Source organism: Vibrio sp. La 4.2.2 (assembly GCF_027586995.1).
GTDB classification, from domain to species: Bacteria; Pseudomonadota; Gammaproteobacteria; order Enterobacterales; family Vibrionaceae; genus Vibrio; species Vibrio mediterranei.
Genome location: NZ_JAPPTJ010000009.1, coordinates 1 through 115,343, shown reverse-complemented (window position 1 = coordinate 115,343; position 115,343 = coordinate 1). Strand labels below are relative to the sequence as shown.

Here is a 115,343-nt window from a genome sequence, read left to right as displayed (position 1 = left end):
GTGAGATTCGAGATAGCTCACCACCAGAGGCTACTTTTGCGATTGGTTGCATTGGTTGACCTGGGTTGGTGGAAACAACGAATACCACGTTATCCATACCTGTTGGTGAAGGATGCTCTTGCTGGAAATCAACGGTAATGGCGAACTTGGCCTTCTCCATGCTCAATTCATGCATGCTTTGTGAGATCAATTTGTTGAGCTCTTTCGCGTAGCGTCCACGAGATTTGCTTAGCTTTTCACATGAGCGGACGTAAGCGTCGAAATGTGCAGAGACTTCTTCCTCCATTGCCGCTAACTTTTCATCGGAGCAGTCCAGTGCTTCAATTTGCCCCAGAAGATCTTGATGATGTTGGTACAGCTCTTCGGGCATCACATGGTGTTTTCGAGCCAGAGACATAATCTTTGAAAAGCGTTCTTCTACATAGGCCATACGTTCAGGGTCAACATCAATCTTATCAAGGTAACTGCGCAGCTCGGTATTAGCCTCCTCTAGCTGAATCATGGCTTCTTCAATCATATTGGGTAGGGCAGTCAATTCGGTGTCTAACTCGGCAAGTTGAACCAGTTTACTGCTCACAGTTTGAAGCATACCTAATGCATTGACTTCTTCACCTTCATAGATGATATCAATGGCTTGCTGACAGGTGATTGCCAACTCTCCGCTATTGGATAGACGTTTATGTTCTTGTTCTAATTCGGGAAACTCTTGTTCGCCAATCGCTAGCTCATTAAGTTCTTTTATTTGGTACTCTAAAAGTTGAAGCTGAGCGAGGTTATTAGCACTGTTTTCTTTTAATTGGGAGAGTGCAATATCGGCACTGCGCCATGCTTGGTATTTATTGCGAACTTGTTGCAATAAATTAGTGTGACCAGCGTATTGATCTAGCAGTGACAATTGGTAATCGCTTTTCATCAACTGGTGATGAGCGTGCTGACCATGGATGTTGATTAGAAGCTGCCCTAGAGATTTTAATTGCGATAACGGAACAGGGCTGCCGTTGATGAAGGCACGCGAACGACCTTCTTTGGTAATGGTGCGTCTTAAAATACATTCAGTGCCATCAAACAAGTCATTATCTTCCAGCCAACGTGTTGCTTGTTGGTTGTTTTCGATAACAAAAGCCGCGGTGACTTCGGTTTTATCTTCACCAGCGCGAACGGCTCCTGCTTCCGCTCTGCCACCTAAGCAAAGTCCTAGTGCATCAATCGCAATCGATTTACCTGCGCCAGTTTCACCGGTGATGGTTGTCATACCTGTACTGAGTTCTAACTGCAGAGATTTTACAATGGCAAAATTATTAACACTTAGATGAGACAGCATTTTTAGTTACCTGTTTAAATGAACATTACTGTATGTAAATTCAGTATATACTGTTTCTTTATACAGTAAAGTTGTACAGGTGTTTTTTTATGTGATTGAACGCACTGTTGTTGAATTTGTCGTCAATGTTAACGCTAGATACGAAAACCCCAGCATTATGTGCTGGGGTTCATCAATATGATTTTTAAAACAATTTGCTTGACCAGCCAAGCTTGTTTCTTAGGACGTGGTAATAGCTATAGTCTTTAGGGTGAATCAGTTTCAGGCGATTCGGGCTTTGGTAAATATGAATCTCGTCACCTGGTGAGACAGGTAAGGAGATTTGCCCGTCACAACTGACTTCTTGAGTGCCTCGGTTATCGGGGGAGACAATCAGCTTAATGCGACAGTTTGCATCGACAACCAAAGGGCGACTAGAGAGAGTGTGAGGAAACATCGGCACCAGCGAAATCGCATTTAGGTTTGCGGACAGAATAGGGCCGCCTCCTGAAAGCGAATAGGCTGTTGAACCCGTTGGTGTAGAAACGATTAGCCCATCAGAGCGTTGGCTAAATGCAAAGGTATCATCTATGTATACCTCAAACTCGATCATATGTGCGACTTGTCCTGGGTGAAGGACTGCTTCGTTGAGAGCGGCATTATGACTCTTTATCTGGCCATGACGGTGAATTTCGGCTTCAAGAAGAAAGCGCTCTTCTTCACGAAATTCCCCTTGAAGTACGGCTTCAAGAGAGGTTTCAAACCCTTCTGGATTTAAATCGGTCAAAAACCCTAAGCTACCTCTATTGACGCCAATAACTGCAACATCGAAGCGCGAGAGAACTCGTGCTGCTCCGAGCATGTTACCGTCACCTCCAACCACAATGGCGAGATCAGCTTCACGTCCAATACGGACTAGGCTAAAAAAGTGTTGTCGTGGGATATCGACGAGAATGTCGATAAGCCGGTCGTCCACCAATACTTTGTAGCCTTTAGAGGTGAGCCAGTGAAACAGTTCTTTATGGGTCTGAACGGCTTTCTGTGCTCTTGGTTTGCCTATGATGGCGATCACCTCAAAGGGTTTTTTCATATCACTTCCAAACTAATAGTGCTTGAATCACAAATCTTCATCCCCATAATATACCCAAAGTATGTATATATGCAGTGTTTGGTATGATTTTGATCCAAGTTTTATGGGCAAGTCATATTCTACATTGCCTTGAATTGAGTATTCCGGAGAAACCATGAGCAACGAAGAAAATAAGGTAAACCAAGAAGAGCTGCACACGCAAGAAGCGGAAGCGAAGCAAGCTGACGCTGATGTAGTTGGTTCTGACGCTGATGTTGAGTGGAACGAAGAATCCGAGCAAGATATTCAAGAATCGAAAATTGCTCAACTAGAAGCAGCTTTGCTAGCGAGTGAATCGAAAGTAAAAGAGCAGCAAGATGCTGTGCTTCGTGCAAAAGCAGACGTTGAGAACATGCGTCGCCGCACAGAACAAGAGATCGATAAAGCACGTAAATATGCACTGAATAAGTTTGCTGAAGAGTTGCTTCCGGTAATTGATAACCTTGAGCGCGCTATCGCTGCTGCTGACACAGAGAATGAAGCGGTAAAACCGATTGTTGAAGGCGTAGAGCTAACTCACAAAACGTTCGTTGATGTGGTAGCTAAATTTGGCTTGAAAGAAATTAACCCTGAAGGTGAAGCGTTCAATCCAGAGCTGCACCAAGCGATGTCTATTCAGGAAAGTGCTGATCATGAACCTAATACCGTAATGTTTGTTATGCAAAAGGGTTACGAGCTAAATGGCCGCGTGATCAGACCAGCTATGGTAATGGTGTCTAAATAACAAGCAAACAGTTAGGGATTGACACTAGAGGTTTATCCCGCTTGTTTTTGATTTATAGAGAAATGAAGCCTTATGGGCTTCATTTTTTTTGGTTATTTATTCTAATAACCTTTGAAAAAATAGGTGATAGTATTTTAAATTTTGGATAACAAAATGTAAAATTAATGCTTTATTTTGAGCTTCAGATCTGTAAGATGCCCTGAGCTTTCTACTAATAAGAAAGTAAATAACTATAAAAACACAGGGACTAAACACAACATTCTGGAGTTTATGAATGAATAAATCACTATCCCAAAAGATCTTTATAGGTCTATTTGCTGGCCTGCTAATTGGTACAGCTATTCAATACTTATTCGCAGGTGTCAGCATTTTTGACCAATACCTACTTGGTTTTGCTGAAGGTGTGGGCGGCATGTTCGTCTCGCTTATCAAACTGCTTGTTGTTCCACTCGTATACGTTTCTATTGTCTGCGGTATCGTAGAACTTAAAGACATCAACTCTTTTGGCCGTTTAGGCGGTAAAACTTTTGCGCTTTATATTCTTAATACTGTAGTCGCTATCACTTTTGCGTTAGCAATCGGTATGATTGTTCAGCCGGGTGCTGGTGCAAACCTTGGTGGTACAGTAGCTCAAGCCGTTGAGATTACGTCAACCACAACACCAGATATCTTCTCAATGATCACTAATATCGTTCCAAGCAATCCAATTCAGGCGTTTGCAAATGGCGATATGCTGCAAATCATCTTCATGGCGATTTTGACAGGTCTTGCCATCCAAGCATTGGATAAGAAGGGCGGTCCTGCTGTGAATGCGTTCAAAGTAGCGAACGACATCATGATGAAGCTCATTGGTCTAGTCATGAGTCTTGCTCCTTATGGTGTGTTTGCTCTAATGATTCAACTAGGTGCAACTCTAGATGCTGGTACGCTAGCTTCAGTGGCAGGTTATGTGGCACTGGTTGTTGGTATCCTTGTGCTTTGGATTTTTGTTGTGTATCCATTAATGGTGGGTGCAACAACCAAGATGACTCCTTCACAGTTTATTCGTGCGACTCGTGAGCAGGTACTGTTCTCACTATCAACAGCAAGTTCGAACGCTACGATTCCAGTAACGATGCGTACTTTGACTGACAAAATTGGTGTGTCTAAATCGGTAGCTGGTTTTGGTGTTCCACTAGGTGCAACGATGAACATGGCAGGAGCGTCTATTTATATTGCTATCGCAACTATTTTTATCGCCAACGCGTTTGGTCAGCCAATTCAAATGAGTGACCTATTTACACTAGGTTTCACAGTTCTACTACTTTCTATTGGTGCTGGTGGTGTTCCTGGTGGCGGCGTTGTCATGATCGGCGTTATCCTGCACCAACTAGGTTTGCCGCCAGAAGGTCTAGCTATTGTTGCCGCGGTTGACCGTATTAATGATATGTTCTGTACAAGTTCTAACGTTGTTGGTGATACTGCAGTGAATACGATTGTAGCGGGCAGCGAAAATGAGCTTGATGTTGAGCAAGGTTCAGAAGCTCAACTTACTGAAAGCCGTGTCTAATCACCTTATTTAACGATTTGCAAAGCGGAGCCTCAAAGGTTCCGCTTTTTTTATGGATATCCATGCTTTCAAAGAGTTAGTTGTCCCTTTTATAGACAGTTTCTAATTTCTTCGGTAAAAAACTTAATTTTTTTTACCTTCCTCCCTTGAAAAGCATTTTGCAGCCCTTATTTAAGGTTCATACATAAAACAAACCTATTGCGAGCGGGTGTATTGCCGGCTCAATGCTCCATACTGGAGCTTGCAAACGAAACAATAGAATTTATTCGGAGATAGCCTGATGGGTAAAATCATTGGTATTGACTTAGGTACTACTAACTCTTGTGTTGCTGTTCTAGATGGCGACAAACCACGCGTAATCGAAAATGCTGAAGGTGAGCGCACAACCGCATCGGTTATCGCTTATACAGACGGCGAAACGCTAGTAGGTCAACCTGCAAAACGTCAAGCAGTTACAAACCCAGAGAACACGCTATTTGCTATTAAGCGTCTAATCGGTCGTCGTTTTGAAGACGAAGAAGTTCAGCGTGATATCGAAATCATGCCTTACAAAATTGTTAAGGCAGACAACGGTGATGCATGGGTAGAAGCAAAAGGCCAACAAATGGCGGCTCCTCAAGTATCTGCTGAAGTACTTAAGAAAATGAAGAAAACTGCTGAAGACTTCCTTGGTGAGGAAGTAACTGGTGCAGTTATCACAGTTCCTGCTTACTTTAACGATGCACAGCGTCAAGCAACTAAAGATGCTGGTCGTATCGCAGGTCTAGAAGTTAAACGTATCATCAACGAACCAACAGCAGCAGCACTTGCTTACGGTCTAGACAAGAAAGGCGGCGACCGCACTATCGCAGTTTACGACCTTGGTGGTGGTACATTCGATATCTCTATCATTGAGATTGACGAAGTTGAAGGCGAGAAGACATTTGAAGTTCTAGCAACTAACGGTGACACGCACCTTGGTGGTGAAGACTTCGATAACCGCATGATCAACTACCTAGTTGAAGAGTTCAAGAAAGAGCAAGGCATCGATCTTAAGAACGACCCTCTAGCAATGCAGCGTGTTAAAGAAGCAGCAGAAAAAGCGAAAATCGAGCTTTCTTCTACTTCTCAAACTGACGTAAACCTACCTTACGTTACTGCGGATGCAACTGGTCCTAAGCACATGAACGTAAAAGTGACTCGTGCGAAACTAGAATCTCTAGTTGAAGACCTAGTACAACGTTCTCTTGAGCCACTAAAAGTTGCTCTAGCTGATGCAGACCTATCAGTAAGCGACATCAACGACGTGATCCTAGTTGGTGGTCAAACTCGTATGCCTATGGTTCAAGCGAAAGTGGCTGAGTTCTTCGGTAAAGAAGCTCGCCGTGACGTGAACCCAGATGAAGCAGTAGCAATGGGTGCTGCAGTTCAAGGTGGTGTACTAGCTGGTGATGTGAAAGACGTACTTCTACTAGACGTTACTCCTCTGTCTCTAGGTATCGAGACTATGGGCGGCGTAATGACTAAGCTAGTTGAGAAGAACACAACTATCCCAACGAAAGCGAACCAAGTTTTCTCTACAGCAGAAGACAACCAGAACGCGGTAACTATCCACGTTCTTCAAGGTGAGCGTAAGCAAGCGATGTACAACAAGTCTCTAGGTCAATTCAACCTAGAAGGCATTCAAGCTGCACCTCGTGGTATGCCTCAAATCGAAGTAACTTTCGACCTAGATGCGGACGGTATCCTACACGTATCTGCGAAAGACAAGTCGACTGGTAAAGAGCAGAAGATCACTATCCAAGCGTCTGGTGGTCTGAGCGATGAAGACATCGAGAAAATGGTTCAAGAAGCAGAAGCTAACAAAGAAGCGGACAAGAAGTTCGAAGAGCTAGCAGCTGCACGTAACCAAGCAGACCAAATGATTCACGGTACTCGTAAGCAAGTAGAAGAAGCTGGTGAAGCGCTACCTGCAGAAGAGAAAGAGAAGATCGAAGCAGCAATCACTGAGCTAGAAGAAGCTCGTAAAGGCGAAGACAAAGAAGCGATTGACGCGAAAGTTCAAGCGCTAATGGCAGCGGCTCAGAAGCTAATGGAAATCGCACAACAGCAAGCTCAAGCACAAGGTGCGGGCGCTGAAGCTGGTGAACAGCCTAAGCAAGACGACGATGTTGTTGATGCTGAGTTCGAAGAAGTAAAAGACGAGAAAAAATAATTTCTCGTCGCTATAAAGCCCAATCTCGGCGTCGGAAATGCTCATTTGCACTTTCTCTATGAAGACTAAGCAAATTGCGCGTTTCCTCCTTGAGCTTGAACTTTATAGCTTAGAGAATTCAGTGAACTGGATTCTCGAAAAGTGATTTATGCGGGCGTTTGGGGTAACCTTTACGCCCGCAAATTTGTAAACAGTGAGTTTACGAGAGTCATGTCGCTCTAGATAAGGACACCAATCTTTATCTAGAACGATACAATCCCCAAACAGCGTCGGGCTGTTTGTCGAAGTAATTGGTAACAAGCAATATGTCAAAACGTGATTTTTACGAAGTATTAGGCGTTGATCGTGACGCATCAGAGCGCGACATCAAGAAGGCGTACAAGCGTCTTGCGATGAAGTATCACCCAGATAGAAACCAGGGTGATGAAGCCGCTGCTGAGAAATTCAAAGAAGTAAAAGAAGCGTACGAAATTCTTACCGAGCCGCAAAAGAAAGCGGCTTACGATCAGTATGGTCATGCAGCCTTTGAACAGGGTGGTATGGGCGGTGGCGGCTTTGGTGGCGCTGGTGCTGATTTTGGTGATATCTTCGGTGATGTATTCGGTGATATCTTTGGCGGTGGTCGCCGTGGTGGTGGGAGTCGTGCACAGCGTGGTGCTGATCTACGTTACAACATGGAACTGTCACTGGAAGAAGCGGTTCGTGGTATCTCTAAGGAGATTGAAGTTCCAACGCTCGTTGAGTGTGAGACTTGTGACGGCAGCGGCGCGAAGAAAGGCTCTTCGCCACAAACTTGTGGTACCTGTCATGGACACGGTCAAGTTCAAATGCGTCAAGGCTTCTTTGCGGTTCAGCAAACCTGTCCTACTTGTCATGGGCAAGGTAAGATCATCAAAGACCCTTGTAATAGCTGTCATGGCCAAGGTCGTATTCAGAAGACTAAGACACTTAATGTTAAGATTCCAGCTGGCGTAGATACCGGCGATCGCATTCGTCTATCTGGCGAAGGTGAAGCGGGAGAGCATGGCGCACCAGCAGGTGATTTGTACGTTCAAGTGCACGTGAAAGAGCATCACATCTTTGAACGTGAAGGCAACAACCTATACTGTGAAGTACCTGTGAGCTTTGCTCAAGCGGCATTAGGCGGCGAAGTGGAAGTACCTACCCTTGATGGTCGTGTAAGCCTTAAAGTGCCAGAAGAAACCCAAACAGGACGCATGTTCCGTATGCGCGGTAAAGGCGTGAAAGGCGTTCGAGGCGGCGGTGTGGGTGACCTTATCGTGAAGCTTGTAGTTGAAACACCAGTTAAGCTAAGTTCCCGTCAAAAAGAGCTACTACGTGAATTTGAAGAGTCATGCGGTGGTGATGCTGCTAATAAGCATAAGCCTAAATCAGAAGGTTTCTTCAATGGCGTTAAAAAGTTCTTTGATGATCTAACAAGTTAAGATTATTCAAACTATTGCTAAAGCTCGCGACCAGTCGCGAGCTTTTTTATTGCCCCCAACACGCTGCAGGGGTGGTCACACCTAAGGCGTTTAATGTCATCGACTTATCATCATCCAGACAGCTATCTTTCGTTTGTTGTTGTGATGATTGAGCCGTTGCCTTAATGATGTAGGCAACGGTGCTGCCAGTAGTTATTTCAAACCGATATCGCGTCGTTTGTGAGTCACAGATCGAACAAGTGCCGGCAGAAACGATTTGTTCGAAATGATAGCCGTTGTCATAGCGGCGTTCTAGTTCGTGTTGAATAGCGAGCATATCGCTCAGCGCTACCATACGATGACTCTTCCTAACTTGTTGCAGGTAACTTGGGTAAGCAATACCTGTGGTCACTGCAAGTATGGCTAAAGTAATAGCAACCTCGACCAAGGTTAAACCACATTGAAGCCTGTTACTTTTATTGCATTTCATTTTTCTCCCTAGCCCTAAATAACTCATTTCATTTACTTTAATAGTTTTCGTGGCTGCTAAATTTAACGCAAGTCTTAGTCGTCATTTGTAGGTGGTTTCATTCTTTTTTGGGAAAGATCTCGCGGCTTCTCACTCTTTGAGTTGGTTATTGCGATAGCGGTTCTTGGTGCTCTGCTTTCTGCTGTAGCTCCTACCTTTCAAGACGCTTCTAAGAAACTCAAAGCAACGCGAGCCGCTAATGAGCTATATGCTCTGTTAATGCAAACAAAGGCCGAGTCGATTGTACAGAATACGCCGCTATGGGTTCACTTTTCGGGGCTCTCAGAGCATCCAGAAACTGAGCACTGGAGTGTTGAAGTTACTAATCGTGTTGATATTAATGATCCCGATGCCAGGTTGTTGCGGCAAATAAAAGGCGAGGTGTTTAAAGGCATTGGGTTGTCACTCAATCATTCTAACCATCTGATTAAGTTTGATAATTTGACGGGAATGGCCCTGTCTAATGGCACTATCAAATTACAACCCTACAGTGATGAGGAGTCTTATATCAATATTCGGACTCACAGTGTTTCTGGTCGAGTGATTGTATGTGATGTTGGCGAGATCCAGTTTGGCTTTGGAGCCTGTCCTAAATGAGAAGTGCCCCTAATCTCGTACGTGGACTCATGTTGATAGAGCTTGTCATTGCAATGGCTCTGAGTACGTTAGTGCTATCGGCACTTGTTACCTTCTATATGTCTATCCAACGTCATGTTATCGAGCGCTCGCAGTTACTTATTCTTCAGCAAGCGCTGTCAACAACAGCACGGCGAGTTCAAAATGACCTTATACGCTCTGGTGCAGATGGCTTTAATAATGCGACGCTGAATCCTCAAGGTTCAACACAGACTGTATACGTATCCAACAATGGCATGTCGGTTCAATATGCTTATTGGGACGACAGAGACCCTAGTGTGGCCAAACCAATTGAAAATGTAGTGTGGCAATTTGATGCTGATAACCAAAAACTGAAGATTTGCCGTTCAGTTTCAAGTTTGGCATCGGGGGCAAGAGACATTAGTTTTTCCTTCGTCTCGGGATGTACATCCGTATTCGAACCAAACTTGGTGGCGATTTCACGCTTTGAGCTAATAAGCGATGAAGTGGGCTCTTCGAGTAGCACCAATCAGTACCTTAAATTGGAGATGGAAGGACACTTAAGAGCAAAACCTTCTGTTACCGCATCCATTTATCGAGACTTCATGGTGAGGAATGGTCAATGAGAGTCGGACATCAGTTAGGAGCGATCACTTTAATGATGACTTCAATATTGCTGAGTTTGGCTTTGATGTTGTTTATTGGTATGTATAAGACGACATTTTACGAGATCAAGCGTGCACAAAACGAAATTACCTCTCGAAAGTCTTTCTGGCTCGCTGAAGGTGGTGTGGAATGCGCGATCGCTCAGTATTTCCCTTCGCAGAAAATCCCTGCAAGCATTCAGGTTTGCGATGACACATTATCAGTGACAACAAAATTGTGGTCAGACAGCATAACTGGTGATGTGGTGGCTTCAGCGACATCAGGAAACCAGACTATCAGCCGGCGTTTTGCTTTAGCAACTTCCAAATTAAAGTCAGGGGCAATACAAACTTCTGCGAGCATTAAAATCAAATCGTCCTTGGTGATCAATACGCCGGATCCTGGTATGGAAGAGGATGAAGGCTGGGAATGTGCGGCATTTCGCTTCAAAGGTCATCTTTCAGTAAAAGGTTCATTAATTAATCGCGGATTGAGTGATGGTCCAGTGCCTAGTGAAGAGTTTATGAGTCATAAGAAGTGTTTGCAGGAGCACTTAACTACTGTCGTCGGTGATTGCAGCTCTTCTTCAGATCCCAAATGTTTTGCTAACGATTTTGTTCAAGATGGCCAGCTTAGCGTATTTGAAGATTTTTTCGGTGTTCCTCGTCATCAACATGATGCGGTGAGAACTAACGGCATGTTTAGAGAGATAAACCTAGAAACTCAAACGGCAGAAGGCCTTTGGGAACGGAAAAACTGTGGAGAAGAGATACTCCAGCAGCTCCGACAGAATAACTTACATCTTTGGATAAATGGCTCATGTGTCATATCGGATGATTACTTAGCAGATATTAAAGTGCTATCGGAAGCGAGTGACGGCATTACGTTACTAGTTCATGAAGGTATATTTGCGATGCAAGGCGCAGCAAGCATTAAAGGTGTTTTGTTTCATTTCAATCAAGACTTTGAACCTTCAATTGAGCAATGGCAACAGTTAGGAATAAGCGACAGTATTACGACACACTTTCCTGAAGATCAATCACTTGCGGCTTATTACCAAGACGGCAGTTTTATGATTACTGGAGGCGCATTTTTTGATTACTCCAATGTAGAACATCTTGCATTATTCCGAGATTCCTTAAGCTTTCAATACAATCATGATGTCATCACTCATTCTAGTTCTTCATCCTCCAGTTACCTATGGAAGAAGGGGGCGTGGCGTGATTTTTAAACAGAGTGGCATCAGCATCATTGAAGTGTTAGTCGCATTGTGCCTTTTTGGAATTAGTGCGTTAGGTCTGGCGAAAATGCAAGTCGACATGGAGCAGCGCTCAGATTTTGCTTATCGAAGTACTCAAGCGCTAGCATTAGCGGAATCAAAGCTAGAGTGGTTTCGAACTCGCGGGGCTGACTCCTCAGTTTCCAATCGAGTTGTTGCAGATTATATGACGGATATTGTTGACGGACAGGACCACTCACATCCAGTGTTTGATGTTAAGTGGACTGTCTCGAAAGTAGCTCTGAATGGAAACATCAAGACGGTTGAGGTTGAAGTATTTTGGGTTGATCGATTGGGAGTGAAACGCAATGTTGCTCTGGTTACTCAGATTTCCCGCTTTAGTGAGTTTGACTAATTCTCTTGCCTCTATCGTGTCATTTTTCCATTAAGTAAATGAACTGAGAGTCATAGCCAAGGTTTGCGTTATTGTCGCAAGCATTAGGCGCTTAGATGGTGGTGAAAATATAAGCTATGTTTATATAATCGGGTCTTTTGCGTGCTAGTTAGATAATTGTTTTGCATTTGTGCATTAACATGTTGGTTAAATGTTATGTTAGTCGGTGTTTTTTGCAAAATAAGTCTACAAATATGGAAAAAGTTCCAAATTATCTACTCTTTTCATCTTTTTTAAATAAAATGGTCACGCAAATATAATCTTCTCGCCTCGCGCGATGAGACCAACAAATAACAACATCACACACGGAGTTACCATGAGTAACCAATCGATTAATCAAGCGCCAGCTCCAAAGCCGAGTGGAATGGATCGCTTTTTAAACTTTATTGAGAAAGCAGGTAACAAGATCCCAGATCCTGCTATCCTTTTCTTCTGGGCACTGGTTATTGTTTGGGTTGCGTCAGCACTTTTATCTAACGTCAGTTTTGATCTGATTAACCCACGTACAGGTACTGCACTAGAAGTTAATAACCTACTTACTGGTGAAGCACTGGCTAGCTTTTTAGCTAATATGGTGACAACCTTCACTGGCTTTGCGCCGTTAGGTATCGTTCTTGTTGCGATGCTAGGTGTTGGTGTTGCTGACTCTTCAGGCTTTATTACTACAGGCCTTAAGAAGATGCTTAACTTCACACCAGCTAAGCTACTAACACCAATGCTAATTCTTGTTGCGATTGTATCGCACACAGCAGCAGATGCAGGTTATGTACTGGTTATCCCTCTAGGTGGTATCATCTTCCACGCAGCCGGCCGTCACCCATTAGCGGGTATTGCAGCAGCATTTGCTGGTGTATCTGGTGGTTTCTCTGCGAACTTTATCCCTTCAGGTATCGACCCACTACTTGCTGGTTTCACGCAGACTTCTGCTCAAGTTCTTGATCCTGAGTACATCGTTAACCCTCTAGCAAACATTTTCTTCACTGGTCTATCTTCAGTGATTATTGTTGCTATCGGTTGGTACGTTACAGAGAAAATCATCGAACCGCGTCTTGCGAATACACCTGTAGATGAAGATGCAGAAGAAGCACCTGACCTAGGTACATTTACTGAGACAGAATCTAAAGCGTTCCGCGCTGCTGGTTGGTCAATGGTTGCTGGTATCGCGCTATTAATCGCAGCGATCATTCCTGAGACATCGGCACTGCGTTCACCTGAAGGTGAGATCACTGCGTTCTCTGCGCCATTAATGAAGTCGATTGTTCCTCTAATCTTCATTCTATTTATCATCCCTGGTTACGTATATGGACGTGTTTCTGGCACATTCAAAAACAGCAATGATGTAATCAAAGCAATGTCTGACACAATGGCGACAATGGGTGCGTACATTGTAATGTCATTCTTCTGTGCACAGTTCCTAGCTGCGTTTGGTCAATCAAACATTGGTACTATGCTAGCGCTTTATGGTGCAGAAGGTCTGAAAGCGATGAACCTTCCTGGTGAAGCGACGATTGTTGGTATGATTCTGCTAACAGCGTGTGTAAACCTGCTTGTTGGTTCTGCATCTGCGAAGTGGGCACTGATTGGTCCTATCCTTGTTCCAATGCTAATGGCAGTAGGTATCTCTCCTGAGCTATCTCAAGCGGCATACCGTGTAGGTGATTCTGTTTCTAACATCATTTCACCACTAATGGTATTCTTCCCTCTAGTTGTGGTTTACTGCCAACGCTACGTTAAGTCGACGGGTATCGGTACGCTTGCGTCACTAATGATGCCGTTCTCTATTGCAATGCTAATTGGTTGGACAATCTTCTTGCTAGCTTACTGGGCACTAGGTATCCCTCTAGGTATCCAAGCGCCATACACTTATACAATGTAAGTTGGTAGAAAGTTAGAACAAAGCCCGCCCTTTCTATTAAGGGCGGGCTTTTTAGTTTAAGTAATAGCTAAAACTTAGTCTTTCAAGAATCCAGCATGAAAGCGTAAGTGATCTTCAATAAAACTCTGAATGAAGAAATAGCTGTGGTCATAACCAGGCTGCATACGAAGCTTTATATCACTACCAGAAATTTCTGCCGCAGCTAACAACAGCTCTGGCTTTAGCTGCTCTTGTAGGAATCCGTCGTCTTCCCCTTGGTCTACTAAAATTGGCAGCGTTGCCATCTTAGCTTTAAGCAACTCAGCACTGTCATACTGTTTCCAGTCATCCGTATTGTTACCAAGGTACTGACTCAGTGCTTTTTGGCCCCAAGGGCAGTTCATTGGATTACTGATTGGGCTAAATGCCGAAATAGAGCGATATCTATCACTGTTCTTTAATCCAATCGTTAGCGCGCCATGTCCGCCCATGCTGTGTCCAGAAATGGATCGAACCTGCGTGACAGGGAAGTGCTGTTCGATAAGTGATGGCAACTCATCGACGACATAGTTGTACATTTGGTAGTGTTGATTCCAGGGTGCTTGTGTGGCATTCACATAGAACCCAGCGCCTAAGCCGAAGTCGTATGCACCTTCGGCATCATCAGGTACATCTTCACCGCGAGGGCTAGTATCAGGTGCGACAATGGCAATACCGAGTTTTGCCGCCATGCGGAAAGCGCCTGCTTTTTGCATGAAGTTTTCGTCGGTGCAGGTTAAACCTGAAAGCCAGTAGAGGACGGGGACTGGATTATCAGCGCTCGCTTCTGGTGGTAAATAGATGGCAAATCTCATCTGGCAGCTTAATGCCGAAGATTGGTGATGGTATTGTTTGTGCCACCCACCAAATACTTTGGCTTGGCTTACATTTTCTATGGTCATTCTATCAACCCAATTTAAAAGCAAGGGCTCTAGTACACTAGAGCCCTGAATCATTAATAGTGAATAACGGTACGAATACTTTCGCCTTTGTGCATTAATTCGAATGCTTCGTTAATATCTTCCAGTGGCATGGTATGAGTGATGAACTCTTGTAAGCCGAACTCACCTGCCATGTAACGGTTAACGATTTCTGGTAGTTCACTACGGCCTTTAACACCACCGAAAGCACTACCACGCCATACGCGACCAGTCACGAGTTGGAACGGACGAGTTGAGATCTCTTGACCTGCACCCGCTACGCCGATGATAACGGATTCACCCCAACCTTTGTGGCAGCACTCAAGTGCTTGACGCATCACGTTTACGTTGCCGATACATTCGAAAGAGTAATCAACACCACCATCTGTCATCTCAATAATTACTTCTTGAATTGGCTTATCGAATTTTTGTGGATTGATCACGTCAGTCGCGCCAAGTTGCTGAGCAAGCTCGAATTTGCTTTCATTGATGTCAACACCAATGATTTTGCTAGCGCCAGCCATACGAGCACCAATGATAGCTGATAGCCCGATGCCACCAAGACCGAAGATAGCAACAGTGTCGCCTTTCTCCACTTTCGCTGTGTTCAGTACCGCACCCATACCGGTAGTAACACCACAACCAAGTAAACATACTTCCTCTAGAGGTGCTTCTTTGTTTACTTTAGCCAGAGAAATTTCTGGTAGTACAGTGTATTCAGAGAAAGTTGAACAACCCATGTAGTGGTAAATTGGTTGACCGTCTTTGTAGAAACGAGTCGTACCATCTGGCATCAGACCTTTACCTTGAGTCTCACGAACTGCTTGGCAAAGGTTAGTTTTACCTGATTTACAGAACTTACATTCGCCACATTCTGCAGTGTAAAGTGGAATAACATGGTCGCCAACTTCGACACTTGTTACACCTTCACCAACCATTTCTACAATGCCGCCACCTTCGTGGCCAAGAATGCTTGGGAAAATACCTTCTGGATCATCGCCAGATAGAGTGAATGCATCTGTGTGACATACACCAGTAGCAACGATTTTTACGAGTACTTCACCAGCTTTTGGAAGCATAACATCCACTTCTTCCATTTTAAGTGGTTGGTTAGGGCCCCAAGCAACAGCAGCACGTGATTTGATAAATTGTTCAGTCATGGTTATTCCTTATTATTACAAGGTCACAAAATTAACTAACGGCTAACTTGAGTAAGACTAGTTCACTTCACGCCGTTTGCATCAGATGGGGCTAGTATATTTATTTCTTAAATAATGATAATTAGCATAAATTGAAATACACTATTACATGAAAGTAATAGTGAGGGTTAAAATGGCAAATTGGGAAGGGATCAATGAGTTTGTAGCAGTAGTAGAAACGCAGAGTTTTACTGGTGCAGCAGACAGGTTGGCAACATCAGTAGCCAATATTAGTCGTAGAGTAAATGCGTTGGAGGAAAAGCTCGGCGTAAAGCTATTTGTTAGAACTACTCGCAAAGTTTCGGTAACGGAAGTGGGAGCGACTTACTATCAACACTGTAAACCTCTTGTTGATGGACTAGCGTTGGCAGAATTAGCGATTACTCAGTTGCAATCGACGCCTAAGGGTAAAATAAAGATGACGGCGCCAGTCACCTTTGGTGAACAAGTTCTTGCGCCGTTGATGCACGAGTTTTTGTTGATACACCCACAAATTGAACTGGACTTGATTCTGTCTAACCAGAAAATGAACTTGGTGGAAGAAGGATTTGACCTAGCCGTTCGTCTTGGTCGACTCGAAGACTCTTCTATGATGGCCAGAAAACTACTCGACCGTCATATGTTTGTGTGTGCAAGTCCAACCTACCTTGAAAACCATGGTGAGCCTCACACTCTGTCGGAATTGAAAAGGCATAGCTGTTTACGAGGTTCAACAAAGTACTGGCGTTTCGATGAAAAAGGGTCTGAGCGTCTTATTCACGTTGAAGGTCGAGTTCAATGCAACAGTGGTTATGCGCTCGTTGACGCGGCTTTAAAGGGATTAGGCATAGTGCAACTTCCTGATTACTATGTGCAGCCGTATTTGGAAGCTGGGGAACTGGTGGAAGTGCTGACTCCATATCGAGGTGATCGTGAAGGTATTTGGGCATTGTACCCACAGAACCGAATGCTCACTTCGAAAGTTCGCACGTTAATTGATTACTTATCAGAAGCATTAAGCCGAGAAAAACATGACTGATGAACAAATGACCTTTGAATTTAATGATGAAGACCGTCGTTTTATGCAACGCGCGATGGAGTTGGCGAATCATGCTGAATCTGAAGGTGAAGTGCCTGTTGGAGCGGTATTAGTCAGAGGTGGGAAGATTATCGCTGAAGGATGGAATCAATCTATCGGTAATCACGACGCGACGGCGCATGCTGAGATGCAAGTGATTCGTAAAGCCGGGCAGAACCTAGAAAACTATCGACTGCTGGATACGACATTGTATGTAACGCTAGAGCCTTGTCCAATGTGTGCTGGAGCTCTGCTACACAGTCGTGTGAAGCGGGTTGTATTCGGTGCACCAGATTTAAAAGCTGGCGCAGCAGGGACTGTATTGAACTTGTTTGAAAGCCAAGCATCGTATCATTATGCCGATGTTGAATCTGGGTTATTAGAAGAGGAATGTCGTCATCAATTGCAGGCATTCTTTAAACGCAGACGTAAAGAAATAAAGCAGAAGAAGCGTGATGAACAGATGAAGGGTGAGGAATGATTTATTAGCAAACATCTGCTGGGCAGATGTTTGCTGTCTGTGCTTTATGGAGTGAGTAACTGCATAAAAGCTCGGTGACGCCAAATAACTTTCTTCTTATTATTGGCCATTTTTCTTTTGCGGCGGTTTGCTGCCACCGTCTTATTAAGGTGTTTAGATTGCATTCTTTTCCTTGCAAGCATAAAACTACCTCCTATCACGAAAGATAAACCTCTCCGATCTGTATCTAGACACAATCATTGCGTAATAGATTTCCTTATCAATGGATCGATGCCGGAGTACGAAACACAATCCACCGCCCAATCTTGTTGTCGGGTGATTTCGATTATGCTGAGTATTTGCAGAGGGCACGACAGTACCTTGCGACAGAAGAGATTATCTCGCCAACCGAAGCGTTGGCGAATGATCAATCTCAAAGTTTAATGTAAGGGCTTGAGAATAAGATTTCAAGTATGCGATATACGATCACATTCGCATACTTGAAGATTGCTGATAGTTAACGTCCTGAGTGTCCAGTTTGCTGGGTTGACGCAGAGTCTGAGCCTGAGCTAACCTCCTCTTGGTCTGGCGCGACCGGTCCATTTTCTGGAGGCAGTGGTGGGATGACGATTAAGTCTTCTGTACTTATTTCTTTTTCCGCTTCAACGGCTATCTGCTTGTCGATGTGACCAATAATGCTTTGATAGTAGCGACGAATATTCTCGACATAATTTCTTGCCTCATCACCGCGAGCATAGCCGTAACGTGTCTGGCTGTAATATTTCTTTTGGCGTAATAACGGTAAACGATCTTTCACATCCGCCCAAGCATCAGGATCACCACCTTGTCGTTTTGTCAGGCGTCTTGCGTCCATCATATGACCGAAACCGACGTTATAAGAGGCGAGGGCAAACCAGATTTTCTCATGTTCTGCGATAGAATCTGGAACACGATCAACAATTCGTCTTAAGTATTCCACACCGCCACGGACAGACTGTTCTGGATCCAAGCGGTTGGTAACACCAACACTTTTAGCCGTCGGTAATGTAAGCATCATCATACCGCGAACACCTGTTGGCGATTTAGCCACAGGATTCCAGTGAGACTCTTGATAGGCAAGAGCAGCGATTAAGCGCCAATCAAATTCGTTCGAATATTTCTTAAAGAGAGGCGACCACTTAGGCAATTTGCCATCTAAAGCACGGATAAACGCGCGAGTATCGACGTAGTCGAAAACACCGATGTGTCCGATATACTTCTCTTCTAAATTCGCCAGTTCACCTGTCTGTTTCAAGCGGCCGAAGAACTCGATCAATAACGCGTACAGGCTTTCATCTTCTGACTTACGCATATACCAAGAGATCGGTTGATCTTCAGTCATTTCAAACGCCAATGCGAGATCAGGATAAATTCGTTGAGAAAGTGACAGTTCCACAGAGTCTGCCATGGTGAATTTAAGTTGGCCTTCAGAAACCTGCTTTAGTAGGTCATTGACGTCAGCATTAGCATCAATGTAGTAGCGGAACTCAGGGTTCTGGTTAGCGACATTCGCTAGTGTTTGCTCAAAGTGAGAGTCTTTTACTATCGCAAAGACCTCTTCACCATCGGCTTTATCGATTAACTCTTGCTGATTGTTTAATAATTGTTCTAAGTTTCTTGGTCGCCATTGACCCTTCTTATAGACCACCTGTTGGCTTACGTAGTAATAGGCAGGGCCTGCGCGAAAGTGCTTGATACGTTCTGGAGATTGGCTTAGTCCGGCTGCAATAATATCGATTTCACCTTTTTGCAATGCTGGAAACAGACTTGCTTGGCGGTAAGCGGGCTTCATTTCCAACCGTACACCCAGTTCATCGGCAAACTGCCTTGCAAGCTCATAGTCCAAACCAGTCGGACCATCAGGACCAATATAATAAGAGAGTTGATTATTGAGAGTACCGACACGAAGCACACCACGCTCTTTAATATTCTCTAGTTCGCTTTTGGGATCAGAGTCGATTTGGCAGCCTGCCATTCCAAGCGTTAACAGACAAACGGATAGTAATTTGAGCCAGCGTAAATTTAACCAATAAACAGCAGATGGATTTTGCATTAATTCATTTATCTCACAACGATAGTGCTGTCTTTATACCAAAGCTGACGGGCTTGGCAAAGCAAGAAGGCATAAACACCCGAGAGTGGTCACTTTATCACCATGACGATATCGTTTGCTGCAAATCGAAAAAAAATGACGAAAACGTTTGCGTTAGCGGTTACGTCACAAAAAAAAATCCTCTATAATAGCGCCGCATTAGAGCAGGATAAATTGTTATAAGTTCAAAAATACAATCTAACTATTTGAATTTATACTAATTTCACCTCAATCAACTGCATAAGAGACCTAAGCACATGAGAATTTTGCGTGGTTCCCCAGCTCTTTCTGAGTTTCGTGTTAACAAGCTACTAGAGCTTTGTCGTGAACTAAACCTACCAGTAACAGGTATTTACGCTGAGTTTGCCCACTTTGCCGACCTAACGGCAGACCTGGATGAGTCTGAAGTTGAAAAATTAAAGAAGTTGCTGACTTACGGTCCAACGATTGAAGAGCACGAGCCAACAGGCACGCTGCTATTAGTGACACCTCGCCCTGGCACTATCTCGCCATGGTCTTCTAAATCTACGGATATTGCGAATAACTGTGGCCTAGAGAAAGTGACTCGTCTAGAGCGCGGTACGGCATACTATGTAGAGACATCAAGCGAACTGACGGAGCTTCAACTTGTTGAGCTTAAAGCGGTGATCCACGACCGTATGATGGAAGTGGTTTTCTCTGACTTCGAATCAGCGGCAGCGCTGTTCCAAGTAGCAGAGCCAGCACCGGTAGCTGATGTTGATCTACTAACAGGTGGCCGCAAAGCACTAGAAGAAGCGAACGTGACGCTAGGTCTTGCACTTGCAGAAGATGAAATTGATTACCTACTTGAAAGCTTTGTGACTAAGCTAGAGCGCAACCCAACAGACATCGAATTGATGATGTTTGCACAAGCGAACTCTGAGCACTGCCGTCATAAGATCTTCAACGCAGATTGGACTATCGACGGCGTTAAGCAAGACAAGTCGCTGTTCAAAATGATCAAAAACACATTTGAAACGACACCAGACCACGTTCTGTCTGCATACAAAGATAATGCAGCGGTTATGGAAGGCTCTGAAGTTGGTCGTTTCTTCCCAGATCCAAAAACTCGTCAATACGGCTACAACCACGAGAAAGCGCACATCCTAATGAAGGTGGAAACGCACAACCACCCGACAGCGATTTCTCCATGGCCAGGCGCATCGACTGGTAGCGGCGGTGAAATCCGCGACGAAGGCGCAACAGGTATTGGCGGTAAGCCAAAAGCTGGTCTTGTTGGTTTCACAACGTCTAACCTTCGCATTCCTGGCTTCGAACAGCCTTGGGAAACCGACTTTGGCAAGCCAGGCCGTATCGTTAACGCCCTAGATATCATGCTAGAAGGTCCACTAGGTGGCGCGGCATTTAACAACGAATTTGGTCGTCCAAACCTACTAGGTTACTTCCGTACTTACGAAGAGAAGGTTACGTCTCACGCAGGTGAAGAAGTGCGTGGTTACCACAAGCCAATCATGATTGCTGGTGGTATGGGTAACATCCGTGACGAGCACGTTCAGAAGAAAGAGATCCCAGTAGGTGCAAGCCTAATCGTACTTGGTGGTCCTGCAATGAACATCGGTCTTGGTGGCGGTGCAGCGTCTTCTATGGCGTCTGGTCAGTCTGCTGAAGACCTAGACTTTGCCTCTGTTCAACGTGAAAACCCAGAGATGGAACGTCGCTGTCAAGAAGTGATCGACCGCTGCTGGCAGCTTGGTGAAGACAACCCAATCGCATTTATCCACGATGTGGGCGCGGGCGGTATCTCAAACGCACTTCCTGAGCTTGTTGATGACGGTGAGCGCGGCGGTATCTTCCAGCTACGCGACGTACCAAACGATGAACCAGGCATGAGCCCACTTGAGATCTGGTGTAACGAGTCTCAAGAACGCTATGTAATGGCGGTAGCGCCAGAGAACATGGAAGCATTCGATGCTATCTGTAAGCGTGAGCGCGCACCTTACGCAGTAGTGGGTGTGGCAACAGAAGAGCGTGAACTGAAACTTGAAGATTCACACTTCGACAACACGCCAATCGACATGCCGATGGACATCCTTCTTGGCAAAACGCCGAAGATGCACCGTGATGCGAAAACACTGAAAGTAGACAGCCCTGCGATCTCTCGCGAAGGCATTGAAATGAACGATGCGGTTGACCGCGTTCTTCGTCTACCAACAGTTGCAGAGAAAACTTTCCTAATCACCATCGGTGACCGCACGGTGACAGGCCTTGTTGCTCGTGACCAGATGGTTGGTCCTTGGCAGGTGCCGGTAGCAAACTGCGCAGTAACAGCAGCGAGCTACGATACTTACCACGGTGAAGCGATGTCTATGGGTGAGCGCACGCCAGTTGCTCTACTAGACTTTGGCGCTTCTGCTCGTCTTGCGGTAGGTGAGTCTCTGACTAACATCGCAGCGACAGACATCGGCGATATCAAGCGTATCAAGCTATCAGCTAACTGGATGTCTCCAGCGGGTCACCCAGGTGAAGACGCCGGTCTTTACGAAGCGGTAAAAGCGGTAGGTGAAGAGCTATGTCCAGCTTTGGGTCTAACGATTCCAGTAGGTAAAGACTCAATGTCGATGAAGACCAAGTGGAACGAGAACGGTGAAGACAAAGAAGTCACGTCGCCACTTTCACTGGTTATCACTGCCTTTGGTCGTGTGGAAGACGTTCGTAAGACGGTCACGCCGCAGCTTCGCACTGACAAAGGTGAGTCGTCTCTTGTTCTTGTTGATCTAGGTAACGGTAAAAACCGTCTAGGTGCAACCGCATTGGCACAGGTTTACAAGCAGCTTGGTGATAAGCCAGCAGACGTAGACAACGCAGAGCAGCTAAAAGGCTTCTTCGATGCGATGCAAACCCTTGTTCGTGATGACAAGCTAGTGGCTTACCACGACAAAGGTGATGGCGGTCTATTCGTAACGCTTGCTGAGATGGCATTCGCAGGTCACAGTGGCGTGAAAGCAGACATCGCTGGCCTTGGCGAAGATGCACTAGCGGCACTATTTAACGAAGAGCTAGGTGCAGTTGTTCAGGTTCAGAATGACGACCTTGAAGCGGTGAAAGCCGTACTAGCGGCGAACGGCCTAGAAGCATGCTCTCACGTAATCGGCAGCGTTGAAGCGTCTGATGACTTCGTTATCACTTCTGGTGATGCGATTGTTATCGAGCGCTCTCGTACTGAGCTACGTACTATCTGGGCGGAAACTACGCACAAGATGCAGTCTCTACGTGACAACTCTGCGTGTGCAGACCAAGAGCACGAAGCGAAGAAAGACAACTCTGACCCAGGTCTAAACGTGAAACTGAGCTTCGACGTTAAAGAAGACGTTGCAGCGCCATACATCGCAACAGGCGCTAAGCCTAAGATGGCAATTCTTCGTGAGCAGGGTGTGAACTCTCACGTTGAAATGGCAGCAGCGTTTGACCGTGCTGGTTTTGAAGCGACAGATATCCACATGAGCGATATCCTGACGGGTCAAGCAGTTCTAGAAGAGTACCAAGGTCTTGTGGCTTGTGGTGGCTTCTCTTACGGTGACGTACTAGGTGCAGGTGAAGGTTGGGCGAAGTCTATCTTGTTCAACGACCAAGCGCGTGACCAGTTCCAGAGCTTCTTCCACCGCGAAGACACTTTCTCACTAGGTGTGTGTAACGGCTGTCAGATGCTATCGAACCTAAAAGAGCTGATCCCAGGTGCAGACCTATGGCCACGCTTCGTTCGTAACGAATCTGAGCGCTTTGAAGCTCGCTTCAGCTTAGTAGAAGTACAGAAGTCTGACTCTATCTTCTTCGATGGTATGGAAGGTTCACGTATGCCAATCGCAGTGTCTCACGGTGAAGGCCGCGTAGAAGTTCGCGATACTGACCACCTAAACGCGATTGAAGCATCAGGTACGGTCGCGGTGCGTTACGTTGATAACAACGGTAACCCAACACAGCAATATCCAAACAACCCGAACGGTTCACCAAACGCAATCACAGGTCTAACGACTCGTGACGGTCGTGTGACTATTATGATGCCGCACCCAGAGCGTGTATTCCGTACGGTTGCTAACTCTTGGGCACCAGAGTCGTGGGGTGAAGACAGTGCTTGGATGCGCATGTTCCGCAACGCTCGCGTGAACGTTGGTAAGTAATCAAGTTAAGGCAACTGCCCCAAAGGTTACAACCCAATAGTTAATGAGGTCCTCAGTGGAAACACTGGGGACTTTTTCTTATAAAAACTCTGAGCGTAAGCGTTCGATTTGTGTTCTAATACCGCGCTGGCTTAGGGATGGTCAGCATTACATTGCTGGAATATCCCTTAACAAAGTCTTTAGGAAATACATAAATGTCTGAAAATAAAAAATTTACTATCCGTCTAACGGAAAAACGTAACGGCTGGTCTGCAGAGATCATTCGTCAAGTGACTTCTCGTCGCACGGTTGTGTCTAAGCGTGAGATGGGCTTTGAGAGCCAAGAATTGGCTCAAGCGTGGGCAGATAAAGAGCTTGCTGGTTTTATCGAAAACCAAGCAAAGCGTAATGAGCGTAAAGCCGAAGCTCGCGCAGCGAAAGCAGAAGCGGCAGCGAAAGCCGACGCAGATAGCGAAGAGTAATCCTTTTCGCTCTGATGGTGGTTCCTAGGGACACCCCTAGGAACGCATTGTTACTCTCAACTCAGTTTTACTGACTTACCTGAGCGTTCAATTGCTCAACCAAACCATTCTCTAACCCAAGTTGGGTTGCCAACTCTTTCAAATACGCTTTTTCCATAAAGTTTTGCTCATCAGCCACTAACAGGCTTGCTAAATAGATCTCTGTCGCGTGTTCTGGTGACACGGCCAATCGAGCAATCTCAGTAGGGTCAAGAGGTTTTGCTATCTCGGCTTGAATTAATTGTTGCACTGATGCGTCAGCATCGATTTGGGTGAGTGCTTGTTCGATCTTTGCCATCTCTTGCTCGTCAATATGTCCATCAGCCTTGGCCGCGGCGATCATCGCTTTGAGCACTGATTCATCATGTTGCGAGGTTTGGGTAAAGTTAGCTGGGGTTTGCGGTGAGTTAGAAGTGGTGGACCCTTCCTTGTTGTAGTCGTTATACATTTTGTAAGCGAGTGCGCCTAGTGCCGCAGCACCACCCACACCTAGTGCAGTTTTGCCCATTTTTTTTGTTTTCTTAGAGCCTATGAGCATACCGAGTAAACCACCGCCTACCGCTCCAGCACCTAGTGCACCAAGGGTTTTCTTATCACCGAGAGCTTGACCGATGCTTGACGAGGACTGGCTCGCTTTCTGGGTGGCTTGATTGACGATATCTGAATTAAGGGCTTGGTTAAGCAGTGATTTTAGGTTCATCTGTTACTCCTAGTCAGGTGGCATTCCACCATCATAAGAAAGCGAACATGAACAGAGTATGAAGGAAATAAAAAAGGCCGCATAGCGGCCTTTAGGATAATCTGGGTAACGATTAAGCTAGCTGAGCTTTCACGTGAGCCACGATGTCATCGATAGCGATTGGCGTTTTGTCACCAGTACGGCGGTTCTTGTATTCGAAGTTACCTTCGTCCATGCTGCGGTCACCAATAACTACAGTATGAGGAACACCAACAAGCTCCATATCAGAGAACATGACACCTGGACGCTCTTTACGATCGTCAAATAGCACTTCGATACCCGCTGCAGTCAGTTCTGCGTATAGCTTCTCAGCTGCTTCTTTAACGCGCTCAGATTTGTGCATGTTCATCGGTACGATCGCAACCTGGAATGGTGCGATAGCGTCAGGCCAGATGATGCCGTACTTATCATTGTTCTGTTCGATAGCTGCCGCTACCACACGAGAAACACCGATACCGTAACAGCCCATCTCTAGGATAACGTTCTTACCGTCAGGACCAAGCACGCCACAGTTCATCTTCTCAGAGTAGTTTTTACCTAGTTGGAAGATATGACCCACTTCGATACCACGCTTAAGCAGAATAGTACCTTGACCACATGGGCTTGGATCGCCTTCAACAACGTTACGTAGATCTTCTACTTTACCAAGCTCAACGTCACGACCCCAGTTGATGCCAAAGTAGTGCTTGTCATCAATGTTTGCGCCAGCGCCAAAGTCGCTCATTACTGCAACCGAACGGTCAACAATAAATGGTAACTCAAGACCAACCGGACCTAGTGAACCAGGGCCTGCGCCAATCGCTGCGCGAATTTCTTCTTCTGTTGCCATTTCTAGAGGAGAGGCAACTTCAGCAATTTTCTCTGCTTTGATTTCGTTAAGCTCGTGGTCGCCGCGGATGATAAGGCCGACAAGTGGCGCTTCGATTTCATCAGAAGCTTTAACAAACAGCGTTTTCACTGTTTTCTCGATTGGTAGGTCGAACTGCTCAACAAGCTCAGCAATGGTTTTCGCATTTGGCGTATCAACCATTGTCATCTCTTGAGTCGGAGCGGCAAGCTCTGCAGCAGGCGCTAGTGCTTCTGCTTTTTCGATGTTTGCTGCGTAGTCAGACTCAGAAGAGAAGGCGATAAGGTCTTCACCGCTCTCTGCCAATACGTGGAACTCGTGTGAGCCGTTACCACCGATAGCACCGGTATCAGCCAGTACTGGACGGTAGTCTAGACCCATGCGGTCAAACGCTTTGCAGTAAGCATCGTGCATCGCTTCGTAAGACTTCTCCAAGCCTTCTTTGTCGATGTCGAAGCTGTACGCATCCATCATTGAGAATTCACGTGCACGCATCACACCAAAACGTGGGCGGCGCTCATCACGGAATTTAGTTTGGATTTGGTACAGGTTCAGTGGTAGCTGCTTGTACGAGTTTACTTCGTTACGCACAAGGCTAGTGATCACTTCTTCTGCTGTTGGGCTAAGTACAAACGGACGCTCATGACGGTCAGTGAAGCGAAGAAGCTCATCACCCATCTTTTCAGATCGGCCTGTCTCTTCCCATAGTTCAAACGGCTGCACTACGGGCATCAAAGTCTCAACTGCACCTGCATTATCGATCTCTTGGCGAACGATGTTTTCGACTTTACGCAGAACACGTAGACCCGTAGGTAGCCAAGTGTATAAACCTGAAGCTAGTTTACGAATCATACCTGCACGCAGCATTAGCTGGTGACTTACAACTTCTGCGTCGTTTGGTGTCTCCTTCAGAGTAGAAAGAAGATAGTTACTGGTACGCATTTATGGGTATCCGTTCATTATGTTAATAGAGAATTTGGGCAGAAGACCCAAATTGAGTTAAGCCGCTTATGATATCAGCCAATTCGCTTTCTACAAAGAGTCAATGGAAGTTACCAAGGCTAGTTGCGCGATTATTTTGAACTTTACGTTCCAATCGAAGAGTCTGACTCCGTATTCCTTATTATCAACCTTACTTTTTTTGTAAGCAGGTCGGGGATCTTGAGCGAGTACCTCTTTGATGACTTGCGTCTTATAAGCAACCTCCTTGTCCTTAGCTAGTTCCTCTAATGCAATGTCTGAAAACGCGACTTCTATCGATTCAGGTTCAGATTCCGCATAGCCACCGATGGCATCAGGGATTGAGTCTGAATAAGGGATATAAGGTTTGATATCGACGATTGGGGTGCCATCGACAAGATCAACACTGCCCACATCAATAAAGACTTGGGAACCTTGCTGACGAATACCTTTCAGTTCAACTGAAGACATCCCGATACCATTGGGACGAAATGTCGCGCGGCTGGCTAATACTCCGACTCGTTCATTGCCTCCTAATCGAGGCGGTCTCACTGTAGGTTTCCAGCCTGCGGCAAGGTTTTGGTCAAAGAGAAATAGCAACCAAAGGTGAGAAAACTGTTCAAGGCCGCGAACGGCTTCTAGACAATTGATGTCACCCTGCAACGCAATCGTTGCGGTGGCGCTCGAGACTAACCGAGGTTGTCTCGGTACAGCAAACTTCTCTTTGTAAGGAGAATGAATGATGCCAATTGGCTCCAATGAGTAAGTCACGAATTGAGTCCTAGTTCACATAAATCACAATCCATCATTTCAGAAGCGGAGTGTGTTTTCAATGATGATTTAGTTGAGCTTTTTTTAGCCTTAATCGGTTGTCGATATTACAAAAAGGTAAATATGTCACGAGATTGTTATTTTTTGTTTTATATTTTTGTCATTATAAGTTGTTGTGTTTCTGCTAAATAACTGGATGTAAATTGCGCATTATTTACAATTAGCAACATTTTCGGCTTTTAATGTTGAGCTCCCTCACGTACCCTGCGGCTGCTTTTTTACAAAGTTGTCAGGAATCGACCATGGCTTTGTAAAGAATGCTAGGACAAATAAAAAAGGAGGGGACAGATGAGTTCATCTGCCACAATGAAACACAACAAGCCAAAAAAGCCTCTATTTACCCGTTTTCTTGACGCGGTAGAGTACTTGGGGAATCTATTACCCCACCCAATCACACTGTTTGCTATTTTCTGTGTTGCTATCTTAGTTATGTCAGGCATTGCCGGCTACTTTGACGTAGCGGTTGCCGATCCGCGCCCTGAAGGCGCTGCTGGTCGTGCAGCAGACGGCATGATTAAAGTAGTGAGCTTATTGAACGCAGAAGGCTTACAGCTAATCGTGACAAACTTAGTGAAAAACTTCACAGGTTTTGCGCCATTAGGAACCGTTCTTGTCGCTATGCTGGGTGTGGCAATTGCTGAACACTCTGGCATGCTATCTGCCGCAATGCGTGGTCTTGTTATGGGTGCGTCTCAGCGCATGGTAACAGTAACCGTTGTATTTGCAGGTATTATTTCTAACACTGCTTCAGAGCTTGGTTACGTCGTACTTATTCCATTGGCAGCGATGCTGTTCCACTCTCTAGGACGTCACCCTCTAGCAGGTCTTGCAGCAGCGTTTGCTGGTGTATCTGGTGGTTATTCAGCAAACCTATTAATTGGTACTGTGGATCCACTACTATCAGGTATTACTGAAACTGCCGCTCAAATGATCGATCCAAACTACACCGTTGGCCCTGAGGTGAACTGGTACTTTATGTTTGTATCGACCTTCTTCATTGCGATTACAGGTGCCTTTGTTACCGAGAAAATCGTTGAGCCTAAACTGGGTAAATACAATGAAGAAGAAGCTGCAGAAGATCTTTCTAATGACAGCATGGGTTCACTGACTGCAGTAGAAAAGAAAGGCCTGAAAATGGCAGGTATTGCAGTACTGGTTGTAAGTGCAATCATTGCATCAACTGTTGTTCCTGAAAATGGCGTGCTTCGTACTGCTGATGGTCAGGTTGCAGGTTCTCCGTTCTTGAAGAGTATCGTAGCATTCATCTTTGTCTTCTTCGCGATTCCGGGCTTTGTCTACGGTAAAGTGACTGGCTCTATGAAGAATGACCGTGACGTGATCGATGCGATGTCGAAGTCTATGTCTTCGATGGGTATGTACATTGTATTGGTGTTCTTTGCTGCACAATTTGTTGCTTTCTTTAAGTGGACGAACTTTGGTCAGGTATTTGCTGTAGCGGGTGCTGACTTCCTACAGACTATCGGTCTAACAGGTCCTGCTCTGTTTTTTGCATTTATCCTAATGTGTGGCTTTATCAACCTAATGATTGGTTCAGCGTCTGCACAGTGGGCAGTAACAGCACCTATCTTTGTTCCAATGCTTATGTTGGTTGGTTATGCTCCTGAAACCATTCAGGCGGCATACCGTATTGGTGATTCAACCACCAACATCATCACACCTATGATGAGCTACTTTGGGCTGATTCTGGCAGTGGCAACACGCTATATGAAGAATCTAGGTATTGGTACACTAATCGCAACTATGTTGCCGTACTCTATCTGTTTCTTGGTAGGTTGGAGTTTACTGTTCTACATTTGGGTATTCTTACTAGGTCTACCAGTAGGTCCAGGCGCAGCAACGTTCTATACGCCTTAATAGATACGCCTATAAAAAATGCTCCCTTAGGGGAGCATTTTTTTTGATTACTTTAACTTTTCTAAATCCGCTTCAATCTCGGCAATTTTGCTAGAAACGACTTTTTCTAAGTGGCGAAGATCGGTGAGGATTTTCTGCTTAACATCGACTTCGGCGACTTCTACAGGTTTGGTTAGTTTATTTAATTCATCAATAACCAGCGTGAGATTGCGGTTAATTTCGGTGACTTCTTTGTAATTGCCACTGCTGCTATTAACACGAACATTCTTTACTTGTCTTGGATACTTAAACTTAACGCTTTTGGCGAAGAGCTCGCCCTTTTGCTTATGAAAGTATATCTTCAACACATCCTTGTGCGCTTCTTGTCGTAGTGAGTAACGCTCAATTTGTTTAGGATCGTGAATGCCTAAACCTGTGAGGTTTGGATACATAAGTTACCTCTTATTGCAGTGTGTTTTCTCTACAACTGTAGCAGGCAATTAATGTGGTAGATAGCTGATAATTAGACAAATAAGAGAGAAATGTGGACGAGATCGCTTAAATGATGCGCAATTTTAATTTAGGTGACTGGCCACGACGGTGTGGCCAGTCATTACTACTGACAACTATTTATTAACTAGCAATTTGTTCTGAAATTGTGTCGTGCAGTTTTTGTTTTAGCTGGCTCTGTTCCTCTTCAGACAGTCTGCCACCCGTTGCGCTTGTTAAGATAAATAAGTCTTCTGCACGTTCGCCAATTGTAGTGATTTTCGCCGCATGTAGATTAACGCCAAGCTGGGCAAACGTCGCTCCCACTTTTGCTAGTAAGCCTGGGGCATCTAAAGCGACCAGTTCCATCAGCGTGCGCTTTTTCCCCTTAGTGGGTAAAAAGTCGACCTGAGTTTTTACATTGAAATGCTTTAGGTTTCTTGGTGCGCGACGCGTTTTCACGCGGGTAGGGCGCCCATCCTCCAAGACATGAACCAAATGTTTGATCACCGCAGAGTGTCGCTCTACATCAATGGCATCACCATGTTGATCAAGCACCATAAAGGTATCAAGGACGAAACCGTCCTTACTGGTCATGATCTGCGCGTCATGCACGTTAAAATTACGGCGATCGAGTTCAGCAACCACTGTGGCAAACAATGCAGGCTGATCTTGGCAATATACAAAGACTTCAGTGCCACCACGTGTCGCATTCTTACTCATTAGTACTAGCGGCTTAGAAGGATCATCGGCGTTAAGGATATGTTCACTGTGCCAGGCTATCTGCTTATGAGTGTGTCTTAGGAAATAGTCAGCCTTGAATCGCTGCCAAAGCACTTCGATCTCTCGAGCGTTAAAGCCTTGCTTACGTAGAAGCGCTGAAGAGAGTTGTTGATTGTGTCGAATACGGTCACGTACATCGACAGGATTCTCTAGGCCTCTTCTGAGTGCTCGCTGTGTGGAGTAAAAGAGCTCAGCAAGCAAGGTTCGCTTCCAACTGTTCCATAGTTCTGGGTTCGTGGCACAGATATCGGCAACAGTGAGGCAGACTAGATACTCAAGGTATTCTTCATCGCGAACTTTTTTAGCAAATTCGATAATCACATCTGGGTCGTAAATATCACGACGTTGAGCGGTAACCGACATTAAAAGGTGATTTTGAACTAACCAAGAGACCAGTTTGGCTTCCGGTTTAGACAAGCCGTGTTCCATACAAAAATCATACGCTTCGACAGCGCCGATCTCAGAGTGATCGCCCCCTCGACCTTTACCGATATCATGAAAAATGGCAGCGAGGATAAGCAGCTCTTTTTTCTGCATACGAGGATAGACCTCGCAGCAAATGGGGTGCTTGGAGTAGTTTTCCTCGATACTAAAGGTGTGAATATGATTCAGCAGGCGGACACTGTGTTCGTCAACGGTGTAGACATGAAACAGGTCAAATTGCATTTGTCCAACGATCTGACTCCACTGAGGCAGGTAGGCCGATAAAACCCCTAGCTTGTGCATCAAGCGAAACGCTCGGTGCAGCGCGTTCGGGTGGCGAACCAGATCCATAAACTTCTCTCTTGCTGCCGGAATGGTGTGCAAAAACTTGTTTAATCGACGTCGAGCAGTACGTAATTGACGCAATGTTGCTGGGCTGACGCCTTCAATACTCGAGTCATTAGCGATATGAATAAACATATCTAAGATGGTTTCTGGTCTAGCTTGAAATAGCGCTGGCTTTCTTGCTTCTATGAGTTTGCCTCTACGTTGGAAATCATCGTTAATGATGATGGCGTCTTGAATCTTGCCTTTATTGACGATGGCTTGATCAAACAGTTTCAGCAACATCTTATTCAGTTCAGCGACACGTCGTAGTGTTCGATAGAATTCTTTCATCATCATTTCGACCGCTACGTTGCCTTCACCGACAAAACCTAAGTTCTCGGCCACTTGAGCTTGATGAGCGAAGGTTAGCCGATTGTCGTAGCGTCGTAGTTCGATGTGTAGTGCAAAGCGTACGCGCCAGAGAAAGTTCTGGCACTCGACGAGTTCTCGGTACTCTGCATCGGTGAGGAAACCAAATCGGCTCATCTCGTACAAGGAAGTAGCGCCAAAGTGGCTGCGCGCTACCCAACTTAGAGTATGGATATCACGCAATCCGCCCGGTGTTGATTTAATATCGGGCTCTAGATTGTAGGTGGTGTCGTGGTACTTGGCGTGACGAGTGCGTTGTTCTTCGATTTTTGCGTGATAAAAGGTTTCTGAGGGCCAAAATTCTTCGGAATCAATCTGGCTCTTAAGTAAGGAAAAGGTGTCTTCGCTGCCACATAGCAAGCGTGCCTCTTGAAGATTGGTGGCGACGGTTAAGTCCGACTGGCCGATTTCTAGGCATTCTTGAACGGTTCTTACTGCGTGGCCGACTTCTAATCTCAGATCCCAAAGTAGGGTAATGAATTCACTAATGGTGCTTTCAAGGTTCGCTGGAAGCTTTTTGCGCGAGACCACCAGAATATCGATATCCGATAGCGGGTGCAGCTCACCGCGACCATATCCACCTACAGCCACTAACGCGAGGTTAGTTTGGTTAGCGAGACCAGTGAACTGCCATAACCGGTTAAGTAACTGGTCAATGTAATCTGAGCGACCTAGGACCAAATCGGTAATAGGGTGGTGATTTAAGAACTCCTGTTTCTGATGTTCAGAAAAGGTTTCTAATTGTGACTTTAACTCGCTGATCGTGAGTTGTTCGTCGCTTAGTGTGGTTGGGCTCTGAAAAGTCATGAGTGCGATCCGTGCAAGCAAAAAAGATTCTAACTACGGTTATACCAAAATGATTCAGATAAAAAAATATCCCCAGTGTTTGGGGATATTTTTGAATCGAAGCGGAATGGCTAGATATTGTTCATGTGACGAGGAATAGATTCGTCGCTACGTAAGGTCAATACTTCGCAACCTGTTTTGGTCACCACAATCGTATGTTCCCATTGCGCGGAGTTTTTGCCGTCGCCAGTGTAGACTGTCCAATCGTCTTCTGCGTCAATGCTGCAGCCAAATTTACCAGCATTGATCATTGGTTCAATAGTGAACACCATACCTTCTTTTAGTACACGGCGGTCGTTGTTTTTGTAGTGAACCACTTGTGGCTCCTCATGGAACTCAGAACCGATACCGTGGCCACAAAAATCCTTCACGATAGAGAACTTATTACGTGGGTTGTTCTTGTTATTCGTTTTAATGAATTTTTCAATCTCAGTACCGATAGCACCAACTGTGGAACCTGGTTTGACGGTCTTCATGCCCAGATACAGTGCTTCTTGAGCAACCATACATAGGCGCTTATCAGCAGGTGAAACATCACCGACTAAAAACATTTTTGATGTATCGCCGTGATAACCTTCTGGACGAGTGTCTAGTGAGGCATTTTCATCGTTAGGAATAATAACTGTCACGTCCACGTTGACGATATCGCCATTTTTTAGAACAGCCGGTTTTAGTTTACCTGTAGTACCCATTGCGTCTTGTTCTGCTGGGATACCGTGACAAACAATGTGGTTGATCGATGTGCAGATTGATTTTGGATAACCGTGATAATCAAGTGGGGCCGAGTAAGCGCCACGCTCACGAGTGTAATCCGCACAAATTCTATCGAGCTCTTCCGTCGTTACCCCTTCTTTCACGTGAGGTTCGATCATTTCTAAAAGCTCTGCTGCAAGCTTACCTGCGATACGCATTCTTTCGATTTCAGCTTCAGTTTTGATTTTGATAGACATCTGTGTTCTCTGCTTTCTAAATTGACGGGTTATTCTATCAGTGGCGAGATTAAGCGCAACAAGAATAAAACTCGTTTGTAGTTATGTACGTGATTCATTTTAGTTGGGTTTAGTTAAAAACTCACTGCTGTGATGATTGTACTTTGTACATTTATTGCGATTTTTGTAGAAATCAGTGGCCAAATTATGGTATAAAGCGCGCCGGAAACAGGACTTAGTTTCTTCGAATCGGCGAGCTCGGTTTTGTTCCCATTAACTTTAATTTAAATCACACACATTTCGTCACATGTTCCGGGGTGCTTGAGTAATCATTCATACCAAGTCGGATTCATGGGAAATGTGGAGGCCTAACCCCATAGAGGAATTTAAAATGGCAACTGTATCAATGCGCGATATGCTAAAAGCTGGTGTTCACTTCGGTCACCAGACTCGTTACTGGAACCCAAAAATGAAGCCATTCATTTTTGGTGCTCGTAACCGCGTACATATCATCAACCTAGAAAAAACTGTACCAATGTTCAACGATGCACTAGCTGAACTAGCTAAAATCGGTGAGAAGAAAGGTAAAGTTCTTTTCGTTGGTACTAAGCGCGCTGCATCTGAAGCTGTTAAAGAAGCTGCAATCAACGCTGACCAGTTCTACGTGAACAACCGTTGGTTGGGCGGTATGCTAACGAATTACAAAACTGTTCGTCAGTCTATCAAGCGTCTAAAAGATTTCGAAGCACAAGCTCAAGACGGTACTTTCGAGAAACTAACTAAGAAAGAAGCTCTAATGCGCACTCGCGAAATGGAGAAGCTAGAGAAGTCTCTTGGTGGTATCAAGAACATGGGCGGTCTACCAGACGCTCTATTCGTAATCGACGCTGATCACGAGCACATCGCTGTTAAAGAAGCAAACAACCTAGGTATCCCAGTATTTGCTGTTGTTGATACTAACTCTAACCCAGACGGCGTTGACTACGTTATCCCAGGTAACGACGACGCAATCCGTGCAGTACAGCTTTATCTAAACGCTGCTGCAGACGCGGTTAAAGAAGGTCGTAACAAAGACGTTGCAGCTGTAGCTGACAAAGACGGTTTCGTAGAAGAAGCTGAATAATAGCGGCTCGAAGTCACACTTAGTTTCGTAGACATCTAGTCTTCATATAAACTGAGTTATAGTTAGCATCAGGGGCCGAATGAGAGCCCCTGATTTTTACCCTAATCAGAATCAACTGAGGAATAGAGAATGGCTGTTACTGCTGCTCTAGTTAAAGAACTGCGCGACCGCACTGGCGCAGGCATGATGGAATGTAAGAAAGCGCTTGTTGAAACTAACGGCGACATCGAACTAGCAATTGAAAACATGCGTAAGTCTGGCGCTGCTAAAGCTGCTAAAAAAGCAGGTAACATCGCTGCTGAAGGCGCGATCATCATTAAAGAAGAGAACGGCGTTGCTGCTCTTCTTGAAGTTAACTGCCAAACTGACTTCGTTGCTAAAGATGCAAACTTCACAGCATTTGCTGAGAAAGTAGCTGACGAAGCTCTAGCAACTAAAGCAACTGCTGAAGAGCTAGTAGCTAAGTTCGAAGACGAGCGTGTTACTCTTGTTGCTAAGATCGGTGAAAACATCAACATCCGTCGCGTACAGTACGTTGAAGGCGCTGCTATCGCTACTTACCGTCACGGTGAGAAGATCGGTGTTGTTGTTGCTGGTGAAGGCGACGCAGAAACTCTTAAGCACGTTGCTATGCACGTTGCTGCTTCTCGTCCAGAGTTCGTTAACCCAGAAGACGTACCTGCAGACGTAGTAGAAAAAGAGAAAGCTGTTCAAGTTGAAATCGCTATGAACGAAGGCAAGCCTGCTGAGATCGCTGAGAAGATGGTTGTTGGCCGCATGAAGAAATTCACTGGCGAAATCTCTCTAACTGGTCAAGCGTTCGTAATGGAGCCAAAGAAAACTGTTGGCGAAATCCTTAAAGAGCGTGGCGCATCAGTAGCTACTTTTGTACGTCTAGAAGTTGGTGAAGGCATCGACAAGGGCGAGCAAATGAGCTTCGCTGACGAAGTAGCAGCAGCTCAGAAAGGTTAATCCTTGATGATTTGTTGATGAAAAGACCGTGGCCTTGGCTACGGTCTTTTTACGACTAGGCTATCTGTCATTTTTTAGCCGTCATGAGTTGAGTCTATACTAGTCTCAAGCCATGACCGTTAATCGATAACTCTTTGGAAGGTATACTTCATGACAACGAACCCTAAACCAGCTTATCAACGTATTCTGTTAAAACTTAGTGGTGAAGCGCTACAAGGCGAGGAAGGCTTTGGTATCGATCCAAAAATCCTTGACCGTATGGCACAAGAGGTTAAAGAACTGGTTGAACTGGGTGTTCAAGTTGGTGTGGTCATTGGTGGTGGTAACTTGTTCCGTGGTGCAGGCCTTGCTGAAGCAGGTATGAACCGTGTAGTTGGTGATCACATGGGTATGTTAGCAACGGTTATGAATGGCCTAGCTATGCGTGATGCTCTTCACCGTGCGTATGTGAACGCTCGTGTTATGTCTGCTATCCCTCTTAAAGGTGTTTGTGACGATTACAACTGGGCTGATGCTATTCGCGAATTACGTCAAGGTCGCGTCGTAATTTTCTCTGCAGGTACTGGTAACCCATTCTTCACAACTGACTCTGCTGCGTGTCTTCGTGGTATCGAAATCGAAGCTGATGTTGTGCTTAAAGCAACAAAAGTAGATGGTGTTTTCACGGCTGATCCAGTGGCTAACCCTGATGCAGTTTTATGTGATAAGCTTTCTTACAGTGCAGTTCTAGAGAAAGAGCTGAAAGTAATGGACTTGGCGGCATTCACATTGGCTCGTGACCATAAGATGCCAATCCGCGTATTCAACATGAATAAGCCAGGTGCATTGCGTCGTGTTGTGATGGGTGAAGCAGAAGGCACACTTATCAGCGACGCAGAATAAGAGTACACTCTTAACCAGAATTATCGAAGGACATAGCCTGAAAGCAGACCGGCTTTCAGGTTACTATTATTTAAGGTGATATTGTGATTAACGAAATCCAACAAGACGCTCAAGAGCGCATGGCAAAAAGTGTTGAAGCACTTAAGAATAACCTAACTAAAATTCGCACAGGTCGTGCACACCCAAGCCTTCTTCAAGGTATCTCTGTTGAATATTACGGTGCGCCAACACCTCTAAACCAAGTAGCAAACGTTATTGCTGAAGACGCGCGTACACTTGCTATTACAGTATTCGATAAAGAGCTTGCGCCTAAAGTTGAAAAAGCGATTCTGACTTCTGACCTTGGTTTAAACCCAATGTCTGCGGGTACGGTTATCCGCGTGCCACTTCCACCGCTAACAGAAGAGCGTCGTAAAGACCTAGTGAAGATCGTTCGTGGTGAAGCTGAAGGCGGCCGTGTTGCAATCCGTAATATCCGTCGTGACGCTAACGGTGACCTGAAAGCGCTACTGAAAGATAAAGAAATCTCTGAAGATGAAGATCGTAAAGCACAAGATGAGATTCAAAAGCTTACCGATGCAGCAGTGAAAAATGTTGACGAACTGCTTGCTGCAAAAGAAAAAGAGTTGATGGAAGTCTAATATTTCACCACTCAGTTCTAGTTTGAACGCTGTGCTGACAGCACAGCGTTTTTTTATGCTACCCTGTCCGACCCGAATTATAACTATACTCTTTTATGCAAAACTCACACATCGTCAATGATTCCCTTCCAAAACATATCGCTATCATCATGGATGGTAATGGACGTTGGGCAAAATCTAAGGGAAAACCACGAGTTTTCGGGCATAAAAAAGGGGTTTCTGCTGTCCGTAAGACCATTTCTACCGCTGCAAAGCTGAATATTCAAGCCGTAACACTGTTTGCGTTTAGCAGTGAGAATTGGCGTAGGCCTGAAGATGAAGTTGGCTTGTTGATGGAACTCTTTATTAGCGTTCTGTCGAGTGAAATTAATAAACTTCATCAGAATAACTTAAGACTTTGTATCATTGGCGATAAATCTCGTTTTAACGACAGATTGCAAAGAAAAATCGCCGAAGCAGAGAAGTTGACAGAAAACAATACAGGTACTGTTATCAACATCGCTGCAAACTATGGTGGGAAATGGGATATTTTACAGGCAACTAAAACGCTGGCTGGTTTAGTGGAGCGAGGCGAGTTGTCAGCCGATGACATAACTGAAGATATGATCGGTCGTTATGTCACTATGTCTGATTTGCCAGATGTCGACTTACTGATCCGTACCAGCGGCGAATGTCGCATTAGTAACTTTATGCTTTGGCAAATGGCGTATGCCGAAATGTATTTCACGGATGAGTACTGGCCAGAATTTAACGAGGACAGCCTAATAAAGGCAATCACTTGGTTTGTGAATCGCGAACGACGCTTCGGTTGTACCGGAGAGCAAGTCAAAGCGTTAATGGAAGCCAATTAAGGACGATTTAATTTGAAACAACGAATTATTACCGCCCTAATACTAGCTCCGCTGGTGGTTTGGGGTATTTTTTCACTGCCATTAACTTGGTTCATAGGTTTTGTTGCCGCTGTTACGCTTATTGGAGCGTGGGAGTGGACTCAATTTACTCTTACTCGTTCTCGGCTGCTAGCCTTAATTCCTCCTGTCCTTACTGTTGGACTCTCTTTGTTCATTGTCCCTTCTGACATTGTCTCTTTGAATCAGGTCGATTCATTGCATCTTTTATTGCTGGGTATTGGCTTTAGCTGGTGGCTCATTGCGAGTAGTCTAGCGATGACGTACCCTAAGTCCGCGGGACTGTGGGAGCACTCTAATGTACTGCGACATTTATTCGGACTACTAACTTTGCTACCATTTCTATGGAGCATTGTTATCTTGAGAGGACAGCACTATTACTTAGACCCTTATTACGGCTCAAAACTGGTTCTGTTTGTTTGTTTGATCGTTTGGGCTGCAGATAGCGGTGCTTACTTTGCTGGAAAAAGTTTAGGTAAGCGTAAGATGGCGCCTCATGTAAGCCCTAACAAAACCATCGAGGGTTTGGTTGGCGGCATTGCGGCTGCTTTGGTTGTCGCGTGGGGAAGTTCATCACTCTTTGATATTCAGTTTACGAGCTATGCCAGTATGACTATCATTACTCTTGCCACAGTCGTTATTTCAGTGCTGGGCGACTTAGTGGAAAGTATGTTCAAACGAGTATCGAAGATAAAAGACAGCAGTAATATTATTCCAGGTCATGGTGGTGTTCTCGATCGTGTGGATAGTCTAACCGCAGCATTTCCTGTATTTGCTCTCCTTTATCTCATTTTCTAATCTCCCCAACCAGAGAGTAAGTTCTTATTCTCTGGTTGACTTATAAGCGGTTGTAATAGCATGCAAAATTTAACCATTCTAGGCGCTACTGGTTCTATTGGAGCAAGCACTCTAAAGGTCGTTTCAGAAAATCCTTCATCTTTCGCTATCTATGCTCTTGTTGGTGGTAAAAACGTAGCCAAAATGGCTGAGCTTTGCTCCATTTGGAAACCCAAGTTTGCGGTTCTGAATGACGAAGTGGATGCGTCAGAGCTAAAGCGACTACTTCCTAGCAATATGAGAACCGAAGTACTGTTTGGTCAACAAGCCATGTGCATGGTATCGGAATCCAAAGATGTCGACGTTGTAATGGCTGCTATCGTCGGTGCTGCGGGTTTGTTACCTACGCTTGCTGCTGTGAAAGCAGGCAAACGTGTACTGTTAGCTAATAAAGAAGCGCTGGTCATGTCTGGTAAGCTATTTATGGACGCCGTGTACGAATCTGGTGCTCAGTTGCTACCCGTTGATAGTGAACATAACGCCATATTCCAATGTTTACCTGCGAATATTCAAACCAATCTTGGGAACTGCCAGTTATCTGAAGCGGGTATCAATCATATCCTTTTAACCGGTTCGGGTGGCCCTTTTCGATATACTGACGTTTCAACGCTTTCTTCAGTAACACCTGCACAGGCAATTGCTCATCCAAATTGGTCGATGGGGCCAAAAATTTCTGTTGATTCTGCAACAATGATGAACAAAGGTTTGGAGTTTATTGAGGCCCGCTGGCTATTCAATACCAATCGAGAGCAGCTAAAAGTGGTCATTCATCCTCAATCGGTTATTCACTCTATGGTGCAATACAATGATGGTTCGGTCTTAGCACAGATGGGACAGCCAGATATGGCAACGCCGATTGCTTATTCGATGTCTTATCCCGACCGAATCCCTTCTGGTGTTGCTCCTCTTGATTTTACGACAATCGGTGAATTGACTTTTATGGCTCCAGACTATGCTAAGTATCCTTGCTTAGCGTTAGCAATAGATGCCTGTTTTGAAGGGCAACATGCAACCACGGCTATCAATGCCGCAAATGAAATTGCGGTTGAAGCCTTCTTGTCGGAAAAAATCCGTTTTACTGATATTAGCGTGGTAAATGAGCGCGTTATGTCGAAAGTCTGTTCAGCAAATGAATTTATACAATTAGATAACTTGGAAACTATTCTTGAGCTAGATAGAATGGCTCGAAACTATGCACGAGAAATCGTGCGTTCGATTTAGTGAGAGAATTTTTGATATGACGGACATCCTTTGGAACTTCGCGTCCTTTATCGTTGCGCTAGGGATTCTAGTCGCGGTACATGAATACGGTCACTTTTGGGTAGCGCGAAAGTGTGGTGTGTATGTCGAAAAGTTCTCGATTGGTTTCGGTAAATCGATTTGGTCTAAAGTCGGTAAAGATGGGACTGAGTATAGTATCTCCGTTATTCCTTTAGGCGGCTATGTCAAGATGCTCGATAGTCGAGTTGATGAAGTCTCTGAAGCCGATCACAAGTATGCCTTTGATAAAAAGCCTCTCTGGAAAAGAACCGCTATTGTAGGTGCAGGACCAGCATTTAACTTCTTTTTTGCGGTCTTTGCTTACTGGCTGGTGTTTTTGATTGGTGTGCCTGCGGTCAAGCCTGTTATTGGCGAAGTTACCCCGCACTCGATTGCTGCACAAGCTGGGTTAACACCAGGAATGGAGTTTAAGTCCATTGATGGTACGCCAACCTTGGACTGGGAATCGGTTAATTTGGGGCTAGTGTCGCATATTGGCGATAATCAAATGACGGTCACAGTTTCATCAGATAGCCAAATAGGAACGGACAAAAAATTAACAATTGATTTGTCGGGCTGGAACTTTAATCCAGAAACAGAGTCTGCTATGGGGACGCTTGGTTTTAAACCGTATACCCCAGAGATTAAAACAACGCTGACAAATGTAAGTGAAGACGGAGCCGGTTCGGCGGCTGGCCTCCAGGTTGGTGATACTATTATCTCGGCTGGAGAGCAAGACATCTCTCAATGGCAACAAGTCGTGGATGTGATTCAAGCGAATCCAAATAGTCCAGTGACTATACAAGTGCTGAGAGACGGTGAGCGATTAACCACAACATTGACTCCTGGGTCACGTGAGCTGCGAGATGGTACGGTTATTGGCTTTGCGGGTATCGCTCCAGAGATTGGTGAGTGGCCTGCTAGTTATCGCTTTGACCTTCAATACGGGCCGGTTGAAGCAGTAGGTAAAGCTATCGCGAAAACGGGACAAATTATCGAGCTTACGATCTCTATGCTGAAAAAGCTGATCGTGGGTGATGTTGGCCTAAACAACCTAAGCGGACCTATTTCGATTGCGAAAGGGGCAGGTACAACCGCAGATTATGGACTGGTTTATTTCTTAGGCTTCTTGGCGCTGATTAGTGTCAACTTGGGTATTATCAACTTAGTACCATTGCCAATGCTTGATGGAGGACATTTATTGTTCTTTGCAATTGAAGCAGTAATTAGAAGACCAGTACCAGAAAAAGTACAAGAAATGGGGTATCGAGTGGGAGGGGCTATTATCTTCTCATTGATGCTGATAGCAATTTTTAATGATTTTACACGCCTTTGATATCAGAATTTAGGCAGCGGTATTAGCAAGGATTAATTAGAGCAGGTATGGCGATTAAGCATATTCTATTCGCATCTCTACTAGCGACCAGTGTGTCGGCGAATGGGGCTGAGGATTTTGTTGTACAGGACATTCGAATCGAAGGTTTGCAAAGGGTAGCACTAGGTGCTGCTCTTTTGAAAATGCCTGTACGTATTGGTGATTCGGTAGACAGTAAAGATATCTCAGAGATCATTAATGCCCTCTATCAATCGGGTAACTTTGAGGATATTAAGGTACTTCGTGATAAAGACGCACTGGTAATACGTGTGAAAGAGCGCCCAACTATTGCGAGCATCTCTTTCTCAGGTAACAGCGCGATAAAGGAAGAGCAACTACAGCAAAACCTTGATGCGTCAGGTGTTATTGTCGGTGAAGCACTAGACCGCACAACGTTAAGTAATATCGAAAAAGGTCTAGAAGATTTCTATTACAGTGTCGGTAAATACAACGCGAAGGTTCAAGCGGTTGTTACACCGTTGCCACGTAATCGTGCCGACTTGAAGTTTGTATTCTCTGAAGGTGTTTCGGCAAAGATCAAACAGATCAACTTTATCGGTAATACTGTCTTTAGCGATCAGGAATTGTTATCACGTTTTAATCTGAATGTAGATGTTGCGTGGTGGAACTTCCTTGCAGACGATAAATACCAGAAGCAAGTTCTTGCAGGTGATATTGAAGCTCTCAAGTCGTTTTACCTCGATCGTGGCTATTTAAAGTTTAAAGTCGATACGACTCAAGTATCGATTTCTCCGGACAAGAAAGGCGTTTACATCACGCTAGGTATCGATGAGGGCGAACCTTATCAAGTGAAAGATGTGACGTTCCGTGGTCAGCTAATTGGCAAACAAGCCGAATTTGAAAGTATGATCCCATTTAAGGATGGCGATACTTATAACGGCTCTAGTGTTACCGCATTAGAGGAGAACATTAAGCGCGTATTAGGTGAAGCTGGCTATGCTTACCCTCAAGTACGCACCATTCCAGAGTTTGATGATGAGAATAACCAAGTTTCTTTGGTCATCAATGTTGAAGCTGGAAACCGTATTTATGTTCGCGATATTCGATTCACAGGTAACAACTCCACCAAAGATGAAGTGTTACGTCGTGAAATGCGTCAGATGGAATCGAGTTGGTTGAACTCGAAGTCTATTGAAACCGGTAAAAACCGTTTGAACCGATTAGGTTTCTTTGAAACGGTTGATGTTCAAACAGTTCGTGTGCCTGGTTCTGATGATCAAGTAGACTTGGTATATGATGTCAAAGAGGCAAACTCAGGAAGCATTAACTTTGGTGTCGGTTACGGTACTGAATCAGGTATTAGCTTCCAGGTTGGTCTCCAGCAAGATAACTTTGCAGGTTCTGGTGACCGAGTTGGTATCAGTGCGATGACCAACAAGTATCAGAAAAACATAACGTTGGATTATCGCGACCCATACTGGAACCTAGATGGTGTCAGTCTTGGTGGTCAGATTTTCTACAATGAGTTTGAAGCATCGAAAGCAGGTATCGTTGACTATACCGACCAAAGTTATGGTGGTACGTTGACTTGGGGTTTCCCGGTCGATGAACTTAACTACCTAGAGTTTGGTGGCGGCTATACACATAGCCGATTAGGTAACATCAAAGAGTACGTTCAAATTGAGAAGTTCCTGCAAGCTCAAGAGAAGAACCGTGATTCTGAAGGTAACTTGATTACGGATGATTTCCACTTAACGGCAGCTTGGACTCGAAATAATTTAAACCGTGGACGTTTCCCGACCGCAGGTAACCATCAAAAACTCTATGGTAAAGTGACGGTTCCTGGATCGGATGTTCAATACTTCAAGACTCAATATGACGTAAGACAGTATTTTCCTATTACCGATAGTCACAGTTTTACGTTATTGTTGAAAGGTCGCTTAGGTTACGGTAACGGTTATGGTCAAACCAATGGCAATGATAACTTGCTGCCATTCTACGAAAACTTCTATGTGGGTGGTTTCTCAACACTGCGTGGTTTCCGTCAGAACTCGGTAGGCCCCAAAGCAGTCTATAACGATCCAAATGGTGGTGGTTGCGGTAATGTAGGTGGGAATAACCCGTGTTACTCCGCGACTGACCAGTCAGTGGGTGGTAACGCAGTAGCGCTTGCTAGTGTTGAGTTGATTGTCCCGACGCCATTTGCTTCGGATGAGTTCCGCAACCAAATTCGTACTAGCTTGTTTATGGATGCTGCGAGCCTTTGGGACACAGAGTTTACTTATGTTTCACCAGACCCTAACATGCCTGGAAGCCAGTATTATTACGATTACTCGGATCCGTCGAATTACCGAGCGTCGGTAGGTGTAGCAGTACAGTGGATGTCTCCAATGGGGCCTCTTGTATTCTCACTCGCAACACCAGTTAAGAAGTTTGAAGGCGATAAAACAGAAGCCTTTACCTTCACGATTGGTAATACTTTCTAACTATATATTTTGTAACGAAAATAGTTTCTATACGAACAGAGGAATCGACCTTGAAAAAATTAATGAAAGCGGCTGGACTTGGCCTAGTTATCCTTACGTCTTCACTGTTTGCAAACGCAGCAGAAGCGGCGCAGAAAATTGGCTATGTGAATACGCTTCAAGTTTTCCAAGCACTTCCACAGCGTGAAGCAACACTGCAAAAATTACAGAATGAGTTCAAAGACAAAGCTGCCGAGCTTCAAGCGATTCAAGCGGATGCAGCTAAGAAGATGGAAAAACTTCAACGTGATGGTGAGCTACTAGGTAAAGATGAAATCGAGAAACTACGTATCGAGATTGGTCAGCTAGATAGCAAATATAAGATCAAAGGCCAAGCTCTAGAAAAAGAGAGCCAGCGTCGTGAAGCGGAAGAAAAGCAGAAGCTGTTTAAGACCATCCAAGAAGCAGTTGAAAAAGTAGCGAAAAAAGAAGGCTACGACATGATCATCGATATTCAGGCGGTTGGTTATGCAAAAGAAGAGTTCAACATCTCGAAGAAAGTTATCGACTCACTTAAGTAACAGTATTGCAGTAGGTTAGACATGACAGCATTGACGTTAGCACAATTAGCGGAGATTACTGGTGGGGAAATCCATGGTAATGAGAGCACGCTAATTAGTGCGGTAGCGCCTATGAACAGCGCAGGTGAGGGACAAATTACTTTCCTCACTAATGTAAAATACGCAAAGCATCTTGGTGAATGCCAAGCATCGGCAATCATGGTGAAAGCCAGTGAGTTAGAGCATTGCAAAACCAATGCTCTAGTGGTTGCCGATCCTTATGTGGCCTATGCTAAAGTCGCCCAAGCGTTAGATACTACTCCAGCTCCTGCTGCATCTGGTATTGCGCCAAGTGCAGTGGTCTCTTCAGAGGCCTGCTTGGGTGAGAATGTATCCGTAGGCGCCAATGCTGTGATTGAAGCCGGAGCAGAACTTGGCGACAACGTAATTGTCGGCGCGGGTTGCTTTATCGGAAAGGGTGCTAAGCTAGGTCGCAATACTAAGCTTTGGGCTAATGTATCGATTTATCATGATGTAGTGCTTGGTGACGATTGTTTAGTGCAGTCAAGTACTGTCATTGGTTCTGATGGTTTTGGCTACGCTAATGAAAAAGGCGAGTGGGTCAAAATTCCTCAAGTCGGTACCGTGCGAATTGGAAACCGTGTAGAAATTGGTGCTTGTACCACTATCGACCGCGGTGCGCTGGACGACACCATCATCGAAGACAATGTAATTATTGATAACCAGATGCAAATTGCTCATAACGTGCACATCGGATATGGCACAGCAATGGCTGGTGGTACTATTGTTGCTGGTAGCACCAAAATCGGTAAATACTGCCAAATTGGCGGTGCGAGTGTTCTCAATGGACATATCGAAATTGCTGATGGTGTTATTGTCACAGGTATGGGAATGGTCATGCGTAGCTTGCCAGAAAAAGGCATCTACTCATCAGGTATTCCACTACAGACCAACAAAGAGTGGCGCAAAACGGCTACTCGAGTCCATCGTATTGATGAGATGAACAAGCGCCTCAAAGCAGTTGAGAAACTGCTAGAGCAAACAGAAGACTAACTTCTGTGGCTTAAAAATGAAGGCTCGCTTAGGCGAGTCTTTTTATGTGTGTCAGATAACGCTAGGTTGAGCAATGCTCCCCCCGAACTGACACTAAGTGGCATTTGGGTATATAATGCCTCTAGTTAGAAAAAGAATTGATAATAGGATTTTTACTTTGAGCACTGATACAAAAACAATGACAATCACTGAGATCCAGGAACTGCTTCCTCATCGCTATCCGTTTCTGTTGATCGATCGCGTTACTGATTATCAAGAAGAAAAGTATCTAACCGCCATTAAAAATGTGTCTGTGAATGAACCACAATTTACAGGGCACTTTCCGCAATTACCTGTGTTTCCTGGTGTGTTGATTTTAGAAGCTATGGCTCAAGCGACGGGTCTATTGGCATTTAAATCGTTTGGTGCTCCAAAAGGCAATGAGCTGTACTACTTTGCGAGTGTCGATAAAGCGAAGTTCCGCAAGCCAGTTGTACCAGGTGACCAATTGATTATTGAAGTGGAATTTATCAAGGAGCGTCGCGGTATTGCTGCCTTCAACGGCGTAGCAAAGGTTGATGGTGAGGTTGTTTGTTCTGCTGAGCTAAAGTGTGCTCGTCGAGAGTTTTAATATGATTCATGAAACCGCTAAGATTCATCCTAGTGCCGTTATCGAAGGGAACGTCACTATTGGTGCAAATACCACAGTAGGTCCTTTTACCTATATCTCAGGTGATATCACAATTGGTGAGAACAATGAGATTATGTCGCATGTTGTTATTAAGGGTCATACTACAATAGGTAACGATAACCGAGTATTCCCTCAAGCGATCATTGGTGAAGAAAACCAAGATAAGAAATACGGTGGTGAAGATACGCGAGTTGTGGTTGGCGACCGGAATGTCATCCGCGAGAGCGTACAAATTCATCGTGGTACTGTTCAAGATAAGACCCAGACAGTGGTCGGTAATGACAACCTTCTTTGTGTAAATGCTCATATTGCGCATGATGTGATTGTGGGCAACCACACACACATTGGTAACAATGCTATTCTCGGTGGTCATGTAACGGTTGGTGATCATGCTGGAGTTATGGCATTGTCGGCGATCCACCCGTTCTGCACAGTTGGCTCTTACGCTTATGTTGGCGGCTGTTCGGCAGTAGTACAAGATGTACCACCATACGTTCTTGCGCAAGGCAACCATGCAACACCGTTTGGTCTCAACTTAGTGGGATTAAAGCGTAACGGTTTCGAGAAGCCAGAACTGCGTGCTTTGCAAAAAGCGTACAAAGAGATCTACCGTTCAGGTAAGACACTGGCAGAGGTAAAGCCTGTGCTTGAGGAAATGGCGCAAGAGTGGGCATCAGTTCAGCGTTTTGTGGATATTTTGGAAAGCTCTGAGCGTGGCATTATCCGCTAACGTTGGTCACGTAAGTATAAAAAGATCGCTAATCAGTTAGCGGTCTTTTTCTGTTTTATGGTATTCGAGAAATTTGGCGAAAATAAGGACTGGTAATGGAACGACCATTGCGAATTGGTATCGTAGCTGGCGAACTTTCCGGAGATACTCTGGGAGAGGGCTTCATTAAAGCAATAAAGCAACAATATCCAGATGCCGAGTTTGTTGGTATCGGTGGCCCTAAAATGATAGCTCAAGGTTGCGAGTCTCTTTTCGATATGGAAGAGCTTGCGGTCATGGGATTGGTAGAAGTTCTTGGGCGCTTGAAACGGTTGTTGCATGTTAAAGCAGAGTTGGTGAAATACTTTACTCAAAACCCGGTAGATGTGTTTGTCGGTATAGATGCCCCTGATTTCAACTTGCGTCTCGAATTGGACCTTAAACAAGCTGGAACAAAAACGGTACACTATGTCAGTCCTTCTGTTTGGGCGTGGAGACAAAAGCGCATTCATAAGATTGCTGAGGCGACTAACCTCGTACTTGCTTTCTTGCCATTTGAAAAAGCTTTCTATGACAAATTCCAAGTGCCTTGTGAGTTTGTCGGCCATACTTTGGCTGATGCCATCCCTCTAGAATCGGATGCACAACAAGCTCGCGAGCTTTTAGGATTAGCGCCTGATAAAAAGTGGCTAGCGGTCTTACCTGGTAGTCGTGGTAACGAGTTGAAGATGCTTTCACAACCGTTTATTGAAACCTGTGTGAAACTGCATCAAGACGACCCAAATCTTGGTTTTGTGGTGGCTGCTGTCAACGAAAAGCGTAAACAGCAGTTTATTGAAGCTTGGCAGAAAATTGCGCCTCAGCTTGAATTTCACATTGTTCAAGATACCGCACGTAACGTTATTACCGCTGCAGATGCAGTATTATTGGCGTCTGGCACCGTAGCTTTAGAGTGCATGCTACTTAAAAGACCAATGGTCGTTGGTTATAAAATGAATGCAATAACCGCATTTCTGGCCAAGCGTTTAGTGAAAACCAAATACGTTTCCTTACCAAATATTCTCGCCGATGATGAGATAGTAAAAGAGTTTCTGTTAGAAGCTTGTACGCCGGAAAACTTGTACAATGAGCTCACCAAGCTTCTTAATAGTGACAACAGTGCGGTGATTGCCAAATTCACGGAAATGCACCACTGGATTCGTAAAGATGCCGATAAACAAGCGGCAAATGCAGTGTTAAATCTAATTGGAAAGTTATGACAACGAAGAAAAAAAGTGCTGAGCTTCCCCCCTTTGATTATCCGCAAGGTTACTCACTAGTCGCGGGTGTGGATGAGGTAGGTCGAGGCCCTTTAGTGGGTGATGTCGTCACAGCCGCGGTTATCTTGGATCCCAACAATCCGATTGAAGGGTTGAACGACTCAAAGAAACTTTCCGAGAAGAAACGACTCGCCCTTTATCCTGAGATAAAAGAAAAAGCGCTGGCATGGGCAGTTGGGCGTTGTTCTCCAACAGAAATCGATGAGTTAAACATCCTACAAGCGACCATGGTAGCAATGCAGCGTGCGGTCGCTGGACTGCAAGTACAACCTGATATAGTGCTTATTGATGGCAACCGAACGCCAACGTTACCAATGGATGCTCAAGCGGTCGTTAAGGGAGACTTACGTGTCGCAGAAATCAGTGCAGCATCGATTATAGCTAAAGTCGTTCGCGACCAAGAGATGGAAGAGCTTGATCAGCAACATCCACAATTTGGTTTTGCTAAACATAAAGGCTATCCAACGAAAGCGCATTTTGAAGCCATTGAACAGCATGGCGTCATTGCAGAGCATCGCAAAAGTTTCAAACCAGTCAAACGCGCCTTAGGTATTAAAGACTAGCTCACGTTAGTCGTATTAAGGATCGTGATAGTACGATTCGTTAGAGTATGATTCGCCAAATAATCGTCATGGCAATTTAGGATTTATTATGTCAGACCCCAAGTTTATACACCTTCGAGTTCACAGTGACTTCTCCATGGTCGATGGCCTGTCGAAGGTGCCACCATTAGTAAAAAAAGTGGCAGAGATGGGTATGCCAGCAATGGCACTGACTGATTTTACTAACCTATGTGGGTTAGTGAAATTTTATGGTAATGCACACTCCTCTGGGGTTAAACCGCTGATTGGTGCTGACTTTGCTGTTCAGTCTGACGAATTTGGAGATGAGTTAACTCGTATAACAGTATTGGCAGCGGATAATACTGGTTACAACAATCTGACTTTGCTTATCTCAAAAGCATACCTTCGAGGCCATATCCAACATCAACCTGTGATTGATAAGGCGTGGTTAGTCGAGTTATCTGAAGGGCTTATCGTTCTTTCTGGAGCGAAAGAGGGTGATGTAGGTAAAGCGCTATTAAAAGGCAATACAACACTTGCTAAGCAGTGCGCTCAGTTTTATCAGACGCATTTTCCAGATCGCTACTATTTAGAACTGATTCGTACAGGACGACCTGACGAAGAAAGTTACCTGCATTTCGCCGTAGAGTTGGCCGAGGAGCTCGATCTTCCGGTTGTCGCGACCAATGAGGTCGTGTTTGTCGACAAAGAACTATTTGATGCTCATGAAATTCGTGTTGCGATCCATGATGGTTACACACTTGATGACCCTAAACGTCCCAAAAAGTACAGTGCTCAACAATATCTTCGTAGTGAGGAAGACATGTGTGAGCTGTTTGCGGACATCCCAGAAGCACTTCAGAACTCAGTAGAAATTGCTAAGCGCTGTAACGTGACCGTGCGCCTCGGTGAATACTTCTTACCTGCGTTCCCAACTGAAGGTATGAAAGAGACTGATTTCTTGGTGATGAAATCAAGAGAAGGTCTTGAGGAGCGTTTGGAGTTTTTGTTCCCAGATGAAGCGGTGCGAGCAGAGCGTCGTCCTGAGTATGATGACCGACTACAAATTGAGCTTGATGTTATCAACCAAATGGGATTCCCAGGTTACTTCTTGATCGTTATGGAGTTCATCCAGTGGTCAAAAGATAATGCGATTCCAGTAGGACCTGGACGTGGTTCAGGTGCTGGTTCATTGGTGGCCTATGCTCTTAAAATCACCGACCTTGATCCGCTTGAGTACGATCTTCTTTTTGAGCGATTCTTGAACCCTGAACGTGTCTCCATGCCCGATTTCGATGTCGATTTCTGTATGGATAAACGTGACCAAGTAATTGATCACGTAGCCGAGATGTACGGTCGGGATGCGGTATCGCAGATCATTACCTTCGGTACTATGGCTGCGAAGGCGGTTATTCGTGATGTGGGGCGTGTATTGGGTCACCCGTTTGGCTTTGTTGACCGCATATCAAAACTGATTCCAGCTGACCCTGGCATGACGTTAGAAAAAGCCTTCAAGGCGGAGCCTGCATTGCCACAGCTTTATGATGGCGATGAAGAAGTTCGAGACCTCATCGACATGTGCCGCATATTGGAAGGGTGTACTCGGAATGCCGGTAAACACGCGGGTGGGGTAGTAATTTCACCGACTACGATTACTGATTTTGCACCGATTTATGCCGACTCTGAGGGACATTTCCCTGTTACTCAGTTTGATAAGAACGATGTTGAAACGGCAGGCTTGGTTAAATTCGACTTCTTGGGTCTGAGAACATTAACGATTATCGATTGGGCGCTTGGACTGATTAACCCTCGACTCGAAAGAGAGGGTAAAGAACCAGTTCGAATTGAATCGATACCACTTGATGACTCGGCTTCATTCCAGCTGTTACAGAATTCTGAAACCACTGCGGTATTCCAGTTGGAATCGCGAGGTATGAAAGAGCTTATCAAGCGTCTACAGCCGGACTGTTTTGAAGATATCATTGCATTGGTGGCGCTATTCCGTCCAGGCCCATTGCAATCAGGCATGGTTGATAACTTCATCGACCGTAAGCACGGGCGAGAGGCGGTCTCCTACCCAGATGAAACGTGGCAACATGAATCTCTAAAAGAGACTCTGGAGCCTACGTACGGCATCATTCTTTATCAAGAACAGGTTATGCAAATTGCACAGATCCTAGCGGGCTATACGCTGGGTGGTGCGGATATGCTGCGTCGTGCAATGGGTAAGAAAAAGCCGGAAGAGATGGCTAAGCAGCGTGCCGTCTTTGAAGAAGGGGCGATAAACAACGGCGTTGATGGCGAACTCGCCATGAAGATCTTTGATCTGGTAGAAAAGTTCGCGGGTTATGGCTTTAACAAATCTCACTCAGCGGCATATGCACTGGTCTCCTATCAAACGCTCTGGCTGAAAACCCATTACCCTGCTGAGTTTATGGCGGCGGTTATGACCGCCGATATGGATAATACAGAGAAAGTTGTTGGTCTTGTAGATGAATGCTTCCGCATGAAGCTCAAAGTGCTACCACCTGATATTAATGCTGGTCTGTTCCGCTTCAATGTTAACGAAGAGGGCGCGATTGTTTATGGTATTGGCGCGATCAAAGGGGTTGGTGAAGGTCCTATTGATGTCATTATCGAGGCTCGTAATAAAGGTGGCCATTTCCGAGATTTATTCGATTTTTGTGCTCGTATTGACATCAAGAAAGTCAACAAGCGAGTAATTGAAAAGCTTATTATGTCGGGTGCGCTTGACCGACTAGGCCCGCATCGAGCGGCGATGATGGCATCACTGAACGATGCTGTTAAAGCGGCGAGTCAACATCATCAGGCTGAAGCCTTTGGTCAGGCTGACATGTTTGGTGTATTGACTGATGCGCCAGAAGATGTGGAGCATAAATATACTCAAGTTCCACCATGGCCAGAAAAGGTATGGTTAGAAGGTGAGAGAGAAACTTTGGGGCTTTATTTGACGGGGCACCCAATAAACGCCTATCTTAAGGAACTTACCAAATACACCAGTTGTCGATTAAAAGACGCAACACCAACAAGACGTGATCAATCGTTGACGGTCGCAGGTTTAGTGATTGCTGCTCGGGTAATGACAACCAAGCGTGGAACACGTATCGGACTGATGACTTTGGATGACCGGAGCGGTCGTATGGAAGTGATGTTGTTCTCAGATGCGCTAGATAAATATGCTGAATTGTTAGAAAAAGATAAAATAGTGGTCGTTTCTGGACAGGTCAGCTTTGATGACTTCAACGGTGGCCTTAAAATGTCTGGCCGCGAAGTTTTAGATTTAGGTAGCGCTCGTGAGAAATTTACACGAGGCGTATCCATTTCGTTGTTAGAGCAACAAATAGATGAGCGTTTTTACCAGCGCTTCACAGAAATATTAACCCCACACAAAGCTGGGACAGTACCTGTTAATATTTACTACCAGCGTGCCGATGCACGCGCAAAACTTACGCTAGGAACAGAATGGCGTGTAACGCCGAATGATGCGTTACTAGAAGAATTACAGCAGTTACTTGGTAAAGACCAGGTTGAACTCGAATTTAACTAATTGAGTCCCAGAGCAAAAAGACTTGGGGCTGAATCGATAAGGATTCACAGATGAGCTTGAACTTTCTTGAATTTGAAAAGCCAATTGCCGAACTAGAAGCAAAAATCGAAGCATTGCGTGACGTTTCTCGTCATGGTGGTGATAGTGCAATTGACTTAGATAAAGAAATTGAACAACTAGAGAAAAAGAGCTTAGAGCTTAAGAAAAAAATCTTTAGTGATCTTGGGGCATGGCAAGTGGCACAGCTTGCACGTCACCCACAGCGTCCGTACACGCTTGATTATGTAGAGCATGTATTTACTGAGTTTGATGAACTGGCTGGCGATCGCGCGTTTGCGGACGATAAAGCTATTGTTGGTGGTATGGCTCGCCTAGATGGTCGTCCGGTTATGATCATTGGCCACCAAAAAGGCCGCGAAACAAAAGAGAAAGTGAAGCGTAACTTTGGTATGCCAAAACCAGAAGGTTACCGTAAAGCACTTCGTTTGATGAGAATGGCAGAGCGTTTTAACATGCCGATCATCACTTTTATCGATACTGCGGGTGCTTACCCAGGGGTTGGCGCAGAAGAGCGTGGTCAATCAGAAGCGATTGCGATGAACCTTAAAGTCATGGCTGGTCTAAAAGTGCCAGTCATCTGTAACGTTGTCGGTGAAGGTGGTTCTGGTGGTGCTTTAGCGATTGGTGTAGGCGATTACGTGAACATGCTGCAATACTCAACGTACTCAGTAATTTCTCCTGAAGGCTGTGCATCGATTTTATGGCGTGACTCTGATAAAGCGCCGCAAGCAGCGGAAGCAATGGGATTGGTTGCTCCTCGATTAAAAGAGCTTGAGCTTATTGATGAAATCATTGAAGAGCCACTAGGTGGCGCTCATCGTGATGCGGTGCAAATGGCTGCTAATATGAAAGCGACATTGCTACGCCAATTAGAAGAACTCGATCAGTTGGATGATGACAACTTACTTGAGCGTCGTTATCAACGTTTGATGAGTTATGGCTACTGCTAAGTAGAAACTGTTTATATAATAAGGCGAGCGAGATGCTCGCCTTTTTTATTTAACCTAGGAAGAAACCATGACTCTGTACCAGCAATTTTCTCAAGTGCTTGATGAACAGAAAGTGATGCATGGCAAGATCATTGTTGGATTTAGTGGCGGGGTGGATTCACGTGTACTGCTGCGATTAGCAGCAAGGTATAGCAAACAGCATTCAATAACCTGTTTAGCGGTACATGTGCATCATGGATTAAGCGATAACGCAAATGAATGGCAAGTTCAGTGTGAGCGTTGGGCTCAAGAGGAGGCCGTTGAGTTTACCTGCGAGCGCGTAACATTGTCGCAAGACTCGGGAGAAAGCCTTGAGCAGTTGGCGCGTCAAGCTCGGTATCAAGCACTGCGTCAACATATGCAGAGCGGCGATATTTTGCTTACGGGTCAGCACCTTGATGATCAAGCTGAGACCATGTTACTGGCCTTAAAACGTGGGAGCGGACCCAAAGGGCTCTCTTCGATGGCCTCTTCAATGAACTTTGGCTCGGGGAGGTTAGTTCGTCCACTCTTAAATACTGCACGACATGATATTGAGCGCTATGCGCAGCATGAGCAATTACAGTGGGTCGAGGATGAAAGTAATTCAGACACTCGATTCGACCGTAATTTTCTTCGTCAATCTGTCTTACCCGTATTGAATCAGCGCTGGCCTAGTTTTGCTAAAGCTGCAAGTCGCAGTGCGCGCTTATGTGCGAAACAAGAACGGTTAATTAAAGAGTTACTATTGCCTGAACTTGAAGTATGCATGAATGAGTTCCAAGGGCTGAGTATTTCCACGATGTCATCACACTCTATTTTAAAGAGAGAACAACTACTTAGACTTTGGTTAGAAGCCAATACTTCGTTGATGCCTACTGAGGTGCAGTTGTGCAAAATTTGGCAAGAAGTGGCACTAGCTAAGCAAGATGCTAACCCGGAAATGAATTTGGCTGGTGGAGCGATTAGACGTGCTCAGGGGCATCTATATTGGGTTGAAGCTTATAAAGATGTCAGCGATTGGCAACAATCATGGTTAGATAAAGACACGTTAGTGTTGCCAGATAACTTAGGCGTATTAAAGTTGGTTTCACCGAGCAAAGACGCAAAGATGACACTAGATCGCCAAACGTTGAATGGGTCGTTAAAAGTCATTTTCAACCCTGAAGGTTTGAGTGCTCACCCCCATGGGCGAGCAGGATCTCGTAAGTTAAAAAAACTGTTCCAAGAGCTGAAAATACCTAGCTGGCAGCGACGTAGAATCCCAATTCTAATACAGGATGATAAGGTCGTTGCTGTTGGTAACTTATTTGTAGATAAAGCATTTTATGGTTCAGATTGTGAACTTGTATGGGACAAGTGACCACATTTCATGTCACAATCGTATACAATAATAAAGCGCCAGAAATGGCAAAGCGCAAACTAGAGTACACGCTGTTATCTGGCTTATATGGAAATACACAGAAGGTAAAGCAATGAAAAATATGGTAATTGGTGCAGTATTGGCTGCAGGCCTATTGAGTGGTACGGCGATGGCCGCTGACATTGAAGCTGGTAAGGCAAAAGCAGCGATTTGTGCCGCTTGTCATGGTGCTGATGGCATCGCAGTTATTCCAGGTTACCCAAACCTTAAGGGACAAAACGAGCAGTACTTAGCAACTTCTATCAAAGCGTACAAGAATAAAGAACGTACAGGCGGTTTGGCTGCTGTCATGCAAGCTCAAGCGTCAATGCTGAGCGACGAAGATATTGCCAACGTTGCTGCTTATTACGCTAGTCTGAAATAATCGCATTATCGATTTACTATTAAGAGACCCGAAGATTGCCTTCGGGTTTTTTGTTTTCGTTGATTGTTGGCGCAGCCTGCCAGATAATGGTGTCAATCAATGAGGTTTAAGGGAAGAACATGAAAAAGATTGAAGCGATTATCAAACCATTCAAACTTGATGACGTCCGTGAAGCATTGGCAGAAGTGGGCATTACAGGTATGACCGTATCTGAAGTAAAAGGTTTTGGTCGCCAGAAAGGTCACACAGAGCTTTACCGCGGTGCTGAATACATGGTCGACTTTTTGCCAAAAGTAAAATTGGAAATTGTCGTATCAAGTGACGTGGCTGATCAATGTGTGGAAACCATCATTGAGACCGCTCAAACGGGTAAGATTGGTGATGGTAAGATTTTCATCACTGATATCGAACGTGTAGTACGAATTCGTACTGGCGAAGAAGATGAAGACGCTATCTAAGTCGAATCTCAAAGAATCATAAAGGAGTAGGTAACTGCTCCTTTTTCGTTTTAGAGAAGAGGTATTATGAAGTTAAAGTGGGTACTGCTTACTGGTGTCGCTATTGTGGGAATGACAGTGGGTGGTTTTCAATCGGTATTTACCGTGCGAGAAACACCAGAAATTACCAGTATTAAGGATAGCCAAGTTCAAACGGAGCTAAAGTGTTACCGCAATGACCATCCAGTTGCGTTGGACGAGTCTGGGCACTTGAATATTTTGGTTTGGAATATTTACAAACAAAATCGCGAAAACTTATTGCCCGAACTTACTCGTCTGTCCGAAGACCGACAATTGGTCCTACTTCAAGAAGCCAGCCTCGATGATACATTTTTAGATTGGCTACAGCGCTCGGACTGGGGGAGTAATCAAGTTAGTGCATTCAAAGCATTTGATGTCTCTTCTGGCGTACTTAATTTAAGCCGTACCATGCCTTCAATCGCTTGCGCGAATCTGCAAACCGAACCTTGGCTAAGATTACCTAAATCAGGCTTGTATGCGGAATACGCACTGACGAATGGACAAACTTTAATCAGTGTGAATCTGCACTCTGTAAATTTTACGATAGGAACAGAAGAGTATAAGCAACAACTCGAGTCCTTCAAGCAAGTACTCGAGAAGCATCAAGGACCACTGCTAATAGCAGGGGACTTCAATAGTTGGAGTGAATCACGACTCTCCGCGTTAAAACAAGCCCTACATAAATACCATATTAAAGAGGTCGAATTTCAACGTGATAACCGTAAGCGATTTATCACTGGTTTACCTTTGGATCACATTTTTTATCGTGGAATGGAACTGACAGGACAGCGCGTTCCTGAATCTGATGCCTCTGATCATAATCCTCTACTTGCTGAGTTTAGGATTGTCTCTAAGTAATTGAACCAATGAGGTGTCAGACATTAAAAAAGCGGCGTAAACGCCGCTTTTTTAATGAGAACTAAGCACTAGTTTTGGTGACATCAACGTAGAGTTTCAGTTTTTGGCCCGGCTTAAGATATTTCTGTTTCTGAAGGTCGTTCCATTTAACAACATCGTTGGTACGTACTTTGAATTTCTGTGCAATACCGCTGATGGTATCCCCACTTCTTACAGAGTAGAAAACGGTGCGGATAATCGCGCCATCACTCGCATTTTTCCAGATTACGAGTTCCTGCCCAACTCTTAGTGTGTCACGAGGCCCCATACCGTTCCATTTTGCCAACGATTGGTGAGAAACTTTATTTGCTCTGGCAATCGACCACAAACTGTCACCACTGGCAACTTTGTGGGTCACTTTATAGTTACCACGAGATGTTGATTGTGTTTTTGCCAAGCGATTTGCTGCGCTTAATGAATAGGTTGATTCATCTTTGGTTGATGTCGGAACGAGAAGATACTGGCCCGCGCGAATATTGTTGCCTTTTAACCCATTGGCACTGCGAATTACTTGCGTCGTTGTCTGGTGGTCTCGCGCAATCACACTCAATGAATCACCTGACTTTACTTTATAACGCACAAGACGCATCCCTTTACCGCGATTCTGTTCCAGTTCGAAGCGGAACTTATCTAAAGTCTCGATGGGTAGCAGTAATGTCTGAGGGCCATCTGGTGCAGTTGCCCATTGGTTGTATGCAGGGTTATAACTTTGCAGTTCCTTAATCGAAATGCCGGCATATTTGGCTGCAATTGCAAGATCGAGCTGTTCATTAGGGTCGACCAATTCCAACACAGGCTTGTTTGCGATTGGTGGAATGTCGACACCATACTTTTCTTTGTTAGCCAGAACATCAGCTAGAGCCAGCAACTTAGGGACATAGCTGCTAGTTTCTTTCGGTAAATCGAGAGAGAAAAAGTCCGTTGGCTTGCCTAAGTTACGATTTTTTCGAATCGCACTGTTTACTCGACCACCGCCACTGTTATAGGCCGCGATCGCGTGATTCCAGTTGCCATCAAAACGTTTGTTCAACTGAGTCAGATAATCTAAAGCGGCTTGAGTCGATGCGGTAACGTCACGACGACCGTCATACCAGTAGGTTTGGTCTAGGCCGAACGCTTTTCCTGTTGCAGGGACAAACTGCCATAATCCTGCGGCGCTGCCATGAGAATAAGCGAAGGCATCAAAGGAGCTTTCGACAATAGGCAGTAACGCAAGCTCTAATGGTAGGTTACGTGCTTCTATTTCTTCAGTAATCAAATATAGGAAAGGCTGAGCGCGCTGTGAGACTGTTCTCAAGTGGCTAGGGTGTTTAATATACCATTCGCGGTAATAGTCCACTTTAGCGTTGTCTGGAATCTCCATTTTTAGCTGCATAGCGATGCGCTGCCATACATCTTCTTGCTCTTGTGGCGTTAGTGCTTTTGCTGGAGTTGGAGTATCAACGGAAACGGGCTTTGTTGTATTAGTGGTTGCTGTTTCTGCAGGAGAGTTGGTGGGCTCTGTTGTGGTGTTGCTTGAATCTGGCTGTGTCATCTGACAACCGGCCAGCAACAGGGCTAAGGCCCAACTGTATTTCTTATGCATTTTGTTTGCTACAACCTCTAATTTGAACGGTTGTGCATAATACTAATACGGATTGGGCCAAACAAGCAGCAAAACGTTAAAATTCGTTTTTCCACTCACGTAATGCTGTAAAAGTTGATAGGGGATCATTATTGACAGTTCGGTTTGCTACCGAGCTCACAACTTCTGGTTGAGTAGTTCGTAAAAATGGATTGATGCGCTTCTCTATGGAAATCGTGGTTGGCAAGGTTGGGAAACCTTTAGCGCGTTTCTGATTGGCACCATCTCTGTATTCATGAAGGAACTCATTATGGGGCTCTACGGCCATGGCAAAGGCGAGGTTACTAAGTGTGTATTCGTGAGTACAGTACACTTCCGTCTCTTCAGGTAGTAGAGTGAGTTTTTGTAGCGAATTGTACATTTGCTCCGGAGTGCCTTCAAAAATGCGTCCACAGCCCGCAGAAAATAGGACATCGCCACAAAATAGCTTACCGTCGCCTACATAGCCAATATGATCGAGCGTGTGGCCAGGTAAATTGAGCACCAAAAACTCTTCATTGAACAAGTTGATACGATGTCCTTCACTGACATGATGAGTAAGCTGTCCTATATTGGAATTCTCAGGACCAAGCACGGTGATCGTCGGGTACTTTTCTACCAGTTTCTCTATGCCACCAGTATGGTCCCAGTGGTGATGAGTAATCAATATCGTTACTAACTCAAGTTGGTTGGCTTCTAAATACTCGATCACCGGTTCAGCATCTCCTGGATCGACAACGGCGCACAAGTTCTGGTTATTTTGAATCAGCCAGATGTAATTATCGTTAAATGCAGGTATGCTTTTGATATGTAACATTGTTGTTTCTCCAGTTCAGTATGGGAGAGAGCGCGTAAATGAAGCCAGCACGCAGCAAGAAAAAAGTTGATCATCCCCATTCTTGGGAAGAGCTTGCCAACGGTCAATGGGTCTCTGAATCTATTCAAACGAGGCTTGATGAGTGGTGCCCCAAGTTCTTTGGCTATCATATGCTAAAACTTGGAGGACTGAGTTGTGAACTCACAAGCTGTAATTGCAACATTCAGCATCAAGTGAACCTTGATTCTAAGAACCCTCTGCACAATGTTATCGCTGACCGCTACGAATTACCATTCTTAGAGAAGAGTTTTGATGCTGTTGTAATGTCGCATCAACTTGAGTATGCCGAAGACCCCCATCGTCTATTGCGCGAAGTGGATCGAGTGATGATCGATGATGGTTACCTTATCATTACTGGCTTCAACCCTATGAGCTTCACCGGTCTTGCTAGCTTGATGCCTTGGAGAAAGAACAATTTCCCTTGGAGTGGCCGCATGTTTACGCCAAATCGGATAAAAGACTGGTTAGGGGTACTCAATTATCAGGTCGTCTATGCGGATACTTATGCGCTGTTTCCTATGAAACGATATCGGACGATGTGGACGTGGTTAGAAAGCAGTATTGGTGACTGGGCGTCGCCCATGGGAAGCTTGTATTTTATCGTAGCGAGAAAGCGAACCTACCCGCTTAAACCGATAAAGCCGCATTGGCGTCTAAAGAAAAAGCTAACACCGGCCAGTGTTAGCTATCGTACTGCAGATAAAAAGCAAAGCTCGTAAGCAAGGGAAAGCTTTAAGCGGGAGGAACCTTAGCTTGGTTGATAGCCAGTGTCTTCTTCTGTTGGGTTTTCTGCAGCAGCTCTTGCTAGTTCATCACACATTTCATTTTCTCTATGACCTGCATGACCTTTCACCCAGCGCCAGTCAATATCGTGCCGTGCAGTCTCTGAGTCGAGTGCTTTCCATAGGTCCGCATTCTTAACGGGCTTCTTATCTGCGGTTTTCCAACCACGTTTTTTCCAGTTGTGTATCCACTGGGTAATCCCTTGTCGAACATACTGACTATCTGTGGTTAAGATAACGTTGCAAGGCTCTTTAAGTGTCTGAAGTGCAACAATGGTTGCCATCATTTCCATGCGATTGTTTGTTGTCAACGTATAGCCTTTGGCTAACGTCTTTTCGTTCTGTTTGTACCTTAGGACGATTCCATAGCCGCCGGGACCAGGATTACCCAAACAAGAACCATCTGTGAAAATTTCAACCTGCTTCGTCATGATTTGATACTATATAGCTCAGTAAGTTTATCTACATAGTCTGACATACAAAACATCATGAATACCAGTCTCAATTCAGAACAACGCAGAATAGTGGTACTCGATACCGAAACAACAGGTATGAACCGCGAAGGTGGTCCTCACTACATGGGGCATCGAATCATTGAAATCGGCGCGGTGGAAATCATCAACCGTAAACTGACTGGTCGCCATTTTCACGTCTATTTAAAGCCTGATCGTGAAATTCAACCTGACGCTATCGACGTTCACGGTATCACTGATGAGTTTCTATTAGATAAACCGCTCTATCATCAAGTTCACGAAGAGTTCTTAGACTTTATTAAAGGCGCAGAACTTGTTGCCCACAACGCGCCCTTCGATGTGGGCTTTATGGACTACGAGTTTGAGAAGTTAGGCGCTTCGATTGGTAAAACGGAACAGTACTGTAAGGTTACCGATACGCTTGCGATGGCAAAACGCATGGCGAACATGCCGGCAAGAAAGAACCTCGACTCGTTAGCAAAACACTACACGATAGATACGTCTGCTCGTGTTCTCCACGGCGCTTTGCTCGATGCGGAGATCTTGGCGGATGTATATTTGGCAATGACGGGCGGCCAAACTTCGATGCAATTTAATGCGGGGCAGTCCGATGGGGACGAAAGTGGTGGTGAAACCATTAAGAGGCTCACAACGGGAAGAAAATCGCTAAAGATCTTGCATGCTTCTGCCGATGAAATAGAAGCGCACAATTCGCGTTTAGATATTGTTGAAAAAGGTGGCAGTTGTCTCTGGCGCCTGTAGGAGAGAAACATGCAGAGGATTATTTTTGCGATGGCGTTATGGTTATCGCTGACAGTTGGTGCATTCGCGACTGAGTCCTCAATGTCATTTCTTGATAACCGTTTTCGAGTTGACCAAACGGTGGAACGAATCACTTTTTTGGTTTATCGACAGGATAACTCTAAGCCGGTTACGCTAGTTCGCCCTGACGGTAAAAAATACTACGCTTGGCGTCATCCTGAAAATGTTCACTGGATTGAAGAGCCTAGTGTCGATGTCATTTCAATCGAAAAGCCAATGCCAGGCCCTTGGCAAGCCATTGGCAAAGTCACGCCCAAAAATAACATTCAAATCATTTCTCAGCTGTCTTTAAAAGCTGACACCTTGCCACAGCGTATTTATCAAGGTGAGAAGTTAAAGTTTACTGCCCGACTCATGACCGATGGCAAGCCGTTAATTGTTGAGAACATCCTCGACCGTGTGAACCTTAAAGTGGTGATGAGGCGCTATTTAGAATCTCAAGAACAAACGGATAACAAGGTGCGCCCGGTACCTATTGTCATTGGTGAGTTTTATGATAACGGTGAAGGGTTGGATGAGCGCGCTGGAGATGGTGTGTTCACCGTTGAGCTACCTATTGAACTTGAGCCCGGGAAATACAATGTTCGAATTACTACAGGCAATGGGGTGTTCTTACGCGCTCTAGAGCAAGAAGTGCTGATTTACCCGACGCCATTCTCTAGCAAATTTATCCAAGGCGATGATAAGAAACCACATCAAATTGTAGTTCGCGGTGAAGTCGCGACGATAGAACCTGGTAGTTTGGCCACCTCAATTGAACTGCAATCCCCTGATGAGTCAGAGCAGGTCGTGCAACATCAAGCGGACGCAGGTAAAAACGATGTCACATCGTATTTTAACGACTTACATCAAATGGGGACTTATCATTGGACTGGCCATGTGTATGCCAATGAAGCCTCCACGGGGCGTTCGTTAGTGTTTGATCTTCCAATGCGTACCTTCAGTGTTGTTGGGGCTTTGGATTTAGAAAAAGCCGAGGAAATGCAAGCGGCGGCACGAGAAGCGAAGAAAAAAGCGGAACAAGAAGCGCAAATCCTTGCACACAGAGAACAAGTGAGAACTCGAGCAATACTGGCCATCGTGATCGGTAATCTAGTGCTTATCGTGGTGGGTGGACTCATCTGGTGGTTGGTTCGACGTAAGCGAGCCATTAAGGCTTCACTACCAGAAATGCAGTTAAATATGCCGCGTTAGTTTAGTAACGGTAATGACATAAAAAAGGGTCAGCAATTGCTGACCCTTTTAGCTATTTGGAATGATCAATTACCTAGAGTGATCAATTACGCGACTTCTTCCATTGTCGGGTAGACAGGCTTTGCTGCTAGCTCCTCTGGAGCAAAGTCATCAACGTTTATAGTGTACAGGCGATGTGCTTCTGCAGTAATAAGCAGTGTCGCCTCATCTTGAGTGATTAGGCCTTTCTCTAAACCTAGTGCTGCGACTTTATCAAGCTGCGTAAATGGACGACGCTGCTCAAGCGCTTTACACACTTTAGTAAACACCGGCTCAGCACGTAGAATGATATCAAGCGCTTGCTCAATACGACCTGCCGCATTGAACTCGGTTGGTTCTAGGTATTGACCACGACCCAAACGGCTTCGAGCTCCACAAGGGGTTTGTAAGATACGAGCCACTTGGCTATCAAGCTTATCTGAAGGCGCTTTGCGAACTGTGCCCAGTGGCAAGACGATAAAGCGCATCAAACGACCAATCGCTTTATTGGGGAAATTAGCCAAGAAATCGTCCAACGCTTTTTCAGTTTGCATTAGGCTATCTTGTAGACCCCAATGAAGAAGCGGTAAATCTTCGCTGTTACGGCCTTCCACGTCATAACGTTTCAATGCTGCACTGCTGAGATACAACTGACTCAAAATATCACCAAGGCGCGCCGATAAGCGTTCTTTACGTTTTAGTGAGCCACCAAGGACCGCCATAGACACATCTGACAGCAATGCTAGGTTGGCACTGTAACGGTTCAACTGTTGATAATAACGTTTTGTTGCGTCTTTCTGCGGCGTTGATGAACCACGACCATCAGTAAGACCGAGCCAGAAACTACGTACTAAATTACTGATCGTAAATGAAACATGGCCAGCAAGGGCTTTGTCGAATTTATCAACAGCATCATTGGCGGTAGAGTGCGCAGCATCCATTTCCGTTAAAACATATGGATGACAACGAATCGCGCCTTGACCAAAGATGATCATTGAACGAGTAAGAATATTGGCACCTTCTACCGTTACTGCAATAGGTGAACCCTGATAGCCGCGTGCTAAGAAGTTCGATGGACCAAGGCAAATGCCTTTACCGCCAACAATATCCATAGCATCGATAATGCTTTGTTGACCACGGTGAGTACAATGATATTTAACGATGGCAGAGATTACTGATGGCTTCTCGCCCAAGTCGATCCCTGTAACCGTAAGATGACTGGCTGCATCCATTACGTAAGCATTACCGCCAATACGCGCTAATGGTTCTTCAATACCTTCCATATGGCCGATTGGTTGTTTGAACTGACGACGGATACGAGCGTAAGCACCTGTTGCCAAAGCTGCTGTTTTGATACCGCCTGTTGAATTTGATGGTAACGTGATGCCACGTCCAACTGAGAGGCACTCAACTAACATACGCCAGCCTTGGCCAGCCATTTTTTGACCGCCGATAATGAAATCTAGTGGCACGAACAATTCGTTCGCTGTTGTAGGGCCGTTTTGAAACGGAACGTTCAGTGGGAAATGACGGTTACCAATCTCTACACCTTTAAGGTGTGTTGGAATAAGCGCACAAGTAATGCCCAAGTCTTCTTTGTCACCTAGCAGGCCATCTGGATCTCGAAGTTTGAAAGCGAGACCAAGTACGGTAGCGACTGGAGCAAGCGTAATGTAACGTTTGTTCCATGTGAGCTTCATGCCCAAGACTTCTTTGCCTTCCCACTTGCCTTTACAAACCACACCAAAATCAGGAATCGAGCCTGCATCAGAACCTGCTTCTGGGCTAGTTAGAGCAAAACACGGAATCTCTTTACCGACTGCTAGGCGAGGTAAGTAGTAGTCTTTTTGATCTTCTGTACCATAGTGCTGAAGGAGTTCACCTGGGCCTAAGGAATTAGGGACACCAACTGTAGATGAAAGCACACCCGACACGCCGGTTAGTTTTTGTAGAACGAGAGACTGTGCATACGCAGAAAATTCAAGGCCGCCGTATTTTTTCTTAATGATCATGGCAAAGAATTTGTGATCTTTTAGGTACTGCCAAACTTCTGGTGGAAGGTCAGCTAACTCGTGAGTGACTTGATAATCGCTCACCATCGCACAGACTTCGTTAACAGGACCATCTAAGAAGGCTTGCTCTTCTGCGCTAAGTTTTGGCTGACTTATATTCTGTAGCTTTTGCCAGTTTGGCTTGCCTTTGAAAAGCTCTGCTTCCCACCAAACCGTACCCGCATCCAATGCTTCTTTTTCTGTCTGAGACATGGCAGGAAGCACTTTCCTAAATAGTTTAAGCGCTTTAGCAGAAATCAGTGATTGTCGGATAGAAGGAACACACAATACCGCTACCGTAGCAACGTACAACGCCCATATGATGGCGCCAAATACACCGAGTAGTGAACCTAAGACCATAGCAGCGGTCACGAGTAATAAAGATTTTGCCAGCGATGCTCGTTGGTAGAAACTGAATCCAACTGCGCCGAGCAAGGCGACGAGAGAGAGCAAGATGTCCATGATTGTTCCTTTATCTGGGTACTTATCGTTGTTGTAGTGGTTGACCGTTTTAGTAATACGTAAGGTAAGAGGTCGTACCAGTGTTAATTGTAACTCAATTATTGCACAAATGTAAATTTTCAAAAGTAATTACTCTAATTCGATTCAAAAATGAGAGCTTTGTATAATTTCCCACCAGTTTCGAATGCGAAGCTATGAAAAACGAATCAGGGAGGGAGTTAGATGAGCCTATGCCTATCGACAGAATTGGGGGTTTATAGTTAAACTCAGGTAATCGCAACGACGCGTTGATGTCGGAAAATAAAGAGAATAAACCTATGTACCAAGATCTAATTAGAAACGAGCTTACTGAAGCGGCAGACGTACTAAACAAATTCCTGAGCGACGATCACAACATTGCGCAGATCGAAGCTGCAGCGAAAATGATTGCGGATTCATTCAAGCAAGACGGCAAGGTACTGTCTTGTGGTAACGGCGGTTCGCATTGTGACGCGATGCACTTTGCTGAAGAGCTAACAGGTCGCTATCGTGAGAACCGCCCAGGTTACGCTGGTATCGCCATTTCTGATCCAAGCCACCTTTCATGCGTTAGCAATGATTTTGGTTACGATTACGTATTTTCACGTTATGTGGAAGCAGTAGGTCGTTCTGGTGATGTTTTGTTTGGTCTTTCTACATCGGGTAACTCTGGCAACATTTTGAAAGCTATTGAAGCTGCCAAGGCAAAAGGCATGAAGACAATTGCCCTTACCGGTAAAGATGGTGGTCAAATGGCAGGTGTTGCTGATATTGAGATTCGCGTACCGCATTTTGGTTATGCGGATCGAATTCAAGAAGTACACATCAAGATCATTCATATTGTGATTCAATTGATTGAAAAAGAGATGGAATAATCTCAGTTTACTAGTGACATTATTGTGGAAGAAAAAGAGTAGGGAACTCAATGTGTGAATTGCTTGGCATGAGTGCAAATGTGCCAACAGATATCTGTTTCAGCTTTACCGGTTTGATTCAACGGGGTGGCAACACCGGTCCTCACAAAGATGGCTGGGGTATAACTTTTTATGAAGGGAAAGGTTTTAGAACCTTTAAAGATCCGCAACCGAGTTGTGATTCTAAAATAGCGGAGTTGGTTCAAAACTATCCGATAAAGAGTCGTGCAGTTGTTAGTCATATACGACAAGCGAACCGTGGTCAGGTTAATCTAGAAAATACGCACCCATTCACGCGTGAACTATGGGGGCGCTATTGGACATTCGCACACAATGGTCAGCTCAGTGACTATCAAGGGCTGGAAACTGGTCACTTTCGTCCAGTTGGCGAAACTGACAGTGAATTGTCATTTTGCTGGCTGCTGCGAAAATTGGATGAGCGCTTTCCTGAACCACCGCAAGACATGATGGCGATGTTCGCATACATTTCCGAATGTTGTGATGAGTTGCGAGAATACGGTGTCTACAACATGCTGTTGAGTGATGGTGAGTTTGTGATGACCTATTGTACTAACCATTTGTACTGGATCACGCGTAAAGCCCCATTTGGTAAAGCGACTTTACTTGATGAAGATGTGACGATTAACTTCCACGAAGAGACAACACCTAACGATGTGGTGACGGTTGTTGCGACTCAACCGCTGACTAGTAATGAGAGTTGGCATCGAATGAAGCCGGGTGAGTTTAACCTGTTTCATTTTGGGGAGTTAGTCGCCAGCAATGTTGATGAGTTAAAAGACGTGGAGTTTGCGGAGGCAAAGCCTGCAAGCCAAGCGCCTACTGAGCCGTTATAAGTCCACATCAAACTGGAACATAAGAAAAAAGCGAGTGATGGAATCACTCGCTTTTTTGATATTGACTCGTTGTGAGTTAAAGGGTTATTTGTCTGCGTAGCCTTGAGGGCCAAGTTCTAAACCATCCAACATCGCTTTGCTACCATCCATAGATAAGCGGCCTTCGACGAACCATTTTACAACCAGCGGGTAGATCTTATGTTCCTGACTTTGAACACGCTGTTCTAGTGTTTCAATTGTATCATCATCGAATACCGGAACTTTAGCTTGCAAGATAATTGGACCACCATCTAGCTTCTCAGTAACAAAATGGATACTGGTGCCATGGTGTTCATCACAGTTATCAATTGCACGTTGATGTGTGTGCAAACCTGGATATTTTGGTAACAGCGAAGGGTGAATGTTGATCATTCGTCCCATGTAGTGGCGTACAAACTCGCCACTTAAGATACGCATGTAGCCTGCTAAGACCAATAAATCAGGTTTGTGCACGTCAATACGACGCATCAGTTCAGCATCAAACGCTTCACGTGTTTCACTTAATTTTGGATCAAGGAACTCAGCCTCCGCTCCTGCTTTACGTGCACGTTCTAAGGCGAAAGCGGACTCTTTGTTTGAGAATACCGCTCGAACCTTGGCGTTTTCGATGGTGGACTCACAAGCGTCAATAATCGCCTGCAAGTTGGTACCATTTCCTGAAACTAAAACAACAATATTCTTCATGAAACTAATTGATCTCTACTTGCTCTTCACCAGCTTGTGCAGTCGCGATCTCACCAATTACCCATGCGTTTTCGCCTTCAGCTTTTAATAGTTCAACTGCTGCCTCTGCTTGATCTTTTGGCAGAGCAACAATTAGACCTACGCCACAGTTGAAGGTGCGGTACATCTCAAATGTATCAACATTACCTTTCTGTTGTAGCCAGTTGAAGATTGTTGGCCATTCCCAGCTCTTGCCATCAATCACAGCTTTTGTTCCTTCAGGAAGTACGCGTGGGATATTTTCCCAGAAGCCACCACCTGTGATGTGTGAGATTGCATGGATATCGTGTTCAGCGATCATTTTCAGAGCTGATTTGATATAAATTTTCGTCGGTTCTAGTAAGTGTTCACCAATTGTGCGTTCACCTAGCATCTCGTTTTTATCTGCGCCAGATACTTCTAAGATCTTGCGTACAAGAGAGTAGCCATTTGAATGTGGACCACTTGAACCAACCGCGATAAGTGTGTCACCGGCAGCGACTTTTGTACCGTCGATAACTTCTGATTTTTCAACGACGCCGACACAGAAACCAGCAACGTCGTAGTCTTCACCTTCATACATACCAGGCATTTCAGCCGTTTCGCCACCAATCAGCGAACAACCAGCTTGGATACAACCTTCAGCGATACCAGATACAACATCAGCTGCAGTGTCTACGTCCAGTTTGCCTGTTGCGTAATAGTCGAGGAAGAACAATGGCTCTGCACCTTGAACAATCAAGTCATTCACACACATCGCAACCAAATCGATACCGATAGTGTCGTGTTTGTTCATATCTAGAGCTAGGCGCAGTTTGGTACCGACACCGTCTGTTCCAGATACGAGTACAGGCTCTTTGTATTTAGTTGGCAGCTCACATAAAGCACCAAATCCACCGATGCCTCCCATAACTTCAGGGCGACGAGTGCGCTTAACCGCGCCTTTAATACGGTCAACTAATGCGTTACCAGCATCAATATCTACACCAGCGTCTTTATAGCTTAGGGAAGTGTTGTTTCCGCTCACGGGACAGTCCTCGATAAATAAATGGATGTGAAAAGCGGCGCTATTCTAACAGGGGTTTAAACAAAAAGGAAAACGTTTGCGTAAGAAATTACAAACTATTTTTGAGTGAGGGTAATCTGTTGATATAGGCAGGTTTAAGCGAGTAAATATGCGGAAAAAACACCATTAACCTATAATCTTGACTGAAATAGCAAAAGAAACCATGTATAATTTGCAGGTTTTGTTAAAAATTGCCGGAGTAGGACATGAAAGTTGTTGAAGTTAAACACCCTCTTGTGAAGCACAAACTGGGTTTGATGCGTGAAGGGGACATCAGCACAAAGCGTTTCCGTGAACTTGCTACAGAAGTAGGTAGCCTGTTGACGTATGAAGCGACCGCAGACTTTGAAACTGAGAAAGTAACTATTGAAGGTTGGAATGGTCCTGTTGAAGTAGACCAAATCAAAGGTAAGAAAGTGACCGTAGTGCCAATTCTTCGTGCTGGTCTAGGTATGATGGATGGCGTGCTTGAGCACATGCCAAGTGCACGTATCAGTGTTGTTGGTATCTACCGTGATGAAGAAACGCTGGAGCCGGTACCTTACTTCAACAAGCTAGCGTCAAACATCGACGAGCGTATTGCGCTAGTTGTTGATCCAATGCTAGCAACGGGTGGTTCTATGATTGCCACCATCGACCTGCTGAAAGAAAAAGGCTGTAAAGCAATTAAAGTCTTGGTTCTTGTTGCTGCTCCAGAAGGCATCGAAGCACTAGAAAAAGCCCACCCAGATGTTGAGCTATATACTGCTGCTATCGATGAGTGTCTGAATGACAAAGGCTACATCGTTCCAGGTCTAGGTGATGCTGGCGATAAGATTTTCGGTACTCAATAATTAAGAGTCTGATGATTTAAGAAGAAAAAGGCTGACAAGTGTCAGCCTTTTTTGCGTTCAGAGCAATTAATCTTCCATTTGAGCGTTATCAACCATTTTATTCTCACCTAGGTCATGAGGAAGAATCTGGTTAAGAACAATCGCCACAATACCGCACAAACTCACACCTTGAAGGCTGAAGTCGCCAATACCAAATGCCATGCCGCCAATACCGAATACTAATGTGATAGCGACAATCACTAAGTTGCGGGATTTATGCAAATCAACATTGTTCTTAATCAGTGTATTCAGACCTACGGTAGCGATAGATCCAAACAGCAAGATCATGATGCCGCCCATCACAGGAACAGGGATGGTTTGTAAAATAGCACCAAGTTTACCTACCAATGCTAAGACGATCGCAGTCACTGCCGCCCAGGTCATGATAACTGGGTTGAACGCTTTGGTTAGCATCACAGCGCCGGTAACTTCGCTGTACGTCGTGTTTGGCGGAGCACCTACCATAGAGGCTGCGATTGTTGCTACGCCGTCACCTGTGATGGTGCGATGAAGCCCTGGCTTTTTCAAATAATCTTTACCAGTAACGTTCGAGATGGCTAGCATATCACCAACGTGTTCAACCGCTGGTGCAATCGCAACAGGTAACATAAACAGAATTGCATTGATGTTAAATTCTGGAGTGGTGAAGTTTGGCATCGACAGCCAAGATGCTTGAACAACAGGAGTAAAGTCAACGACGCCAAATGCTAAGCTAGTGATATAACCCGCCACGATTCCGCTGAAAATAGGCAGAAGCTTAAGGAAACCTTTTGCAAAGACACTGACAGCAATCGTCACTAATAGCGAAATTGACGAAATCCATAGAGCGGCATTACCGTTGACGAGTTCAATGGCGCCATCGCCAGTTTTACCCAATGCCATGTTTACAGCAACTGGTGCTAGGCCAAGGCCAATCACCATAATAACCGGGCCTACTACAACAGGCGGTAATAGCTTGTGAATTATCTCCACGCCTTTTGCTTTAATAACGGCACCCATTATGACGTAAACAACACCTGCGGCCATCAAGCCACCCATAGTGGCACCGACGCCCCAAGTTTGAACACCGAACATGATCGGAGCGATGAAAGCAAAAGAAGACGCTAGAAAAATAGGAACGCTACGACGGGTGATTAATTGGAACAACAGTGTGCCCACACCAGCTCCAAACAGAGCAACGTTAGGATCTAACCCAGTAAGCAGCGGTACTAGGACTAAGGAACCAAACGCGACGAATAGCATTTGCGAACCTTGTAAGATAGTTTTCATAGTTTGATATCCAAGCAAATAGAAGTTTTCACCCAAGGGCTTTGGGCAAATTGGCGCGATAATATCACTTTGCAATCGATTACTTAATGATCTTGGTAAAAAATCTGGATTATTTGTTAGTAAAACTTCTATACAAGGCCAGATATCGTGCTTTAGATCTTGATGGATAGGGGTTGTGGCAAAAAATATTAACCAAACCTTGAAGCACTTGGCTTGCTCCTGAACTCATACTTGCTTATCATTTCGACTTATATCTTTGTAATTTAGGATGCTTATGCGTTATTTAGCTTGGTTGTTGGCAACAGTCTTTGTACTGCCAGCTTATGCACTGACCAAGGTTGATATTTACTCGACCGAAGTGGTGGTGAATTCTGAAGAACCGAACGCTGATGAAGTGGCTCGCCAGCAAGGCATGCTGGAAGTACTCATTAAAGCCAGTGGTGATTCGAAAGCTGCGGCTAATCCCGTGGTAAAGAAAGCACTAGGCAAGAGCTCTCAGTTCATTACACAGTTGGGTTACACGCGGCTAAATGGTGAGCAAGCATTAAGAATGACATTCAATAGTGAGCAAATTAACACCCTATTGAAGCAAGCTGATTTGTCGTCTTGGCCAATTGATCGCGCCAATGTCATGGTGTGGTTGGTTGAAGATGACGGTCGGGATCGCGCTATCACTTGGGAGCATACCAATTCTGAAGCGGCGAATCAGTTAAGAAAAGAAGCGAAACGACGTGGGCTTCCAGTGACGTTCCCTGTTGGCGACTTTGATGACATGACGGGAATTCAACCAACAGATTTGTGGGGAGGCTTTGTTGGCCCAATATCACAAGCAACTCAGCGTTATCCTGTAGATGCGGTGATGGTTGTAAGAGCTGAAGGTAGTAGTTTACGCTGGACACTATACGACCAAGCACCAGAAACCTTAGGTCGAAACCAGTTAGAGCCTATCACTGGTTCAGCGTCAGGTGGCGTTGCAATGGCTAACCTTATCGATCAAGTCAGTGACTATTACGCCTCTAAAAATGCAACAGTGATTAGCGGCGAAAGTGCAGGCACCGTTACTGTGTCTTTTACCGGTATGAAGAGTGCAGATGCGTTCTTTACTCTGGAACGTGCATTAGGGCGCTTAGCTTCGACGGCGAAAGTGGAAGTGGCTGAAGTTAAAGGTGATGAAGTCATTATCAGAGCTTACTTACTTGGTTCGATTGAGTCATTTGAACAAGAAGTACTTAAGCTTGGCTTAGTAAAGCCGGTTGAAGTTCTGCCGGAAGAAACTGTGGCTGAGCCTGCTCCTACAGCTGTACCTGCGACTTTACCTGAAGTCGATAGCTCAACGGCAAATCCTGAGGCGAATACTCCAGCTCAGCCCGATACCGCTGAACCAGCAACGGTGTCGTCGGTTGATGAGGTTAATGTGGCTACGGACTCATCAGAGTCTACAGCGTCTACATCTGGCCTAATCGCTAAGCCACAACTGACTTTTGAATGGCTATAATTAGCTGAGATGTAAATTTACAGATTAAAAAGGAGGCAATGCCTCCTTTTTTCTTGGTCTTGAAACAAGAACCTATCCTTCTTCTTCAAAGCCTACTCTTCGAAGCGTTGCTTTTCCTTTTTCTCTACCGAAGACAGTCTTGGCAGCTTAAGTCCAAGCTCCTTTCCTTTTAATCTGGCGTAGAGGATGTTTCCTGCGAAGGCCGAACAGGTGAGTAGAAGTTCTACTAATGCTAGCCAACGTTCTCCTTCATCGGCATAAAGCAGTGTTAGTGCATGCAGAAAATACAACATCAACACAAAGTTCGCCCAAGCGTGGGTATAAGGCTTTCCCGCGATAATACCCGGTAACGGTAATAGCAGCGGAATTATCCAAGCGATTGTAATCGCAGTGGGGCTAATGTGAGGGTGTGGAGACAAATAGCCGTGCCAAACAGTGACCCAAGTTAGCAATGCTAAGTTGGCTGCCAGTGCAAAGATGCGCATGGTTTTGGTTTTAAAAGGGATTGCTATCATGATTCCATTACTTCAATTTTCTGGCGGTTTGTGCCAAGCGTTTTCCTAACGCAAAAGCTAGCTCTGACTCTTCAATACTAAGTTGTGTGCTTGAATCTGCTACGTGTGATGCTCCGTAAGGCGTTCCACCGGTTGTCGTGGTATGCAACTGTGGCTCACTATAGGGAATACCTAAAATCATCATTCCGTGGTGTAACAGAGGAAGTAGCATACTCATGGCGGTGCTTTCTTGGCCGCCGTGCAATGAAGATGATGAGGTAAACACACAAGCGGGTTTATCGATTAGGTCTCCAGCGATCCATAAGCTGGTGGTTTGATCCCAAAAGTGCTTCAAAGGAGCAGCCATGTTGCCAAACCAAACTGGACTCCCCATAGCTAAACCGTCGCATTGCTTTAGCTCCTTGATGGAGACAACCGGATCGCCACTGTTTGAGTCTGACTCTTTCGTCAACTCTTCCACTGTACGCAGAATGGCTTGGCATTGCTCGACTGATTCAACTCCTCGCGCTATTGCGCGAGCGAGTTGCTTGGTGCTTCCATGTCGACTGTAGTAAAGCACCAGAATTTGGCATGGCATTATAGAATGTCTAGCACTTGCTCAGGTGGGCGGCCGTGCTTTGCTTTACCGTTGCTGACCACTATAGGACGCTCGATTAGCTTTGGATTATCGAACATAGCCTGAAACAGTTGATCATCGGTCAGTGCTGGATCTGCTAGATTAAGTTCCTTGTAAATATCTTCTTTAGTACGCATCATCGCACGAACGCTTTCTAATTCCAGCTGACCAAAAATCTCTTTGAGCTTTTCTACTGTTGGTGGAGTATCTAGGTATTTAACTACTTCTGGTTGAATGCCTTTTTCTTCAAGAAGAGCAAGAGTTTGGCGGCTTTTAGAGCAACGTGGATTATGAAAAATGGTGACTGACATAGATGGCTATTCCTTTTTGGTTTTATTGTAATGCCATGAAACGGTCACGTTGTACCAGTAATTGGTCAATACGTGCGTCATAGCGAGCCTGTTTTAGGCTTCCTAACTCGGCCAGTTGACTAGCCTGAGAGTAAAGCTGAATAGATTTATCCCACTGAGCATTCAATGCCAAGATTTCAGCGCGTGCGGCGAGATCTTCGGCACTGTTGCCTAGTTTAATGTTAGCTTCCGATAACAAGTGCCAGCCATTAGTATCATTAGGGTGCTCGTGAGTGTATCGCTGGAGAACTTGAATTGAGTCTTTGTATTTTTCGCCCTTGAGTAGCGCGTTGGCGTAATTGATAGTGATGACTGGGTTATTAGGCTTAACAGTTAAGACTTCTTTCATCAGCTCGGCTGCCTTTTCAGGCCTCTTTTGAGCAATGTAAAGATCGGATGCTGCATCAAGATAGAAATTATTGTTTGGATCTTTCTTTAAAAGCTTGTCGAGTATCGCTTCAGCTTCATCGAGTTTATTTGTGTCTAGATACACTAGGGCTTTGCCGTATTCGAAAGAGTCCTGAATTTTCGGCCCGGCTTTACGAGCAGTTCGCTCGAACCAATCCATTGCCGAAGCGGACTTAATTCCAGCATAGCGGGCCACAATTCTAGCCCGAGCCAAGTGATAATTGATCGAAGGCTGTACTCGTAGTGGCGGATAGCTCTGAGCTCGCTCACGAGTGTCGGTAATACGATCTTCTGGAAGTGGGTGAGTCAGTAACATTGGTGGCGGCTTGCTTGCATAACGATATTCATCCGCAAGGCGACCGAAGAAGCGTGGCATATCGTTGACATCAAACTTTGCACGAGCAAGAGTGGCAATGCCAAATCGGTCGGCCTCTTTTTCGTTACTGCGTGTATAGTTGATAGAAGCTTGCATCGAACCCGCGGTGGTCGCTGTGAGCGCTGCCATACCCGCTTGAGGGGAAGCAATCGCCAATAAGAGTGAACCAACAAGTGCTGCAACGGTAGCGGGTGAACGGCGAGCTTCGTCTTCCATTCTACGTGCTAAGTGGCGCTGAGTGACGTGGGCGATTTCGTGCGCCATAACGGAGGCCAGTTCGCTTTCAGTATGGGCGTGAAGGAACAGCCCCGTATGCAAAGCGACATAACCACCAAAGAATGCGAAAGCATTTATGTTACGGTCGCGTATCATAAAAAAGGTGAAAGGGGTCTTTACATCATTAGCACTGGAAACCAATCGATGGCCAATAGAGTCTACGTACTCGTTGAGCACTGGGTCATTAACAATTGGAGAGCTAGCGCGAATCATCCGCATATACGCATCACCATAAATAAGTTCTTGATCTATGGTCAACGTCGCCCCTGCTGCAGTTCCGATATCAGGAAGATCGAGTTCGGCATAGGCAACTTGAGGGACGCTTAATGCGGTAGCAACGCATAGGCAAATCAATGAACGGGCGCGTTTCAACATACGACTGAGGTGACTCCTTAAAATGTGGTAGTTTTGACCATGAAATCCTAACTTGGTTTCCTACCTTATCCTCTTGCCACTCATTTTTGCATACGGAACTGGGATAGGAAAGGTTTTCTCATTCTCGGGCTTAGCTGTATTTAGTTATCTTTGGTTTGTGTGAATATCCATTATTCATAGTTTCTGTAACACTTACTGGTTGGGTATGCTATCAAAAGTCTTTACAATGGAAGACTTTGAGAGATTCGTAGCGTATATGTTTAGTTTCAACGCTGTTCAAATGGAAAGTGTATGACCGATATACATCTAGACTTAGTGGAAGAACGATGCCCGATGTCATTACTCTTGGTCAAGCGCGCTTTTAAACAGGTTGAAATAGGACAACTATTGTCGGTGAGATTAATCGACAAACACTCAGTCTCGGACGTCCTTCAATACTTATCTATCCAGAATGCGGCAATACATCATAGGATTGAAGGTGAAGTGAGCGTTATCAATATTCGTAAACAGGATGATTAATTGATGCTAGATATGGTCCGTCGTTGGTATAAGCGACGTTTTTCAGACCCAGATGCAGTGAGCTTGGTAGTAATTCTGTTATTTGGATTTATTACCATCTACTTCTTCGGTAATTTGATTGCTCCGCTATTGGTGGCGATTGTTTTGGCGTACTTATTAGAGTGGCCGGTTAGTAAACTATGCGCACTTGGTGTGCCGAGAACCCTATCAGTAGTAGCGGTCATCCTCCTCTTTATCAGTTTAATGCTGTTAGCAATTTTTGGTTTAGTACCAACAATTTGGAATCAGGTTGGAAACTTGCTGAATGATATTCCAAATATGTATAACGGCATGCAGCAGTTTGTTGCAACGATACCTGAACGATATCCTGATCTCGCTGAGATTCATTTAGTCGAAACCATTATGGGTAACGTAAAAGATAAAGTTCTCGTTTTAGGTGAAAATGTAGTGAAAGGCTCACTGGCATCGCTCGTTAGTTTAGCGGCGCTAGCGGTATATTTGATTTTAGTACCGTTACTGGTTTTCTTCTTATTAAAAGATAAAGAAGAGATGGTCAGCATGGCGAGCGGCGTTTTACCTCGTAACCGTCGTCTAGCGAATAAAGTATGGATCGAGATGAACCAGCAAATTTCTAACTACATTCGTGGTAAGGTATTGGAGATCTTGATTGTTGGTACAGTAAGTTATGTCACTTTTGCTATTCTAGATCTTCGTTATTCGGTCTTGTTGGCCGTGTTGGTTGGTTTCTCAGTACTTATCCCTTATATCGGTGCAGCAGCCGTTACGGTTCCCGTTGCTATGGTGGGTCTGTTCCAATGGGGCTTAGCACCACAATTTTACTGGTTACTTGTAGCATACGGTATTATCCAAGCGTTGGATGGTAATGTTCTTGTACCAGTACTCTTCTCTGAAGCGGTGAATTTACACCCGGTAGCAATTATCGTTGCGGTCTTGGTATTTGGTGGATTATGGGGTTTCTGGGGAGTGTTCTTTGCCATACCATTGGCAACGCTAGTTAAAGCGGTTTGGAATGCACTACCAAGTCATGATGATGGCACTCAGCAAGCCACTTAGCTATCTGAAAAGAGTAAAAAAGCCTCGCTAAACAAGCGAGGCTTTTTTGAATTGAATGTCCCGAACTACAAGGTGTATTAAGATGCTTTGTCGTTCAAGTAATCAAGCACTACTTCGTGGTGAGTTTTAGTCTTGAACTTATTAAATACATGCTCAATCACACCTTCTTCATTGATTAAGAAGCTGATACGGTGCAAGCCATCATAGACTTTGCCCATAAACTTGCACCCTTGGAAATTTCATGAGACAGAAGTTTTGACGACTGTTGACAAATTCTATCTTTAACAGTGGGTTAGGTTAATGAATTCTCTTTATAGGCTTCAATTATAGCAGTTGTCATATTTTTTTGTAAATTGGGCTGATTTTGACGCTTTTTCAAGCGAAAACTTGTCATAAAAACTGAGAGGTTGCTGTCGGGTGAAGATGATAGTCATTGCGATGGAATAGCTTGTTGATCACAAAATTCGAAGTGGTCACACGTAACACGCTTCTGGACAAAACCAAGTTAGCATTGAAACCCTAATGACGTCTTTTGTCATAAGTAAAACTATCTCACGCGAGCGGTATTTACCCATACAGGCTCAGAAACTACAATCTCCAATGAGAAAGCCTACGATGGAGCGGAAATGAAAATTAGTGATTTGGCTAAAGCAGCAGGCGTCAATGTTGAAACCATTCGCTATTACGAGCGTCGGGGGTTGATCACACAGCCGTTAAAACCAGAACAAGGATATCGTGACTATCCTGAGACAACTCTAGAACGAGTTCTGTTCATCAAACGTGCACAAGAGCTAGGTTTCACGCTGGAGGAAATTGCCAACCTGCTTAAGCTAGGAGATGACAATTGTATATCGGTACAAGAAATAGCTGAAAATAAGCTGGTCAGTGTCAGGGATAAGATAGCGGATCTGTGTCGCCTTGAAAGCGTACTTGATAACCTAGTAACACAATGTAAGTGCAATCCCTCTGATTCCTCTTGCCCTATCGTCGAAACGCTTCTACCAAAAGATCAAAAATAAATTTGACTCCGTATGTAGATACGGAGATTAGACTTACTTCATAGAATGGGAAAATATGGAGTAAGTTATGGAAAATAAGGCAAGTAACCTTCCCCTCATCGGGGGCGTGGTAGCCTCTATCGGCGCAGGTTTATGCTGCGCAGGCCCCTTGATATTGCTATTGCTCGGCATCAGTGGCTCCTGGGTCGGAAACCTAACTTTATTTGAACCTTATCGCCCCTTCTTTATTCTGGCTGTCGTTAGCTTATTTGGCTGGGCAGGCTGGAAGCTCTATCGTCCTCAAACAGAATGCCAGCCAGGGGAAGCTTGTGCTGTACCCCAGGTGCAAAAGCGCCGAAAAGTAATGTTTTGGCTGGCAGCACTAGTGGCGCTGATTTTAGTGACCAGTAATTACTGGGTCTTATGGATAGTTTAAATAGAAAAGGAAAAGGTGATTAAAATGAAAAAGCTGTTACTTACGACAGGACTGCTCCTAACTACTTTCGGTGTCATTGCCAAACCACAGACTATCACCCTGGAAGTGCCAACCATGAATTGCCCTGTTTGCCCCATCACAGTGACTAAGTCACTGGAGAAGGTGAATGGCGTCACCGATGTTGAGGTAAAGTTCGAGGAACGACTGGCAAAAGTCACCTTTGACGATGAGATGACCAATACAAAAGCCCTAATCGACGCCACTACTAATGCAGGTTATCCCTCGCTAGTGAAAGAGTAGATTGCCATGAATAGACATCGCAAGTTATTGGGACTGGGTATTGTAGGAACAGTTATTGCCGCATTGTGCTGTTTTACCCCTGTACTGTTCATATTGCTGGGAGCGGTTGGTTTATCCGGATTACTAGGTTATCTGGATTATGCGTTGCTTCCAGCGTTGGCATTCTTTGTTGGCCTAACCGTTTACGCTTTACACCGAAATAAAAGGGAACAACAGAAGTCCGATTGTTGCCCTCCTAACCAACAGGATGGAATAAATAAATGAATAATGACCAATCTGCCTTTGACGCTGAAGAAGTGACAGTAAATCAAGCCAAATCATCCTGTTGCAGTGGTGATGAAGCTAAGTGTAGTGGAAGCGATGAACTTCACGTTGCCATTATTGGTAGTGGCTCGGCCGCTTTTGCCTGCGCAATTAAAGCTGCTGAAGGCGGTGCTAGGGTGACGATTATAGAAGCCAATGAGGTTATTGGCGGCTGCTGCGTGAACTTAGGGTGTGTGCCATCCAAAATACTGATTCGAGCGGCACAATTAGCTCAACAGCAACGTAGCAACCCGTTTGCTGGGTTGGAAGATCAGGCTCCATTACTTAGTCGTTCCTTGTTGGCAAAACAACAAACATCTCGTGTTAATGAATTAAGGGCTGCTAAATACCAGAATATTTTGGATAACAATCCCGCACTGAGCCTCATAAAGGGGTATGCAAGCTTTAAAGATGCACGGACATTGGTAGTAAGCAAATCTGATGGTCAAGAGGTGGAAGTGATTGCTGACCGAGTCCTTATAGCCACAGGCTCTACACCTACCATTCCTCCAATCGACGGGTTGGCAGATACACCTTTCTGGACATCAAACGAAGCTCTGTTCGCAGAGCAAACACCTGAGCATTTAATTGTCATCGGCTCATCAGTAGTGGCACTAGAAATTGCCCAGGCATACCGACGGTTGGGTGCTGAAGTGACTCTATTGGCAAGACATACCCTGCTATATAAAGAAGATCCCTTATTGGGTGAACAGTTAGCTAAGTCATTTGAAAAAGAAGGTATCCGTGTGCTGACTCATACCCAGGCTAGTGAGATACGTTTCGATGGTAAACAGTTCAAGCTGAAAACCAACAATGGTCAATTAAGCAGTGATAAATTACTGGTTAGCACTGGACGTCACGCTAATACTGAAAAACTCAACCTTGATTTAGCAGGTGTTGAAACAGATAAGAATGGCTGCATTAAAGTGAATTCGCGAATGGAAACTTCTGTCCCCCACATTTATGCAGCGGGTGATTGCAGTAATATGCCGCAGTTTGTTTATGTGGCCGCCGCCGCTGGCAGCCGAGCAGGTACTAATATGACAGGCGGTGATGTGACCCTGGATTTATCTGCCATGCCGTCAGTGATATTTACCGATCCGCAAGTGGCAACTGTAGGGCTTACAGATGCGCAGGCCACAGCTCAAGGGATCAATACCGATTCTCGCGTTTTGGAGATGGAAAACGTTCCAAGGGCATTGGCAAATTTTGAAACGGACGGTTTTATCAAGCTAGTCATCGATGCCGATACAGAGCGACTCATTGGTGCACAGCTTCTCGCCCACGAAGGGGGAGAGATCATCCAGAGCGCCGCGTTAGCCATTCGCAACCAAATGACGGTTAAAGACTTGGCTGAACAGTTGTTCCCTTATCTCACTATGGTTGAAGGGTTAAAATTATGTGCTCAGACCTTTAGCAAGGATGTGAAATCACTCTCTTGTTGTGCGGGTTAACGAACAGGCTTGTGTATTGATGTGTAACGAAGGGTCGAAGATGATGATTTTTATGATTAAGACTCACCCAGGAATGTTGATAGTCGATAAGAAGACAGGTAGCAGAAAACTCTATGATTGAAGCCATTTAGCTGTACCTCACCAACATTACCAAACCTAATCCAATTCACTTATTACATGAAATGAATGAGCAAGTACTCTAAACCGGAATGGGGCAGATATGAGTTGTTGCAGAATCTGCAATCACTGAGCTTTCTCGTTGCTCGGGCAACTATTGCAAAAATTGCAACAGTTCAACTACCGAGGAATCCTCGATAGTTGCTTGATAAGCAATGTGCATATTTTGCACATTAGTTAGTTCTATTGCCGAAGCGACGAGATCAGAACCGGGTTGGAGCAGAGGTGATTTACGAAACAACCTGTTTCGCAATTGTGCAAGACCCTCTTGCATAATTGGTTACTAGAGTTTGTCCAACACCCTGTTGACCAAATTAGTCTTACGAAGACCTACTGCTATCTCAACATGTTTTTGGGAAGTACCTAGGGCTGATTTGTGCAACAAGCTCTTGCACAATTGGAGCAGGCGGAAGTTGTTGCATAATCTGCAACAACTGAACGATTTCACAACTCAGACAACTGTTCAACTGCGAGGAATACTTGTGGATTGGAAAGCAACTGAGAAGAAATCCTTCCTAGTTGCCAAAACGGAATGGGGCAAATCAGAGCTAGCCACATCAACTAGCTCTAAGATGGACAGAACTTTGTTAGTGAGTCTCTTAAATTATCATATGACGGATTACTTTAGGTATTGCAACCCCTTTATCTAGTGATCTACTTCGCTCAGTCACTACAACTCACCTAGATTAATTCCAGATAACAAAGAAATAATAGCTGTACTTAAAAGCTCAACAAATCGACTGTACATAGGACACAGTAACGTTAACTCATCATTATTGATTGATAAAAATAGAGCCACATTAAGTGGCACTATTCATAGTTGCCGAGTCTAATCGAACATAAGTTCAATGAGTGAGAATACTTTCGGCTACCAGGACACCTCGCCAAATGTTATTTTTCATTCAGCCCCTGATTAATCGCAATAATGTCACCCTCATTCAGGTTCCCTAGAAGTTGGCTCAAATATAGACGTTCAAGAATGTAGTTGTACCGTGCATCTGAGAGTTGTAGCTTCGCGTCAAACAAAAATCGAGTCGCTTCTAGTACATCAACAATTGTTCTAGTTCCAACTTCTAAACCTAACTGTTGTGTTGATAGAGCAAGCTCTGCCGATTTCATTGATTGTTCTTGAGCCTTTATGTTTTCTAAAGAAGCAATAATATCATTGTACTTGCCCCGAACATTGCTAGAGATGTCCCGGAAGTTGCGCTCTAACTCCTGAGACGCAGCTACGTACCTATGCTGAGCTTGCTTAACTTCGGAAGAAGTACCACCACCACTGTATAATGGCACGACGAGGTTAAGTCCTCCGTATGTATCGTTACTTCCACCCTTCGAGTAGAATGAATCGTCTCTTTTCTCATTTGAATACTGATACCCAGCATTCAATGATAAGTGAGGCAGGTGTCCCGATTTAGCTAAGTCGATATCCTGCTTTGCGATTTCTTGTTGAATTTTGTTCTCTAGCACTACAAGGTTTTCCTGAAGTGCAAGCTCAACCAATGCTTCTACATCATCTGGGGGAAGAGAGGGGCTGAATGCATCAATATTCAACTTGTCCAAGCGTTCAAACTTAACATTGGTAATCTTTCTGAGCTCCTCATAAGAGTTCCTCACTAGATTACGTGCACTAACAAGGCTCGCATTAACTCTATCTAACTGTGCTTTGGCATCCTGTAGATCGGTTAGATCGGAAGTACCTACACGATAAGCCTCTTGTATTGTGGCAGTGTACTTTTCTATTAGTGCCTGTTCCGACTTTGCTAAAGAGAGCGTATCTTCTGCTCTTAGGGCATTGAAGTAGGCTTCAGCGGTTCGCAAAATGACAAACTGCTGAGTTTGAGCATACAAAACGTTGCCTTTTACAGCAGCTTTTTCAGACTGCTCTAGCACAATCCAACTTGCCGGATTGTATATCTCCTGCGATAGGCCAATCCCCGCTCTCCATTGCTCACTACTTAGAAGAGGTCGGTCGCTGTTGTAGTAATCATAGCCGGCACTAAGGTCAATTTGAGGAAGTAGCACACTTCTCGCACTGTTTATACTTTCCTGTGCTTCATCTGCAAAAGCCTTAGCTTGCAATAACTCTGGATCACTGTCTTTCGCCAAGTTATAAACGTCCAAGATACTCTCAGAGGCAGCCTTGAACGGTATGCTTAGCGTCAGTAATACTAAAAGAATGCTGTTTTTCATTTTACACCTCACAGTAGCTTTTCAAGCCTACCGATTGTTTTAGCGTTGTATACTCTTGTATATCCGTGGTTCAAGAGAAAATTGGAAGCTACTTTCGAACGCATTCCCGATGCACAGTAAACAATAATAGGTTTATTTCTATCTAGGTATTGCTTATGGCACGCCTCAATAGTATCTAATGGTATATTTATCGCATTATTTAAATGACTGCGGTTAAATTCCGGCTGTGTTCTCACATCAACAATATATGCGCCTTCTTGTAGGGCATTCTTTATTTCTAGGGATTCATCTTTGAACCCGAATATATTTTTTAATAATTGAAACATATCTACCTCAATTCCTGCTCTTATTACTCTTTAAAGCCGAGTTTTAATAATATCTTTCGTGGCGGGCAAAACCCTGTGAAGCCACTTTGTATTAGGTTTGCACCAATAAAAACAGTAAACCAAACAAAGTGCTTACTGACATAAATAGTCAATATTAGTGATATTAATACCATTACCCCTGCGAGGATTCGGATTCCATTTTCGACTTTCATGATAGGCTCCTGTTACATTCGAGTATATTTTTTGCCCACTCGCTAAGAGTGGGCGTTAATGATTATGCGTTATGTGAAACGATACCTTTCTTTAGTGCCACGTAGTACAAGATCGGAATAACAAGTAACGTCAGTACAGTTGATACGAAAATACCAAAAATAAGGCTGATAGCTAGCCCGCTAAATATTGGGTCATCAAGAATAAAGACTGCACCAATCATTGCTGCCAATGCCGTTAGCATTATAGGCTTAGCTCGAACTATAGCGGCGTCGATTACAGCTTGTGATAGCTCCATACCTTCTGAGATCTGATGGTTTATAAAATCGACCAGCAGTATTGAGTTCCTAACAATAATCCCTGCTAACGCAATCATTCCTATCATTGACGTCGCAGTAAACTGCGCCCCGAGTAGAGCGTGTCCAGGCATAACGCCAATAATTGTCAAAGGTATTGGTGCCATAATAATAAGTGGAACCAAATAGGACTTAAACTGAGCTACAACAAGCAGATAAATCAGAACCATTCCTACCGCGTACGCAATTCCCATATCTCGGAAAGTCTCATACGTGATTGTCCACTCTCCATCCCAGAATATTTCTACATTCTCTAGACCCGAAGGCTGGTTTACATAGTACTGTTCAACATCCATCCCCTGTTCAGCCATATTGGATGAAATGTCATACATACCATAAAGTGGACTATCTAACTCCCCAGTCATATCGCCAACGACCATAATCATTGGAACTAGGTTTTTATGGACAATGTAGTTCTCCATCGGCTCAATATTTACTTTAACTAGGTCGGCCAATAAATAACTTTGACCGCTTAGCGATTGAACCTTCATATTCAATACCTGCTCTAGTCTCACTTTTGATGACTCTTGCGCTTGAACCTGAATAGGTATTGGGTATTTACTCTGTTCACTATGTAAATAACTGATTGGTTTTCCACCGACCGCCGTTGCCATAGTATCTACAATGTTGGAGTATGCTACACCTAGCCTCGCAGCCTTGCTTCGGTCAATGACAACCTGCCACTTTTGATAACTCTCAGGGAGGTAAAAGTCGATATCTACAATATCGTCGGTGCCTCTAAATATCTCTCTAAGTTGAAGAGCAGCGTGCTCTCTAACTTCCTGTGTCGGACCGTAGACTTCAGCTAGTATTGGAGACCATACAGGCGGGCCTGGTGGGACTTCTACAACTTTAACTTTTCCACCATACTGACTAGCAATGTCGTTTAATTTTGATCGAACATCAGAAGCAATTTCATGGCTCGAACGTGTGCGATCACCTTTATCAACAAGATTGACTTGTATATCGCCCTGATGGGCCCCTTGACGTAAAAAGTAATGCCTAACCAAGCCATTAAAGTTAATTGGTGCCGCCGTTCCAGCATAGATCTGGAAGTTATCCACCTCTTCTATCGCTCTCACTTCATCAGCAAGCTCGAATAGTACTCGTTGCGTTCTTTCAAGCGAGTTGCCCTCAGGCATATCAAGGATCACCTGAAACTCAGACTTGTTGTCGAAGGGCAGCATTTTCATTACAACAGCTTGGTGCATCGGCATCCACATTGAAGCAGCAATAGCAACAATGATAGCGACACCCAATAGAAGTCGGTTTTTTTTCTGTGCTCGAGCCGTGACAAATGGAGACATCACACGATGGAAGAAAGCAGCTTGTTTACTGTTCGTCTGCTCTTCTCCATGACCATCATTCTTCAAAAGAAGCCGTGAGAGCCAAGGTGTTAGGACAAACGCAATTATGAGCGAGATGATCATACCCAACGATGCGTTAATTGGAATAGGACTCATATACGGTCCCATCAAACCTGATACAAACGCCATTGGCAGCAGTGCCGCAATCACTGTCAAAGTTGCCAGAATAGTTGGGCCACCGACCTCATCCACGGCGCCAGGTATTAAGTCTACAAGTTTTTGTTTACCCTTCATCATGTGGCGATGTATGTTTTCAACCACAACGATGGCATCGTCGACCAGTATACCAATTGAGAAAATTAGCGCGAAAAGAGAAACGCGATTGAGTGTGAACCCCCATGCCCACGATGCAAACAGTGTCAGCAATAGCGTTATGATGACTGCAATACCAACGACTACAGCTTCACGCACCCCCATTGTCAGTAGAACAAGAAGGACGACAGCACCCGTGGCAAAAGCGAGCTTCCCGATCAGTGTGTTGGCTTTGTTTGCCGCTGTTTTACCGTAGTCTCTTGTGATCTCCACATCCACGTTACTCGGGATGAGTGTGCTTTTTAACTCTTCGACTCTATTCTCAACATTCTTCGCGACATCTACCGCGTTTTCTCCACTTTTTTTAGCGATAGCGATAGTGACCGCAGGGTGTATTTGTGTTTTATCTCCTGTCCAAACCATTTGCGTAGGCGTGTCTGTGCCAAGCTCTATTTCTGCAATATCTGCCAAGTAAACGGGCTTGCCGTCATACACACCCACTACGAGTTGCTTAACTTCGTCAATGCTAGTCAGAAACTCACCAATTTGGAGAGGCAACGTTTGATTGTCATGCGTCAACGTAAGCAATGGAGACGTAGAGTTGGCATCTGGCAACATTTGATTAAGGGCATCGATAGTAACCCCGAAACCCGCCATTTTAGCTGGGTCTAATCTCACATCGACGATAGTTGGATGTCGACCTACTGTGTATATATCTCTCGTGCCCTTTATACGCTTCAACTCGGTCTCTAGGCCGCTGGCGACTTGAGTTAACTCTGCTGTAGTGACGTTCTGCGATTGGGAAGAAAGCGTAATGTTGACAATAGGCACATCTTCAATGCCTTTTGGCTTGATTAATGGCTCGCCTACTCCCATGTTTGGTGGCATCCAATCACGATTGGAATATAATTTGTTGTAGATCTTAACAACAGCTTCATTGCGTGGTATGCCCACATCAAATATCGCTACAACAAGTGCCCCACCTGGTTGAGAAAATGAGTAAAGTTTATCTATCCCATTTATTTCCGATATGATTTGCTCCGCTGGGTTAGTTACCAAGCTTTCTACTTCTCGGGGAGTTGCTCCAGGAAAAGGAATAAACACATCTGCAAAGGTAACATCAATCTGAGGCTCTTCTTCTTTTGGGGTAACCACAATTGCCATTAACCCCAAAAGCAATGCGACTAAAGCAAGAAGAGGAGTCATCGCTGAGGCTTGAAACGCTGCAGCTATTTTCCCCGAGATGCCAAGTTTGTTATTCATTTAGGCGCCCTCTAGTTCTTATCACGAAGATAGTTGACGACGTCTGATACTATCTCATCGCCATTTTCTAACCCACTGAGTACTTCGACCTCTTTGCCGTTGTCATACCCTGCACGAATAGGATTCATTGATACTTCAGAGCCATTAACTCGATAGACAACACTTAATTCCCCTCGTTTAATAACGGCGGTACTTGGGATCAACATGGCATCTTTTTCACCATACGCAAAAGCAACTTTTACCCACTCTCCTGGGTAGATGCTCTTTGGCTCCTCTAATAACTCTAAACGAAGTTGGAAAGCTCTAGACTGTGGGTGGGCATAATTGAAAAGTTTTGCTTCGTACGGCTCTAACTCAATACCATTAATGGTTGTAATACTAAATTGTTCTGGTCCCTCTACTTTGTCTCTATAGCGTTGAGGTAGTTCAGTAACCACGCGCAAAGGAGACAAAGAAAAGCCAGTAATAAGTTGACTACCAGGTGCTACCGTTTCCCCCAACTCAACATAGCGTTTTGTTACGACTCCAGTGTACGGTGCTTTGATGCTTGTATACCCAAGAGACTCTTTGGCCTGTTTTACAGCGGCTTCTGCAGCTCGAACTGCTGACGTTGCAGATCGAGTCTCAGCTTCGGCGTTATCGAGGCGTTCTTTGGAGATCGCTCCCTTTGGATAGAGCTCTCTATATCTGTTCACTTGAGCCGTGCTACGGAAAAGCTCCGATTTAGCGCTGCTTAGCTGTGCAATTGCAGCGTCTAATGAAGCGGACTGTTGCTCAGCACTTATTTCAAGCAACACGTCCCCTTGAGTGACAACATCGTTAACATCAACATTAACAGCGATAACTCTGCCTGATGTTTGCGCCGCCAACGTACCTTGATTCACCGCTTCAACGGTACCGTCCAGCACTACTGTTGAGCTGGTTGGCTTGGTTGCGACTGATACCGTGTTCAGAGATGGAGACGCAATACCACTACTTGCGTATAAGCTCAAAGCAACTACGCTTAACATTCTGACCTTCATTGATGACCTCTTTCTTATTTTAGCATTACCTAATGTACGTAACTATAATACACAACATTAGCAATGTCTAATTTAAAAAATTGGTTCAGTTATAAAACGAAGGTGACTCACAGTAATAGATTGATAGTTATAATTTCTTGAACGAGTGTTTTATATGACTGCAGACTTTACAGACGAAGAGCGTTAGCTTGACAAATTTTATGTAGGTCTGACAAAGGGAAACGCGTGTTTATCACGAGAGGAATGAATAAGTTCAGGGTATAGCGGGAGCGTTAATCTAGAGTCAAAGTAGACGTTGAGCTGTTGAAGTTAAATCGATGTATAGCGTGATTAGAAGCAATCAAACTAACAAAATGAGCGGACACAGTTTCACGCTTTACCAGCGGTAGATATAGTGAATGTTCCCCCCTGGCACTACACAGTATCGGGGGGAAGATGATTAAAGTCCTTTTACGACAGTTTGACGTGTGGACTTTTTGCTCAAAGCAAAAGATCCTAGTTGCATACCTGCCAACATTGCTACGACGAAATATACAATACTGACACTACCGTTAGCGATAGAGGCCACTGCCGGCCCAGGACAAATACCAGCGATGCCCCAACCAATACCGAACAAGATAGCACCTGTGATCAACTGGCCATCGATTTTTTTGTTATCGGACAGGCAAAATTTATCCGTACAAATTGGCTGCTTACTTTTTCTTGATACAAGGAAATAGGTTGGAGTAAATACTAATAAAGCTCCCCCCATTACGAATGCTAGGTTTGGAGACCAAGCCCCATGAATATCCAAAAATGCAATTACGTTTGCTGGATCACTCATACCTGAAAGGATCATGCCGACACCAAACAGAAAGCCACTTACAATTGAAATAAAACGATACATAACAGACTCTCTTATAAAACGTGTAGCATTACATATGCAGTGATCATAGCACTACCCATGAACGTCATAGTGGCAACAATCGAGCGCTTTGATAGCCTACCCATACCGCATATACCGTGTCCACTCGTACAACCATTTCCGATTTTAGTGCCGATACCCACTAATAGGCCTGCAATAACGATCAAATAATCCGGAACAACCATTTCAGCGATAGGTGCATTTAAGGCTTTTGCGCTCAAAACGCCACCCGCAATCATTCCTATGACAAACAACAACCTCCAGTTCTTGTCGATGGTTTTTGGTTCAAATAGTCTGCCAACTATCCCACTTATGCCAGCAATCTTGCCATTGAAGTGCAAGAGTAAAATTGCGGACACTCCAAGCAACATACCACCAAACAATGACGCCCAAGGAATAACAAGTTCCATAGTAACCTCTACTAAAAATTAAACTAAAATCTCTTTAAGCAATAAAACTTAGTAAATTCAATTGATTAAAGGCACTTGTCTTAAAAGAGGTATCGAACAAATTAGGTACCTTATTTAAGATTTCGCTAATATACACCATTTTTATCGCTTGTGTATATTTAATTGACCCTAATATTGCGTTAAGTCAATTAATCGTATCTAAGCAAGAAGTTAAGTTAATCGAATGTTAACTATGCGACGGTGGCGGAAGCGATGTGATGGATAAGCTTTTTGGGGACTTAAAAGGTGCAAGTTCTTCTGAAAATCAGCATATTCACAGTATCTACTCAGAGTAGATACTGTGAATATGCTTTACTAAATCAATAATTCTTTTGTCTTTCAGAGAGTAATAGACGTGTTGCGACTCTTTTCGAATAGTAACAAGGCGAGCTCTTCGTAAAACTGATAAGTGTTGAGAAAAAGCAGATTGACTTAAATTAGAGCTACTCTGCAATTGACCCACACCAACTTCGCCCTCAGATAACTGACACAGTACGAACAATCTCTCCGGATGGGACATCACCTTTAAAACCTCAGACACGTCAGAGGCACGTTCTTTCATCTGTTTAAAATCCATACTACTTACACCTATTTGTACTATGTAGGAAGTATCTACCCAAAACGCTACATTAGTCAATACTTATTTAAGTAATAGTTAATTTAGACCATCTTACATTAGACATCGCTTATTTTAGTGGTATAGTGTAGTGAGTACCTTGGTTAAGAGCGTGAAAGCGATCTTAGGCAAATAAAACAAATGAGGACTTATTATGAAGAAGAAGATAGTGATCATCGGTGGTGTTGCCGGTGGTGCATCAGCCGCAGCAAGAGCGCGTCGTTTGAGTGAAGATGCGGAAATAGTGATGTTTGAGAGAGGGCCGTTTGTTTCTTTCGCTAACTGTGGTCTGCCTTATCACATAGGTGGCGATATTCAAGACCGCTCTAAACTGCTTCTTCAAACACCAGAAAGCTTTTTGGCTCGTTTCAACGTTGATGTTCGAGTGATGAACGAGGTTGTTTCAATTGATAGGCAAAGCAAGAAGGTTTTAGTAAAAAACCTTCTAGATAACACGGAATACTCAGAGAGTTATGACTCGCTAGTATTGAGTCCAGGCGCAGCGCCTTTCGTTCCTAATATCGAAGGAATCGACAATCCACTAACACATACACTTCGAAACATTCCTGATATGGACAAAATTATTCAGTCCATTCAATTGAACAAGCCAAATCACGCTACTGTAGTTGGTGGCGGGTTTATTGGCCTTGAAGTGATGGAAGCCTTTGAGCAGCTTGGTATCAAAACTTCACTTATTGAAATGGCTGATCAAGTAATGACACCTGTTGATCGAGAAATGGCTGGTTTCGTTCATTCGGAAATCAAAGCCAAAGGTATCGACCTACGCTTGAATACCGCATTGGAGTCTGTCTCGTTTGAACCAAACTGCACTGTAGCCAGCAAAGATGCTGGTCAATCCACAGAGAATCAGCATCTACAAGGCAAGCTTACCTTATCACTCAGTAACGGTGACAAACTTGACACAGACCTCTTGGTAATGGCAATTGGTGTTAGACCAGAAACTAGGTTGGCTGTTGAGGCTGGACTACAGCTAGGTGAGCTTGGCGGCATATACACAAATGAAAAAATGCAGACAAGTGACCCTGATATATACGCTGTGGGGGATGCAATTGAAGACAAGGACTTTGTAACTGGAAAACCTGGTCTTGTTCCACTCGCTGGTCCAGCAAACCGTCAAGGCCGAATGGCTGCTGACAATATCTTTGGACGCAGTGAAAGCTATCAAGGCACTCAAGGAACCGCAATATGTAAAGTATTTGACCTCGCCGTTGCATCCGTTGGCAAAAATGAGAAAACTCTCATTAGAGAGAACATGGATTTTGAAAAGGTATACGTACACGCTGCCAGTCATGCAAGTTACTACCCTGGCTCAGAAGTTGTTTCTCTTAAACTATTGTTTAATAAAAAGACTGGCAAAATTTTGGGCGCTCAAGCTGTCGGCAAGGATGGTGTTGATAAGCGAATCGACGTACTTGCCGTAGCTCAAAGGGCTGGGATGACTGTAGAGCAATTACAACACCTAGAGCTCACCTATGCTCCACCATATGGGAGTGCCAAGGATGTAATCAACCAGGCAGCATTTGTTGCCAATAACATCGTCGTGGGTGATGTGGTTCCTGCACATTACGCGGACGTTAATAATTTGACTGAAGATCAGGTTTTGCTGGATGTCCGTAACCCTGGTGAGCTTGAAAACGTTGGCTATTTAGAGGGCGCAATCAATATACCAGTTGATCAGCTAAGAGGTCGATTGAGTGAGTTACCAAAAGACAAAGAAATCATTGTTTACTGCCAGGTAGGGTTGAGAGGCAATGTAGCTTACCGTCAACTAATCAACAATGGCTTTAAAGCTAAAAACTTGATCGGTGGATACCGCACCTATAAGTTTGCTGACGCTTAATCTATATAATAATTCGGGAGTTGCAGTGTGGAAGGCATAGGGGCGCCCATCCGCACTGCTTTTTTAACTAGACAACCCACAGATAATAGTGGGGGATGATATTCCACTAAATCAACTTCTACAACTTAGCTTTATTTGTTACATCTCAATAACATCTGTTCGATTGTACTCTCTCAATTTCAATATATTAAAGAGTTGTCTTTTGCAAAGCTCTTCAGTACTTGAGCTCCTCACTCCAAATCAACCGTAAGCTCCTATCTGAATCATATTCTTTTAGCTCATGCTTCAGGTAAATTGAGTAGCTTGTTTTTTCGTTTGAACATTAGGTGACACTTAGGAAGAATAAAAGTTATGCTTCCTCAACTTCGACTAGTTTGATCTCGACCATGGAGGGAAGATAGTTTTTTGGATGAGTTGGTTGGACTAAGTTATGAAATGCCTAAAAACCCAGTTACCGCGTTCAATAGATTGTGGTAACTGGGGAGATACTTGGTATTTTAATGGTTTATTCTTCAATTCAACACCAGCTGACTCCGTGCTTGCTCGCTGGCTGAGCTAGTTCACGGATATTTGCATTGATAACATGGAAACTAACATTGCCGAACAGTACCTGACGCCCGCCATCCAATATGTACGTCGGACTACCTTTAATCTGGTGGTTTTCTCTAAATAATTGGTCAGACCAAAGTGCGGCATAAGCCTCTCCATTCTCAAGGAACTTATCTAGCGATGAAACTGAAATATTCTGACTCTCAAGTATGTCATGAAGAACCTTCGTATCGCTAACATCTCGACCACTCGAAAAGAAAGCATCTCTAATTGTACTTGCCAAAGACTGTACATTGCTATCGCTAGCCCCTGACATAGCGAAGGCTTTAAGGTACAAATGTGCAGGCATAGAGGAGGTTGGTCTTGTTGTAGTCCAGACATTTTTATGCAGTTGTAGCTCTGGGAAGTTAGTGACAACATCGACCGTGTGAGCAGCAAAGCCTTCAAACCCCCCTCTATCTTTCCAGCCGTCTGCTATTCTCGAACCAGTATCTCCGAACAAATTAATAAATCGAGGCTTAATTTGAATTTCATCCCCCCAATGGTTCTTCAACTCTTTATTCCGATGCTCAGCAACCCAAGCCCATACACATAAAACGTCAGTTACATAATCTATTTTTACCATTGTGATAATCCTAGTATTGAGGGTGAGTTACTGTAATGTTTCGAGCATTTTGAAGTGTACCTACATTTACAACTTCAGCGTAGCCAAAGGATTTTAGGTACTGCTCCGCTTGACTTGCTCTCATCCCTGAAGCGCAGTACACGAGAACTGGCGTGCTCTTGTCCAAGTTACTATTTGCAAGACTGTGAATTTCCTGTAGAGGCACATTATAAGAACCCTCAATGCTATCCCTAGTAAACTCTTCAACGGAGCGTACATCGATCAAATTGTAGTTTGCTTTTTTCATAAGTACCTCTGAATATCTTTATTTAGCATTTGCTAATGTAGCTTATGCTTTAATATAAGTCAATCCTCCGTGACTGTATAGATCTATTACATATAATGAATGCTTGCTAGATAAGGGTTATCATTGCCCTGAGTTATGACTGTGTTAGATAGTTGCTATCTTGAATAACACTAAACCTCAAACTTAGATGTCAACACCAAGTCTTTATTTATAAGGGCTGGCTACCATATAGTAGTTCCCGAACTGTTTTTCTAAAGCGTAAACACTACTTGGATTTGAAAGCTCGACATAATCAATTGGCGCAAGTACAAGCAGCTTTGTAGCTGTAACACATTATTGAGGGTTTTCTTGTTAGGCATCATAGAGCTCTTTCAAAGGTACCACCTTCTTCTCGCCAGATATTAGGAAAAAGTACCTTGAAGGCTTAAATGTTTGTATTACCGTTTTCCATGAGTAAAAGACCCCAAACCTCACCGTCGAAAGAGTGAGGGCCATTTTCACGCGATGTCACGGTAAAACCCATAGACTCATAGCAGTTTCTCGCAACTAAGTTATGTTCTAATACGGCCAATGATAGTAAGCTGGCGTTGTATTTTTCTTTTGCCAGCTCGACTAACTGACCAAGCATGAGCTTTGAAACAGCTCAATTACATCTAGCCAATCTCTATTCATGTTACACATGTTGCCAGTGAAGGGTTTTAACGATGTAACAAAAGTAAGACTTAAATTCATTATTTCTCCACCCATATAACACCAACAAAGTTATCTTTGTTACTGACTCTCGGCTAACAAACTGCTTCTGTATCTTTGGCTAAAACTAATTTGGCAAAGTATCTTTCGTTTAGTTACTCCGGCTCGCCCTTCTGCGGAAGAGTATAGTGCGCTGCTTGGACTCAAGGCCTGCAACGGCGCCAGTGTTGACTGGTGATATTATGTAACAGATAAGCTTCAGCTTTCCTTAACCCCTTTTGTCGGCTTAATCCAGACATCACTCCCGAATTCGATACTAAGAACTTGTGGGAGCTCAACGCTCAATTGACAGGAGACTACTATCGCTGGAACTTCACCTATCGGAATACCTTCAAACAATAGTCGGTAGGAAAGGTGTGTGAGTTTGATGCTCTAAAAACGACGTTTGAGTTTCAAAGGTTGGAAGGGATACGCGTGGACTGGTACGGACAAGTTGAGCCTCGCCTAGTTCCGCTCACGCCATACATCGCTCACAGACAATTGTATCAAGAAAATGAATGTTCCAATTCCAAAGCCGATGTTGATGTGAAGTATGATTTGTTAAGTAACCTGTCCGTCAATGTTGAGTACCAGTAATAGCAAGGGCTCAATAGTGGTTTTGGCTTACTAATAAGCTCTCTAAGCAACATTGATAGTGCTCAGCTTGTTACCGTGATGGCGAATTTTTCTTTTTAGTATTAGTGAGAGAATGCTAAAGGTTCATCTGTAAAGTCGCGCCCTCGAACAAAGCGCATTATTTAAGTGATGCTTTGTACAAGCACAAAATGAAGCGAGTCTTAGCACGCTTTTTCCTTCATTATCTCAATGCCTAAATTCAGCACATGACGCCAGGCGAGTTCGATGCTTTCATCATACAATGGGTCATGTATTTCCACGGTCGCTAAAAGGCTATCGACCCACATGTCGAGCTCATTTTCAGAAATATCCAACCTCATCTCTTTGTGCTTTGTAGCCAATTTTCTGATGGCTTCACGTATGGAAGTGGTTGTGGACGTATTCTGTATCAGAACCAAAGACGCTTTGAGCATACGTGCTTGTTTCTCTACGTCGACCCCATCAAAACGTTCTAAGAAACGTGGGTTTGCATCACAAAAGATAGTCAAAAAGTCGGTCATAAATTCGGTACCGATACGACACCGTTGATAACTGTCAAGAAAGGCCTCATTGTTGTTCATGTACTCCCTGTCAACCGATGAAGATAGATTAGCGATAATTCAAAAGGCATTTTTCTTTGCGACAAGTAACCATGTAGTATACATGATCACCTTGGTGCTCTTTGACTTCAAAGTAGATGGTGGATTTGTTTAGCCCATCTTTGAAGGCAAAGACAAACTCTGCATCATCAATGCTCAATCCCTCTTTCTCAAGATGGTCAGCCATTGAAAGTTTTGCTTGCTCAATTACCCTCTCATCCTTCAAGGGTATAAGTGCTGCCTGTGCGAAGGTGGAGGCAAAGACAAAAATAAGAACAGACAATAATTTCATTCCGACTCCTGTAATTAAGCGATCTCTCGTTTCATAATAGTAGTATTCACTCAACCAAAATTACATCATATAGCGTTCAGTTTAGCCCAAATAATTTAGTTTTCATTGGACTAAACTCGTATGAATTGAACGCCCAACGCTTTTGAAATTGGGACAAAATGATTGACTGGTGATTTACGCGTCAAAGTGAGAGTATGAGGTGCAAACAATGCTCATGGGACTTCAGGCGCCTTTTTCTATCGAGAATGCGTCATGACGAGAAACCCAGATCTCTAGTGCCGAACAATAGAAGCGTAATAACTGTAACTCGACGAATTAGAGGTTCTTTGGTTGCCTCGAGCTAGATGTGATGATGTTTAGTACAGTGATTTAATATTTCGGAAGGCCTCAATAACTCTTTGATTGAACTCATCAAGATGAACATGTTGAGATGAGCCGATGTCCTCACTTGCTAAGTCCATCTCTGCTTTATCCGATGATTCCCATGACAATAATCCACCAACTGTTGTATCTTCGTCTCTCGTCGTAGATTGCAAGGATCTTTCTCTCAGTATGTTTAGTTCGTGATGGCTAGAAACTGATTTGCTGATGAAAGTGCAGCTTTCAGGGATATCAATTTCAACTTGCTCGGCGAATTGAAGCAGTTTTGCCTCAGCAAAGGTATACAGCCACGCTTCTTGATTCATGTCTTTGGTGGTTCGTAATATCCGCCCTAACACTTGACGGAAGTATAGCTCTGTCTTGATGTTTGAAAGGTAACAACAAACCTGTAGCCGGGGTATATCGGTTCCTTCGCTGATCATGCCAACACTAATAATCCAACTGCATGAACTGTCTCTGAAGTGCTGGATAGTCGACTGTGCATCTTGTGTTTTATAGGTCACAATTGTCGCAGATTGATTGAAGTGCTTTGATAGTATTTGAGCTATTTGCTTAGCATGCTGTATTGAAGAGGCTACAATTAAGCCACCGGCACACTCGTTTGTTCTTCTGATACGCTCTAACCGATTTATCGCTTCTTCAAGAATATAAATGAGGGCATCAATGTTTTTGATTACAGCCGAATAACGAACTTGACCACTAGATACTAGGTCGTTGATCGAACCAAATACCTCACTACCGTTTGAGTCAGAGAATACAGTTTTATTACAATCAATCAGTGCAACGTTTGGGCGTCGACACACTCTGTCTTGCACAGCCTGTGAAAGAGGGTACTGGTAGTCGCATAGTATTTTTCCTTCTGGATCAGAATATGTAGCGAGAGTGACGGGAGTCCGATTAGAACGCCAAGGAGTGCCAGTGAGTGCAAGTGTATAGGTGGCCGCCTTTTGGACTATCGCCAGCGTGTGGTAGCCCCAAGAGTTGTAATTGTCGTCGTTGTCGCCACCACAATGATGAATTTCGTCGAAGACACAAAGCACTCTATAGTTTGCTAGTGTATCCCAAAATGCTTGACTCACTGACCTAAGTGATTGATAAGTTATTGATATGCCCTTATCACCAATTTGGCCTTTAAACTTACATGCTAGGTGCCTAGAGAATGTTCCCTCAATACTCGTTGCAACGACTTTTGAAGGCGAAAAACATACTACGAAGTCAATCATTTTCTCATCAAACAGTTTCTTAGTGAGGCTTGCAGCCATAATCGTCTTGCCAGCACCAGGTGTAGCTTGTGCCAGAAAATGAGAAGCACCATTATTGTACTTTTCATAAGCGAGTTGAACACACTCATGTTGCCATACTCTTAACATGACACTAGCTCAATTTGACTTAATCGGTTAAGAGCTTCTGACCACACGTTCAGTTTTGCTACAAGCAATGCCGCCTTATTTGTTGCATTTGAGTGCGGTTCATCTAGCAGTCTACGAAGCTCCCTTGAGCGTTTCATAAGCGTTTTATACTCTTTGATCTCCTCTAGTGTGATTGTGAGCTCTGCCTCTATATCAGACTTTTCTCGTTGTAGGGTTGTGTACATTGGTGTCGATTTTAAGCTAGCGTTGGCTACCCTCGAGCTTCGTGCCCGCTTGTCCTTAAGTTCAAACTTTGTCTCATGAAAAGCACTGGTTTTTGAGTAAACCTTGTTGTGCTTTGAACCTCGACTTACTGCAAGTCCCGCCTTTTCGAGCTTATCTAATTGCCTTGCGACAAATTGACGAGCGTTAGAGACACTGCCATAGGCATCAGAAACACTTTGTATGTGTTTACGTATCTCCGACACGCAAAAGTTACTTATCGTAGGGTGAGTAATGGCTTCATATACATCACGATTAATTTGATAGGTTTTGGTCATAAGAGCACCGTCAAAACAGAAACGATGCGGATTATAGTCCGTGGATATATTTGCATCAAGAGTGGATAGTCTTTGATTTTGAGAGCTACATAAAATGAAAGACTTAGCGAAGCAGTTTGGTGACAATCTACGTAAAAAGCGTTTGAGTAAATCCATTGCACAGGAAAAACTGGCATTGATGGCGCAGATAGATCGAAGTTACATTGGTCGAGTCGAACGTGGTGAAGTCAACATTACTCTCGAGAAAGCTTATACGTTGGCGTCAGTGCTGGAGTGCGATGTTAGAGAACTATTGCCATAAAGTCAGCTAATTACCGTCGCATAGATAAGGCCAAGTACCCACAGGCTAACGCGCAAACTAACAAAAATGAAGTAGTAGCTTAACCTGTTAATATAAATCCTACTCCGAATACCAAACATGTTTGTTGTACATGTTAGCGATGATTTGGACAGAAACGCGACACATCCTTTCGTTTCTAACATGCTTCATCTAGCGGTTATTCTCATGATCGTGAGGATCTCCTGCCGCGAGTAAATAACTCAAAACATTCGACCAAGTCGCGTAAACCTGCTTTGCAACGCACTGAATGAGATTCTCTTTTTCAATGGAATGACGATAATTTTGTGGAAGACTTGGAGTTCGTAATGGAGCAAAAGCGAGTCTTAAAAAAGGAGGGAGGTAAGTTAGGTTATTCAAAGAACATATCAGCCTGAAACTGAACCTTCTTGTTATGCACTCACCTGGCTTCCGACCAAGAGTAGAATCTACTTCTAGAGATCGAGATACTGCGCTCTTTCAGTTGTCTAAGGATTTCTGCCTTGGAGGTGTTTTAATCAATGAGGGTCAATATATAAGCTGTGTGCTCATCGAGTTTGGATTTCACCTTCTGGCCCTTCTGGCGACACAGACGAGTTATATCCGATACAATGACGCTTTGTTGAGAGTTGATGAGGAAAGATAACTTCCGCTCACTAAGTTCTGTCTTGGTGGCAGGCACATGTTCTTAGATCCAATCTGATATTTGTATGCCATGTTTAACGGCGTACGCCGTGATAGTTTCTCTTTGAGATTCGCCATCGGCTCTTTGTGAATCTGATACTCGAATGTAACCAATCATGCCTGCCCCAAGGTGAAGAGTTAATTGTTCATGGACGGTTATTTGTTGTTTAGGTAGTCCAATACAACTTCATGGTGATCTTTGGTCTTAAACTTGTTAAACACATGCTCAAGTTTGCCAGACTCATCAATCAGGAAGCTTGTTCTTATAACGCCCATATTTTCACGGCCCATGAACTTCTTGAGTTGCCAAACACCGTATTTCTCACAAACTTCGTGTTCTTCATCAGCTAGTAGAGTGAAGTTCAGTTCTTGCTTGTTGATAAAGTTCGTCAGTTTTTTGGGAGTGTCTGGGCTGACACCAAGAACCACAACATTGTGGGCATCTAGTTCAGCTTTTGTATCACGTAGCCCCTGAGCCTGAACCGTGCAGCCTGGCGTTGAGGCTCGTGGATAGAAGTAGAGCAGCACCTTTTTTCCTTGAAGCTCTGATAGTGTCACTGGGTTGCTGTCTTGGTCATTAAGCGTAAAATTTGGTGCAGTTTGTCCGGCTTCAATTGCCATTGTCTTGTCCTTACTTTCTTTAATTGAACTATTTGAGGATAGGTGTGGTGAGCTACATCCGTTCTAAAGCACTTTTATAATGTTAGAGTGTGCATTTTTACCTATAGCTAACCGTCCTGTCTAGTGATTACACTATACAGGACATTTTTTGGGTTGCAGCGCTTAACGCTACTTTGGTTTTCTAAATTGGGGGACAATAACATTGTCTGAACGAGACGATACGGTTTTATCCATCGCCTTTTCTCGCTGACTTTCATGTAACATCGACATTAGTTCTTGAACTATCTTTATATGAGTGGCTGCTTGAACAGCCAACGCATCCTTATGGCTTTGAGCTTCGTCGTAATACTCTTTTTTCTTTCTATTTGCCTGTGCTCTTTCTCCCTTGAGTGCCTTTATTTCTTTTTGGAGCACTTCAATAGGAGTGTCAGCGGTTTCATCTTGAGCAACTTGCACTTCCAATGATTTGTTTTTTATCATCAGAACGACATCGCCATGTCTTCTGAGTGCACCAGCGGAAAGCCCTGCTTCTTTTTCAACATTGCTGTTGTTGATCTTGAGCTTGCCTTTTCGCGCCTTATTACGCAGTTCTTTTGATGTTAACTTTGCTACATCGCCGCTCAACAGTCTTTCTAATGCTTCAATTAGCTTCTTTTTGGTGGTCTGTGACATTATGAAACAACTCCGAATGGGATGAGTAATTCCCTAACTTCATTAGGAAAAACAACAGGCTCATAGTCGATACCTAAATCACCCATAATACGTTCAGCTGCTTGAATTTTAATGTAAGATTCAGAGGCCGTTTGAGGGGTGAGTTCGTTATTTTCAATATCGTAAAGCATGTGAATTTCAGCTTCTTTACGCTTTGCTTCAGCAAATACGGCATCCACGATGTAGTCATTCTTGCAATCAACACATTCTATTAGGTTAACGAGCGTTCTTAGCCCACAAGTGGTCGAGGTGCAATATATCCCAGGCGCAACCGCATGAAGGTGTCGGTTTTGATTTCGAATTTGCTTTTTCCAATAATTAAGAGAAAGCATGTCATTATCCACCTTGTCTTTGAATAAGTTACGGTTGGTTTTGGTCATGCTTTTAGCAAACTCTTTGCCTTTACCACCTGCAACTCTCTCCTTGTTTGCCAATTTCTCATATATGCTTAAATAGACACGGGCTTTTTGGTCGATTCGTTCTTCATCAATTTCATTCGCTAGTGTCTTTTTCTTTTGTCTAATTTTTTGAAGTTTACTGGCATTTTTAGCGTAGTGTCGCGTCATTGCCATAGACACATGACGGAACTGTTGTTTGAGTTGTGGGAAGTGGCAAAGCTCGTAACCAATTAAGTAGTAAGCAAAAGAGCGGCGAAGTTGATGTGGCGTAAACTCGTAATTGCTACCCAATTCAAACGATAAATTGGGGTCAGATACTTTCAGGTCAACAATGTCTTCATTGGTTAGCGTAAGCTCTTCACCCATAGCGTCTTCAAACCAAGCGACAGAGTGTCTTCCTATTGCATTTTTGCCTACTTCACTAAAATCTTCTTTTATTTTATGGAAGAATGATTGTGAACTAGGGTGCCTTTTTCTAAGTGGTGTATGCAGCGCTTGAAGGACTTCATAAGCTTTCATTCCAATCTCAGTCGTAACAAACTCATCTTGTATTGATTGAGAGCCTTTTACTGTCTTTGATAGGTTGGCATGGATAATATATATATTCTGGCGGTCAATGATATCTTCGGTGCAGCCTTGAGCAGTGTTCAGACTATATATTTCATCGCGTCTCATTCCTGTACGAGCCATTAATCCCCATAAGCAGCTACCATTAAGCTTTTTAAAAAGTGACTGAGCCTCTCTTAGGTTGGTGATTGACCATTGCCCAATCGTCAGCTCTCGCTCGGCGTGGAATTTATCTAAACATTCGTTTCTTATCTGTGGCTTATGAAGTTGTGTGAGAGCCAGTGTCTCTTCTTCATTTGGGGAGTGAAGTGCAGTGAAGGCTTGTTGAAAGGCAATAGAGCGCTTTTTGCCTTCTTTACTCAACTTGGCTAAGTGCCATTTAATACCACCGTTTTTTTGTCTAGCCTCATCACTGATAAGATACTTAGCATAACCTACATAGGCTTTTTCAAAATAGGTGGTAATGTAATCTGCCAGTTGCTCTAGCTCATGACGAAGAGCGTAAGCTTCATTTATCACCTCTTCCGACTTTTGAAGCCCCATATAGTAGAGCCTTTGTGGAACGACAGTAAATTGCTCAGCGTCTTTAATCGTTAAACCAAAATCCGAGGCGTTAAGTTTTTTGTTTAGGTTAACCTCAAATGGCAAACCTTTGGCTTCTATGTAAAGGCGGTTTAACCCGTTGTATATTGGCGCTCTTTCAAAGTCGATATCGGTAAAGCCTGTTAGAACCCAGGTTTCGAGTCGGTCAAAGTCAAGCGCAGATAACGTATTAAACCCCTCATTTAAAAGCGGGTTAATGACTTTTTTTAGATCATTTAGCGCATCATAAAGAGTGGTAAAGGAATGGTCATGAGGTGAAAGCCACATCATTTTAAGTATGAACACTCTAAGCTCATTTTTTAGGTTGCGCTCAATCACTTTGCCATCGCTAGTAAACTCTAGGGTGCGGGGCGCCTTTGCTTGCGGCTCAATATGAGACTGCAAGTTTCTCCAAGCTTCATCATCGGCAATTTTACCTAATGATTCACTAGTTACCGTAAAGCCTATATCAAGAGCTTCGAGTTCATCCCAATCGCCGCGCTCAATCGCTGGCTTTAATACATCTATTAAGTAATTAGTATGAGCGCCAACGTTTTGTTGCGCTTTAAGAAGCTTGTTTTGGTGCTCTAGGTCAGAGAGTTTTATCATGTGAACCTCCGTAACTACATAGATAGAATTGCATGATCGATGAACACTCTTGGGTGACGACCTTGAGAATTAAATTTTTTCATAGCTTCATCGAATATATCGTTACTTGCTCCATCTAGCGTACACTCAAACGCTTCGATTTTTTCTAGAGCACCCCCTTTCGAATCAGGGAACATATCTAGCCCTTCCTTCAACACATCGATATATGAAATAAGCTTATAAATAGCATCAGCGTCATTTGCCGCTTTGGCAGATTGGCACTTGTGGCACATATCAAACTCAGCGCAAGGTAAGTCTACGCCTAGCGCAAAGTTCGTTTCACGTTGTGTATTCTTGCCATCAATCATGACTTGCTTCCCGTCGCAAGCGATCCCATTGGGGTTAGTTTTGCGCTTTTTCTCACCTTCCTCGTATGTCAGCATCGGAATACCGCGCCTTTTAGTAACAGCATCTTTTGCTTGCTCTAAGTCATTATCATAGAGGTTTTCGATGACTTCGATACCCTGAGAGAGAATGACTTTATTAAGTGATGGAAGCCCGTTTATGTAACTTCTCTCTATTGTGTCTCGCTTGTTTTGGAGCAAGCTTTGAACAGCTTGAATCCCACCCTCCGCATAGGCTTGATTACTGCTCATTTCTCGCCAGCGACTTGATTGAAGAGAGAGGTAGTAATGGTTGGGTTCAACAGACCATAGTTTCATGAGACTGGCTGAAATAGGGCTAATTCCTTCCCAATCATAAGGAATATACCTGGAAGTTCTTGCTAAAAGCAGTCGTTCATATTTCTTAGCTTGTTTGTTCGCTTTGTCTTTCGCATATTGCTCTATATCTTTAATAAGCGTTAAATCACAAGCGGGGACTTTGAAGTATCCTGTTTCGCCACTTCTATAGTTAAAAGAAACGGTAACATTGCCATCAATTTCGGAATAGGTGAGCGGAAGTAAAATTCCCTTAAGAGGTAGGTCTGTGTAACAAGATAAAATGCAGTAGGCGCTGTTGGTCGCTCCTTGACTTGCCTTATTCTTGGAAATTTCCTGCACTTCTTTATGAGCAACCGTGCGACCTAAATGATTCGTGACCTTTTTTAACGTGACGGCTTGTTGATTTCGGTAGGTGTAAAACAGCTCTTTAAACCAAGGTAGATTACCCGCCCGATGGGGAGATAACAGGTGTAGTGTGTTAACGAGGTATTTATTTAGCTCATGCAAATTAAAGGTATCACTGACTTCTGAGTAGTTATTGAGAGGAAAAATCAGCTCCGAGCCATCTTCACCATTGCCATAGAGTTTGGATAATCGTTCTAGTAGCTTTATAAACTTCACGCCATCGCGCTTATCAACGTCAAATTGCTCCCCCACCAAAAGGGCATCGACTTCGCTTCTTGAGCGAGGCTTATAGCTTGAGATCTTGACTATCTGTAGGCTTTTGTCTCGCTCTTCGGTATGAACATGAATTGGGTGGGCAATGTTTCGAATGTTGCTGTCGTTCAGTGAGGTAAAAAAGCACATTAAGTGATAGGCGGCGGCCATTGTAAGGTTAAAGGCTGATGCAGTATTAACAGCAGTGTTATTTTTGCTATATCTTCCTACATTCACTTTCAATGATGTAGGAATTTGAACTGTTTCCTCATGCAAACCAAGACTAATGATAAGAGGCAGAGTTTCGGGTAAAGACGTGTTGTTTTCTTTAGCAGCAATGAGCTGTGGCGCAAGAGTGAAAAACAATGCCTCTAATCGTGTGACCAGAAGCTTTTCTTCCTCATATGAGTAACCCTTAAAGGGCGTATTTTCTCCTGTAAACCCTCGGTGATTTCTCGCCCAATCTGAAATAGGTAAGCCGCACCATTCAAGCGCAGTACGAAGGCTTGAAAGCAAACCAGTAGCGCTTGATTCTTTCATGCCTAATTCATCACCGTGATTGTATTCCCACAGGCGTTTTGAAGGGGTAAACATCTTGATTCGATGCCTTAATTCGCCATCGTTGCCAGCATACTTCAAATAGCCGTTTTCGGTGAACGGGTTAACATTTATGGTGTCACAAAAAGCCAGGTAGCTGCGCAAGTTATCGTAGTTTGAGCTGACGGTGCGCGCTGAATTCCCATTGCTGACATATTGATTAGCTTTCTTGCAAAAAGTTCTGATAAATACAGCTCGACTGTTTATCTTTTCGTTTTCTTTGCTCCCCCCTAAATGCAATAGGTGAGAAACATCGAACTGCTGCACTTTGTTTGATTTGGCATCTTTATAAGGAATCTCAAAAGTCAAAGGAACAACATTTTGATTGTTTCGTATATGCTTGACGGCTTTGGACTGTTTTGCGATTTTGCTTTTCGCCATTACGACCAACCCCCGTTTATTTTGCGGTTTTTGGCTTTAGCTGTGTTGATTTGGTCGTCCAGCTTATTCATGTACTGAATGTACTTTTCGGTGGTCGATGTGCTGGCGTGTCCCATCAATTCCGCTAAATCACCCATAAGATAGTCATAGCTAACATTACGTTCTTTTGACTCTTCCCAAAGCCAGTGAGTAGCAAAGGTAGAACGTAAATCATGAATTCGGTAATACCAAGAAGAGTCCACTTCCCGAATCTGCTTTCTAAGGTTTGAAAAGTGCGTTTCTAAAGTATTGGCGGAGTATGGCACACCTTTGTTTGAGAGAAATAGGTACGCAATGGTATCCATTTTGTTGCCTGCCTGAATAAGGTCATTGCGGTTGTTTAGGTTTTTAAGTTGCGTGTGACTTTCTTTGTGTACCTCTAGCTCTTCGTACAGTTCTATAGGGATTTCTACGGTACGCTCTTTGCGGCCTTTCGTGTGAGTAATTTTGATTGGTACAGTATCTAAATAACTGTAGTCAGCGTTTCCGATATCGTGAGCGGGGAAGTGAATGGCTTCATCTATTCTAAGTCCTGCTTCGACACATAGGCGAAAGATGAGTTTTGTCGTCTTTGGGAGTGATGTTATATGCTCATTGAATAAAGCTTTGTGCTCGGGGTGCATGGGCTTGAGTTTTTTATGAGCAGGCGTTTTTTGTTTTTTAGGAAACCTCTTCATGATATTGGAAGTTTCATAAGTACGCTGCGAGCCAGATTTTGTGTGAGCCAGCATATCGTGTTGGTTTAACTCCTGATGTACTGTTTCTGTGGTGTAGTGCGTAACGATATTTTCATCGTTATTTTTGATGTAGCCGTTTTTTTGCATCCACTTATAGAATCCAATTACCACACCCATATAGGTGCGAGCGGTAGATAAACTAAAAGCCTCGTTGCCATTAGAGCCTTCAATATCATTGCAGTTCGCAAGTAGAAACTCAGCAAATCGCCAAGGAGCGCCTTCTTCTTCGTACTTTGATAGGGTTTTATACGTCAGGTATTCACATGGTATTTCATGACCATCTTCATCAACTCGACAGTGGTGAGTCGAATCCAAATAACGAGTGAAAGCGAGCAAACCTTTTGCGATTGAACCTGTGTCTTTTACGGCCGCTTCACCACGCAATTTAGATACTATATAAAGAGACTGTGGATAAACCACTCTACCGTCAGGGGCAACGATGATATCGGTTTTCTTTATGCGTGATTTTAGGTTGGAAGGAGAAAGGTCGAGAGAGTATGTCACTTCCCCTGATTCAGTATCGGTATTTGTAGAGATTCTTAGCTTTGCTAATGTATCGACTTCGATAGAAAGAAGTCGGTAGTCATCATAAACATCAGAACATTTTTCTTTGTACGTTTCTATCACAAAACAATCCTCGATATGCTACCCACATATCAAAGCTAGGTTTGTCATAAAAACAGATCAAGGATTTCTGTCATGCTTTTTTTCTAAGGGTAAACTTCTTCTCGCCCCAAACACCGAATTGGTCTGCAACGGCATGGTCTTCATCTGAGAGAAGCGTAAAGTTAAGTTCATCACGCTCAATAAATTTACCTAGACGTTTTACTGGGTCAATACTGACACCCAATACCACAACGTTGTGAGCGTCAAGCTCGGCTTTAACGTCACGTAGCCCCTGAGCTTGCACGGTGCAACCCGGTGTCATAGCTTTAGGGTAAAAGTAAAACAGGACTTTCTTACCTTTGAAGTCTTGTAGTGTGACGGTGTTGCCGTCTTGGTCGAGCAAAGAAAAGTTTGGAGCTGGTGCACCCGCAGTCAACGTGTTCATTGAAATTCCTTTGAAGCTGAATGGTGTTATTGTTTTATTTACTACCGCTGATGAAGTTCAGCGAGCCTTTTACTGATAAGCGTTGACACAAAGAGTCGAACTCTTCTTGTAACTGCATCAAATTGCAATTTTCTTCTACGTTAGCAGTTAGAGCGATCTGGAATTGATCGACTTCTGTGCCCGCACGCTCTTTGACAATAGTTTGCGCGCTTAATGAAGCCAGACCGATCTGTTTATCGGCGAAAAACTGGGTAAATTGTTCAGTGAGTCCAATGCGGTCTTCTGATTCAATAAACACTTCAACAGTATATTGATTCGGTAAGGCATCGTGTTTGGACGTACGTTTCATCATCGTAATGAGATCATGTTCTTGCCCTAAAAGTGGCAAGGTAGTCTCAACTCTTGTGATGTAACTGGGGGTGCCGGATATCAGCATTATGAGAGTAAATTCATTACCAAACATGGCAATGCGACTATCGATGATGTTACATCCGGCTTGTGCGACCAGATGTACGACTTCATTACAAATCCCTGGGCGGTCAGTACCAACGGCGGTAATCACTAAATACTGATTCATGGTGTCACTCTAAAGTCCTTATTTGATGATATGGTAGCACAGCTAACGGTAAAGCTCTTGTGATAGATGTAACCGAATACCGACAAATTTAAGGGGAATAAGTTTATCAGCCAGAAAATTGACCTGTTGATGACACCTCGAAATAGTAATAGCGCACCTTATACGTGCCTCATATCTGAAATCTGATAATTATTCATTCACTTCTTGCGGGGATCGTTTTTAATCTCTTGTGTTTATCAATAGCATTACAGTACCATGCAAGAAGTATCAATTTAGGGAGATCACCATGTTTTCAGGAAGTATTGTTGCCTTATTAACCCCATTCACTCCAGACGGCGAAGTGGACTTCGTTAGCTTACGAAAGCTAGTTGAGTATCATATTGAAGCTGGTACAGACGGTATTGTTGCTGTCGGTACAACAGGTGAGTCTGCAACACTAACTGTTGAAGAACATGTCAAGGTCGTCGCGAAGACGGTTGAGTTTGCTGAAGGTCGTCTACCAATTATTGCTGGTACAGGTGCAAATGCGACGCACGAAGCGATTACATTTAGTCGGTTATTTAATAATGTTGGTATTGCGGGTTGTCTGAGTGTGACACCGTATTACAACAAGCCAACGCAAGAAGGCATGTATCAGCATTATAAAGCGATTTCCGAAGAGACAGACATTCCACAAATCTTGTACAACGTACCTGGTCGTACAGGTGTGGATCTACTACCAGAGACGGTTGCACGTTTATCTGAGATTTCAAATATTGTTGCACTTAAAGATGCGACAGGTGATTTATCACGAGTTCAAATTCATCGTGAACTTTGTGGCGAAGATTTTATCTTACTAAGTGGTGATGATTCGACAGGGCTTGATTTCATCAAGCAAGGCGGCACTGGTGTGATTTCCGTAACGAACAACATTGCAGCGGCAGACATGGCAAAAATGATGAAGCTGGCTCTAGAAGGTAAATTCGAAGAAGCTGAAATCATCAATCAACGTCTTATGCCTTTGCATAAAAATCTGTTTGTAGAATCTAGCCCGATTCCTGTGAAGTGGGCTGCGCATAAAATGGGTTTGATTGACAACGGAGATTTACGTTTACCTCTTGTTGAACTATCCGAGCAAGCAAAACCTATTGTTGCTCAAGCTCTAACAGAAGCTTGTATTTACTAATAGAACATTAAGAGGAGTGAACTATCGCTCCTCTTATTAAGGGAGTATCAATGAAATTTTCTCGTCAGCTAGCGGTATCGTCGTTAGCTGTTATTGTTTTAGCCGCTTGTTCGAGTGACCCTAACACTCGTCGCGAAGCAAAAGATGACTTTAACTACCTAGATGCGCCACCGCTAGAAAGTTGGACGCTACCGGAAGATGCCACGCCTCAGTTCTATCCAAATTATGAAATTCCTAAAGGGGATTACTCGGGTGGCATTGGCCGTGAGGTTGATATTCGTCCGCCTCAACAAGTTTTAGAGCTTATCCCTGGTGCTCGAGTAGAAAGACAAGGCTCCGACGTAACACTGTGGCTGCTACAAAAAGATGAGATGGATAAAGTATGGTCAACAGTCAAGACCATGCTAGCTGAAATCAACGTCAAAGCACGAAAAGAAACCGATGACTTTATCGAAACCGACTGGGTGTCTTGGGTTTCTGAAGATGAGGACGTTGAGATTGGTAGCCGTTACGAGATAAGCCGTTTCGAAGCAAACAATCGTTATGGTTTCAAAATGAAGCTGATCGATTGGCGTGAGGGTGGAAAAGATAAGCCAGTAACTCGTGTTAACGAAGAGCGTTACAACACATTGATGACCAATTTGGTAACTGCTCGCTATGACAGAGACCTTCGTGAAGAAGCCGCTCGTCGAGCTCAAGAGTTGGTCAAGTCTATCCCGATTAGCATGGGTACGGACAGAAGTGGTCTGCCAGTCATCATTGCACGTACACCGTATAATGTAATGTGGCAAGAGATCCCAGAGCTGCTGCCTAAGATGGGCTTCACCATTGAAGAGCGTAACCAGTCTCAAGGTACTGCAAAAGCCAAATACGCTGCACCGGATGACGCGTTCTGGAATGACGTTGGCTTGAAACCAATTGATTTAGAACCGGGCGAATACACCTTCCTATTCGGTGATTTAGGGAACCGTACTTCGATTAATGTTACGGATAAAGACGGTAAGCCAGTAGCAGAGAACCTGCTCCGCTCCCTAGAACCGTTGATATCGACAGTGATCAAGAAAGACTAAAACAAAAAAGGACCGTTAAGGTCCTTTTTTTATGTCTTCGTCATCATCGCCATATTTTTGTTTATCTAACTCATTGAGGCGGTCAAGTTCATGTTTACGTGAACGGACGTTATCTTCTTGGTTGAACTTCATATTGGCGGTGTGTTTCAGTGCTGCAATGTTGCCAATCACAACGGCTACAACAACAATAATGATAACCCACGGGTTAAATAGCCATTCAATCATACTTCACTCTCAACGTTGTATATTTGTTATATATTGATTGTAGATGTAATCAAGTTGAGAAAGTATGGCACGTTGTCCCAAAATCTCTGATTGCTCTAAAGTTTCTTGAAGCAATGTGATGGAAAGTTGGCTAAGACATTGTTCTGCCGTGGCATGGTGGCTGATATGCCAGGGTTCAAAGGCTACTCCGCCACGATCTTGCTGATAAGGAAAGCGGAAACCATACCGGCTAGCATTGTTTTTTAGCCATTGATAGAAGGGTACTTGATGACCTTGTGTATATTCCCAAGGCTCTAAGGCGAGAGAAGTGTCAACAGGTAACAAGTTACCTGCATAGACATCAAAATCGGTACCCCAGTGGTGGCGGCTTGCACCGGGTAAAGCACTCCAACGCAAAATTGCTCGAACCTTTTGCTCATCAGATAGTGCGGTAGTATCCATGGGGTGGCTATCATCGTCTAGAATTGGCTTACCCCCTGACATTTTGTTGTTCCAAATACCAAGTTGACGCTCGAAACTTCGAAATCCACTGGCGATATACAGTTGAAATCCATCGGATGAAGCAGCTTGAATCAGAGCGTGCAAATCTTGCCTAACTTGCTGATGCACAAGAAACGCTTTGTTTCCAACTTGAAGTGGAACTAGCTCACATTCACTTTGACCAACAAGCTGCTTTCTATCCATATCTATTTACCCAAAAGATTAAACAGAGTTTTCTCGTACATATCGGTGAGCTTTTCAAGGTCAGCAATGTTTACACATTCGTTTACCTTGTGAATGGTTGCGTTAACAGGACCAAGCTCTACTACTTGAGTGCCCATGCGTGCAATAAAGCGGCCGTCGGATGTACCACCCGTCGTTAGAAGCTCAGGTTTCTTATGGTTGACCTCTTCCACGGCATCGACTACTGCATCCAGTAATTCACCTCTATCCGTTAAGAACGGATGACCACTTAATGTCCATTTTAACTCGTAATCCAACCCATGAAGGTCAAGTGTCGAATGTACGCGTTGTTTGATGTCTTCGTCGGTCAGTTCAGTACTGAAACGGAAGTTGAACTGCACATCGAATTCACCAGGAATCACATTAGTTGCACCGGTGCCAGAATGTAGATTGGGGATCTGGAAGCTGGTTGGAGGAAAGAAGTCGTTACCTTCATCCCACTTTGTTGCAGCAAGCTCTGCTAATGCAGGAAGCGCTTGATGCACTGGGTTGTTTGCTAGGTGAGGGTAAGCAACATGACCTTGTATGCCTTTTACTTTCAAATCACCGGTGATAGAGCCACGACGGCCATTTTTAACCACATCGCCAACCGCTAGCGTACTTGAAGGTTCTCCTACAATACACATGTCGATCAGCTCGTTACGCTCCATCAAGGTATCGACCACTCGGGTAGTCCCGTTAATAAATGGGCCTTCTTCATCAGAGGTGATCAAGAAAGCAATGGAGCCCGTGTGGTTTGGGTTCTGTTCTATAAATCGTTCTACCGCAACAATCATACAGGCTAGCGAGCCTTTCATATCTGCTGCACCACGTCCATGAAGATGACCATCAATGATTGTTGGTTCAAATGGTGGGGTATACCACTGTTCTCTTGGTCCAGCTGGTACAACATCGGTATGGCCAGCAAAGGCGAATAGCGGCGCTTCACTGCCTTTGCGAGCCCAGAAGTTGGTGGTGTCTTCAAACACCATCACTTCGATCTCAAAACCGAGTTTTTCTAGGCGTTCAATCATTACCTTTTGGCAATCTGCATCTTCCGGTGTTACTGATTCGCGACTAATTAAATCTTTTGCGAGTGCCAATACGGGGCTGTCTGTCATCCTTGATGATCCTTGTACTTATCGTTAATTCGAATTATGCGTTGAAAATCTGTTGGTATTGATCAGCTTTGAAGCCAATGTGTTTGCTGCCGTCAATATCGACAATAGGACGTTTAATAATGGCAGGATGCTCAACAAGAAGTGAGATCGCAGAGTCTTCATTAAGTGTGTCTTTTTGCTCTTGTGAGAGCTGGCGGTATGTCGTGCCGCGTTTGTTTAGTACTTGTTCCCAACCTAGAGCATCACAAAACTCGCGAACCATTTGCTCTGAAATGCCATTTTTACGATAGTCGTGAAATGTGTACTCCACGTCATTAGCTTCGAGCCACTTTTTAGCTTTTTTAATTGTGTCGCAGTTAGGGATCCCAAACATGGTGATCGACATAATGACTTCCTTTCTATAATTGACTTGCCGACTCGGCAATTTTGTTTTCAAGCATCCTATCAAGAACTTTCCTTATAAACAAAAACTTGTTCTTTATCACACTTGGTCTGATCTGCTTGCTCTGAACAGATGGCGCAAAAACAACAGAAAAGCCAGCTAAATTAACCGATATTGATGAAAAGTTACAAAATCTGAATTGTTGATATCACGCGGATTATCGAGAAATTGATCAAGCGCAACACCATCTTGTTGAAATCCAATATATTGGAAATGCACATAAATAGGAGGTGTCAATGGAACTGAGTCCTGTTTTTGCACGTCGTCTCTATCTCGCATTGCTTGTTGAGAGCATCGAGAGACCGAATGTGCCAAAACTTATCGAAAAAACGGGGTGGCCTCGCCGAACAATTCAAGATGTAATCAAGGCGCTACCTGGTATCGGCATTGAGCTCATGTTTGTTCAAGATGGGCGTAGACACAATGATGGTTATTACCAGTTATCTGACTGGGGACCATTCGACAGCCAATGGGTGATTGAACGCCAAAATGACATCGAGTCAACTCTTGGCGTTTAAGCAGCATATCGTTGTTGAGTGTGAATTAAGTATCAGCCGTGTGCATATGGATGATAAATGAGGCCAGAGTGAAGACTCTGGCTTTATTTTTTACAGCGGTACGCGCTACCTATCAAGGTTACCGATGTTTGAAAGTCGAGAGGGGATAGCAAAAGTACAGTATCTGCTTCCAACTCACTTGCATGATTCTTTATGTCATTCATTGCGCCACGGGCCAGTGCATCATTGCCATAAAAAATCGAGCTATACCAGCGTCCTTCTGAACCAGTGATGTCGCCTTTCCAAGCGCAAGACGAGACATCCATAGTGGCATCCAGTCTTACCTCAACACGTTCAGCTTGTGGTGATGAAAGTTGATTGGCTGGTGTTGAGCAGCCTTGCAACAAAACCAGTGCGGTGATAGCACCGAGACTACGTTTAGTTAAGAGCAACATAAGCAATAAAACCTATCCAGCTAAATACCAACAACATCCAAGGTAAACGGGTAGAGCCTACCTCCTGAACTTGAATGTCTTGTGTTTGATTGTCTGCTTCAACGTGGTCACGTTGCTGCTTATCTCTTTTCTGTTTTTTTAGCGCTTTATCTGCCTGACGTTTTTTTTCTTTCTGCTGTTTTTTAAATTGCGCGATGCCTTTTTCAATTCCTTGAGCGATCAATTTAGTCTGTTCTTTTGTTTGACCAGGCTTTTGGGTTGATTTCGCTATGCGCATCGCTTCTTGCTGCGTTTCTACAGAAGGCGCACTTTTGTTGGTTTTCATACTCATCCTAACTCAAAATTTGCTGCATTTTATCATAACCAAGAGTTTGAACTTGAATCATTGCGCCATTAACACCATATAGTTTGATATTAGTTAGAATTTGAGACGTATTATGCGCTATGGCATAGAACAATATGACCAGCACGGAATCCTCAAAGCGCCAATTTGGCTCTGGTTAGGGTGGGCGTTCCTTACACGTGCTTGGGTGGTATTTATTGTTGCTGGTGCGAGTCGCCAAGAAGGAAGTCAAATTCTCGAGTATGTTTACCCAAACCACACTATGCTTTACCTCGGATTGGCCATGGGGCTACCGATTGTTGTAGGAATGTGGCTAATGGGATTGCGTAAAGCGGATACAGACAAAATCAATCGCTCTGTTAGCTATTTAAGAGGTACTTCTATTCTCGTGGTGATAATGCAGCTAGGACATACTGTCTACTTAGTCAGCTTACAGCACTGGCAGTTTACCTGGACCAACGCGATGACACTGGTATTGCTGTGCTGGTTTGCTATTTATTTGGTAAATAGTCGCTATGTGATAGATTGCTTAGCGATGCCAAGAAAAATCAATACAGTTACTGATCAAGGTCATACTACGAGTAACTAGTTAAAAATACACTGTGCAAAAACAGAGGAAAGATCAATGTCATTACCACAAAGTGCGATAACGCCTGATGCTGAACCATTTGCGTTGTACATGCAGTTAAAAGTGAATCAAAACCCTCAGCAAGTGCTAAGTGCACTGCAAGCATTACCACAGTTAGTAAAAGAGCTTAATGAGTCTCAACCTGGTGCTGAACTGACTTCATCAGTAGCATTCTCTCACTCATTCTGGACACAGTTTGAACAGGCGATGCCGCCAGAACTGAAAGCGTTCCCAGAACTAGGTGAAGGTGATATTCACGCTCCATCGACTGAGGTAGATGTATTAGTGCATTGTCACTCTAAGCGTCATGACCTGCATTTTTATGTGTTGCGTAAACTCATGGGTCAGATTGCTGAGGACGTAACTGTTGTGGATGAGACCTACGGCTATCGCTTTATGGATGCTCGTGATATGACCGACTTTATTGATGGTACTGAAAACCCGAAAGGTGAGCAGCGTGGTGAAGTCGCATTAGTTGCTGATGGTGAGTTTGCTTCTGGAAGTTACGTGATGGTGCAACGTTTTGAACATAATCTGCCAGCGTGGAACCGCCTTAATGTTGCAGCACAAGAAAAAGTAATTGGTCGTACCAAGCCTGATTCTATAGAGCTGGATGATGTCCCTGCCGCATCTCACGTGGGGCGTGTAGACATCAAAGAGGAAGGCAAAGGACTTAAAATTGTTCGTCACAGCTTACCGTATGGTACGGTAAGTGGCGCTCATGGCTTACTGTTCATTGCTTATTGTCATACGGTACATAACTTCGATGCGATGCTTGAAAGCATGTACGGCGCAACCGATGGTAAAACTGACCAGTTGTTACGCTTTACCAAAGCGGTCACAGGGGCGTATTTCTTTGCGCCGTCGCAAGAGATGCTTGCCTCACTAAATATCGCAGCATAATCCATATCTTGGTTCCTAGGCGTTTGTACTAGGAACCTTCTCACTATCTTTTTTCCCTTCAGTTTTTTCTCATTTAGTCGATATCAAACTAACCCTCTTGTTTTCGGAACTTGTATGTCGATTACTGTTAATACCAATGTCAGTGCAATGATGGCGCAGAATCAACTGAATAAAGCGTCTCAGGCGTTGAATCAGTCATTAGAGCGCCTGTCATCTGGTTATCGTATTAATAGTGCTAAGGATGATGCAGCTGGCCTACAAATTTCTAATCGATTAGAAGCTCAAATAAGTGGTTTAGGCGTAGCGCAGCGTAATGCAAATGATGGTATTTCCATCATGCAAACTGCGGAAGGCGCGATGAATGAAACCACATCAATCCTACAACGAATGCGAGATCTCTCGCTGCAATCTGCCAATGGTTCCAATTCGGCTCAAGATCGAAAGGCGCTGCAAGAAGAGTTTACCGCCCTTAATGATGAACTAAATCGAATCGCAGAAACCACCTCATTCGGTGGTAAAAGATTGCTCAATGGAAGCTTTGGTAAGGCCACGTTCCAAATAGGTGCGCAGGCAGGTGAGGCCATTCAAGTTGAACTAAAAAATATGCGTTCTGACCAACTGGAAATGGGCGGCGTTGCTTATCGTGCCAATAATGGCGTTTCTGAATCGTGGCTGGTGGATTCAAGTAATCGTAGCTTGAGTTTCAGTTATCAAGATGCTCAAGGTAGAACTCAGACTGACACGATAGAGCTTAAAGTTGGCGATGATATTGAACAGGTTGCAACTTACATTAACGGGCAAACAGATACGATTTCAGCCTCAGTAAACGGGCAGGGGCAGTTACAATTGTTTGCAGACTCCCAGCAAGTCACCAGTAGCGTTACATTTTCTGGGAGCTTTGCTCAGGCTTTAGATATTGCGACACAAGGTATTGTGACGGTGGATAATTTGTCTATCGAAGCAGTAGGAGGTGCGCAAATGTCGGTGTCGGTGATCGATCAAGCTTTAAAGTATGTGGATGGTCATAGGGCTGAGTTGGGTGCGTACCAAAATAGGCTAGGTCATACCATTAATAATCTGGCAAATATGGAAGAGAATTTATCGTCCTCGAACAGCCGTATTAAAGATACTGACTATGCGAAAGAAGCAACCGAAATGTTAAAGCAACAAATCCTTCAACAGGTTAGCACTACGATTTTGGCTCAAGCAAAACAGACTCCTAACCTAGCACTTACTCTTTTGCAGAGCTAATAGCAAAGTAGGTCGTACGACGGCTTGGCAGATAACTTTAGTTCTTTTTCCTACAAAACTTCACTTTTTATGTTTCTTATCACAATTCATGTCCAACCGCATAAAAAAAGTAACTTTCCATAAATAAACTTCTCAAGTCTTTCTTTTTGAAGACGATAAAGATAG

108 protein-coding genes and 3 pseudogenes (1 of these 111 running past the window's edge) are annotated in these 115,343 nt (G+C 44.2%); 58 read left to right on the top strand and 53 right to left on the bottom strand.

Annotation, left to right across the window (positions count from 1 at the left end):
- Together recN and nadK are read right to left on the bottom strand one after the other, a co-directional pair.
- Positions 1-1,321: the 5' portion of a DNA repair protein RecN gene (gene recN, locus OH456_RS19655; RefSeq protein ID WP_006072519.1), read on the bottom strand. It extends 344 nt beyond the left edge of the window; the window shows 1,321 of its 1,665 coding nt (coding positions 1-1,321); its start codon is at positions 1,319-1,321; its stop codon lies beyond the left edge, outside the window.
- A gap of 184 nt (positions 1,322-1,505) precedes the next feature.
- Positions 1,506-2,390, bottom strand: a complete 885-nt coding sequence (gene nadK / locus OH456_RS19650; RefSeq protein ID WP_006072517.1) for an NAD(+) kinase — start codon at positions 2,388-2,390, stop codon at positions 1,506-1,508.
- A gap of 154 nt (positions 2,391-2,544) precedes the next feature.
- Between nadK and grpE the strand changes: the two genes are divergently transcribed.
- From grpE to dnaJ, 4 genes are all read left to right on the top strand, one after another.
- Positions 2,545-3,153: a nucleotide exchange factor GrpE gene (grpE, locus tag OH456_RS19645; RefSeq protein WP_006072516.1), complete on the top strand. Its 609-nt coding sequence runs from the start codon at positions 2,545-2,547 to the stop codon at positions 3,151-3,153.
- A gap of 274 nt (positions 3,154-3,427) precedes the next feature.
- On the top strand, positions 3,428-4,702 hold the full coding sequence (locus OH456_RS19640; RefSeq protein WP_198558204.1) for a dicarboxylate/amino acid:cation symporter: 1,275 nt from the start codon (positions 3,428-3,430) through the stop codon (positions 4,700-4,702).
- Between the two features lie 280 nt (positions 4,703-4,982).
- Complete coding sequence (gene dnaK / locus OH456_RS19635) at positions 4,983-6,896, top strand: molecular chaperone DnaK (RefSeq protein ID WP_006072514.1); 1,914 nt, start codon at positions 4,983-4,985, stop codon at positions 6,894-6,896.
- A 305-nt stretch (positions 6,897-7,201) separates the two neighbouring features.
- Positions 7,202-8,341: a molecular chaperone DnaJ gene (gene dnaJ, locus OH456_RS19630; RefSeq protein WP_006072513.1), complete on the top strand. Its 1,140-nt coding sequence runs from the start codon at positions 7,202-7,204 to the stop codon at positions 8,339-8,341.
- Between the two features lie 46 nt (positions 8,342-8,387).
- On the opposite strand, the gene OH456_RS19625 is transcribed toward dnaJ, so the two are convergent.
- Positions 8,388-8,810 (bottom strand): type IV pilin protein, encoded by a 423-nt coding sequence (locus OH456_RS19625; protein WP_270034086.1) that lies wholly within the window; start codon positions 8,808-8,810, stop codon positions 8,388-8,390.
- Between the two features lie 99 nt (positions 8,811-8,909).
- On the opposite strand from OH456_RS19625, the gene OH456_RS19620 reads away from it, so the two are divergent.
- From OH456_RS19620 to OH456_RS19600, 5 genes are all read left to right on the top strand, one after another.
- Positions 8,910-9,446, top strand: a complete 537-nt coding sequence (locus OH456_RS19620; RefSeq protein ID WP_270034099.1) for a GspH/FimT family pseudopilin — start codon at positions 8,910-8,912, stop codon at positions 9,444-9,446.
- The gene (locus tag OH456_RS19615) at positions 9,443-10,072 is read left to right on the top strand and encodes a PilW family protein (protein ID WP_270034085.1); all 630 of its coding nucleotides are present in this window, start codon (positions 9,443-9,445) and stop codon (positions 10,070-10,072) included. Before OH456_RS19620 ends, OH456_RS19615 begins: the two co-directional genes overlap by 4 nt.
- On the top strand, positions 10,069-11,322 hold the full coding sequence (locus tag OH456_RS19610) for a hypothetical protein (protein WP_270034084.1): 1,254 nt from the start codon (positions 10,069-10,071) through the stop codon (positions 11,320-11,322). The genes OH456_RS19615 and OH456_RS19610 overlap by 4 nt, the downstream gene beginning before the upstream one ends.
- Positions 11,312-11,725: a type IV pilus modification PilV family protein gene (locus OH456_RS19605; protein WP_270034083.1), complete on the top strand. Its 414-nt coding sequence runs from the start codon at positions 11,312-11,314 to the stop codon at positions 11,723-11,725. The genes OH456_RS19610 and OH456_RS19605 overlap by 11 nt, the downstream gene beginning before the upstream one ends.
- 355 nt (positions 11,726-12,080) lie before the next feature.
- Entirely contained in the window at positions 12,081-13,640 is a 1,560-nt protein-coding gene (locus tag OH456_RS19600; RefSeq protein WP_006072502.1) for an AbgT family transporter, read from the top strand.
- A gap of 74 nt (positions 13,641-13,714) precedes the next feature.
- Here the strand turns inward: OH456_RS19600 and fghA are convergent, their stop codons facing one another.
- Both fghA and OH456_RS19590 read right to left on the bottom strand, forming a co-directional pair.
- Positions 13,715-14,560: an S-formylglutathione hydrolase gene (gene fghA / locus OH456_RS19595; protein ID WP_038228008.1), complete on the bottom strand. Its 846-nt coding sequence runs from the start codon at positions 14,558-14,560 to the stop codon at positions 13,715-13,717.
- 53 nt (positions 14,561-14,613) lie between these two features.
- Complete coding sequence (locus OH456_RS19590; RefSeq protein WP_006072498.1) at positions 14,614-15,738, bottom strand: S-(hydroxymethyl)glutathione dehydrogenase/class III alcohol dehydrogenase; 1,125 nt, start codon at positions 15,736-15,738, stop codon at positions 14,614-14,616.
- A 172-nt stretch (positions 15,739-15,910) separates the two neighbouring features.
- Here OH456_RS19590 and OH456_RS19585 point away from each other — a divergent pair, with 172 nt between their 5' ends.
- The 3 genes from OH456_RS19585 (at position 15,911) to OH456_RS19575 (ending at position 17,743) form a co-directional block, all read left to right on the top strand.
- Entirely contained in the window at positions 15,911-16,795 is an 885-nt protein-coding gene (locus OH456_RS19585) for a LysR family transcriptional regulator (protein ID WP_006072497.1), read from the top strand.
- Positions 16,788-17,315, top strand: coding sequence for a tRNA adenosine(34) deaminase TadA (tadA, locus tag OH456_RS19580; protein WP_270034082.1), 528 nt, complete (start codon positions 16,788-16,790; stop codon positions 17,313-17,315). The genes OH456_RS19585 and tadA overlap by 8 nt, the downstream gene beginning before the upstream one ends.
- Before the next feature lie 239 nt (positions 17,316-17,554).
- Complete coding sequence (locus tag OH456_RS19575) at positions 17,555-17,743, top strand: hypothetical protein (RefSeq protein ID WP_124940187.1); 189 nt, start codon at positions 17,555-17,557, stop codon at positions 17,741-17,743.
- 68 nt (positions 17,744-17,811) lie between these two features.
- Here OH456_RS19575 and mltF read toward each other — a convergent pair whose 3' ends face one another.
- Positions 17,812-19,308 carry a membrane-bound lytic murein transglycosylase MltF gene (mltF, locus tag OH456_RS19570; protein ID WP_240645395.1) on the bottom strand — a complete coding sequence of 499 codons (1,497 nt, stop codon included), beginning with the start codon at positions 19,306-19,308 and terminating at the stop codon, positions 17,812-17,814.
- A gap of 374 nt (positions 19,309-19,682) precedes the next feature.
- Here mltF and purL point away from each other — a divergent pair, with 374 nt between their 5' ends.
- Both purL and OH456_RS19560 read left to right on the top strand, forming a co-directional pair.
- Positions 19,683-23,582, top strand: a complete 3,900-nt coding sequence (gene purL / locus OH456_RS19565; protein WP_270034081.1) for a phosphoribosylformylglycinamidine synthase — start codon at positions 19,683-19,685, stop codon at positions 23,580-23,582.
- Between the two features lie 194 nt (positions 23,583-23,776).
- Positions 23,777-24,043 carry a DUF3622 domain-containing protein gene (locus tag OH456_RS19560; protein WP_270034080.1) on the top strand — a complete coding sequence of 89 codons (267 nt, stop codon included), beginning with the start codon at positions 23,777-23,779 and terminating at the stop codon, positions 24,041-24,043.
- A 67-nt stretch (positions 24,044-24,110) separates the two neighbouring features.
- On the opposite strand, the gene OH456_RS19555 is transcribed toward OH456_RS19560, so the two are convergent.
- The 3 genes from OH456_RS19555 to tsaA form a co-directional block, all read right to left on the bottom strand.
- Positions 24,111-24,782, bottom strand: coding sequence for a tellurite resistance TerB family protein (locus OH456_RS19555; protein WP_270034079.1), 672 nt, complete (start codon positions 24,780-24,782; stop codon positions 24,111-24,113).
- Between the two features lie 112 nt (positions 24,783-24,894).
- Complete coding sequence (locus tag OH456_RS19550) at positions 24,895-26,610, bottom strand: proline--tRNA ligase (protein WP_270034078.1); 1,716 nt, start codon at positions 26,608-26,610, stop codon at positions 24,895-24,897.
- Positions 26,611-26,700: 90 nt separating this feature from the next.
- The gene (tsaA, locus tag OH456_RS19545; protein WP_006072483.1) at positions 26,701-27,399 is read right to left on the bottom strand and encodes a tRNA (N6-threonylcarbamoyladenosine(37)-N6)-methyltransferase TrmO; all 699 of its coding nucleotides are present in this window, start codon (positions 27,397-27,399) and stop codon (positions 26,701-26,703) included.
- 348 nt (positions 27,400-27,747) lie between these two features.
- Between tsaA and OH456_RS19540 the strand changes: the two genes are divergently transcribed.
- The gene (locus OH456_RS19540) at positions 27,748-29,334 is read left to right on the top strand and encodes an AbgT family transporter (RefSeq protein WP_006072482.1); all 1,587 of its coding nucleotides are present in this window, start codon (positions 27,748-27,750) and stop codon (positions 29,332-29,334) included.
- A gap of 47 nt (positions 29,335-29,381) precedes the next feature.
- On the opposite strand, the gene OH456_RS19535 is transcribed toward OH456_RS19540, so the two are convergent.
- The 3 genes from OH456_RS19535 to map all read right to left on the bottom strand — a co-directional run bounded on the left by OH456_RS19535 (position 29,382) and on the right by map (position 33,560).
- Positions 29,382-29,765, bottom strand: a complete 384-nt coding sequence (locus OH456_RS19535; RefSeq protein WP_006072480.1) for a DUF3461 family protein — start codon at positions 29,763-29,765, stop codon at positions 29,382-29,384.
- Between the two features lie 181 nt (positions 29,766-29,946).
- A complete protein-coding gene (glnD, locus tag OH456_RS19530) occupies positions 29,947-32,571 on the bottom strand; it encodes a bifunctional uridylyltransferase/uridylyl-removing protein GlnD (protein WP_270034077.1) in 2,625 nt (874 codons plus the stop codon).
- Between the two features lie 110 nt (positions 32,572-32,681).
- Complete coding sequence (gene map / locus OH456_RS19525; protein ID WP_062460750.1) at positions 32,682-33,560, bottom strand: type I methionyl aminopeptidase; 879 nt, start codon at positions 33,558-33,560, stop codon at positions 32,682-32,684.
- 370 nt (positions 33,561-33,930) lie between these two features.
- On the opposite strand from map, the gene rpsB reads away from it, so the two are divergent.
- From rpsB to OH456_RS19420, 21 genes are all read left to right on the top strand, one after another.
- The gene (rpsB, locus tag OH456_RS19520; RefSeq protein WP_006072474.1) at positions 33,931-34,662 is read left to right on the top strand and encodes a 30S ribosomal protein S2; all 732 of its coding nucleotides are present in this window, start codon (positions 33,931-33,933) and stop codon (positions 34,660-34,662) included.
- Between the two features lie 129 nt (positions 34,663-34,791).
- The gene (gene tsf / locus OH456_RS19515; RefSeq protein ID WP_038227908.1) at positions 34,792-35,634 is read left to right on the top strand and encodes a translation elongation factor Ts; all 843 of its coding nucleotides are present in this window, start codon (positions 34,792-34,794) and stop codon (positions 35,632-35,634) included.
- Between the two features lie 150 nt (positions 35,635-35,784).
- The gene (gene pyrH / locus OH456_RS19510; protein WP_038227906.1) at positions 35,785-36,516 is read left to right on the top strand and encodes a UMP kinase; all 732 of its coding nucleotides are present in this window, start codon (positions 35,785-35,787) and stop codon (positions 36,514-36,516) included.
- An 83-nt stretch (positions 36,517-36,599) separates the two neighbouring features.
- Positions 36,600-37,157: a ribosome recycling factor gene (frr, locus tag OH456_RS19505; RefSeq protein WP_031494736.1), complete on the top strand. Its 558-nt coding sequence runs from the start codon at positions 36,600-36,602 to the stop codon at positions 37,155-37,157.
- A 95-nt stretch (positions 37,158-37,252) separates the two neighbouring features.
- Positions 37,253-38,008, top strand: a complete 756-nt coding sequence (locus tag OH456_RS19500) for an isoprenyl transferase (RefSeq protein ID WP_124940179.1) — start codon at positions 37,253-37,255, stop codon at positions 38,006-38,008.
- Between the two features lie 12 nt (positions 38,009-38,020).
- Positions 38,021-38,863: a phosphatidate cytidylyltransferase gene (locus OH456_RS19495; protein WP_270034076.1), complete on the top strand. Its 843-nt coding sequence runs from the start codon at positions 38,021-38,023 to the stop codon at positions 38,861-38,863.
- Between the two features lie 60 nt (positions 38,864-38,923).
- Positions 38,924-40,123: a 1-deoxy-D-xylulose-5-phosphate reductoisomerase gene (gene ispC / locus OH456_RS19490; protein WP_124940177.1), complete on the top strand. Its 1,200-nt coding sequence runs from the start codon at positions 38,924-38,926 to the stop codon at positions 40,121-40,123.
- A gap of 16 nt (positions 40,124-40,139) precedes the next feature.
- On the top strand, positions 40,140-41,498 hold the full coding sequence (gene rseP / locus OH456_RS19485) for a sigma E protease regulator RseP (RefSeq protein WP_198558197.1): 1,359 nt from the start codon (positions 40,140-40,142) through the stop codon (positions 41,496-41,498).
- 47 nt (positions 41,499-41,545) lie between these two features.
- Positions 41,546-43,984, top strand: coding sequence for an outer membrane protein assembly factor BamA (gene bamA / locus OH456_RS19480; protein WP_006075360.1), 2,439 nt, complete (start codon positions 41,546-41,548; stop codon positions 43,982-43,984).
- A gap of 50 nt (positions 43,985-44,034) precedes the next feature.
- The gene (locus tag OH456_RS19475; protein WP_038223300.1) at positions 44,035-44,544 is read left to right on the top strand and encodes an OmpH family outer membrane protein; all 510 of its coding nucleotides are present in this window, start codon (positions 44,035-44,037) and stop codon (positions 44,542-44,544) included.
- Positions 44,545-44,565: 21 nt separating this feature from the next.
- Positions 44,566-45,597, top strand: a complete 1,032-nt coding sequence (lpxD, locus tag OH456_RS19470; RefSeq protein ID WP_006075358.1) for a UDP-3-O-(3-hydroxymyristoyl)glucosamine N-acyltransferase — start codon at positions 44,566-44,568, stop codon at positions 45,595-45,597.
- Between the two features lie 115 nt (positions 45,598-45,712).
- Entirely contained in the window at positions 45,713-46,207 is a 495-nt protein-coding gene (fabZ, locus tag OH456_RS19465; protein ID WP_370736793.1) for a 3-hydroxyacyl-ACP dehydratase FabZ, read from the top strand.
- A gap of 1 nt (position 46,208) precedes the next feature.
- On the top strand, positions 46,209-46,997 hold the full coding sequence (gene lpxA / locus OH456_RS19460; protein WP_270034075.1) for an acyl-ACP--UDP-N-acetylglucosamine O-acyltransferase: 789 nt from the start codon (positions 46,209-46,211) through the stop codon (positions 46,995-46,997).
- 95 nt (positions 46,998-47,092) lie between these two features.
- Positions 47,093-48,235, top strand: coding sequence for a lipid-A-disaccharide synthase (gene lpxB, locus OH456_RS19455; protein WP_270034074.1), 1,143 nt, complete (start codon positions 47,093-47,095; stop codon positions 48,233-48,235).
- Positions 48,232-48,858, top strand: a complete 627-nt coding sequence (gene rnhB, locus OH456_RS19450; protein ID WP_270034073.1) for a ribonuclease HII — start codon at positions 48,232-48,234, stop codon at positions 48,856-48,858. Before lpxB ends, rnhB begins: the two co-directional genes overlap by 4 nt.
- Before the next feature lie 88 nt (positions 48,859-48,946).
- A complete protein-coding gene (gene dnaE / locus OH456_RS19445; protein ID WP_006075353.1) occupies positions 48,947-52,426 on the top strand; it encodes a DNA polymerase III subunit alpha in 3,480 nt (1,159 codons plus the stop codon).
- Between the two features lie 50 nt (positions 52,427-52,476).
- Complete coding sequence (accA, locus tag OH456_RS19440; RefSeq protein ID WP_006075352.1) at positions 52,477-53,436, top strand: acetyl-CoA carboxylase carboxyl transferase subunit alpha; 960 nt, start codon at positions 52,477-52,479, stop codon at positions 53,434-53,436.
- 67 nt (positions 53,437-53,503) lie between these two features.
- On the top strand, positions 53,504-54,817 hold the full coding sequence (tilS, locus tag OH456_RS19435; RefSeq protein ID WP_270034072.1) for a tRNA lysidine(34) synthetase TilS: 1,314 nt from the start codon (positions 53,504-53,506) through the stop codon (positions 54,815-54,817).
- Between the two features lie 112 nt (positions 54,818-54,929).
- Positions 54,930-55,241 (top strand): c-type cytochrome, encoded by a 312-nt coding sequence (locus OH456_RS19430; protein WP_031495636.1) that lies wholly within the window; start codon positions 54,930-54,932, stop codon positions 55,239-55,241.
- 119 nt (positions 55,242-55,360) lie between these two features.
- The gene (glnB, locus tag OH456_RS19425) at positions 55,361-55,699 is read left to right on the top strand and encodes a nitrogen regulatory protein P-II (RefSeq protein ID WP_031495634.1); all 339 of its coding nucleotides are present in this window, start codon (positions 55,361-55,363) and stop codon (positions 55,697-55,699) included.
- Between the two features lie 66 nt (positions 55,700-55,765).
- Positions 55,766-56,617: an endonuclease/exonuclease/phosphatase family protein gene (locus OH456_RS19420; RefSeq protein WP_107307139.1), complete on the top strand. Its 852-nt coding sequence runs from the start codon at positions 55,766-55,768 to the stop codon at positions 56,615-56,617.
- 61 nt (positions 56,618-56,678) lie between these two features.
- Here the strand turns inward: OH456_RS19420 and OH456_RS19415 are convergent, their stop codons facing one another.
- Together OH456_RS19415 and gloB are read right to left on the bottom strand one after the other, a co-directional pair.
- Positions 56,679-58,241: a LysM peptidoglycan-binding domain-containing protein gene (locus OH456_RS19415; RefSeq protein WP_031493868.1), complete on the bottom strand. Its 1,563-nt coding sequence runs from the start codon at positions 58,239-58,241 to the stop codon at positions 56,679-56,681.
- Positions 58,242-58,317: 76 nt separating this feature from the next.
- Entirely contained in the window at positions 58,318-59,076 is a 759-nt protein-coding gene (gloB, locus tag OH456_RS19410; RefSeq protein ID WP_038227876.1) for a hydroxyacylglutathione hydrolase, read from the bottom strand.
- A gap of 38 nt (positions 59,077-59,114) precedes the next feature.
- On the opposite strand from gloB, the gene OH456_RS19405 reads away from it, so the two are divergent.
- A complete protein-coding gene (locus tag OH456_RS19405) occupies positions 59,115-59,855 on the top strand; it encodes a class I SAM-dependent methyltransferase (RefSeq protein WP_038227875.1) in 741 nt (246 codons plus the stop codon).
- Between the two features lie 29 nt (positions 59,856-59,884).
- On the opposite strand, the gene rnhA is transcribed toward OH456_RS19405, so the two are convergent.
- Complete coding sequence (rnhA, locus tag OH456_RS19400; protein ID WP_038227874.1) at positions 59,885-60,349, bottom strand: ribonuclease HI; 465 nt, start codon at positions 60,347-60,349, stop codon at positions 59,885-59,887.
- 57 nt (positions 60,350-60,406) lie between these two features.
- On the opposite strand from rnhA, the gene dnaQ reads away from it, so the two are divergent.
- On the top strand, positions 60,407-61,153 hold the full coding sequence (gene dnaQ, locus OH456_RS19395; RefSeq protein WP_124940171.1) for a DNA polymerase III subunit epsilon: 747 nt from the start codon (positions 60,407-60,409) through the stop codon (positions 61,151-61,153).
- A gap of 9 nt (positions 61,154-61,162) precedes the next feature.
- Positions 61,163-62,407, top strand: a complete 1,245-nt coding sequence (locus tag OH456_RS19390) for a TIGR03503 family protein (RefSeq protein WP_270034071.1) — start codon at positions 61,163-61,165, stop codon at positions 62,405-62,407.
- An 86-nt stretch (positions 62,408-62,493) separates the two neighbouring features.
- Here OH456_RS19390 and fadE read toward each other — a convergent pair whose 3' ends face one another.
- Positions 62,494-64,938, bottom strand: coding sequence for an acyl-CoA dehydrogenase FadE (gene fadE, locus OH456_RS19385; protein WP_124940170.1), 2,445 nt, complete (start codon positions 64,936-64,938; stop codon positions 62,494-62,496).
- Positions 64,939-65,255: 317 nt separating this feature from the next.
- On the opposite strand from fadE, the gene lpcA reads away from it, so the two are divergent.
- Both lpcA and OH456_RS19375 read left to right on the top strand, forming a co-directional pair.
- The gene (gene lpcA / locus OH456_RS19380; RefSeq protein ID WP_031495242.1) at positions 65,256-65,831 is read left to right on the top strand and encodes a D-sedoheptulose 7-phosphate isomerase; all 576 of its coding nucleotides are present in this window, start codon (positions 65,256-65,258) and stop codon (positions 65,829-65,831) included.
- 50 nt (positions 65,832-65,881) lie between these two features.
- Positions 65,882-66,724: a class II glutamine amidotransferase gene (locus OH456_RS19375; protein ID WP_006072837.1), complete on the top strand. Its 843-nt coding sequence runs from the start codon at positions 65,882-65,884 to the stop codon at positions 66,722-66,724.
- An 84-nt stretch (positions 66,725-66,808) separates the two neighbouring features.
- Here the strand turns inward: OH456_RS19375 and purN are convergent, their stop codons facing one another.
- The gene (gene purN, locus OH456_RS19370; protein ID WP_006072838.1) at positions 66,809-67,447 is read right to left on the bottom strand and encodes a phosphoribosylglycinamide formyltransferase; all 639 of its coding nucleotides are present in this window, start codon (positions 67,445-67,447) and stop codon (positions 66,809-66,811) included.
- A 4-nt stretch (positions 67,448-67,451) separates the two neighbouring features.
- Positions 67,452-68,492: a phosphoribosylformylglycinamidine cyclo-ligase gene (gene purM, locus OH456_RS19365; protein ID WP_270034070.1), complete on the bottom strand. Its 1,041-nt coding sequence runs from the start codon at positions 68,490-68,492 to the stop codon at positions 67,452-67,454.
- 245 nt (positions 68,493-68,737) lie between these two features.
- On the opposite strand from purM, the gene upp reads away from it, so the two are divergent.
- Positions 68,738-69,364, top strand: coding sequence for a uracil phosphoribosyltransferase (gene upp / locus OH456_RS19360; RefSeq protein ID WP_006072840.1), 627 nt, complete (start codon positions 68,738-68,740; stop codon positions 69,362-69,364).
- A 66-nt stretch (positions 69,365-69,430) separates the two neighbouring features.
- Here upp and OH456_RS19355 read toward each other — a convergent pair whose 3' ends face one another.
- On the bottom strand, positions 69,431-70,672 hold the full coding sequence (locus tag OH456_RS19355) for a uracil-xanthine permease family protein (protein ID WP_006072841.1): 1,242 nt from the start codon (positions 70,670-70,672) through the stop codon (positions 69,431-69,433).
- A 274-nt stretch (positions 70,673-70,946) separates the two neighbouring features.
- On the opposite strand from OH456_RS19355, the gene OH456_RS19350 reads away from it, so the two are divergent.
- Positions 70,947-72,167 carry a DUF2066 domain-containing protein gene (locus OH456_RS19350; protein WP_270034069.1) on the top strand — a complete coding sequence of 407 codons (1,221 nt, stop codon included), beginning with the start codon at positions 70,947-70,949 and terminating at the stop codon, positions 72,165-72,167.
- Positions 72,168-72,259: 92 nt separating this feature from the next.
- Here OH456_RS19350 and OH456_RS19345 read toward each other — a convergent pair whose 3' ends face one another.
- Genes OH456_RS19345 through OH456_RS19330 form a run of 4 tightly spaced genes read right to left on the bottom strand, consistent with a single transcriptional unit; the run spans position 72,260 to position 75,083 of the window.
- Complete coding sequence (locus tag OH456_RS19345) at positions 72,260-72,682, bottom strand: DUF2069 domain-containing protein (RefSeq protein ID WP_006072843.1); 423 nt, start codon at positions 72,680-72,682, stop codon at positions 72,260-72,262.
- A 7-nt stretch (positions 72,683-72,689) separates the two neighbouring features.
- A complete protein-coding gene (gene wrbA, locus OH456_RS19340; RefSeq protein WP_006072844.1) occupies positions 72,690-73,259 on the bottom strand; it encodes an NAD(P)H:quinone oxidoreductase in 570 nt (189 codons plus the stop codon).
- Positions 73,259-73,609 carry an arsenate reductase (glutaredoxin) gene (gene arsC, locus OH456_RS19335; protein WP_006072845.1) on the bottom strand — a complete coding sequence of 117 codons (351 nt, stop codon included), beginning with the start codon at positions 73,607-73,609 and terminating at the stop codon, positions 73,259-73,261. Before arsC ends, wrbA begins: the two co-directional genes overlap by 1 nt.
- Positions 73,610-73,631: 22 nt before the next feature.
- Complete coding sequence (locus tag OH456_RS19330) at positions 73,632-75,083, bottom strand: beta-barrel assembly-enhancing protease (RefSeq protein ID WP_006072846.1); 1,452 nt, start codon at positions 75,081-75,083, stop codon at positions 73,632-73,634.
- 291 nt (positions 75,084-75,374) lie between these two features.
- Here OH456_RS19330 and OH456_RS19325 point away from each other — a divergent pair, with 291 nt between their 5' ends.
- Together OH456_RS19325 and OH456_RS19320 are read left to right on the top strand one after the other, a co-directional pair.
- A complete protein-coding gene (locus OH456_RS19325; protein WP_038167498.1) occupies positions 75,375-75,602 on the top strand; it encodes a sulfurtransferase TusA family protein in 228 nt (75 codons plus the stop codon).
- Positions 75,603-75,605: 3 nt separating this feature from the next.
- Complete coding sequence (locus tag OH456_RS19320; protein WP_006072848.1) at positions 75,606-76,676, top strand: AI-2E family transporter; 1,071 nt, start codon at positions 75,606-75,608, stop codon at positions 76,674-76,676.
- A gap of 77 nt (positions 76,677-76,753) precedes the next feature.
- On the opposite strand, the pseudogene OH456_RS19315 reads toward OH456_RS19320, so the two are convergent.
- Positions 76,754-76,900: pseudogene (locus OH456_RS19315) on the bottom strand (thioredoxin-dependent thiol peroxidase); the annotation flags it as partial.
- Positions 76,901-77,302: 402 nt separating this feature from the next.
- On the opposite strand from OH456_RS19315, the gene merR reads away from it, so the two are divergent.
- The 5 genes from merR (at position 77,303) to merA (ending at position 80,167) form a co-directional block, all read left to right on the top strand.
- Complete coding sequence (merR, locus tag OH456_RS19310) at positions 77,303-77,695, top strand: Hg(II)-responsive transcriptional regulator (RefSeq protein WP_107307136.1); 393 nt, start codon at positions 77,303-77,305, stop codon at positions 77,693-77,695.
- Between the two features lie 67 nt (positions 77,696-77,762).
- Positions 77,763-78,110 (top strand): mercuric transporter MerT family protein, encoded by a 348-nt coding sequence (locus OH456_RS19305; protein ID WP_107307135.1) that lies wholly within the window; start codon positions 77,763-77,765, stop codon positions 78,108-78,110.
- 24 nt (positions 78,111-78,134) lie between these two features.
- Positions 78,135-78,410, top strand: coding sequence for a mercury resistance system periplasmic binding protein MerP (gene merP / locus OH456_RS19300; protein WP_029788659.1), 276 nt, complete (start codon positions 78,135-78,137; stop codon positions 78,408-78,410).
- A 6-nt stretch (positions 78,411-78,416) separates the two neighbouring features.
- Entirely contained in the window at positions 78,417-78,674 is a 258-nt protein-coding gene (gene merF, locus OH456_RS19295) for a mercury resistance system transport protein MerF (RefSeq protein ID WP_107307134.1), read from the top strand.
- Positions 78,671-80,167 carry a mercury(II) reductase gene (gene merA / locus OH456_RS19290; RefSeq protein ID WP_107307133.1) on the top strand — a complete coding sequence of 499 codons (1,497 nt, stop codon included), beginning with the start codon at positions 78,671-78,673 and terminating at the stop codon, positions 80,165-80,167. The genes merF and merA overlap by 4 nt, the downstream gene beginning before the upstream one ends.
- Positions 80,168-81,235: 1,068 nt before the next feature.
- Here the strand turns inward: merA and OH456_RS19285 are convergent.
- From OH456_RS19285 to OH456_RS19250, 8 genes are all read right to left on the bottom strand, one after another.
- On the bottom strand, positions 81,236-82,537 hold the full coding sequence (locus tag OH456_RS19285; RefSeq protein ID WP_107307131.1) for a TolC family outer membrane protein: 1,302 nt from the start codon (positions 82,535-82,537) through the stop codon (positions 81,236-81,238).
- Between the two features lie 8 nt (positions 82,538-82,545).
- Positions 82,546-82,863: a rhodanese-like domain-containing protein gene (locus tag OH456_RS19280; RefSeq protein WP_096444082.1), complete on the bottom strand. Its 318-nt coding sequence runs from the start codon at positions 82,861-82,863 to the stop codon at positions 82,546-82,548.
- Positions 82,864-82,886: 23 nt separating this feature from the next.
- Positions 82,887-83,075, bottom strand: coding sequence for a YgaP family membrane protein (locus OH456_RS19275; protein WP_062458224.1), 189 nt, complete (start codon positions 83,073-83,075; stop codon positions 82,887-82,889).
- Between the two features lie 62 nt (positions 83,076-83,137).
- Complete coding sequence (locus OH456_RS19270) at positions 83,138-86,311, bottom strand: efflux RND transporter permease subunit (protein WP_107307130.1); 3,174 nt, start codon at positions 86,309-86,311, stop codon at positions 83,138-83,140.
- A gap of 11 nt (positions 86,312-86,322) precedes the next feature.
- Entirely contained in the window at positions 86,323-87,333 is a 1,011-nt protein-coding gene (locus tag OH456_RS19265; RefSeq protein WP_270034068.1) for an efflux RND transporter periplasmic adaptor subunit, read from the bottom strand.
- Between the two features lie 439 nt (positions 87,334-87,772).
- On the bottom strand, positions 87,773-88,219 hold the full coding sequence (locus tag OH456_RS19260; RefSeq protein ID WP_107307128.1) for a YeeE/YedE family protein: 447 nt from the start codon (positions 88,217-88,219) through the stop codon (positions 87,773-87,775).
- Between the two features lie 11 nt (positions 88,220-88,230).
- Positions 88,231-88,647, bottom strand: a complete 417-nt coding sequence (locus OH456_RS19255; RefSeq protein ID WP_107307127.1) for a YeeE/YedE family protein — start codon at positions 88,645-88,647, stop codon at positions 88,231-88,233.
- A 322-nt stretch (positions 88,648-88,969) separates the two neighbouring features.
- Positions 88,970-89,263, bottom strand: a complete 294-nt coding sequence (locus tag OH456_RS19250) for an ArsR/SmtB family transcription factor (RefSeq protein ID WP_062458208.1) — start codon at positions 89,261-89,263, stop codon at positions 88,970-88,972.
- Between the two features lie 193 nt (positions 89,264-89,456).
- Between OH456_RS19250 and OH456_RS19245 the strand changes: the two genes are divergently transcribed.
- Complete coding sequence (locus OH456_RS19245) at positions 89,457-91,163, top strand: FAD-dependent oxidoreductase (protein ID WP_107307126.1); 1,707 nt, start codon at positions 89,457-89,459, stop codon at positions 91,161-91,163.
- Between the two features lie 517 nt (positions 91,164-91,680).
- Here OH456_RS19245 and OH456_RS19240 read toward each other — a convergent pair.
- The 7 genes from OH456_RS19240 to OH456_RS19210 form a co-directional block, all read right to left on the bottom strand.
- Positions 91,681-92,337: a DsbA family oxidoreductase gene (locus tag OH456_RS19240; RefSeq protein WP_107307125.1), complete on the bottom strand. Its 657-nt coding sequence runs from the start codon at positions 92,335-92,337 to the stop codon at positions 91,681-91,683.
- Between the two features lie 10 nt (positions 92,338-92,347).
- Entirely contained in the window at positions 92,348-92,623 is a 276-nt protein-coding gene (locus OH456_RS19235) for a rhodanese-like domain-containing protein (protein WP_107307124.1), read from the bottom strand.
- A 424-nt stretch (positions 92,624-93,047) separates the two neighbouring features.
- Entirely contained in the window at positions 93,048-93,251 is a 204-nt protein-coding gene (locus OH456_RS19230; protein WP_258182461.1) for a hypothetical protein, read from the bottom strand.
- An 898-nt stretch (positions 93,252-94,149) separates the two neighbouring features.
- Positions 94,150-94,548 carry a globin gene (locus OH456_RS19225; protein WP_107307122.1) on the bottom strand — a complete coding sequence of 133 codons (399 nt, stop codon included), beginning with the start codon at positions 94,546-94,548 and terminating at the stop codon, positions 94,150-94,152.
- 28 nt (positions 94,549-94,576) lie between these two features.
- Entirely contained in the window at positions 94,577-94,858 is a 282-nt protein-coding gene (locus OH456_RS19220; protein WP_062458188.1) for a hypothetical protein, read from the bottom strand.
- A 356-nt stretch (positions 94,859-95,214) separates the two neighbouring features.
- Positions 95,215-96,609 (bottom strand): DEAD/DEAH box helicase, encoded by a 1,395-nt coding sequence (locus OH456_RS19215; RefSeq protein ID WP_107307121.1) that lies wholly within the window; start codon positions 96,607-96,609, stop codon positions 95,215-95,217.
- Complete coding sequence (locus tag OH456_RS19210) at positions 96,603-97,148, bottom strand: hypothetical protein (protein WP_062458183.1); 546 nt, start codon at positions 97,146-97,148, stop codon at positions 96,603-96,605. The genes OH456_RS19215 and OH456_RS19210 overlap by 7 nt, the downstream gene beginning before the upstream one ends.
- A 94-nt stretch (positions 97,149-97,242) precedes the next feature.
- Here OH456_RS19210 and OH456_RS19205 point away from each other — a divergent pair, with 94 nt between their 5' ends.
- The gene (locus OH456_RS19205) at positions 97,243-97,449 is read left to right on the top strand and encodes a helix-turn-helix domain-containing protein (protein ID WP_062458179.1); all 207 of its coding nucleotides are present in this window, start codon (positions 97,243-97,245) and stop codon (positions 97,447-97,449) included.
- A 436-nt stretch (positions 97,450-97,885) separates the two neighbouring features.
- Here OH456_RS19205 and OH456_RS25960 read toward each other — a convergent pair.
- From OH456_RS25960 to OH456_RS19170, 8 genes and pseudogenes are all read right to left on the bottom strand, one after another.
- Positions 97,886-98,266, bottom strand: a pseudogene (locus OH456_RS25960) (recombinase family protein).
- A gap of 38 nt (positions 98,267-98,304) precedes the next feature.
- On the bottom strand, positions 98,305-98,769 hold the full coding sequence (bcp, locus tag OH456_RS19200) for a thioredoxin-dependent thiol peroxidase (protein WP_062458177.1): 465 nt from the start codon (positions 98,767-98,769) through the stop codon (positions 98,305-98,307).
- A gap of 168 nt (positions 98,770-98,937) precedes the next feature.
- Complete coding sequence (locus tag OH456_RS19195) at positions 98,938-99,441, bottom strand: bacterioferritin comigratory protein (RefSeq protein WP_107307120.1); 504 nt, start codon at positions 99,439-99,441, stop codon at positions 98,938-98,940.
- On the bottom strand, positions 99,441-101,636 hold the full coding sequence (locus tag OH456_RS19190; protein ID WP_107307119.1) for a site-specific integrase: 2,196 nt from the start codon (positions 101,634-101,636) through the stop codon (positions 99,441-99,443). Before OH456_RS19190 ends, OH456_RS19195 begins: the two co-directional genes overlap by 1 nt.
- 14 nt (positions 101,637-101,650) lie before the next feature.
- Positions 101,651-103,972, bottom strand: coding sequence for a hypothetical protein (locus tag OH456_RS19185; RefSeq protein WP_270034067.1), 2,322 nt, complete (start codon positions 103,970-103,972; stop codon positions 101,651-101,653).
- Positions 103,972-105,375 (bottom strand): tyrosine-type recombinase/integrase, encoded by a 1,404-nt coding sequence (locus OH456_RS19180; RefSeq protein WP_270034066.1) that lies wholly within the window; start codon positions 105,373-105,375, stop codon positions 103,972-103,974. Before OH456_RS19180 ends, OH456_RS19185 begins: the two co-directional genes overlap by 1 nt.
- Positions 105,376-105,466: 91 nt before the next feature.
- Positions 105,467-105,799, bottom strand: a pseudogene (gene bcp, locus OH456_RS19175) (thioredoxin-dependent thiol peroxidase); the annotation flags it as partial.
- 34 nt (positions 105,800-105,833) lie between these two features.
- Entirely contained in the window at positions 105,834-106,376 is a 543-nt protein-coding gene (locus OH456_RS19170) for a glycine cleavage system protein R (RefSeq protein ID WP_006071054.1), read from the bottom strand.
- A 286-nt stretch (positions 106,377-106,662) separates the two neighbouring features.
- Between OH456_RS19170 and dapA the strand changes: the two genes are divergently transcribed.
- Both dapA and bamC read left to right on the top strand, forming a co-directional pair.
- Positions 106,663-107,541: a 4-hydroxy-tetrahydrodipicolinate synthase gene (dapA, locus tag OH456_RS19165; protein ID WP_038227841.1), complete on the top strand. Its 879-nt coding sequence runs from the start codon at positions 106,663-106,665 to the stop codon at positions 107,539-107,541.
- A gap of 50 nt (positions 107,542-107,591) precedes the next feature.
- On the top strand, positions 107,592-108,611 hold the full coding sequence (gene bamC, locus OH456_RS19160; RefSeq protein WP_006071057.1) for an outer membrane protein assembly factor BamC: 1,020 nt from the start codon (positions 107,592-107,594) through the stop codon (positions 108,609-108,611).
- A gap of 15 nt (positions 108,612-108,626) precedes the next feature.
- Here the strand turns inward: bamC and OH456_RS19155 are convergent, their stop codons facing one another.
- From OH456_RS19155 to OH456_RS19140, 4 genes are read right to left on the bottom strand one after another with little or no spacing between them, the layout of a single operon-like run.
- On the bottom strand, positions 108,627-108,836 hold the full coding sequence (locus OH456_RS19155) for a DUF2897 family protein (RefSeq protein ID WP_006071058.1): 210 nt from the start codon (positions 108,834-108,836) through the stop codon (positions 108,627-108,629).
- 9 nt (positions 108,837-108,845) lie between these two features.
- Positions 108,846-109,520 (bottom strand): M15 family metallopeptidase, encoded by a 675-nt coding sequence (locus tag OH456_RS19150; protein WP_270034065.1) that lies wholly within the window; start codon positions 109,518-109,520, stop codon positions 108,846-108,848.
- Positions 109,521-109,522: 2 nt separating this feature from the next.
- The gene (dapE, locus tag OH456_RS19145) at positions 109,523-110,659 is read right to left on the bottom strand and encodes a succinyl-diaminopimelate desuccinylase (RefSeq protein ID WP_270034064.1); all 1,137 of its coding nucleotides are present in this window, start codon (positions 110,657-110,659) and stop codon (positions 109,523-109,525) included.
- Positions 110,660-110,693: 34 nt separating this feature from the next.
- A complete protein-coding gene (locus OH456_RS19140; protein WP_270034063.1) occupies positions 110,694-111,044 on the bottom strand; it encodes an ArsC family reductase in 351 nt (116 codons plus the stop codon).
- Positions 111,045-111,337: 293 nt separating this feature from the next.
- Between OH456_RS19140 and OH456_RS19135 the strand changes: the two genes are divergently transcribed.
- The gene (locus OH456_RS19135; RefSeq protein WP_006071066.1) at positions 111,338-111,619 is read left to right on the top strand and encodes a winged helix-turn-helix domain-containing protein; all 282 of its coding nucleotides are present in this window, start codon (positions 111,338-111,340) and stop codon (positions 111,617-111,619) included.
- 83 nt (positions 111,620-111,702) lie between these two features.
- On the opposite strand, the gene OH456_RS19130 is transcribed toward OH456_RS19135, so the two are convergent.
- Together OH456_RS19130 and OH456_RS19125 are read right to left on the bottom strand one after the other, a co-directional pair.
- Positions 111,703-112,053, bottom strand: coding sequence for a DUF4156 domain-containing protein (locus OH456_RS19130; protein ID WP_270034062.1), 351 nt, complete (start codon positions 112,051-112,053; stop codon positions 111,703-111,705).
- Entirely contained in the window at positions 112,037-112,378 is a 342-nt protein-coding gene (locus OH456_RS19125) for a DUF2956 domain-containing protein (protein WP_198558186.1), read from the bottom strand. Before OH456_RS19125 ends, OH456_RS19130 begins: the two co-directional genes overlap by 17 nt.
- Positions 112,379-112,490: 112 nt before the next feature.
- On the opposite strand from OH456_RS19125, the gene OH456_RS19120 reads away from it, so the two are divergent.
- The 3 genes from OH456_RS19120 to OH456_RS19110 all read left to right on the top strand — a co-directional run bounded on the left by OH456_RS19120 (position 112,491) and on the right by OH456_RS19110 (position 115,178).
- A complete protein-coding gene (locus OH456_RS19120) occupies positions 112,491-112,985 on the top strand; it encodes a DUF2919 domain-containing protein (RefSeq protein WP_006071072.1) in 495 nt (164 codons plus the stop codon).
- Between the two features lie 36 nt (positions 112,986-113,021).
- Entirely contained in the window at positions 113,022-113,927 is a 906-nt protein-coding gene (locus tag OH456_RS19115; protein WP_006071073.1) for a Dyp-type peroxidase, read from the top strand.
- A 114-nt stretch (positions 113,928-114,041) separates the two neighbouring features.
- The gene (locus OH456_RS19110) at positions 114,042-115,178 is read left to right on the top strand and encodes a flagellin (RefSeq protein WP_270034061.1); all 1,137 of its coding nucleotides are present in this window, start codon (positions 114,042-114,044) and stop codon (positions 115,176-115,178) included.
- Positions 115,179-115,343 lie beyond the last annotated feature (165 nt).

Excerpts from the sequence above, each read along its gene's own strand:
- nadK (WP_006072517.1), bottom strand. The coding sequence starts at position 2,390 with ATGAAAAAACCCTTTGAGGTGATCGCCATCATAGGCAAACCAAGAGCA.
- grpE (WP_006072516.1), top strand. The coding sequence starts at position 2,545 with ATGAGCAACGAAGAAAATAAGGTAAACCAAGAAGAGCTGCACACGCAA.
- OH456_RS19640 (WP_198558204.1), top strand. The coding sequence starts at position 3,428 with ATGAATAAATCACTATCCCAAAAGATCTTTATAGGTCTATTTGCTGGC.
- dnaK (WP_006072514.1), top strand. The coding sequence starts at position 4,983 with ATGGGTAAAATCATTGGTATTGACTTAGGTACTACTAACTCTTGTGTT.
- dnaJ (WP_006072513.1), top strand. The coding sequence starts at position 7,202 with ATGTCAAAACGTGATTTTTACGAAGTATTAGGCGTTGATCGTGACGCA.
- OH456_RS19625 (WP_270034086.1), bottom strand. The coding sequence starts at position 8,810 with ATGAAATGCAATAAAAGTAACAGGCTTCAATGTGGTTTAACCTTGGTC.
- OH456_RS19615 (WP_270034085.1), top strand. The coding sequence starts at position 9,443 with ATGAGAAGTGCCCCTAATCTCGTACGTGGACTCATGTTGATAGAGCTT.
- OH456_RS19610 (WP_270034084.1), top strand. The coding sequence starts at position 10,069 with ATGAGAGTCGGACATCAGTTAGGAGCGATCACTTTAATGATGACTTCA.
- OH456_RS19600 (WP_006072502.1), top strand. The coding sequence starts at position 12,081 with ATGAGTAACCAATCGATTAATCAAGCGCCAGCTCCAAAGCCGAGTGGA.
- fghA (WP_038228008.1), bottom strand. The coding sequence starts at position 14,560 with ATGACCATAGAAAATGTAAGCCAAGCCAAAGTATTTGGTGGGTGGCAC.
- OH456_RS19590 (WP_006072498.1), bottom strand. The coding sequence starts at position 15,738 with ATGACTGAACAATTTATCAAATCACGTGCTGCTGTTGCTTGGGGCCCT.
- OH456_RS19585 (WP_006072497.1), top strand. The coding sequence starts at position 15,911 with ATGGCAAATTGGGAAGGGATCAATGAGTTTGTAGCAGTAGTAGAAACG.
- tadA (WP_270034082.1), top strand. The coding sequence starts at position 16,788 with ATGACTGATGAACAAATGACCTTTGAATTTAATGATGAAGACCGTCGT.
- mltF (WP_240645395.1), bottom strand. The coding sequence starts at position 19,308 with ATGGCAGGCTGCCAAATCGACTCTGATCCCAAAAGCGAACTAGAGAAT.
- purL (WP_270034081.1), top strand. The coding sequence starts at position 19,683 with ATGAGAATTTTGCGTGGTTCCCCAGCTCTTTCTGAGTTTCGTGTTAAC.
- OH456_RS19560 (WP_270034080.1), top strand. The coding sequence starts at position 23,777 with ATGTCTGAAAATAAAAAATTTACTATCCGTCTAACGGAAAAACGTAAC.
- OH456_RS19555 (WP_270034079.1), bottom strand. The coding sequence starts at position 24,782 with ATGAACCTAAAATCACTGCTTAACCAAGCCCTTAATTCAGATATCGTC.
- OH456_RS19550 (WP_270034078.1), bottom strand. The coding sequence starts at position 26,610 with ATGCGTACCAGTAACTATCTTCTTTCTACTCTGAAGGAGACACCAAAC.
- OH456_RS19540 (WP_006072482.1), top strand. The coding sequence starts at position 27,748 with ATGAGTTCATCTGCCACAATGAAACACAACAAGCCAAAAAAGCCTCTA.
- OH456_RS19535 (WP_006072480.1), bottom strand. The coding sequence starts at position 29,765 with ATGTATCCAAACCTCACAGGTTTAGGCATTCACGATCCTAAACAAATT.
- glnD (WP_270034077.1), bottom strand. The coding sequence starts at position 32,571 with ATGACTTTTCAGAGCCCAACCACACTAAGCGACGAACAACTCACGATC.
- map (WP_062460750.1), bottom strand. The coding sequence starts at position 33,560 with ATGTCTATCAAAATCAAAACTGAAGCTGAAATCGAAAGAATGCGTATC.
- rpsB (WP_006072474.1), top strand. The coding sequence starts at position 33,931 with ATGGCAACTGTATCAATGCGCGATATGCTAAAAGCTGGTGTTCACTTC.
- tsf (WP_038227908.1), top strand. The coding sequence starts at position 34,792 with ATGGCTGTTACTGCTGCTCTAGTTAAAGAACTGCGCGACCGCACTGGC.
- pyrH (WP_038227906.1), top strand. The coding sequence starts at position 35,785 with ATGACAACGAACCCTAAACCAGCTTATCAACGTATTCTGTTAAAACTT.
- OH456_RS19500 (WP_124940179.1), top strand. The coding sequence starts at position 37,253 with ATGCAAAACTCACACATCGTCAATGATTCCCTTCCAAAACATATCGCT.
- ispC (WP_124940177.1), top strand. The coding sequence starts at position 38,924 with ATGCAAAATTTAACCATTCTAGGCGCTACTGGTTCTATTGGAGCAAGC.
- rseP (WP_198558197.1), top strand. The coding sequence starts at position 40,140 with ATGACGGACATCCTTTGGAACTTCGCGTCCTTTATCGTTGCGCTAGGG.
- bamA (WP_006075360.1), top strand. The coding sequence starts at position 41,546 with ATGGCGATTAAGCATATTCTATTCGCATCTCTACTAGCGACCAGTGTG.
- lpxD (WP_006075358.1), top strand. The coding sequence starts at position 44,566 with ATGACAGCATTGACGTTAGCACAATTAGCGGAGATTACTGGTGGGGAA.
- fabZ (WP_370736793.1), top strand. The coding sequence starts at position 45,713 with ATGCCTCTAGTTAGAAAAAGAATTGATAATAGGATTTTTACTTTGAGC.
- lpxA (WP_270034075.1), top strand. The coding sequence starts at position 46,209 with ATGATTCATGAAACCGCTAAGATTCATCCTAGTGCCGTTATCGAAGGG.
- lpxB (WP_270034074.1), top strand. The coding sequence starts at position 47,093 with ATGGAACGACCATTGCGAATTGGTATCGTAGCTGGCGAACTTTCCGGA.
- rnhB (WP_270034073.1), top strand. The coding sequence starts at position 48,232 with ATGACAACGAAGAAAAAAAGTGCTGAGCTTCCCCCCTTTGATTATCCG.
- dnaE (WP_006075353.1), top strand. The coding sequence starts at position 48,947 with ATGTCAGACCCCAAGTTTATACACCTTCGAGTTCACAGTGACTTCTCC.
- accA (WP_006075352.1), top strand. The coding sequence starts at position 52,477 with ATGAGCTTGAACTTTCTTGAATTTGAAAAGCCAATTGCCGAACTAGAA.
- tilS (WP_270034072.1), top strand. The coding sequence starts at position 53,504 with ATGACTCTGTACCAGCAATTTTCTCAAGTGCTTGATGAACAGAAAGTG.
- OH456_RS19430 (WP_031495636.1), top strand. The coding sequence starts at position 54,930 with ATGAAAAATATGGTAATTGGTGCAGTATTGGCTGCAGGCCTATTGAGT.
- glnB (WP_031495634.1), top strand. The coding sequence starts at position 55,361 with ATGAAAAAGATTGAAGCGATTATCAAACCATTCAAACTTGATGACGTC.
- OH456_RS19420 (WP_107307139.1), top strand. The coding sequence starts at position 55,766 with ATGAAGTTAAAGTGGGTACTGCTTACTGGTGTCGCTATTGTGGGAATG.
- OH456_RS19415 (WP_031493868.1), bottom strand. The coding sequence starts at position 58,241 with ATGCATAAGAAATACAGTTGGGCCTTAGCCCTGTTGCTGGCCGGTTGT.
- gloB (WP_038227876.1), bottom strand. The coding sequence starts at position 59,076 with ATGTTACATATCAAAAGCATACCTGCATTTAACGATAATTACATCTGG.
- OH456_RS19405 (WP_038227875.1), top strand. The coding sequence starts at position 59,115 with ATGAAGCCAGCACGCAGCAAGAAAAAAGTTGATCATCCCCATTCTTGG.
- rnhA (WP_038227874.1), bottom strand. The coding sequence starts at position 60,349 with ATGACGAAGCAGGTTGAAATTTTCACAGATGGTTCTTGTTTGGGTAAT.
- dnaQ (WP_124940171.1), top strand. The coding sequence starts at position 60,407 with ATGAATACCAGTCTCAATTCAGAACAACGCAGAATAGTGGTACTCGAT.
- OH456_RS19390 (WP_270034071.1), top strand. The coding sequence starts at position 61,163 with ATGCAGAGGATTATTTTTGCGATGGCGTTATGGTTATCGCTGACAGTT.
- fadE (WP_124940170.1), bottom strand. The coding sequence starts at position 64,938 with ATGGACATCTTGCTCTCTCTCGTCGCCTTGCTCGGCGCAGTTGGATTC.
- lpcA (WP_031495242.1), top strand. The coding sequence starts at position 65,256 with ATGTACCAAGATCTAATTAGAAACGAGCTTACTGAAGCGGCAGACGTA.
- OH456_RS19375 (WP_006072837.1), top strand. The coding sequence starts at position 65,882 with ATGTGTGAATTGCTTGGCATGAGTGCAAATGTGCCAACAGATATCTGT.
- purN (WP_006072838.1), bottom strand. The coding sequence starts at position 67,447 with ATGAAGAATATTGTTGTTTTAGTTTCAGGAAATGGTACCAACTTGCAG.
- upp (WP_006072840.1), top strand. The coding sequence starts at position 68,738 with ATGAAAGTTGTTGAAGTTAAACACCCTCTTGTGAAGCACAAACTGGGT.
- OH456_RS19355 (WP_006072841.1), bottom strand. The coding sequence starts at position 70,672 with ATGAAAACTATCTTACAAGGTTCGCAAATGCTATTCGTCGCGTTTGGT.
- OH456_RS19350 (WP_270034069.1), top strand. The coding sequence starts at position 70,947 with ATGCGTTATTTAGCTTGGTTGTTGGCAACAGTCTTTGTACTGCCAGCT.
- OH456_RS19345 (WP_006072843.1), bottom strand. The coding sequence starts at position 72,682 with ATGATAGCAATCCCTTTTAAAACCAAAACCATGCGCATCTTTGCACTG.
- wrbA (WP_006072844.1), bottom strand. The coding sequence starts at position 73,259 with ATGCCATGCCAAATTCTGGTGCTTTACTACAGTCGACATGGAAGCACC.
- arsC (WP_006072845.1), bottom strand. The coding sequence starts at position 73,609 with ATGTCAGTCACCATTTTTCATAATCCACGTTGCTCTAAAAGCCGCCAA.
- OH456_RS19330 (WP_006072846.1), bottom strand. The coding sequence starts at position 75,083 with ATGTTGAAACGCGCCCGTTCATTGATTTGCCTATGCGTTGCTACCGCA.
- OH456_RS19325 (WP_038167498.1), top strand. The coding sequence starts at position 75,375 with ATGACCGATATACATCTAGACTTAGTGGAAGAACGATGCCCGATGTCA.
- OH456_RS19320 (WP_006072848.1), top strand. The coding sequence starts at position 75,606 with ATGCTAGATATGGTCCGTCGTTGGTATAAGCGACGTTTTTCAGACCCA.
- merR (WP_107307136.1), top strand. The coding sequence starts at position 77,303 with ATGAAAATTAGTGATTTGGCTAAAGCAGCAGGCGTCAATGTTGAAACC.
- OH456_RS19305 (WP_107307135.1), top strand. The coding sequence starts at position 77,763 with ATGGAAAATAAGGCAAGTAACCTTCCCCTCATCGGGGGCGTGGTAGCC.
- merP (WP_029788659.1), top strand. The coding sequence starts at position 78,135 with ATGAAAAAGCTGTTACTTACGACAGGACTGCTCCTAACTACTTTCGGT.
- merF (WP_107307134.1), top strand. The coding sequence starts at position 78,417 with ATGAATAGACATCGCAAGTTATTGGGACTGGGTATTGTAGGAACAGTT.
- merA (WP_107307133.1), top strand. The coding sequence starts at position 78,671 with ATGAATAATGACCAATCTGCCTTTGACGCTGAAGAAGTGACAGTAAAT.
- OH456_RS19285 (WP_107307131.1), bottom strand. The coding sequence starts at position 82,537 with ATGAAAAACAGCATTCTTTTAGTATTACTGACGCTAAGCATACCGTTC.
- OH456_RS19280 (WP_096444082.1), bottom strand. The coding sequence starts at position 82,863 with ATGTTTCAATTATTAAAAAATATATTCGGGTTCAAAGATGAATCCCTA.
- OH456_RS19275 (WP_062458224.1), bottom strand. The coding sequence starts at position 83,075 with ATGAAAGTCGAAAATGGAATCCGAATCCTCGCAGGGGTAATGGTATTA.
- OH456_RS19270 (WP_107307130.1), bottom strand. The coding sequence starts at position 86,311 with ATGAATAACAAACTTGGCATCTCGGGGAAAATAGCTGCAGCGTTTCAA.
- OH456_RS19265 (WP_270034068.1), bottom strand. The coding sequence starts at position 87,333 with ATGAAGGTCAGAATGTTAAGCGTAGTTGCTTTGAGCTTATACGCAAGT.
- OH456_RS19260 (WP_107307128.1), bottom strand. The coding sequence starts at position 88,219 with ATGTATCGTTTTATTTCAATTGTAAGTGGCTTTCTGTTTGGTGTCGGC.
- OH456_RS19255 (WP_107307127.1), bottom strand. The coding sequence starts at position 88,647 with ATGGAACTTGTTATTCCTTGGGCGTCATTGTTTGGTGGTATGTTGCTT.
- OH456_RS19250 (WP_062458208.1), bottom strand. The coding sequence starts at position 89,263 with ATGGATTTTAAACAGATGAAAGAACGTGCCTCTGACGTGTCTGAGGTT.
- OH456_RS19245 (WP_107307126.1), top strand. The coding sequence starts at position 89,457 with ATGAAGAAGAAGATAGTGATCATCGGTGGTGTTGCCGGTGGTGCATCA.
- OH456_RS19240 (WP_107307125.1), bottom strand. The coding sequence starts at position 92,337 with ATGGTAAAAATAGATTATGTAACTGACGTTTTATGTGTATGGGCTTGG.
- OH456_RS19235 (WP_107307124.1), bottom strand. The coding sequence starts at position 92,623 with ATGAAAAAAGCAAACTACAATTTGATCGATGTACGCTCCGTTGAAGAG.
- OH456_RS19230 (WP_258182461.1), bottom strand. The coding sequence starts at position 93,251 with ATGCTTGGTCAGTTAGTCGAGCTGGCAAAAGAAAAATACAACGCCAGC.
- OH456_RS19225 (WP_107307122.1), bottom strand. The coding sequence starts at position 94,548 with ATGAACAACAATGAGGCCTTTCTTGACAGTTATCAACGGTGTCGTATC.
- OH456_RS19220 (WP_062458188.1), bottom strand. The coding sequence starts at position 94,858 with ATGAAATTATTGTCTGTTCTTATTTTTGTCTTTGCCTCCACCTTCGCA.
- OH456_RS19215 (WP_107307121.1), bottom strand. The coding sequence starts at position 96,609 with ATGTTAAGAGTATGGCAACATGAGTGTGTTCAACTCGCTTATGAAAAG.
- OH456_RS19210 (WP_062458183.1), bottom strand. The coding sequence starts at position 97,148 with ATGACCAAAACCTATCAAATTAATCGTGATGTATATGAAGCCATTACT.
- OH456_RS19205 (WP_062458179.1), top strand. The coding sequence starts at position 97,243 with ATGAAAGACTTAGCGAAGCAGTTTGGTGACAATCTACGTAAAAAGCGT.
- bcp (WP_062458177.1), bottom strand. The coding sequence starts at position 98,769 with ATGGCAATTGAAGCCGGACAAACTGCACCAAATTTTACGCTTAATGAC.
- OH456_RS19195 (WP_107307120.1), bottom strand. The coding sequence starts at position 99,441 with ATGTCACAGACCACCAAAAAGAAGCTAATTGAAGCATTAGAAAGACTG.
- OH456_RS19190 (WP_107307119.1), bottom strand. The coding sequence starts at position 101,636 with ATGATAAAACTCTCTGACCTAGAGCACCAAAACAAGCTTCTTAAAGCG.
- OH456_RS19185 (WP_270034067.1), bottom strand. The coding sequence starts at position 103,972 with ATGGCGAAAAGCAAAATCGCAAAACAGTCCAAAGCCGTCAAGCATATA.
- OH456_RS19170 (WP_006071054.1), bottom strand. The coding sequence starts at position 106,376 with ATGAATCAGTATTTAGTGATTACCGCCGTTGGTACTGACCGCCCAGGG.
- dapA (WP_038227841.1), top strand. The coding sequence starts at position 106,663 with ATGTTTTCAGGAAGTATTGTTGCCTTATTAACCCCATTCACTCCAGAC.
- bamC (WP_006071057.1), top strand. The coding sequence starts at position 107,592 with ATGAAATTTTCTCGTCAGCTAGCGGTATCGTCGTTAGCTGTTATTGTT.
- OH456_RS19155 (WP_006071058.1), bottom strand. The coding sequence starts at position 108,836 with ATGATTGAATGGCTATTTAACCCGTGGGTTATCATTATTGTTGTTGTA.
- OH456_RS19150 (WP_270034065.1), bottom strand. The coding sequence starts at position 109,520 with ATGGATAGAAAGCAGCTTGTTGGTCAAAGTGAATGTGAGCTAGTTCCA.
- dapE (WP_270034064.1), bottom strand. The coding sequence starts at position 110,659 with ATGACAGACAGCCCCGTATTGGCACTCGCAAAAGATTTAATTAGTCGC.
- OH456_RS19140 (WP_270034063.1), bottom strand. The coding sequence starts at position 111,044 with ATGTCGATCACCATGTTTGGGATCCCTAACTGCGACACAATTAAAAAA.
- OH456_RS19135 (WP_006071066.1), top strand. The coding sequence starts at position 111,338 with ATGGAACTGAGTCCTGTTTTTGCACGTCGTCTCTATCTCGCATTGCTT.
- OH456_RS19130 (WP_270034062.1), bottom strand. The coding sequence starts at position 112,053 with ATGTTGCTCTTAACTAAACGTAGTCTCGGTGCTATCACCGCACTGGTT.
- OH456_RS19125 (WP_198558186.1), bottom strand. The coding sequence starts at position 112,378 with ATGAAAACCAACAAAAGTGCGCCTTCTGTAGAAACGCAGCAAGAAGCG.
- OH456_RS19120 (WP_006071072.1), top strand. The coding sequence starts at position 112,491 with ATGCGCTATGGCATAGAACAATATGACCAGCACGGAATCCTCAAAGCG.
- OH456_RS19115 (WP_006071073.1), top strand. The coding sequence starts at position 113,022 with ATGTCATTACCACAAAGTGCGATAACGCCTGATGCTGAACCATTTGCG.
- OH456_RS19110 (WP_270034061.1), top strand. The coding sequence starts at position 114,042 with ATGTCGATTACTGTTAATACCAATGTCAGTGCAATGATGGCGCAGAAT.